The organism is Acinetobacter sp. ANC 3781, from assembly GCF_004331285.1.
Classification (GTDB): Bacteria; Pseudomonadota; Gammaproteobacteria; order Pseudomonadales; family Moraxellaceae; genus Acinetobacter.
Window position 1 is genome coordinate 1 of sequence record NZ_SJOH01000015.1, and the last position, 103,704, is coordinate 103,704.

General features: G+C 40.6%; 96 protein-coding genes and 2 tRNA genes. 39 read left to right on the forward strand and 59 right to left on the reverse strand.

Going from position 1 to position 103,704, the window contains the following annotated elements; all coding sequences use genetic code 11:
* The coding region (locus E0H89_RS11535) for a DEAD/DEAH box helicase (RefSeq protein WP_131217226.1) at positions 1 to 1,231 on the reverse strand (1,231 nt) is incomplete at its 3' end.
* Between E0H89_RS11535 and E0H89_RS11540 the strand changes: the two genes are divergently transcribed.
* A complete protein-coding gene (locus E0H89_RS11540; RefSeq protein WP_131217228.1) occupies positions 1,224 to 1,409 on the forward strand; it encodes a hypothetical protein in 186 nt (61 codons plus the stop codon). The genes E0H89_RS11535 and E0H89_RS11540 overlap by 8 nt on opposite strands.
* A gap of 370 nt (positions 1,410 to 1,779) precedes the next feature.
* Here E0H89_RS11540 and E0H89_RS11545 read toward each other — a convergent pair whose 3' ends face one another.
* A complete protein-coding gene (locus tag E0H89_RS11545) occupies positions 1,780 to 2,610 on the reverse strand; it encodes an inositol monophosphatase family protein (protein ID WP_131217230.1) in 831 nt (276 codons plus the stop codon).
* A 112-nt stretch (positions 2,611 to 2,722) separates the two neighbouring features.
* Positions 2,723 to 4,633 (reverse strand): 1-deoxy-D-xylulose-5-phosphate synthase, encoded by a 1,911-nt coding sequence (gene dxs / locus E0H89_RS11550; protein WP_131217232.1) that lies wholly within the window; start codon positions 4,631 to 4,633, stop codon positions 2,723 to 2,725.
* 313 nt (positions 4,634 to 4,946) lie between these two features.
* Between dxs and ribA the strand changes: the two genes are divergently transcribed.
* From ribA to aroE, 4 genes are all read left to right on the forward strand, one after another.
* Positions 4,947 to 5,549, forward strand: a complete 603-nt coding sequence (gene ribA, locus E0H89_RS11555) for a GTP cyclohydrolase II (RefSeq protein WP_131217234.1) — start codon at positions 4,947 to 4,949, stop codon at positions 5,547 to 5,549.
* Positions 5,550 to 5,680: 131 nt separating this feature from the next.
* Positions 5,681 to 6,622 (forward strand): oxygen-dependent coproporphyrinogen oxidase, encoded by a 942-nt coding sequence (hemF, locus tag E0H89_RS11560; RefSeq protein ID WP_131217236.1) that lies wholly within the window; start codon positions 5,681 to 5,683, stop codon positions 6,620 to 6,622.
* Positions 6,623 to 6,924: 302 nt separating this feature from the next.
* Positions 6,925 to 7,131: a hypothetical protein gene (locus E0H89_RS11565; protein ID WP_131217239.1), complete on the forward strand. Its 207-nt coding sequence runs from the start codon at positions 6,925 to 6,927 to the stop codon at positions 7,129 to 7,131.
* 146 nt (positions 7,132 to 7,277) lie between these two features.
* Positions 7,278 to 8,066 carry a shikimate dehydrogenase gene (gene aroE, locus E0H89_RS11570; RefSeq protein ID WP_131217241.1) on the forward strand — a complete coding sequence of 263 codons (789 nt, stop codon included), beginning with the start codon at positions 7,278 to 7,280 and terminating at the stop codon, positions 8,064 to 8,066.
* A gap of 57 nt (positions 8,067 to 8,123) precedes the next feature.
* Here aroE and E0H89_RS11575 read toward each other — a convergent pair whose 3' ends face one another.
* Positions 8,124 to 10,559, reverse strand: a complete 2,436-nt coding sequence (locus E0H89_RS11575) for a hypothetical protein (RefSeq protein WP_131217243.1) — start codon at positions 10,557 to 10,559, stop codon at positions 8,124 to 8,126.
* A gap of 239 nt (positions 10,560 to 10,798) precedes the next feature.
* Between E0H89_RS11575 and E0H89_RS11580 the strand changes: the two genes are divergently transcribed.
* Entirely contained in the window at positions 10,799 to 12,622 is a 1,824-nt protein-coding gene (locus E0H89_RS11580; RefSeq protein WP_131217245.1) for an acyl-CoA dehydrogenase C-terminal domain-containing protein, read from the forward strand.
* Positions 12,623 to 12,746: 124 nt separating this feature from the next.
* Positions 12,747 to 13,706: a phage baseplate protein gene (locus E0H89_RS11585; RefSeq protein WP_131217246.1), complete on the forward strand. Its 960-nt coding sequence runs from the start codon at positions 12,747 to 12,749 to the stop codon at positions 13,704 to 13,706.
* Positions 13,707 to 14,421: 715 nt separating this feature from the next.
* Here E0H89_RS11585 and hemW read toward each other — a convergent pair.
* Positions 14,422 to 15,576, reverse strand: coding sequence for a radical SAM family heme chaperone HemW (gene hemW, locus E0H89_RS11590; RefSeq protein WP_131217248.1), 1,155 nt, complete (start codon positions 15,574 to 15,576; stop codon positions 14,422 to 14,424).
* A gap of 123 nt (positions 15,577 to 15,699) precedes the next feature.
* On the opposite strand from hemW, the gene E0H89_RS11595 reads away from it, so the two are divergent.
* From E0H89_RS11595 to E0H89_RS11610, 4 genes are all read left to right on the forward strand, one after another.
* Entirely contained in the window at positions 15,700 to 16,161 is a 462-nt protein-coding gene (locus E0H89_RS11595; RefSeq protein ID WP_131217250.1) for a DMT family transporter, read from the forward strand.
* Positions 16,162 to 16,199: 38 nt separating this feature from the next.
* The gene (locus E0H89_RS11600; protein ID WP_131217253.1) at positions 16,200 to 17,558 is read left to right on the forward strand and encodes an MATE family efflux transporter; all 1,359 of its coding nucleotides are present in this window, start codon (positions 16,200 to 16,202) and stop codon (positions 17,556 to 17,558) included.
* Positions 17,559 to 17,781: 223 nt separating this feature from the next.
* Positions 17,782 to 19,080 (forward strand): ABC1 kinase family protein, encoded by a 1,299-nt coding sequence (locus tag E0H89_RS11605; protein ID WP_131217255.1) that lies wholly within the window; start codon positions 17,782 to 17,784, stop codon positions 19,078 to 19,080.
* Between the two features lie 103 nt (positions 19,081 to 19,183).
* A complete protein-coding gene (locus E0H89_RS11610) occupies positions 19,184 to 19,438 on the forward strand; it encodes a type B 50S ribosomal protein L31 (RefSeq protein WP_131217257.1) in 255 nt (84 codons plus the stop codon).
* 117 nt (positions 19,439 to 19,555) lie between these two features.
* Here E0H89_RS11610 and crcB read toward each other — a convergent pair whose 3' ends face one another.
* Positions 19,556 to 19,936 (reverse strand): fluoride efflux transporter CrcB, encoded by a 381-nt coding sequence (gene crcB / locus E0H89_RS11615; protein WP_131217259.1) that lies wholly within the window; start codon positions 19,934 to 19,936, stop codon positions 19,556 to 19,558.
* A gap of 176 nt (positions 19,937 to 20,112) precedes the next feature.
* Between crcB and E0H89_RS11620 the strand changes: the two genes are divergently transcribed.
* Positions 20,113 to 20,445 carry a HopJ type III effector protein gene (locus tag E0H89_RS11620; RefSeq protein ID WP_131217262.1) on the forward strand — a complete coding sequence of 111 codons (333 nt, stop codon included), beginning with the start codon at positions 20,113 to 20,115 and terminating at the stop codon, positions 20,443 to 20,445.
* A gap of 128 nt (positions 20,446 to 20,573) precedes the next feature.
* Here the strand turns inward: E0H89_RS11620 and E0H89_RS11625 are convergent, their stop codons facing one another.
* Positions 20,574 to 21,134, reverse strand: coding sequence for a hypothetical protein (locus tag E0H89_RS11625; RefSeq protein WP_131217264.1), 561 nt, complete (start codon positions 21,132 to 21,134; stop codon positions 20,574 to 20,576).
* A gap of 172 nt (positions 21,135 to 21,306) precedes the next feature.
* Here E0H89_RS11625 and E0H89_RS11630 point away from each other — a divergent pair, with 172 nt between their 5' ends.
* Entirely contained in the window at positions 21,307 to 21,930 is a 624-nt protein-coding gene (locus tag E0H89_RS11630) for a class I SAM-dependent methyltransferase (protein WP_131217266.1), read from the forward strand.
* A gap of 48 nt (positions 21,931 to 21,978) precedes the next feature.
* Here E0H89_RS11630 and E0H89_RS11635 read toward each other — a convergent pair whose 3' ends face one another.
* A complete protein-coding gene (locus E0H89_RS11635) occupies positions 21,979 to 22,446 on the reverse strand; it encodes a Holliday junction resolvase-like protein (protein ID WP_131217268.1) in 468 nt (155 codons plus the stop codon).
* 120 nt (positions 22,447 to 22,566) lie between these two features.
* Here E0H89_RS11635 and E0H89_RS11640 point away from each other — a divergent pair, with 120 nt between their 5' ends.
* From E0H89_RS11640 to E0H89_RS11660, 5 genes are all read left to right on the forward strand, one after another.
* A complete protein-coding gene (locus E0H89_RS11640) occupies positions 22,567 to 23,211 on the forward strand; it encodes a nucleotide-binding protein (protein WP_131217271.1) in 645 nt (214 codons plus the stop codon).
* 139 nt (positions 23,212 to 23,350) lie between these two features.
* Positions 23,351 to 24,481 carry an AI-2E family transporter gene (locus E0H89_RS11645; RefSeq protein ID WP_165494051.1) on the forward strand — a complete coding sequence of 377 codons (1,131 nt, stop codon included), beginning with the start codon at positions 23,351 to 23,353 and terminating at the stop codon, positions 24,479 to 24,481.
* A 109-nt stretch (positions 24,482 to 24,590) separates the two neighbouring features.
* Complete coding sequence (gene sodC, locus E0H89_RS11650; RefSeq protein WP_131217275.1) at positions 24,591 to 25,142, forward strand: superoxide dismutase family protein; 552 nt, start codon at positions 24,591 to 24,593, stop codon at positions 25,140 to 25,142.
* A gap of 164 nt (positions 25,143 to 25,306) precedes the next feature.
* On the forward strand, positions 25,307 to 27,457 hold the full coding sequence (gene yccS, locus E0H89_RS11655; protein WP_131217278.1) for a YccS family putative transporter: 2,151 nt from the start codon (positions 25,307 to 25,309) through the stop codon (positions 27,455 to 27,457).
* A gap of 122 nt (positions 27,458 to 27,579) precedes the next feature.
* Positions 27,580 to 27,876 (forward strand): DUF3817 domain-containing protein, encoded by a 297-nt coding sequence (locus tag E0H89_RS11660; RefSeq protein ID WP_131217283.1) that lies wholly within the window; start codon positions 27,580 to 27,582, stop codon positions 27,874 to 27,876.
* A gap of 75 nt (positions 27,877 to 27,951) precedes the next feature.
* Here the strand turns inward: E0H89_RS11660 and craA are convergent, their stop codons facing one another.
* Entirely contained in the window at positions 27,952 to 29,181 is a 1,230-nt protein-coding gene (gene craA, locus E0H89_RS11665) for a chloramphenicol efflux MFS transporter CraA (RefSeq protein WP_131217286.1), read from the reverse strand.
* A 252-nt stretch (positions 29,182 to 29,433) separates the two neighbouring features.
* Positions 29,434 to 30,042: an AbiH family protein gene (locus tag E0H89_RS11670; RefSeq protein WP_165494049.1), complete on the reverse strand. Its 609-nt coding sequence runs from the start codon at positions 30,040 to 30,042 to the stop codon at positions 29,434 to 29,436.
* A 183-nt stretch (positions 30,043 to 30,225) separates the two neighbouring features.
* Here E0H89_RS11670 and E0H89_RS11675 point away from each other — a divergent pair, with 183 nt between their 5' ends.
* Both E0H89_RS11675 and E0H89_RS11680 read left to right on the forward strand, forming a co-directional pair.
* Positions 30,226 to 30,636: a transposase family protein gene (locus tag E0H89_RS11675; RefSeq protein WP_131217291.1), complete on the forward strand. Its 411-nt coding sequence runs from the start codon at positions 30,226 to 30,228 to the stop codon at positions 30,634 to 30,636.
* Complete coding sequence (locus E0H89_RS11680; RefSeq protein ID WP_131217293.1) at positions 30,584 to 31,054, forward strand: transposase family protein; 471 nt, start codon at positions 30,584 to 30,586, stop codon at positions 31,052 to 31,054. The genes E0H89_RS11675 and E0H89_RS11680 overlap by 53 nt, the downstream gene beginning before the upstream one ends.
* A 14-nt stretch (positions 31,055 to 31,068) precedes the next feature.
* On the opposite strand, the gene E0H89_RS11685 is transcribed toward E0H89_RS11680, so the two are convergent.
* From E0H89_RS11685 to E0H89_RS11695, 3 genes are all read right to left on the reverse strand, one after another.
* On the reverse strand, positions 31,069 to 31,614 hold the full coding sequence (locus E0H89_RS11685) for an AbiH family protein (RefSeq protein ID WP_131217295.1): 546 nt from the start codon (positions 31,612 to 31,614) through the stop codon (positions 31,069 to 31,071).
* A 94-nt stretch (positions 31,615 to 31,708) separates the two neighbouring features.
* A complete protein-coding gene (locus E0H89_RS11690) occupies positions 31,709 to 32,089 on the reverse strand; it encodes a hypothetical protein (RefSeq protein WP_131217297.1) in 381 nt (126 codons plus the stop codon).
* A 109-nt stretch (positions 32,090 to 32,198) separates the two neighbouring features.
* Positions 32,199 to 33,608 carry a D-2-hydroxyglutarate dehydrogenase gene (locus tag E0H89_RS11695; RefSeq protein ID WP_131217299.1) on the reverse strand — a complete coding sequence of 470 codons (1,410 nt, stop codon included), beginning with the start codon at positions 33,606 to 33,608 and terminating at the stop codon, positions 32,199 to 32,201.
* A 355-nt stretch (positions 33,609 to 33,963) separates the two neighbouring features.
* On the opposite strand from E0H89_RS11695, the gene serA reads away from it, so the two are divergent.
* The 3 genes from serA (at position 33,964) to E0H89_RS11710 (ending at position 37,560) form a co-directional block, all read left to right on the forward strand.
* Positions 33,964 to 35,196, forward strand: coding sequence for a phosphoglycerate dehydrogenase (gene serA, locus E0H89_RS11700; protein WP_131217302.1), 1,233 nt, complete (start codon positions 33,964 to 33,966; stop codon positions 35,194 to 35,196).
* Between the two features lie 427 nt (positions 35,197 to 35,623).
* Complete coding sequence (locus E0H89_RS11705; protein WP_131217304.1) at positions 35,624 to 36,505, forward strand: EamA family transporter; 882 nt, start codon at positions 35,624 to 35,626, stop codon at positions 36,503 to 36,505.
* Positions 36,506 to 36,684: 179 nt separating this feature from the next.
* Complete coding sequence (locus tag E0H89_RS11710) at positions 36,685 to 37,560, forward strand: EamA family transporter (protein WP_131217306.1); 876 nt, start codon at positions 36,685 to 36,687, stop codon at positions 37,558 to 37,560.
* 67 nt (positions 37,561 to 37,627) lie between these two features.
* Here E0H89_RS11710 and E0H89_RS11715 read toward each other — a convergent pair whose 3' ends face one another.
* The 3 genes from E0H89_RS11715 to truB form a co-directional block, all read right to left on the reverse strand.
* A complete protein-coding gene (locus tag E0H89_RS11715; RefSeq protein ID WP_131217308.1) occupies positions 37,628 to 38,086 on the reverse strand; it encodes a hemerythrin domain-containing protein in 459 nt (152 codons plus the stop codon).
* A gap of 135 nt (positions 38,087 to 38,221) precedes the next feature.
* Complete coding sequence (locus E0H89_RS11720; RefSeq protein ID WP_131217310.1) at positions 38,222 to 38,992, reverse strand: sulfite exporter TauE/SafE family protein; 771 nt, start codon at positions 38,990 to 38,992, stop codon at positions 38,222 to 38,224.
* 29 nt (positions 38,993 to 39,021) lie between these two features.
* Positions 39,022 to 39,927, reverse strand: a complete 906-nt coding sequence (gene truB, locus E0H89_RS11725) for a tRNA pseudouridine(55) synthase TruB (protein WP_131217312.1) — start codon at positions 39,925 to 39,927, stop codon at positions 39,022 to 39,024.
* A gap of 155 nt (positions 39,928 to 40,082) precedes the next feature.
* Between truB and E0H89_RS11730 the strand changes: the two genes are divergently transcribed.
* The 4 genes from E0H89_RS11730 to E0H89_RS11745 all read left to right on the forward strand — a co-directional run bounded on the left by E0H89_RS11730 (position 40,083) and on the right by E0H89_RS11745 (position 43,973).
* Positions 40,083 to 41,111, forward strand: a complete 1,029-nt coding sequence (locus E0H89_RS11730) for a lipase secretion chaperone (protein WP_131217315.1) — start codon at positions 40,083 to 40,085, stop codon at positions 41,109 to 41,111.
* Positions 41,112 to 41,203: 92 nt separating this feature from the next.
* Positions 41,204 to 42,187, forward strand: a complete 984-nt coding sequence (locus E0H89_RS11735) for an esterase/lipase family protein (protein ID WP_131217317.1) — start codon at positions 41,204 to 41,206, stop codon at positions 42,185 to 42,187.
* Between the two features lie 199 nt (positions 42,188 to 42,386).
* Entirely contained in the window at positions 42,387 to 43,352 is a 966-nt protein-coding gene (locus tag E0H89_RS11740) for an esterase/lipase family protein (RefSeq protein ID WP_131217319.1), read from the forward strand.
* Positions 43,353 to 43,766: 414 nt separating this feature from the next.
* Positions 43,767 to 43,973 (forward strand): hypothetical protein, encoded by a 207-nt coding sequence (locus tag E0H89_RS11745; protein WP_131217321.1) that lies wholly within the window; start codon positions 43,767 to 43,769, stop codon positions 43,971 to 43,973.
* A 229-nt stretch (positions 43,974 to 44,202) separates the two neighbouring features.
* Here E0H89_RS11745 and rplS read toward each other — a convergent pair whose 3' ends face one another.
* The 12 genes from rplS to ispH all read right to left on the reverse strand — a co-directional run bounded on the left by rplS (position 44,203) and on the right by ispH (position 55,471).
* Positions 44,203 to 44,577 carry a 50S ribosomal protein L19 gene (rplS, locus tag E0H89_RS11750; protein ID WP_131217323.1) on the reverse strand — a complete coding sequence of 125 codons (375 nt, stop codon included), beginning with the start codon at positions 44,575 to 44,577 and terminating at the stop codon, positions 44,203 to 44,205.
* Between the two features lie 150 nt (positions 44,578 to 44,727).
* Positions 44,728 to 45,468 (reverse strand): tRNA (guanosine(37)-N1)-methyltransferase TrmD, encoded by a 741-nt coding sequence (trmD, locus tag E0H89_RS11755; protein ID WP_131217325.1) that lies wholly within the window; start codon positions 45,466 to 45,468, stop codon positions 44,728 to 44,730.
* Between the two features lie 57 nt (positions 45,469 to 45,525).
* Positions 45,526 to 46,074: a ribosome maturation factor RimM gene (rimM, locus tag E0H89_RS11760; protein ID WP_131217327.1), complete on the reverse strand. Its 549-nt coding sequence runs from the start codon at positions 46,072 to 46,074 to the stop codon at positions 45,526 to 45,528.
* A gap of 29 nt (positions 46,075 to 46,103) precedes the next feature.
* Positions 46,104 to 46,364, reverse strand: a complete 261-nt coding sequence (gene rpsP, locus E0H89_RS11765; protein ID WP_067868778.1) for a 30S ribosomal protein S16 — start codon at positions 46,362 to 46,364, stop codon at positions 46,104 to 46,106.
* Positions 46,365 to 46,510: 146 nt separating this feature from the next.
* On the reverse strand, positions 46,511 to 46,990 hold the full coding sequence (locus E0H89_RS11770) for a type IV pilin protein (RefSeq protein ID WP_131217328.1): 480 nt from the start codon (positions 46,988 to 46,990) through the stop codon (positions 46,511 to 46,513).
* On the reverse strand, positions 46,984 to 47,481 hold the full coding sequence (locus E0H89_RS11775) for a type IV pilin protein (RefSeq protein WP_131217330.1): 498 nt from the start codon (positions 47,479 to 47,481) through the stop codon (positions 46,984 to 46,986). The genes E0H89_RS11770 and E0H89_RS11775 overlap by 7 nt, the downstream gene beginning before the upstream one ends.
* A 13-nt stretch (positions 47,482 to 47,494) precedes the next feature.
* Complete coding sequence (locus E0H89_RS11780; protein ID WP_131217332.1) at positions 47,495 to 51,493, reverse strand: PilC/PilY family type IV pilus protein; 3,999 nt, start codon at positions 51,491 to 51,493, stop codon at positions 47,495 to 47,497.
* 16 nt (positions 51,494 to 51,509) lie between these two features.
* A complete protein-coding gene (locus tag E0H89_RS11785; protein ID WP_131217334.1) occupies positions 51,510 to 52,292 on the reverse strand; it encodes a pilus assembly PilX family protein in 783 nt (260 codons plus the stop codon).
* Positions 52,292 to 53,404 carry a PilW family protein gene (locus E0H89_RS11790; RefSeq protein WP_131217336.1) on the reverse strand — a complete coding sequence of 371 codons (1,113 nt, stop codon included), beginning with the start codon at positions 53,402 to 53,404 and terminating at the stop codon, positions 52,292 to 52,294. Before E0H89_RS11790 ends, E0H89_RS11785 begins: the two co-directional genes overlap by 1 nt.
* 1 nt (position 53,405) lies before the next feature.
* Positions 53,406 to 53,909: a type IV pilus modification protein PilV gene (gene pilV, locus E0H89_RS11795; protein ID WP_131217338.1), complete on the reverse strand. Its 504-nt coding sequence runs from the start codon at positions 53,907 to 53,909 to the stop codon at positions 53,406 to 53,408.
* Positions 53,909 to 54,358 (reverse strand): prepilin-type N-terminal cleavage/methylation domain-containing protein, encoded by a 450-nt coding sequence (locus E0H89_RS11800; RefSeq protein WP_131217340.1) that lies wholly within the window; start codon positions 54,356 to 54,358, stop codon positions 53,909 to 53,911. The genes pilV and E0H89_RS11800 overlap by 1 nt, the downstream gene beginning before the upstream one ends.
* Positions 54,359 to 54,520: 162 nt before the next feature.
* Positions 54,521 to 55,471 (reverse strand): 4-hydroxy-3-methylbut-2-enyl diphosphate reductase, encoded by a 951-nt coding sequence (gene ispH / locus E0H89_RS11805; RefSeq protein ID WP_131217342.1) that lies wholly within the window; start codon positions 55,469 to 55,471, stop codon positions 54,521 to 54,523.
* A 134-nt stretch (positions 55,472 to 55,605) separates the two neighbouring features.
* Here ispH and gmk point away from each other — a divergent pair, with 134 nt between their 5' ends.
* From gmk to bfr, 6 genes are all read left to right on the forward strand, one after another.
* Positions 55,606 to 56,229 carry a guanylate kinase gene (gmk, locus tag E0H89_RS11810; RefSeq protein ID WP_131217343.1) on the forward strand — a complete coding sequence of 208 codons (624 nt, stop codon included), beginning with the start codon at positions 55,606 to 55,608 and terminating at the stop codon, positions 56,227 to 56,229.
* A 76-nt stretch (positions 56,230 to 56,305) separates the two neighbouring features.
* Entirely contained in the window at positions 56,306 to 56,587 is a 282-nt protein-coding gene (gene rpoZ / locus E0H89_RS11815; protein ID WP_131217345.1) for a DNA-directed RNA polymerase subunit omega, read from the forward strand.
* A 218-nt stretch (positions 56,588 to 56,805) separates the two neighbouring features.
* Positions 56,806 to 58,911: a RelA/SpoT family protein gene (locus tag E0H89_RS11820; protein ID WP_131217347.1), complete on the forward strand. Its 2,106-nt coding sequence runs from the start codon at positions 56,806 to 56,808 to the stop codon at positions 58,909 to 58,911.
* A gap of 68 nt (positions 58,912 to 58,979) precedes the next feature.
* The gene (gene ridA, locus E0H89_RS11825; RefSeq protein ID WP_067726797.1) at positions 58,980 to 59,363 is read left to right on the forward strand and encodes a deaminase RidA; all 384 of its coding nucleotides are present in this window, start codon (positions 58,980 to 58,982) and stop codon (positions 59,361 to 59,363) included.
* 165 nt (positions 59,364 to 59,528) lie between these two features.
* Positions 59,529 to 59,723 carry a bacterioferritin-associated ferredoxin gene (locus E0H89_RS11830; protein WP_005259971.1) on the forward strand — a complete coding sequence of 65 codons (195 nt, stop codon included), beginning with the start codon at positions 59,529 to 59,531 and terminating at the stop codon, positions 59,721 to 59,723.
* 263 nt (positions 59,724 to 59,986) lie between these two features.
* Positions 59,987 to 60,451 (forward strand): heteropolymeric bacterioferritin subunit Bfr, encoded by a 465-nt coding sequence (gene bfr, locus E0H89_RS11835; protein ID WP_131217348.1) that lies wholly within the window; start codon positions 59,987 to 59,989, stop codon positions 60,449 to 60,451.
* A 50-nt stretch (positions 60,452 to 60,501) separates the two neighbouring features.
* On the opposite strand, the gene E0H89_RS11840 is transcribed toward bfr, so the two are convergent.
* The 20 genes from E0H89_RS11840 to E0H89_RS11935 form a co-directional block, all read right to left on the reverse strand.
* Complete coding sequence (locus E0H89_RS11840) at positions 60,502 to 62,139, reverse strand: O-antigen ligase family protein (protein ID WP_131217351.1); 1,638 nt, start codon at positions 62,137 to 62,139, stop codon at positions 60,502 to 60,504.
* 73 nt (positions 62,140 to 62,212) lie between these two features.
* The gene (tfpZ, locus tag E0H89_RS11845) at positions 62,213 to 62,926 is read right to left on the reverse strand and encodes a TfpX/TfpZ family type IV pilin accessory protein (RefSeq protein ID WP_131217353.1); all 714 of its coding nucleotides are present in this window, start codon (positions 62,924 to 62,926) and stop codon (positions 62,213 to 62,215) included.
* 28 nt (positions 62,927 to 62,954) lie between these two features.
* Positions 62,955 to 64,460 (reverse strand): fused MFS/spermidine synthase, encoded by a 1,506-nt coding sequence (locus E0H89_RS11850; protein WP_131217354.1) that lies wholly within the window; start codon positions 64,458 to 64,460, stop codon positions 62,955 to 62,957.
* Positions 64,450 to 65,067, reverse strand: coding sequence for a fused MFS/spermidine synthase (locus E0H89_RS11855; protein WP_171459161.1), 618 nt, complete (start codon positions 65,065 to 65,067; stop codon positions 64,450 to 64,452). Before E0H89_RS11855 ends, E0H89_RS11850 begins: the two co-directional genes overlap by 11 nt.
* Complete coding sequence (locus E0H89_RS11860) at positions 65,064 to 66,716, reverse strand: phosphoethanolamine transferase (protein ID WP_131217356.1); 1,653 nt, start codon at positions 66,714 to 66,716, stop codon at positions 65,064 to 65,066. The genes E0H89_RS11855 and E0H89_RS11860 overlap by 4 nt, the downstream gene beginning before the upstream one ends.
* A gap of 51 nt (positions 66,717 to 66,767) precedes the next feature.
* Positions 66,768 to 67,253, reverse strand: a complete 486-nt coding sequence (locus E0H89_RS11865; protein WP_131217358.1) for a pilin — start codon at positions 67,251 to 67,253, stop codon at positions 66,768 to 66,770.
* Positions 67,254 to 67,450: 197 nt separating this feature from the next.
* Positions 67,451 to 68,011: a TPM domain-containing protein gene (locus tag E0H89_RS11870; protein ID WP_131217360.1), complete on the reverse strand. Its 561-nt coding sequence runs from the start codon at positions 68,009 to 68,011 to the stop codon at positions 67,451 to 67,453.
* Positions 68,005 to 69,033: a TPM domain-containing protein gene (locus tag E0H89_RS11875; RefSeq protein WP_250697865.1), complete on the reverse strand. Its 1,029-nt coding sequence runs from the start codon at positions 69,031 to 69,033 to the stop codon at positions 68,005 to 68,007. The genes E0H89_RS11870 and E0H89_RS11875 overlap by 7 nt, the downstream gene beginning before the upstream one ends.
* 79 nt (positions 69,034 to 69,112) lie before the next feature.
* Positions 69,113 to 69,703: a LemA family protein gene (locus E0H89_RS11880; protein WP_131217364.1), complete on the reverse strand. Its 591-nt coding sequence runs from the start codon at positions 69,701 to 69,703 to the stop codon at positions 69,113 to 69,115.
* A 144-nt stretch (positions 69,704 to 69,847) separates the two neighbouring features.
* Complete coding sequence (locus E0H89_RS11885; protein WP_131217366.1) at positions 69,848 to 70,735, reverse strand: metal-dependent hydrolase; 888 nt, start codon at positions 70,733 to 70,735, stop codon at positions 69,848 to 69,850.
* A 313-nt stretch (positions 70,736 to 71,048) separates the two neighbouring features.
* The gene (locus E0H89_RS11890; protein WP_131217369.1) at positions 71,049 to 72,470 is read right to left on the reverse strand and encodes a glutamate synthase small subunit GltD family protein; all 1,422 of its coding nucleotides are present in this window, start codon (positions 72,468 to 72,470) and stop codon (positions 71,049 to 71,051) included.
* A 73-nt stretch (positions 72,471 to 72,543) separates the two neighbouring features.
* Positions 72,544 to 77,019, reverse strand: coding sequence for a glutamate synthase large subunit (gene gltB / locus E0H89_RS11895; protein WP_131217418.1), 4,476 nt, complete (start codon positions 77,017 to 77,019; stop codon positions 72,544 to 72,546).
* 453 nt (positions 77,020 to 77,472) lie between these two features.
* Positions 77,473 to 78,333, reverse strand: a complete 861-nt coding sequence (locus tag E0H89_RS11900) for a hypothetical protein (protein ID WP_131217370.1) — start codon at positions 78,331 to 78,333, stop codon at positions 77,473 to 77,475.
* A 3-nt stretch (positions 78,334 to 78,336) separates the two neighbouring features.
* Positions 78,337 to 79,422: a 3-dehydroquinate synthase gene (gene aroB, locus E0H89_RS11905; protein ID WP_131217372.1), complete on the reverse strand. Its 1,086-nt coding sequence runs from the start codon at positions 79,420 to 79,422 to the stop codon at positions 78,337 to 78,339.
* 17 nt (positions 79,423 to 79,439) lie between these two features.
* Complete coding sequence (gene aroK, locus E0H89_RS11910) at positions 79,440 to 79,988, reverse strand: shikimate kinase AroK (RefSeq protein WP_131217374.1); 549 nt, start codon at positions 79,986 to 79,988, stop codon at positions 79,440 to 79,442.
* 36 nt (positions 79,989 to 80,024) lie between these two features.
* Positions 80,025 to 82,148: a type IV pilus secretin PilQ gene (locus tag E0H89_RS11915; protein ID WP_171459162.1), complete on the reverse strand. Its 2,124-nt coding sequence runs from the start codon at positions 82,146 to 82,148 to the stop codon at positions 80,025 to 80,027.
* Between the two features lie 61 nt (positions 82,149 to 82,209).
* On the reverse strand, positions 82,210 to 82,737 hold the full coding sequence (locus tag E0H89_RS11920; protein ID WP_131217378.1) for a pilus assembly protein PilP: 528 nt from the start codon (positions 82,735 to 82,737) through the stop codon (positions 82,210 to 82,212).
* Positions 82,737 to 83,486, reverse strand: coding sequence for a type IV pilus inner membrane component PilO (locus E0H89_RS11925; RefSeq protein WP_131217380.1), 750 nt, complete (start codon positions 83,484 to 83,486; stop codon positions 82,737 to 82,739). Before E0H89_RS11925 ends, E0H89_RS11920 begins: the two co-directional genes overlap by 1 nt.
* Positions 83,483 to 84,124, reverse strand: coding sequence for a PilN domain-containing protein (locus tag E0H89_RS11930; protein ID WP_131217382.1), 642 nt, complete (start codon positions 84,122 to 84,124; stop codon positions 83,483 to 83,485). Before E0H89_RS11930 ends, E0H89_RS11925 begins: the two co-directional genes overlap by 4 nt.
* Positions 84,124 to 85,185: a pilus assembly protein PilM gene (locus E0H89_RS11935; protein ID WP_131217384.1), complete on the reverse strand. Its 1,062-nt coding sequence runs from the start codon at positions 85,183 to 85,185 to the stop codon at positions 84,124 to 84,126. The genes E0H89_RS11930 and E0H89_RS11935 overlap by 1 nt, the downstream gene beginning before the upstream one ends.
* 165 nt (positions 85,186 to 85,350) lie before the next feature.
* Between E0H89_RS11935 and ponA the strand changes: the two genes are divergently transcribed.
* Positions 85,351 to 87,867 (forward strand): penicillin-binding protein PBP1a, encoded by a 2,517-nt coding sequence (gene ponA / locus E0H89_RS11940; RefSeq protein WP_131217386.1) that lies wholly within the window; start codon positions 85,351 to 85,353, stop codon positions 87,865 to 87,867.
* Between the two features lie 39 nt (positions 87,868 to 87,906).
* On the opposite strand, the gene E0H89_RS11945 is transcribed toward ponA, so the two are convergent.
* The 9 genes from E0H89_RS11945 to E0H89_RS11985 all read right to left on the reverse strand — a co-directional run bounded on the left by E0H89_RS11945 (position 87,907) and on the right by E0H89_RS11985 (position 98,431).
* The gene (locus tag E0H89_RS11945; protein ID WP_131217388.1) at positions 87,907 to 88,710 is read right to left on the reverse strand and encodes a putative RNA methyltransferase; all 804 of its coding nucleotides are present in this window, start codon (positions 88,708 to 88,710) and stop codon (positions 87,907 to 87,909) included.
* A gap of 80 nt (positions 88,711 to 88,790) precedes the next feature.
* Positions 88,791 to 89,909 (reverse strand): phospho-N-acetylmuramoyl-pentapeptide-transferase, encoded by a 1,119-nt coding sequence (gene mraY, locus E0H89_RS11950; protein WP_131217390.1) that lies wholly within the window; start codon positions 89,907 to 89,909, stop codon positions 88,791 to 88,793.
* A complete protein-coding gene (locus tag E0H89_RS11955; RefSeq protein ID WP_131217392.1) occupies positions 89,909 to 91,315 on the reverse strand; it encodes a UDP-N-acetylmuramoyl-tripeptide--D-alanyl-D-alanine ligase in 1,407 nt (468 codons plus the stop codon). Before E0H89_RS11955 ends, mraY begins: the two co-directional genes overlap by 1 nt.
* Positions 91,316 to 91,324: 9 nt before the next feature.
* Positions 91,325 to 92,821 carry a UDP-N-acetylmuramoyl-L-alanyl-D-glutamate--2,6-diaminopimelate ligase gene (locus E0H89_RS11960; RefSeq protein WP_131217394.1) on the reverse strand — a complete coding sequence of 499 codons (1,497 nt, stop codon included), beginning with the start codon at positions 92,819 to 92,821 and terminating at the stop codon, positions 91,325 to 91,327.
* Between the two features lie 10 nt (positions 92,822 to 92,831).
* On the reverse strand, positions 92,832 to 94,655 hold the full coding sequence (gene ftsI, locus E0H89_RS11965; protein WP_131217396.1) for a penicillin-binding protein PBP3: 1,824 nt from the start codon (positions 94,653 to 94,655) through the stop codon (positions 92,832 to 92,834).
* A 13-nt stretch (positions 94,656 to 94,668) separates the two neighbouring features.
* The gene (gene ftsL, locus E0H89_RS11970) at positions 94,669 to 95,001 is read right to left on the reverse strand and encodes a cell division protein FtsL (protein WP_131217398.1); all 333 of its coding nucleotides are present in this window, start codon (positions 94,999 to 95,001) and stop codon (positions 94,669 to 94,671) included.
* A complete protein-coding gene (rsmH, locus tag E0H89_RS11975) occupies positions 95,001 to 95,924 on the reverse strand; it encodes a 16S rRNA (cytosine(1402)-N(4))-methyltransferase RsmH (RefSeq protein WP_131217400.1) in 924 nt (307 codons plus the stop codon). The genes ftsL and rsmH overlap by 1 nt, the downstream gene beginning before the upstream one ends.
* Positions 95,925 to 96,161: 237 nt before the next feature.
* Positions 96,162 to 97,181 carry a sulfate ABC transporter substrate-binding protein gene (locus E0H89_RS11980; RefSeq protein ID WP_131217402.1) on the reverse strand — a complete coding sequence of 340 codons (1,020 nt, stop codon included), beginning with the start codon at positions 97,179 to 97,181 and terminating at the stop codon, positions 96,162 to 96,164.
* A 248-nt stretch (positions 97,182 to 97,429) separates the two neighbouring features.
* Complete coding sequence (locus E0H89_RS11985; protein WP_131217404.1) at positions 97,430 to 98,431, reverse strand: sulfate ABC transporter substrate-binding protein; 1,002 nt, start codon at positions 98,429 to 98,431, stop codon at positions 97,430 to 97,432.
* A 369-nt stretch (positions 98,432 to 98,800) separates the two neighbouring features.
* Between E0H89_RS11985 and E0H89_RS11990 the strand changes: the two genes are divergently transcribed.
* The 5 genes from E0H89_RS11990 (at position 98,801) to E0H89_RS12010 (ending at position 101,460) form a co-directional block, all read left to right on the forward strand.
* Entirely contained in the window at positions 98,801 to 99,103 is a 303-nt protein-coding gene (locus tag E0H89_RS11990) for a hypothetical protein (protein ID WP_131217406.1), read from the forward strand.
* A 131-nt stretch (positions 99,104 to 99,234) separates the two neighbouring features.
* Positions 99,235 to 100,743, forward strand: a complete 1,509-nt coding sequence (gltX, locus tag E0H89_RS11995; RefSeq protein ID WP_131217408.1) for a glutamate--tRNA ligase — start codon at positions 99,235 to 99,237, stop codon at positions 100,741 to 100,743.
* 57 nt (positions 100,744 to 100,800) lie between these two features.
* A tRNA-Ala gene (locus tag E0H89_RS12000) sits at positions 100,801 to 100,876 on the forward strand.
* Between the two features lie 30 nt (positions 100,877 to 100,906).
* A tRNA-Glu gene (locus E0H89_RS12005) sits at positions 100,907 to 100,982 on the forward strand.
* A gap of 136 nt (positions 100,983 to 101,118) precedes the next feature.
* Positions 101,119 to 101,460, forward strand: a complete 342-nt coding sequence (locus E0H89_RS12010; protein WP_131217410.1) for a zinc-ribbon domain-containing protein — start codon at positions 101,119 to 101,121, stop codon at positions 101,458 to 101,460.
* Between the two features lie 30 nt (positions 101,461 to 101,490).
* Here E0H89_RS12010 and E0H89_RS12015 read toward each other — a convergent pair whose 3' ends face one another.
* On the reverse strand, positions 101,491 to 102,453 hold the full coding sequence (locus E0H89_RS12015; RefSeq protein ID WP_131217412.1) for a cation diffusion facilitator family transporter: 963 nt from the start codon (positions 102,451 to 102,453) through the stop codon (positions 101,491 to 101,493).
* Positions 102,454 to 103,109: 656 nt separating this feature from the next.
* A partial coding sequence (locus E0H89_RS12020) for an ATP-binding cassette domain-containing protein (protein ID WP_131217414.1) occupies positions 103,110 to 103,704 on the reverse strand: 595 nt, incomplete at its 5' end.

Consider the following 103,704-nt stretch of genomic DNA (forward strand, 5'->3'; position numbering starts at 1 on the left):
CAAACCCGCCACGACCGCCATCACGACCACGACCGCCGCCATCACGAGCACCGCGTGCAGGAGGTGGAGATGGCTCAAGACCTTCAATTTCAGACACGTTTAAACGTGCATCCAAAAAGTCTTCAAGCGCACGGATTTTACCGCGTTCACGGTAAGTCGCTAAAGTAATTGCATTACCTGTACGACCAGCACGACCTGTACGACCGATACGGTGTACATAGTCTTCATTTTTCATCGGTAAACCGAAGTTGATTACGTGTGAAATTGTTGGTACGTCAAGACCACGAGCCGCTACGTCTGTAGCAACCAGGATTTTTGCACGACCTTCACGGATGCTGCGTAAACGACGGTTACGAACAGTCTGTGGCATAGCACCATGAAGTGCAACAACTGATAGACCTGCTTCAGCAAGCTCTTCAGCCAACATGTCTGTATCTTCTTGAGTGCTTGCAAACACAACTGCTTGATCTACTGATTCATCAGATAACCAGTGAGTAAGCAATTTTTTCTTGTGTTCAAAACCATCAGTCCAATGCAATGTTTGAGTGATGTCAGTGTTGGTAGAGTGACCTGTTTCGATCGCAATACGCATAGGATTATTCATCATGCGTTCAGCAAGCGTAATAATACGCGGTGCAAACGTTGCAGAGAACATCAAGGTTTGTTTACGGTTAGCCGCTAAATCGCCAATCGCTTCTAGGTCTTCAGAGAAACCTAAGTCAAGCATACGGTCAGCTTCGTCGACGATTAGTGCATCAACCATGTCAAGTTTAATTTGACGACGGTTTACAAGATCAAGTAAACGACCTGGAGTCGCAACAACAACTTGTGCACCTTTTAATTGTTGGATTTGTTTACCAAAAGGCATACCACCCATAATCGCAGCAACACGCACACCTTTCATATGACGTACAAACGCGATTGCGTCTTGACATACTTGTTGTGCTAATTCACGTGTTGGTGAAATTACCAGAATATTCGGTTGAGTAACCGCTTTCATGCGGTCTTTAAACGGTACTAAAGTATCTTGGTTCGCTAGCGCATTTAGGGTAGGAAGCAAGAATGCAGCAGTTTTACCAGAACCTGTTTGGCTTGATACAAGAAGGTCTTTACCTTCAAGTGCAGCTGGAATCGCTTGTTCTTGTACAGGAGTTGGCGTAGTAAAGCCTAAACCTTCGATCGCTTGTGTTAAAGTCTCATCGAGGGAAAAATCAGCAAAAGTTTTGCTCATAGAGAGTGTTCACCCTGAAGTGGGTGCTCCATTAAATAAATTACAATATGGACATCGGCAAAAAGCGGCACAGCAAATAGAGCTGAAAAATTTAGGATTCAGCAGCGATCCGAATAACGTCGATGTGGATATAACGCACGTATATGATTACGGCCGCAAACCTGAAGGAATCGCTTAAGCGATTGGGGCGCGAAGGATATGTCCTCTCTATGGACAGAACGCGCATACAATGATTAGAAGATAATGTTCAGGTAAAGAACGGAAATTTAAGTGCGTGGCAGCATAATAACAGAATCATTTTAAAAAGTAATCATTTTTTTCGATTAAATTATGCATAGATACTGTTTTTTTCAGTAACAGTCTATTTTAACACTCAATTTTGCTTATTTTTCAAGCAAAATCTTCTAATCAGCTATACCGTTTTCTAACTTAATCACTTTAAAAGTATTTAAAATGAACATTAAAGATAGAAATAAACTTTGACCAGCAATAAAAAAGCCCTCACTTGGAGAGCTTTTTCTTTGTCATATCACTCGATTCAAGCAGTCTTACTTTGCAGCTTCGCCCCAAGCTGGAACAACAGCTTGCATTAGAGGTTTAAGCATTTTCATAGAGCAAGCAATGACTTGACCATTATCCATAGAATCGGCACCACCACGTGCATCCACTACAGTACCACCCGCTTCTTTTACCAGTAACTCGCCTGCAGCGATATCCCAAGGTTTCAAACCAAGTTCGAAGTAACCATCAAGACGACCAGCAGCAACATAAGCCAAGTCTAAGGCAGCAGAACCTGAACGACGGAATTGTGCGCCGCCTTCAGTCACGTTTAATAATGAATCAAAATGGTTTTTCGCATAAGAAACCACTTCACCGTTACGTTTATTACGGTAAGCATGGCCTACAGCCAAGAAGGTATTTTCCAGGCTGTCTTTAATATTTACGCGAATACGACGTTGGTTCATCATGGCACCGCGACCACGACTTGCAGAGAAAAGCTCATCTTTCACAGGGTCATAAATAACGCCGTGTTGAGTTACGCCTTTATGTTGAACTGCAATTGAGATACAGAAATGTGGAAAACCGTTAATGAAGTTTAAAGTACCGTCCAAAGGATCGATCACCCAACACCAATCGGCGTCGTGACCTTTACCTTCTTGCATACCAAACTCTTCACCAAGGAAGCTGTGGTTTTTATAGCTTTTACGTAGAGTATCGATAGTCAACTGTTCCAAGTAACGGTCTACACGCGTTACCGGGCCATCAATCCCTTTTTCTTCGACTTGTAGATCGAGTTTATGACGATTTTGATGCGCTTTTAAAAGCTCTTGACCAACTAATTGAGCCGCACGCGCAGCCATAACCACCATAGGTTCCATTGAACACCCACTACAAATTTGAAGATACTGATAAAGAATAATGCATAAAAGCCCGCATATTTTAGCAAATATGCGGGCTTTTAGGGAAAAAATGTTGCTAAAATTTAATGAATCAAGATGAAACGGTTTGTACAAGCTTTAGCCAAGCTAATTCAATTGATTTTTCAATGCCTTTTGCATCAAGCCCAGCCTGTTGCAACATTTGTGCATGTGAAGCCTGGTGCATGAAAATATCAGGTAAACCTAGATTCAAAGTCGGTTTAACAATTTGGGCTTGTGCCAGATATTCATTGACTGCACTCCCCGCGCCTGCCATCACTGCATGTTCTTCAACAGTGACGAATAAACTGGTTGTGCTGGCAAGTGCTGTAATCATCTGTTCATCTAAAGGTTTAACAAAACGCATATTCACTACGCGCACACCCACCTCATGCAATTGTGTCAATGATTGGGCTGCTTCAATTGCCGCAGTTACACGACTGCCAAAAGCCAGAATACTAATCTGTTCATCTTGCTGTTCATTAAAACCGGCCACAATTTCCGCTTTACCAATTTCCAGAGCAGTCAATTGTTGTTGAATTTCTACACCGATGCCATTGCCACGCGGATAACGAATTGCAGCAGGACCATTATATAAATAGCCCGTATGCAACATCTGGCGACATTCATTTTCATCTTTAGGTGCCATGATCACCATATTCGGTACGGTACGCATAAAGGCATAATCGTAAGCACCGGCATGGGTTGGACCATCTTCACCGACCAAACCGGCACGATCGATGCCAAAGGTCACATCTAAATTTTGTAAAGCGACATCATGCACCAGCTGATCATAACCTCGTTGCAGAAAGGTCGAGTAAATCGCCACTACAGGTTTTAAACCTTCACATGCCATACCGGCAGCCAAGGTGACTGCATGCTGTTCAGCAATTGCAACATCAAAAAAGCGCTCAGGAAACTGTTTGGCAAACTGTACCATGCCTGAACCTTCACACATCGCAGGTGTAATCGCCAGCAAACGTTCATCTTGTGCCGCTTCATCACACAGCCATTGTCCAAAAACATCGGAATATTTTGGTGCTGTATTGCTTGAAGAGGCCGTATTTAATTTGCTGATGGCATGGTATTTAATCTGATCGGCTTCAGCAGGAACAAAGCCTTTACCTTTTTTGGTATAGACATGAATTAAACGCGGACCTTTACGTTTTTTTACTGCATCGAAGACTTGTACCAGTTGCTTGACATCATGACCGTCAAAAGGACCGAAGTAGTCAAATCCAATCGCTTTAAATAAGTTATCCGCTGCATCCGTAGCTGCACTGTGTAAACGTGAGTTATATAGCCATTCAGGATGCGGCTGGAGAAAAGCCTCGCCTGTTTCTGAAATATTAACCGATTGACCACTTTGCCAGATTGCCGCCAGATGCTTGGCAAAACCACCGGTACTGCATGAAATCGACATATCGTTGTCATTCAGCACCACGATTAAATCAGCATTATGGGCCACTGCATCATTCATGGCTTCAAAAGCCATACCCGCAGTCATCGCGCCATCCCCAATAATGGACACCACTTCACACGGGTCTTTTTGGTATCGACGTGCCAACGTCATACCCAGTCCAGCAGAAATTGCTGTTGAGGAATGCCCCACTCCAAAGGTATCAAATACCGATTCTTCACGGGTAGGAAAAGCCGCTAAACCGTCTTTAGCACGAATAGTGCTAAGTTGTTCACGGCGACCGGTTAAGGCTTTATGTGGATAGGCCTGATGACCGACATCCCAAATTAAACGGTCATGCGGGGTATTGAAACAATAGTGCAAAGCCACCGTCAGTTCGATCACGCCCAGATTGGCACCAAAATGCCCTCCGCTTTGTCCTGCTGCATACAAAATGTACTGACGCAACTCATCCGCCACTTTTTCTAATTGGCTGCGCTCGAGCAATCTTAATTGTTGCGGATGGTCAATCGTATCTAGCAACGGTGTTACAGGGCGATGAGTCGGTATTTCTGTATACAACATAAATGGCAAAGCCTTCTAAAGCCTGGCAAATCCTAAGCTAGGTAAATGGGTTATTCGAGCCTACACAATGTTCGAATTGTATCACCTTTAAATCAGCCACATTTCTAGCGATGCAGTTTAGAGGAAAATCTCTACACTGGGTGTTTGTTCATGAGCGAGATTATCCTGAATAATCTTACTATTTATCAACCATTATCGTTCGCTTTATACAAAAAAGAAAATCTTCTGCATAATTTCAGGGTAGCAATTCTACCAATGTCCAAGCATTACGCTATACTTTAGCCAATTAATGAACTATTTGACGGGTTAAGCAGTGCCTATAGAGTTTGTCGCAACTTCAAGATTACCAACCACTTTTGGTGAATTTAAAATCACTGTATTTCAAGATCCTCAAACCGGTGAAGAACATGTCGCAATTTCTAAAGGACTCGATACTGCACCGACTGATCCGGTTTTGGTTCGTATTCACTCTGAATGTTTAACTGGTGACGCGTTTGCTTCACTGAAATGTGATTGTGGACCCCAACTCCAGGCAACACTCAAGTTAATAAACGAAGTGGGTCAAGGCGTGGTTTTATACTTGCGTCAAGAAGGTCGCGGTATTGGACTGACCAACAAAATTCGTGCCTATGCCCTGCAAGATCAGGGACATGATACCGTCGATGCCAATCTCATGTTGAATTTGCCTGCAGATGCACGACGTTATGACATGTGTACCATTATGCTGGATCATTTAAAGGTTAAACAGGTCAAACTGGTGACCAACAATCCCTCAAAAATTGCCGCATTAGAAGAACTGGGGATTGATGTGGTTGATCGTGTTCCCCTTACGGTCGGCTTAAATCCCTTCAACGCAGAATATCTAAAAACCAAACATGAACGTATGGCGCATATGTATAAAAAAGGTGACTTCTAATTCACTTTATAAAGCTTTATAAATCATAGTATTCAGGGATTTTTTACAAGATGTTAAAAAATCCCTTACTTTTTTTATGACTTTGTGTTTTGATGTATTCAGTCCTTAAAATTAGGCAATAGAGGTCATCTATGCAGCACCCAACTTCAGCTGATATTCAACGCGTTCGCGAATTTCTCCTCGACTTGCAAGCCCGTATTTGTACTGGCTTGGAACAACGAGAATTAGAGAGTGGTGGCACTGCTCAATTTGAGATTGATGATTGGGAGCGCCCGGAAGGTGGCGGTGGTCGTTCACGCGTTTTACAAAATGGCAGCGTGATTGAAAAAGGTGGTGTGATGTTTTCTCACATCAATATTTCAAAATTACCGGCTTCGGCAACAGAACGTCATCCACAAATTGCCGGGGCAAAAGCACAAGCTTTGGGTGTGTCTTTGGTGATTCATCCAAAGAACCCGAATGTTCCAACTTCTCATGCCAACGTGCGTTTGTTTGTGGCAGAGCCTGAAGGACAAGATCCAGTATGGTGGTTTGGTGGCGGTTTTGACCTAACCCCTTTCTATCCAGATGATCAAGATGTATTGGACTGGCACCAAAAAGCCCATGATCTGTGTGCGCCATTTGGTGACACGGTTTATACCGAACACAAAAAGTGGTGTGATGACTATTTCTACTTAAAACATCGCGATGAACAACGTGGTGTGGGTGGATTGTTCTTTGATGATTTAAATCAGTGGGATTTCGAAACCTGCTTTAAATACATTCAAGCTGTCGGCAATGGTTATTTAGAAGCGATCTTGCCGATTTTCCAGCGCCATCAAAATCAACCGTATACCAAAGCGCAACGCGATTTCCAACTGTACCGTCGTGGCCGTTATGTGGAATATAATCTGGTTTATGACCGCGGCACTTTATTTGGTCTGCAAACCGGTGGTCGGATTGAATCAATTTTAGTCAGTATGCCGCCGCTTGCCGCGTGGTCATATCGTCCGGAATGGGATGAAGATTCTGCTGAAAAACGCTTAACTGACTATTATTTAAAACCACAGGACTGGTTAACTGAACTTCAATAATTTAAATATATTTAAAAACTTTCATCCCTTTTTCTATTTTGGATAAAGGGACTTTTTTATATTCATAATTTTCTTCGAAGCTAAAATTAAAAATTTAGAATAATAAAACCTTTTTAAATCAATATTTTTGTGTCATAAAAGATTCATCATATTTTATTCATAATAATTCTACTGACATATTTCCTTACAGCACTAGACTCTGTAGATTTTATAAAATCGTTTAGACTAAGAAATTAAATTTACTATTCACACATATTGAAAAGCATATATCAATTAAAAAATCGTGCTTTCGGGAGCAGATAATGTTAGATAAAATTTTAAATCATAAGGTAATGCTATTTTGGTCGATTTTCACCCTTATTCTCTGTTCTATTGCCATTACCTTATCCTCAGATAATACGCTTTCTGATAGCTTATCCATTACATTCAGTGTATTTGCGGGATTTGCCTTATTCTTTACCGCAGCAATGTGGCTAGAAGACATGGTTCACGAAATCTGTAATCCTTGATATTATTTTAATACACTTTAATTTTTTCCGCTTATACCCTTACTCTTTATAGATGCTTTACTTTTGATTTTGTTTCTTTTCCCGACTTTAGCTAGGGTTGAAAATCACGTATATTGAATGCCATTTCCGCACATGGGCCTTGTGAAATGAGCAAACAATTCGCGGTGGTTGGTCATCCAATCGAACAGTCACGTTCACCAGAACTTCATCATGCTTTTGCTAAACAAACCGGAATTGACCTGCAATATAGCAAACGTCTTGCCCCTCTAGATGGTTTTGAAGCCAATATCAAAGAATTCTTTGCCGAGGGCGGTATGGGCATGAATGTGACGGTGCCTTTTAAGGAACAAGCATTTGCACAATGCCAAGTGCTGACAGAACGGGCCAAAATTGCCAAAGCGGTGAATACGCTTTGGATGCAAGATGGCAAGCTGTATGGTGACAACACTGATGGTCAGGGCCTGGTCGATGCGATTAAAGCCTTGGATTGGAATCTGGAAAATACTGACCTTTTAATTATTGGTGCGGGTGGCGCAACACGTGGTGTAGTCTACCCTTTGGTTCAGGCAGGTGTAAAAAAAATCGTGATTGCTAATCGTACCCTTGCCCGTGCCGAACAGCTGGTTGCCGATTTAAAGGTGGCGGTTCCTCAAGCCACACTTGCTGCGATTTCTTTAGATGATTTAGCAGGTAATTTTGATCTTGTGATTAATGCCACTTCTGCCAGCCTAAGTGGTGATGCTCTGGTTTTACCTGAATCCTTGCAGTTTAAACATGCCTATGAAATGGCCTATGGCAAACCATCGAGCTTTTTAGATCAGGCCAAAGCCCGAGGTATTCCGACTTCTGAAGGCTACGGCATGCTGGTGGGTCAAGCGATTGAGTCTTTTTCGATTTGGAATGGAGTTAAACCCGCGCTAAAAGATTTTCTTTAAATCTGTTCTTTAAATATGTCCCAAAAAAAGAACCTCATCTGAGGTTCTTTTTAATACTTATTTTTTAGGGTGTAATTTTTCCTTTAACACCGTATAGCTTTTTTGATACAGCTCTAAATCAATATAGCCATCTTGTTCTAAAGTCAGTTTTTCTATCGACTTTAAAGACAGACGATTTTGGGTTGAATCCACGTAGGCTTGTGCCAAAATATCCGCAACGGCTTTCAAGTGTTGTGGCTGATCTACATCGTATTCTTGTTTAAAGTTCTGTATATAGTGCTGAGCAAAAATGGCTTTGGGTTGTTTATATTGTTTAACCAGTTGCTGCCATGCCTGATCCTCAGCATCCTTTGCAACCACAGCGCTGACGATTTGATACACCGCTTCGCCTAACTCATGATTAAACTGCTGATCCAGTTCTAAATCATGTTTCTTCTGCAATGCTTGAATCTGTTTCAGCGCTTGACCTGTAGGGTTATAAACGTGTTCATTGGCAAACCAATAGGCATAGACTTGTGCAATTTCTTGCAGGCTTTGTGCATTGTAGTTTTTAAGCAAATCACGATTTTGGGCTGCCATTTGCATTCCCCACAACGCCTGATAAGTCTGTGTATAAGAATGGGTTTGCTGATACGTTTTTTCTGCCAATTGCTTGAGTTGTTCATTAAAACTCAGCTTATTTTTCACGGTTGTCGCTATATCCGTTTCAGTTTCTTTTCCCTCTGCTGCAGTAGAAAAACCACGAACCATATTTTCAATTACCGACCCTTTAGAGATTTCTGCTAAAGACTTGGCTTGACGTAATTGAGTACGGTCAATTGTGCTGGCCTGACCATAATTCTGAATATTAAAATCGGCCTGAATATTGACTGTGCCATATTTTTTACTGGCGATTTGTATATCATAATCTACCCGCGTAGCGCGCCCTTGATCATCCAGTCCGACATCCATGACTAGTGGTATCTGCTGTGCACTGGCTTTCAGTACTTGCTGAATTTCAGCTTGATGCTTCGCCCATAAGCCTGAAAATGTTTTGACATCCATCAATTGATCTGACGCATATTGTTCAAAAATAGGACTCAAGCTGCTTAGTGCATCGATCAACTTTGGCTGATCGACTTCTTTGTCTTTGCTGGCAAAAGCATTTAAATCATATTTATGCTGACAGAAGGTTAAAGCGCCCATCGTGGCACGCTGTGGCTGGCTGATCAATTCTTGACACTGTTGCTGATTTAAATATTCATCCGCGTCTTGATCTGCGGTTTGCCCTGCATCCGCTACGCTCCTATCTTCGCGTTGCTCTGTTACAACCGTATCCGCTGCCGCAGCCGTTTCAGCACAGTGCTCAGACCCACCCTCTGTCGAACACTGTGATTGCGCGGCTTGAGCTGGCTCTGCTGTATCACCTTGCCCTAAAGCACTAAAATGCATATCGATTAATTGGCTTAACTGCAAACTTGATTCAGTTGCTTCATCTTTAGCAGGACTCAGTACATCGTTGGCATCCCCTGTTAAAGCGACAGCTTTATACTGAGTCTGGGTCGAATCCTGTACTGCTACAGTTGTCACTGCTTGCTCCGCAGCTGCATCTGTCGCCTTAATTCCAACCACTGAGTTCAGAAAATAAGGGCGGTTGACTTGTTCATATAAAGCCATTTGCAGCTGGAGTCTTTCCAAGGTGGTGCTTAAACGAATTTTCTCCACCACCGCCAAATTTTTATCTTGGGCATTCAACGGCAAAGCTTGAATCCCTTTCGGTTCAGCCAATACATAAGACAGTGCATTCACTTGCTTTAAATAATTTGCCAATTTTTTAAAATCAACACGATTGACTTCATTTTTATATTTCGAAAAATCAATATAGGCAAAACTTGCCTGACTATCTTTATTGACTAAATAAGGCATGAGTGAAAAATAATTGATATAGAATTTATAATCATTAAAATCAACCACCATCGGGACTTTGGCATGCACCAAAAGCGTTGGTTTTTCATATTTCGCCTCTAAATTTAAAGAGGCTAGTTTTTGCCGATAATGCACTGAACCAGTGTAACTAAACTGAATATTACTTAATAAGTTCAAAGCAAACTGATCAAAGTTACTACCATATCCCTCTTTTGCAGCAGACCGATCGGTATATGGAAGCTGTTCTTTTGCCAAGGCAGTATATAAATGCTGCTTTTCCTGATGACTTAAACCTACCTTTTGAACATTAAGATATTGTTCAATTTGATGCTGTAATATAGGATCTAATTGTGGCGCAACTGCCTGTTGAGTCACTTTCGAGGTTTTTGTCGTATTTGAAGCTGAATTTGCCCGAAAATTCAATTTTCCTTGATAATCATAGCCCGACGTTTCAAACATGGCATTTAAACCTGTAACGGCTTTTTGCTCTAAGCTCTGTCCAGTATTAGCATTGGATTTAATGACATGTTGTGAACAAGCACTTAGGCTTAAGGCCATTAAGCATAAAGTTAAATATCTTATTTGCATGATTTCTTTTTAAATACCTTATGTTATTTATACTTAAATACTGATCAATGTAAATTTTTGATCAAAATCAAAGTTTATACTTTAACAAAAAAAGATTTTCTAAGCCGTTTAATTCTCATTGTTATTCGCTTTTCTGACATTTTTCTAAGGCTCCACCATCAATGTATTTTGATGAACAATGTGAATAATCAAACTATCGATTCGTAATCCAAAACTATTTCTAAATTAGGATTAACACTATGCCAGCTTATAAAGCTCCTTTACACGACATTCGCTTTTTAATGAATGAAGTTTTTAATTACCCAGAACATTATAAAACTTTATCTAATGGCGAATTGGCCGACGCTGACACTGTAGATATGATTCTTGAAGGTGCAGCAGATTTTTGTGAAAACGTCCTTTCTCCTTTAAACCAGTCGGGTGATGAAGAAGGTTGTCATTTTGAAAATGGCGAAGTTAAAACCCCAAAAGGCTTTAAAGAAGCCTATGACCAATTTGTACAAGGTGGCTGGCAAGGTCTGTCTTATCCTGAAGAGTTTGGTGGTCAAGGCTTGCCGATGTCGCTTAACCTGATCAAATCTGAAATGATGGGGACAGCCAACTGGTCATTCACCATGTATCCAGGTTTGAGCATGGGCTGTATGAATACCATCATGCAATTTGGTACTGAAGAACAAAAAAATACCTACATGCCGCATTTAACTGCGGGAACCTGGTCGGGCACCATGTGTTTGACTGAACCACAATGTGGTACAGACTTAGGTCAAGTCAAAACCAAAGCTGAACCACAAGCAGATGGCACCTATAAAATTACCGGGACAAAAATCTTCATCTCTGCAGGTGAACATGACCTGACTGAAAATATTGTCCATATTGTGCTTGCTCGCCTTCCAGATGCACCTGCAGGTACGCGCGGTATTTCGCTGTTTATCGTGCCTAAATTTACCCCGAATGCTGATGGTGGAGTGGGTGAACGTAACCCTGTGACTTGTGGCTCAATTGAACACAAAATGGGGATCCGTGCTTCTGCAACTGCTGTTTTAAATTTTGATGCTGCGACAGGTTACCTGATTGGTGAACCGCACAAAGGTTTGCATGCCATGTTTACCTTTATGAACACTGCACGTATCGGTACAGCAGTTCAAGGTATTGCACATGCAGAATTGTCATTTCAGGGTGCATTACCGTATGCCAAAGAGCGTATGTCTATGCGTGCGCTATCAGGCAAGAAAGACCCTGACCAAGTGGCTGATGCAATCATTCACCATGCTGACGTGCGTCGTATGTTGCTAACGCAAAAAGCCATTGCTGAAGGTGGTCGTGCCATGATTTATCATGCTGCACAGCTTGCTGACAAAATGACGGATGCGCTGACTCAAGGCGACCAAGCAAAGTTTGAGGAATATGATGACAAACTGGGCTTCTACACTCCAATCTTGAAAGGTTTCTTGACTGAACTCGGTCTTGAAGCAGCGAACCACGGTATGCAAGTGTTCGGTGGTCATGGTTATATTAAAGAACATGGCATGGAACAAATTGTCCGTGATGCGCGTATCGCTACCCTGTATGAAGGTACAACCGGTGTTCAGGCGCTCGACTTGATTGGTCGTAAAGTTCTGCTTTCTTCTAAAGGCAAAGTGGTTCGTGACTATACGGCTGAAATTTTACGTTTCTGTGGTCGTCATGCACGTAACAAATACATGCGCCGTTTTGCATGGGACTTAACCAAGATTTGTGCACAATGGAACGCTTTAACTGTACGCATTATGCTTGCAGCACGTAAAGATCGTGATATCGTCTCTTCAGCATCTACAGATTTCTTGATGTTTTCGGGTTATGCGATGATGGCATATTACTGGGCTCAACAAGCTGCAGTTGCTTCTGAGAAATTGGAAGCGGGTAACGGCACAGAAACGCCTGAATTCTATAAAGCAAAAATCAAAGTGGCCGATTTCTACTTTGAGCGTTTATTACCTCGTACCCAAGGTCATGCCGAAGCCATGGTGAATCCATCGAAAACCATGATTTCTTTAGCACCTGAACACTTCAGCTTTGACTACTAAGTTGTAAAGTCTAAATTAAAAAAAGAGCACTTCGGTGCTCTTTTTTATACGCTACAATAATCTCAATGCAAGCTCAATTTTCAAAGGCATAGAATAATGAAAAATCAATCCGCTGGTCTTGAAGATGAAAAAAATATTTTCGATTCTAAGTCGCTTTTATCAGAGATATAGTGCAACTATCCCTCTAAACACTCATCATCTTGAACAAAATTTTGATTCTTCTTCTCCTCCCAACCTAGGTGATACTGCCCAGTCGATTACCCTGATCAGAACAGGACTGGGTAATGATCATATTATTCAAGGCTTAGCGCTCGATCATAGGCACGGGCTTTTGTACACCACGCATGTCGAGGGCACTCCTGAACAAGGCGTGATTAACAGATTTAAAATCCACAGCTCCAATTTATGGACTGCACAAGATGCTCAGAAACCTTCAGCCCTGTTTGGTCATCAAGGCATTGCTGTCGATCCGCTGAGTGATTGTATTTTTGCTTCTGCTGGCTCTGCCATTCCGAATAAGAGTTGGTATATGGTCAAATTTCAATATATGTCTAATGCAGGACCCAGCAATACTCAAGTGATTCAGGTATTTGATAAAACATATAACCAGATGACCAATACCATGCCTTCCATCACCCCCGATGGAAAATATCTGCTGGTACGAGGGAATAACTATGAAATGAATGTCATCCGTATTTTTAAATTAGATTTGATTAACCAAAAAAACTTAACCGATATTCGTTTCTTGTATGAAGATGAATGGCCTATTGATTCAGGTTTCACTCATGACAAATCTGCATTTCAAGGTCTAACTACTGATGGAAAATATGTGTATCTGTTAAGTGGAAATAAAAATAAAGGGCCTAAAAGAATTTATGTTTATAACCTAACAGGCAAATTGATTCAAAAAATGGATCATGTGACACTCGGTCATTTTGATACCTTATCCAATCCTGCCATTCAATATTGGGAGCCAAAAGGCCTAACGGTAGATAGTCAAAACCATCAGCTCTATATTTTATATACCATAGGCAATAGCGGCCAATTCTTAGGCCGTATTTATCGAATGAAAATTAATACATAAAAAAATAAAATTGGTAAAAGCTGAATATTTTCAATCGACTCGCCATTTAGATATAAATTAAAGATCACAAAGGTTTCTTTTTTAAAAAATAAGCACCATTACAATGGTTCGCACTCCAAATTTCCCCAGATACCCGCAAATATCGTTAATAAAAAAGAGCACTAAGACACTCTTTTTATCAAGCTTCGAACTTCAAATTCACACTCTATGAGTTGTCAAAATTTTGATTTTTATCCACTATTTTTATTTCATTAAATAGATACGCGTAAATACCCTTCACAAGCTACTCTAAATTTGAAAATAATGTTTTTGCGAGAGAATAGTTCAATTGAGGAAGTACAACAAGTTTTGTGAATGGCGGAAATTTTTAGTTCTTTTTTCAAAAGAAACAAACGAACTCCTTTTATACGATGCACAAATAGTAAGACTCCGCTGTGAACGCTTTTATTTTAGGTAATTCTATAGCTGAAGCTCATTCATTACTTTAGTTTCATCATGAACAGCAAAGCAGCTGCACAAGAACAAAACCACCTTATGAATATTTGAAACATGTTTCAAATATTCTCATCGCAAAACTCGTCAAATACCGTCTAATTATTTTGTTCCTGGCAGAGACATTAAGCTTTTAATCTTGCAGTGCAATGCATCTCATGCCTCAAACAGTTATCGAGGGCTTTATCGTGTATCCAATTTTTTCTTAGAGAGCAGTATCTTATTAAAGAAACTCTTCCAGCACTGAATTTAAAAACACATGCCCCTGCTCGGTACAAGACAAACGGTTTTGATCTTCAACCATGAGCTTTCTAGCACGTAATGAATTTAAAAGTTCATTTAAAGTAATCAAGTCTAAACCTGTACGCTCGTGATAAAGTTTTGCGTCTACGCCATTATTTAAACGTAAGGCATTCATCATAAATTCAAACGGCATGTCTTCATTTTCAATTTTTTTAAACTGAAGATGCTCAGCGGGAACTTTAGCCAAATAATCCTTTGGCAAACGGGTCTTTTGAAAACGATACACACCATCAGGCTGTGTTACTTTGCCATGCGCTCCCGCGCCAATTGCCAGATAATCACCAAATTGCCAGTAATTGAGATTATGTGCAGAAGGCTTTTCCTTACGCCAGGCCGAGACTTCATAATTCACAAAACCATTGGCTTTTAAATATGCCTCGCCCTGTTCCTGAATCTCTTCCAGCACATCTTCAACTGGCAAAACAGGTTGAGTGCGGAAAAATACTGTATTCGGTTCAATGGTGAGTTGATACCACGATACATGAGTAGCGCCATTTTCCACCGCCAGTTTTAAATCATTTAAAGCTTGCTCTAGCGTCTGTTCCGGCAAGCCATGCATCAAATCCACATTGATACGTTCAAAACCGGCATCACGGGCTAAATGAATCGCATTAATCGCATCATTATTACTGTGAATACGACCTAATTTTTTTAGGTGATCCGTATTAAAACTTTGTACTCCTATCGAAAGACGGTTAATCCCTGCTTCTAAATACTCCGCAAAAGGATCATGTTCCACGGTTCCTGGATTGGCTTCCAAGGTAATTTCACAGCCATCTTCAAAGGCAATAATGCTTTTAAGTTGCTCGAATAACCACACGTAACCTTTGGCAGAAATCAGTGACGGCGTCCCACCCCCAATAAAAACACTATGAATCTTGCGATTTTGGGCAAATTCAACCTGGGTGTTAAAGTCTGCCACCAAAGCTTGTAAATATTCCTGCTCTAAATCTAAAGACAGTTTCCCGTCTGGCACAGCATGCGAATTAAAGTCGCAATACGGACATTTACGCACACACCAAGGCATATGGATATATAAAGACAATGGAACAAGTGCAGGATTTAATTCAGCCAAGGAATAAGCTCAAAACAACAGAAAACGGGAAATATATTTTAACATGACTGCATCAAGACGCTAAAGAATACTGTGGATGATTGTTTTAGACTGAGAAAAACTCAACAAGAATACATACTTAATATGATGAAAATATCCAGTCAGTTACTTTTTCTGTTACCGCTTGCGATGGGTATCGGTGTTGCGATGAGTTTGCAAAACGCCTTAAATAATCAATTACGTGAATATTTACATTCTCCCTTGCAAGCTGCCCTTTTATCTTTTTTGGTTGGTACAATAGTGCTTGCCATACTGGTTTTTTTTCAATCCGCAGAAAAACCTCATTTTGCAACTTTAATCCAGATTCCCTGGTTTCTTTGGTTAGGTGGTTTTTTAGGCGTTTATGCCATCAGTTTGAGTATTTATGCTGTCCCTAAACTGGGTTTTCTCATCCTGACCGGACTGGTTATTTTTGGGCAAATCGCCATGTCGATATTACTGGACCATTTTGGCTGGTTTGGGACTGAAAAAACCCCAATTAACTGGCAACGCCTTTTAGGAAGTATGGTTATTTTCGTTGGCGTACTGCTTACTTTGCAACGCTAACGGTCATGATCTTTATTAATAAATAATGAGTATTTTTTGTGTCTAATGTCACTGCTTTAACGACAACAAACCGCTTTGAATTAAAGCAACTCTTTCATTTGATGATTCCCATTTTAATCACCCAATTTTCCCAAGCAGGTTTGGGTTTAATTGATACCATTATGGCGGGACATCTCTCCCCAACTGACCTTGCTGCCATTGCAGTCGGTGTAGGTTTATGGATTCCGGTGATGCTGTTATTCAGTGGCATCATGATTGCGACCACCCCTTTGGTTGCAGAAGCCAACGGAGCACGTACCCCTGAAAAAATTGCCACCATTGCACGGCAGTCGCTTTGGGTCGCATTTATTCTCGGAATCATTGCAGCATTGATTTTACAAGTCATGCCATTTTTGTTGCCTATTTTAGGCGTACCTGAAGCGTTACTGCCAAAAGCCAGCTTGTTCTTGCATGCCATTGGTTTAGGTATGCCGGCAGTGACGATGTATGCAGCGCTACGCGGTTACTCTGAAGCACTGGGCTATCCACGCCCGGTTACTGTCATTAGTCTGATTGCACTGGTTGCACTGATTCCACTGAACTTAATTTTTATGTATGGCTTAGGCCCGATTCCTGAACTGGGCAGTGCCGGCTGTGGATTCGCCACCGCTATTTTGCAATGGCTGATGTTTATTGCTTTGGCCACTTATGTTTTTAAAAATAAAGCTTACCGTAAAACCCAAGTTTTTGCCGCATGGGAAAAAATTGATCCATACTGGGTAAAACGTATTTTACAGCTCGGTTTCCCGATCGGTTTAGCCATCTTCTTTGAAGTCAGTATTTTTAGTACCGCAGCAATAGTTTTAAGCCCTTTGGGCGAAACCTTGGTTGCAGCACATCAGATTGCCATTTCCGTGACCTCGCAATTGTTTATGATTCCAATGTCGCTCGCAATTGCGCTCACCATTCGTATTGGTACTTATTATGGTGAGAAAAACTGGCAGGCGATGCGTAAAGTTCAGTATCTGGGATTACTGACCGGGACAATTTTAGCGCTTGCCACCATGGCACTGATCTGGTTCTTCCGGCCTGAAATCGTCTCGATTTACACTTCAGATTATGAGGTGGCACAAGTGGCCATGTATCTGTTGTTATTTGCGATTGCCTATCAGTTAATGGATGCATGGCAAGTCAGTGCAGCAGGTTGCCTGCGTGGCATGCAAGATACCAAAGGACCAATGTGGATCACCATGATCGCTTATTGGGTGATTGCCTTGCCTGTTGGTATTTACTTGGCACGCTTTACAGAAATGAAAGCGGCTGGAGTGTGGGTCGGTTTAATTGTTGGTTTAACTGTTGCCTGTGTGCTGTTATTAACCCGTTTATATCGGATTAATCACCGAATTAAAACTGCTTAACTATCTCGATCTCATTCCTTTTCTCATGAAAAAGGAATGAGATGAATAATAATATGAATAAAAAATAATCATAACCACTTCATCTCTTTAAGCTTCAAAAAATACTTTTAATTTTAAAAATTGCACAGTAAAAATGCAGCTTTTAACAATTTAAAGTAGGCAATATCAAGTTTAACGCCTATGATCATTAAAACACTTCTATGATGATCTTGAGGAATATCGCATGGCAAAAACGGCTAGCACACCCGGTCGTCGTTTTCTGAAACTTGCCACTATGACGGCGAGCATTGCAACTAAAACCGTCTCAAATTCAATCAAAAATTTTAATGCCGATGAAGAACAAAAAAATGCCTCTCGCAGTAAACTTTTTCAAGATATAGGTCTACAAATTGCAGATACCCTTGGCGAAATGAAGGGTGCAGTGATGAAAGTGGGACAAATTGCGTCACAATATAAAGACATTTTCCCGCCTGAAGTCGCGCGTGCCATTAGCAAATTACAGCGCCAGGCCCCTGCAATGCCTTTTGCTGAAATTAAAGCTCAAGTCGAAAAAGAGTTGGGTAAACCACTCGATCAAATCTTTAAACACTTTGATGAACAACCTTTTGCCGCAGCTTCTATTGGCCAAGTGCATAAAGCTTTCTTGCCGAATGGGCAACAAGTTGTGGTTAAAGTACAATATCCGGGTGTCGATGAAGCCTGCGAAAGCGATCTGAAACAAGTCCGTTTGGCTTTACGTTTAATGGGTGTATTGAAGGTTGATCGAAAATTACAAGATCAACTGTTCAAGGAAATTCAGGAAAGTTTAGACAATGAACTGAATTATGAAATTGAAGCGCAAAATTTAGAAGTGGCGCGTACATTTCATGAAGCTTTGGACAATAAGATTATTATCCCACAAGTCTATAAAGACTATTCTTCACGACATATTTTAACCTTGAGCTTGGAGCAGGGTGAAAGTATTGAAACTGCAAGTACCTGGTCCCAAGACACCCGTAATGAACTGGGTCGCCGTTTATTTCGTGCCATTGGGCAAGAGATTTTCTATTTAAAACGCTTTCATTGCGACCCGCATCCGGGCAATTTTGCGTTTCGTGAAGATGGCACCGTGGTTATTTACGATTATGGTGGTGTAAAAGTATTATCCGGTGAAACTGTACAGCACTTTAAGCATTTGATTCAGTCTGCCCGTGAAGGCAATATTGCGGAAATGGAACAACAGCTGGATGCCCTGCATGCCATTTCAGAACAAGGAAAATTCCCGGCTGACCTTTACAGGCAGTGGTTAGAAGTCCTAATGCGCCCCCTTAGCACCATGTACGATTTTGAAGAAAATTCCGCACATCATGATGGCATGGAACTACTTAAGCCTTCATTGAAATATTGGGATGTATTCAAGCCTTCGCCAGAAACATTGATGGTTAATCGTACCGTATCAGGTCATTACTGGAATATGATTCATTTAAAAATGCATGACAATCTCAATGACCTGTTTGATGAACTGGTGCCACCGCGTCAATAAACCTTTCATACAACCCAAATAAAGTTTCTGATTTGGGTTTTATTTGCCAAAGCGAAAGTTATGTTATAACATAATTAAATCAATAATAGTTTTGGAGTCAACTATGCGCGCTAATATCCATCCAGAATATCGTGAAGTCCTGTTCCATGACACCAATGCGGATGCCTATTTCATTATTGGTAGCACCTTACAAAGCCAACACACCAAAAGTTATCAAGGTCAGGATTATCCTTATGTAACTTTAGATATTTCCAGTGCATCGCATCCGTTTTATACAGGTGAACAACGTCAAACCAGTAATGAAGGACGTGTGGCAAGCTTCAATAAACGTTTTGCGCGTTTCAAACGCACACAATAAGTTAATATTCAGTTAAGCTGATGTTGTTATTTTTTCATTATTAAGAAGCCTAAGCCTCCTCCTCCACTTAGGCTTCTTTTTTTTATCTATTGTATTTTTATCAAAAACGTTCAGCTTTTATTTGCTGTGTAATAACCATTGAAACAAATAAAAACCCAATGCCAAAACCATCACTCCAATGATGACACTTGAGATCACATAGCCTAAAGCGAGTGTGGTCTGACCATGTTTCAATAACTGAAAGGTTTCCAAACCAAAACTGGAAAATGTGGTGAAGCCACCTAAAATTCCGACCATCAAAAACAGCCGTGCTTCATTTTGCAAGCTGGGAAATTTTTGACTATAAGCAAAGAATATTCCTGCAAGCAGGCAGCCAAAAATATTGACCCACCATGTGGTCCAGGGAAATACGCTGGTCGGTTTAAGCAAAAATACCCCTGCACTATAACGCAAACTTGCGCCAATCGCCCCACCCATCGCCACCAATAACCAGCTCATTTATTTCGTCCAATATCGGATGTATATAACATGTCTTATCTACACAACCCTGTTTTCATTGAACAATACTTTTGCATGAATCTGTATTTTTTACAAAGAAATAATGCTGAATAAAACACATAAAAATTGTTATAGTCTGGCGGTTAAATTGACTATTTGTATGGATTGAGAAAATTATGGCTCAAGATTTATTGGCACAACTTCAAGCAGGCGAAGCGAAATTTGCAGATGTGATTGCATATATTGAAGCCCGTTATAACCATGCGCCAACCGCATTCAAAAATGGGCAACAAGCCAATGCTGCGACTGAAAATCAGGGCAGTGCCAAAGTATTTTCTTTTGCTCAACTGAATGGTTTAGATCAGGCACAAACCTTAAGTTTATTCGCTGAACACTATGCTGCTGTATTAGCGACGCCTGATTCAACCGATCACCAGAATATTCGCCAGTTTATGCAAAATGGTTGGGATGGCATTCAGTTCGAAGGTCAAGCTTTAACAGCGAAATAAGTTTCTGATATAAGTCTTAGAATATAACAAGCCCACTTTACTTAAGTGGGCTTGTTATTCACCCCTTAGAAAAAGGTGAGTATTCTCGAAAAATCTTTCGAGTACACAAGAAAGCGATTTAAAAAGGATTAACCTTTTACTTTTTCAATCCATTCAATTGAACTGACGCGAAATAACTCGCAGGCACCATCTCCCGTATCGGTCGGGGTTAGAGATGAAGTCCAGACCAAATCTTTATCTTTAATTTCAACCAGCTCCCCGGTTAAACGTACCAGATCACCCCGTTTTACATTTTTAATTTGTTTGGCAATCTGTGGGTTTGCCGGAATAATATGCATATTTGACACCATCTGCATGGCTTGCTCTTTCGGTACCGGTAAACGGTCAATCTTCCAGTTCAGGTAACGGTCATACTGATTAACCGATATATGTCGTGCAATTTCAGGCTCCGCAAATAAGCCCCAACTTACCGCATAATCAATTGGAGAAAACTTGGCTTGCTCATCGCTGGTATAAATTTTTGAGCCTAAAATACGAAAATCACCTCTAAAAGATTGTAGCTTTTTAATTGATTGGTCTTTAGCAACCGGCGCTAAACCCTTAGCAATATTATGATCGACAGATGCGCTGGCGCTTACTTGTAACATGGTAGTTGCAAGTAAAACACTAAATAATAATTGTCTAGTCATCTGTGTACCTCAAAGCGAATTTCTTTATTTTCAATTTTTATCTTAAATCATGAAACTTAAATCACCATATGGACTTGGTAACAATATAGATATATTCAGTCACTTTTTTGTCTTATTAATTGAAGGAAATTTCTATTAATCTAAATAGATATAAAGAAAAATTAAGCGATCAATGATTTATAAATTTTATCAGCAACATATTTTCCCACATTTGCTTAATCAAGTGATGCAAACGCCAAGCTTGATGGATCAGCGTCGTGAATTACTGTTACCGATTTCAGGTGAAGTGTTAGAAATTGGTTTTGGAACCGGGATAAATCTGCCCTTTTATCAAAACATCGATACGCTATACGCACTCGAACCGAATCCAGATATTTATCAACTCGCTATTCAACGTGTGCATGAAAGTGCGATACATGTGCAGCATGTTCAGGCGAGTGCAGAAAAGCTGCCTTTTGCAGATAACAGTATCGAACACATTGTTAGCACCTGGACTTTATGCAGTATTGAAAATTTAACCCCAGCTTTAAATGAACTGCATCGGGTACTCAAACCGACTGGTACTTTACATTTGATTGAGCATGTTCAATATCAGGACAACAAGACACTTAAGCATTTACAGAATTTGCTGACTCCGCTGCAAAAACGTCTGGCAGATGGATGTCACCTGAATCGCAATATTGAGCAAGCCCTGCTGGATGCAAATTTTCGCTTTAAAGAACAGCATTATTTTGATGCCACCGGGATTCCTAAAATTGGCAGACGCATGTTCTTTGCCCGGGCTGAAAAAGCATAGTGATTGTTGCCCGGATTGAATCTGGGCAACCTGTTTAGCTACACTATATTAATCATCAAAATCGATACGAATGGTTTCAAAACGAACCCGGCCATCGCGAATGGCTTGAGCAATCGCTTGTTGCCCTTTGGTGAGTCGTGCGCTACCACTTTTAATATCAATCAGCACCACTTCTATATCCTCAGCTCGCCCTTCACCATCGCGTAAATCGGTATAGCCATCAAATACTACGTAATCGACCGGATCACCCAAGAATTTGGCATCACTGGGCAAGTATTGAAACTCAGGCATAATCGGTGCCATTTGCTCTGCCATTTTCCCTTTCAACACGGCGCGACTGGTATTTACACTACGCTTTTGTGCATGGATTAAAGCCTGTTGATGCTCTAACTCCAGCTCGGCAATATATTGTTCATACTCTGCTTTGACTCGTCCATTTCGGGTATTGCTTAAAATTAGTGTGGTTAATACCACGCCTATACACCCACCAATCAACATTGCCATCCAAATGGACATTATTTTTTCCTAATCCAAAAAAGTGCCGCCACATGGGTCTTTAAGACTTTTGTCATGTGTCATATTCGTCGCATCAAACAATGATATGCTAGGGCGGAGCAGAATAAAATCGTCAGGGTCATGAAAACAATCTTAATTGCAAATCAAAAAGGTGGATGTGGTAAAACCATTACCGCGATCAGTCTGGCTGCGGCTTTAGCACAAAAAGGTTACCGTGTTGCACTGGCAGATGCCGACAACCAAAAATCGACTTTGCAATGGCTCAAACATCGCCCTGACAATGCTGCCCCAATTCAAAGCCTGGACTGGCGACATGAAAAATCAATTGGTGATGCCCCTAAAAATATTGAATATCTGATTATAGATGCGCCGGGTGCACTTTCTGGTGAGCATGCAGAACAACTGATTGGGGAAGCTCACGCCATTATTACGCCCTTACAACCTTCATTTTTCGATATCGACAGCACGCGCCGTTTCTTAAAACATTTACAGGACATCAAGCGTATTCGTAAAGGCAAAGTACAAATTTTACTACTTGCCAATCGTGTTAAAGCCAACAGTGCCAGCACGAAAGAGATTCAAGATTTTTTCAATAAAATTGAACAGCAACCGGTGGCCTGGATTTCTGAACGCACTGCTTATAGTCAGTTGGCTATGCAGGGACTCACCGTGTTTGATAAAACACAAAAAAATTATTTAAGCATGCAAAACCAGTGGCAACCGGTTTTAAATGCCATTATCGATGATCCGACAAAATGGTTTTAGGGGCTTACAGGGTCTAGCTTGCCGTCCAGAAGCAGTGTTTGCTTATTGATTATTCACGAGAACTTACTCGGCATTCATTTTCGCGAGCTTTTTTTTCAGTTAAGATGGCATGGACCTTAGAAACAAATCAGTGAATGCAGTGCAACAGTACGCGCCAACATTACAAAAAGTATTATTATTTGGATTATTTTTCATCCTCCTTTTCTTGAGCTTTAACGTCCTCAAATACTTTATTGTGCCTGTACTTTGGGCAGCCATTATCGCCTATATGACCTGGCCTTGGTATCAATGGATTTATCGTAAGTCTGGTTCACGTGCCACCCTAAGTGCAACCATCATGATCAGTCTGATTATTTTGCTGATCGGTATTCCACTGACCTTCGGTATTTTCATGCTGCAACATGAAGGTCGAAATTTATATTATGAATTGCAAAAACAGGTGTTCTCAGGTCATTTAAATGTTCCGCAATTTATTCGCGATTTACCGTTTATAGGCAAGGAAGTCAGCCGAACCTTAAAGGATATCAATACTGATCCGAACAGTATTATACAGAGTGTATCCATCTGGATTCAGGGTCATCTCAATTATGGTCGTTTCGTTCTCAATGAGATTGGCAAAAATATTGTTAAGCTGTGTTTTGCGGTACTTTCGCTGTTCTTTTTCTACCGTGATGGTCAAACTATTCTGAACCAGGTCAGCAAGGCGCTGGAAATGATCATTGGCCCACGGGTTCATCATTATTTAGACACCATTTCTGAAACGACACGTGCTGTGGTTTATGGCGTCGGTTTAACTGCGGTAGCGCAAGCAGTATTAGCTGGTTTAAGTTATTTTGTTGCCGGCGTACCCAACCCAATGGTACTGACCATTGTGACCTTCATCCTGGCACTGATTCCGTTTGGAACACCGATTGCTTACGGTTCAGTTGCCTTATGGCTGTTCTCTCAAGGACAGACTATGGAAGCCATTGGAGTCATGGTCTGGGGTGTCTGTATTGTCAGTACTTCAGATAACGTGATTCGTCCACTGGTAATTTCGGGTGCAACCCAAATTCCATTCTTGCTGATCATGTTCGGGGTATTAGGGGGGATTGCCAGTTTTGGTCTGGTGGGCCTGTTTATTGGTCCGGTGATTCTTGCGGTGTTGCTGGCGATTTGGCGTGAATGGTTGCATGAAACCAATGAATTTGGGCCTTTCATGCTGCCAAAATCCACTATGGCGTATGATCTGGATGATGATAAAGACGAGTCCACCCCAGATAAAACTTAAGCTTAAAGTTTAAGAAACTCATACATTCAAATACTTAATTAGCATTGAGTTGCATCCGTCCCCTTGTTTGAATGGTCAAGGTCATAATAAAACATAAGGATGCAACTTAATGTCTTCTTCACTATTCAAATTAACGACACTCTGTACCGTTGCTGGTTTTGCAATGGTGGGCTGTGCAAACTCCCCGAGCTCATCTCATGAGGCTCCTCATCAGACGACTGTTCATGCGGTATCGGCCCAAGGTGTAGGTAAAGCCATTGGTACGATTCAATTCAAAGACAGTCCAGCAGGTTTAGTGCTTACGACTGACCTGGCTGAACTGCCACCCGGCCCACATGGTTTCCATATTCATGAAAAAGGTTCTTGTGACCCGGCTGAAAAAGATGGAAAAATCGGTGCGGCCATTGCAGCGGGCGGTCACTTTAACCCGAACCAAGCGCCTCATCACGGAACGCCACTTACCGGTCATTTAGGTGATTTACCTTTATTAAATGTGGATGCTCAAGGACACGCGAAGGTGACTTTGGTTGCACCGCGTTTAAAACTGGCCGACATTCAAGGTTTAGCGATTATGGTTCATGCCGGTGGCGATAACTATGCCGATCAACCTAAACCTCTGGGCGGTGGTGGCGATCGTATTGCCTGTGGCTTGATTAAATAATTAGCCTAAAAAATATAAAGAAAAAAAGCAGGTCAAAACCCTGCTTTTTGCTTCATACCTTGCTACATCCTTAAAAAACCAATGCTCTTTAACACCAGCATAAATTGACACAGCCCCTAAAAAAGCTCAGGCTATATTCACAATAATTGATCTTTAGAAAAATCGTGAATAGCCTGAAAGACTTAATTCAACGCTTTGAATCCAATTCCATTTTAATTTATTGCTTGCAGATTTTTATTGTCCTGACCGGAACCACCTTAGGCTTAGTGTTTTTAGGTTATGAGTCCTTAATTGTTCCAGTGACTTTGGGTGCTATTGCCACTGCCCTGACCGACTTTGATGACCGCCTGAGTATTCGTCTGCGCAATCTGATTTATGTCTGTATCCTGTTTTTTGGCGTCAGCAGCATTCTTGAATTTCTCTATCCTTATAAACTGCTTTTTATCCTGTATTTATCGCTATCGAGTGCCGCTTTTATTTTAATGGGTGCACTGGGACAGCGTTATGCCACCATTTCTTTTGGCACGATTTTATTATCCATTTACACCATGTTTGGACTGGGGGAATACAGCCAGTGGTATCAGCAACCCAGCTATTTTGTACTGGGTGCGTTGTGGTATGGTCTGACTTCGATCATCTTTTATTTACTCAAACCGACTCAAGCAGTCCAGGACAATTTAGCCGCCAATTTCAATGCCATTGCTGACTTACTGTTGGCTAAAGCCCGTCTGTTTGATCCCGATAATACCGACAATATTGAACCGCTACTGTATGAGCTTTCCTTAAAGAACAGTGAAGTGGTACAAAGTCTAAATATCACCAAAGCATCGTTACTGACCCGTTTAAAGGCATCGCGTGCCAATAAAAATACCATTTACTGGCTCAATCTTTATTTTTTAGCGCAAGATATTCATGAACAGGCGACATCAAACTATCTGCATTATGAAAATATTCATCAAAACTTTAGCCGTACTGACCTGATTTTTCGGATTCAAAAAAATGTAAAGCTGCATGCCTTATCGTGTCAGAAACTGGCGCACGATATTCTGACCCATCAGACTTATCAGTCGAATCCGGACACCGATCTTGCGATTGCCAATCTGGAAAATTCGATTCAATTATGGATTGAAGAAAATCCGCAGAATCTGGAAGTGAAAAATCTGCTGCTGATTTTGCGTAATCTGAAAAAAATTCAGGAACAGTTTTTAAATTTGAGTCATGAACAAAATAATTATCGTCAAAATTATTTGCAGCATCAGGAAAATCTAAATTTACTGGATGATGATATTCAGGATATCCCGGATTTATGGCTAAAACTGAAACAACATTTTACGCCCAATTCAGCGTTGTTTCGGCATGCAGTACGGATTGCCTTTGTTTTTGCGGTCGGTTATGCCATCTCATTAATGCCCTTCGCCAAAAATGGTTACTGGATTTTATTGACCAGTTTATTCGTCTGTCAGATCAGTTATTTCGCCACCAAAAGCCGCTTAAAACTACGTACTTTAGGTACTCTTTTAGGTGTCCTTTTAGGTATGCCGATTTTATATTTTGTTCCAAGTATTGAAGGGCAACTGGTTCTGACCATTATTTCTGGCGTGTGTTTTTTCTATCTGCGTTCCAAAAAATATGCCATGGCAACCCTTATGGCCACTTTAATGGTGCTGCTGATTTTTAATTTAAAAGGCGCAGGCTATGCCATTATTTTGCCTAGAATTGTAGACACCATTTTAGGCTGTCTGATTGCCTGGTTTGCGGTCAGTTTTATCTGGCCGGACTGGAATTTCCGTAATATTTCTAGCACCATCAAAAAAAGCAACCAAGCCACTTTGAACTATTTCGATGCGGTGGTGAAACAATATCAGTTTGGCAAAAACAACAGCCTGGATTACCGTCAGGCACGTCGTACCGCACACAATGCGCAAATTGAATTATCGAGCATGATTTCCAGTTTAAGTACCGAACCTAATCCAAATCAGGCGCTGATTCATGCGGCCTTTCGCTATCTGGTCTATAGCCACAGTCAACTCAGTTATGTTTCGGCTCTGGGCAGTCACCGTGAACAGGTGCAAGACGTGCAAGTGCTGGATTTAATGCTGTGGTGTAAAGACACGCTATTTGCCGTACTGTTACAGCAACAAGCTTTGGATATAGACAAAATTCAGCACAAGCTGCAAGACATTCAACACATGAGCACACAAGAAAATTTGTCTGAAAATTTATTATTGGCACTGAAACAGATCAGTTTATTACTGGAAACGCTGCCTGAATTTATAGATTTACACAGCCAACTGCTGAAGCAGGAAATTAAATAATCCGAGTTAAATAGTTGGTTATAAGTATTTGATATATTTTAAAAATATATTTATTTTTTAATTCCCTACCGCGGCAATACTCAGTAAACTCATGCTTGATTCTGATTAATTTAAGCATGAGCATGAATATTCAAACTTTACGTGTCATTGGTCTTTTAGAAGGTATTTCCTTTCTGCTGCTTTTGTTTATCGCGATGCCGATGAAATATATGCTGGATAATCCGATTTTAGTGAAATATGTCGGCATGGGACACGGCGTACTGTTTATCCTGTTTTTGATTGTTCTGTTTACCGTTTGCGAAAGACAGAAATGGTCGATTACCATGTTTATATTGGGTTTAATCGCATCTATTTTACCGTTTGGCACTTTTGTTTTCGATCGCAAATTAAAGAACTTTGAACAGCCAATCGCTGAATAAAAACTATTTCTTTAAGTTCAAGTGCATTCGTCCTCTCCTGCATTTTTGAAGGAGAAGACGGTGTGACCTTAATGTTTAAAACGCGCCACGCTGTTTACGTTCTTGTAAAATTTGTTTAAGCATCGCTCGAGGAAAACTAAACCACAGTGCAATTAAAATAAAACAGGCCACTGCATAAGCCCAAAGATGGTATTGCTCATACATTATCCGAACCAGTTCAATAATAATAAAGAAGCTGAACATCAACAGCATTGAAACGGCGGCTGCGACTGTACCTTTGGAAACTTCCGATGACATCAGCGCAAAACGGTACAGCACCGAAAAACTGATGCCTTCACCAAAGCTGATTAAAGTCATGCCTGCAATTAAGCACCAGATCAGAAAGTCCTGCCAGATCACTCCAGCCAGTAAAACCACGGTTCCGAGGAGCATAATCGGTAAACCCATGAGAACTGATTTTCCCAAAGCCAGTTTATCGATAATTTTAATCAGCACGATATTACCAAGGATTAATCCACCCAGTACCGGAAACTGTGCCAAGCCATATTGCATGCTGCTAAAGCCCAACTCTTCCACCAACATGACTGGTGAAAGTGCAATCCACAGCATCAACGGCATACTGACCATCGGTAATGCCAAAGCCATTCCCAAAAAGCGTTTATTTTTATAAACTTGTCTAAAGTCATCCAGAATATAACTGATCGGCTGTCTTGGAATGCTGACTTTAGTCTCCGGCATTTTTGCCTTTAACCCAAACCAGCTTAAAAAGGCCAAAAATGCGATACCAACGAAACCCCAATGCCAAGAGATATGATCAATCAGAAATGCACCGATCACAGGTCCCAGTAAGGGTGCAAGCAATGAAATATTGGCCATCAGTGCCATGACTTTAATCGCGTCGCGTTCTTCAAAGGTTTCCTGAATAGCCGCATAACCGACGGCGGAAATAACCGTTAAGCCAATGCCTTGTAAAAAGCGCAGCGCCAAAAAGCTTTCAATATTTTTCGTCAGTAAAATTAGTAAGCAGCACAGTACAAAAAATATTACGCCAGCAAGTAATACTTTTTTTCTTCCAAGTCTGTCGGACAATGGACCGAGTAACCATGCGACACATGCTCCGCCCAACAAGTAAAACGACATGGAAGATGGTGCCCATGAACTGGTCACGCCAAAGTCTTTGGTAATGGCAAGCATGGCAGGCTGAACCAAGTCGTTCCCGATATAGACAGAAAATTCAAACAGCACCAATGCCAATGGGAACATTAGCGTGGCACGGTTTAAGGTGGCGGTTTTAACTTTTTGCATTGTTTTTCTACATATATTTTAGGCTTGTGGGGCTACACACTATTTTTAGGGAGAGATGCGTCAGCCCAATGCCAAGCATTGAGTGTTTAAATTAAAGTTTGGGAAATACACTTAGTGCATAGTGACTTAAAACACCGTATTCACAAGGTGTCTAAAAAGATAAAAAAGTATTTCATGAGAAAATTGATCTCAAACAACTACACCTACTTGGTTGAGTAGGTATAGTTTAGCAGATAGAAAGTTAGGTGCGAATTAGGCCTCAGCTAATTTAGACAGCTCAACAGGTTCTATATTATTCAATTTAGCTATATCAGGATTTTGTTCAAATTTAAGCCAGCCTTTTTTCATCCATAACTCAACTTTATCTTTTTTTAGAATATCTAATAAATTATTTAAAAGCCGAGGTGCATCATTTCTATGAAAATAGACAGTTACAAGACATTGAACATTCGGCTTTTGATTAAATGAAAAGATTTCATTTATATAAGATTCATCTGATTCAGCTAATGAATGCCCCCAAATATAGATGTTAATATTTTGTTGACCAATAGAATTTGAATCAATTAATGACATCAATTTTTTATTTTCTCTTAAAAAAAGATAGTCAGTATTATTTAACAATTTTTGATGATATTTAGTAAAGCTGTAATTTTTAAACTTTTTTAAGAACTCATTTTTAAGATCGGAAATGCCTAGAACTAAGCTTTTACCTACACGACCATGTATGAATTCAATTTTTGTATCAGGTGTATAAAACCGATTTAGTGTTTGAGTATAATTAAATGATAAAATATCTAAGTACTCTATATCAAAAGTAAATTTTTCTTTGTTGATTTTATTATAGGGACTTAATTCTTCCACTATATTTACAAGATACCAATCAAAAAGCTTTATAAATTATTTAAATTGCGTTCAAGATCTTCAATTATTAAATGTGAATTAATATCCAAATCTAGTTTATTATTTCTATAATAGATCTCTTTCATAAATCAAAAAACGATCTATCTCTTGCGGATTATTTGTACCGAAGAATTTTAAATATTCATGCATAATTTGCGTATGAAATACGTCGATTCAAAAAAGCTTTCTGAAACACAGTTTAAGCGATATACAGGCATCTCTTGTTCAACCTTTGATTTAATGGTTGAACAACTGAAAATGAATGTCCCTGCTAAAGGTAGACCAACCAAATTGAGCATAGAAGATCAAATTCTTCTGTGCTTAAGTTATTGGCGTGAATACCGAACATTGTTCCATGTTGCAACAAGTTATGGTGTGTCAGAGCCAACTGCTTCAAGAATCGTTCGCCATGTAGAGGACTGTTTGATCAAGTCCAATCTATTTAATTTACCGAAGAATTTACCTAAAGGTGAAGGCATCGACTGGAAGGTGGTGATCGTGGATGCCACAGAAATTCCAATACAAAGACCTAAAAAAACAGAAAAAAAGCTATAGTGGCAAGAAGAAGGCACATACTTTCAAAGTTCAAGCCATCATTCATTATCAAACTCAGAAAATACTGAGTTTATGCACAAGTCGCGGTGCTATACATGATTTCGAACTCTTCAAACGTAACTTGAATCAGATTCCTACAGGTGCATTTATCCTTGCAGATAAAGGCTATCAAGGGATTTACGCAGTGTATCCGAATAGCTTATTGCCTCTAAAAGCAAAGAAGCGCTGCAAACTGGATCCTGAGCTAAAACTTTACAATCAAGAAATCAATAAAAGAAGAATTGTCATTGAGCATATATTTGGCAGTTTAAAAACCTTCAAAATCCTTGCCGAGCGATATCGTAATCGAGGCAAAAGACTAGGCTTAAGATTCAATTTAATTGCTGGAATCTATAACATGGAACTGAGTGAAAACTGACTTATGAAAGAAGTCTAATATTTCCTGTTAATTTTTGCAGTGCGAGTATTCTCATTTAATGAATCCAGTATTCCTAATAAAACTAATTTTTGAATACTTTTCTCTTTAAATAAAATATATTTATTTTGTTCTTTCTCAGTCCTACATAAAACTAATTCTTCTAATTTTTCATTAAATTGATAAATTTTCTCAGCTTTTTCACTGAAAATTGCTACTAAATCTAAAGCACTGGCAAATTCAGATTCAAAATCAATCCATGTTTCTATATTATTGACATGATGTAAAAAGAATCTAAACCATACATTTTCTTTTAGCTTTATTTTAAGCTCTTTGATCTGATCAACTGATATTTTTATTTGATCAGTTTTATACATAGCTTTTGTATAGCTAAAAAAATAACCTTCTTTTTTATACAGCGAGCCAAAAAGATCATCAAATCCCATATCTCCTTTCGATTCATCCCAGTTCTCAATAGCCTGCATCGCTAACATAAAATGATCATATTTAGTCGGTAAGTAATGCGACAAATCAAAACCGTTTCCGATAATCAAAATATTCATTGTTCTTATTCCCCCAAACGCAAAAAAGCGCATCAATCGATACGCTTTTTATGAGGCATAGCAGCCTAATTTTCAACCATAAATCAAAGATTTATTAAGAGCATTTTGCTTTTTGAAAAGCCTTGGTGTTTTTGCTACGCATACATTGATACGACTTTTCTGTATCAACCTTCTTCCAGTCGCCATTCACCAGTTTAAAACTATAAATCGTACGCATCGAGCGAACCGAATCATCTTTTAACCCAGTTTCAGTCACTTTCACTTGTGCAGCAGTCGGTGACTCTACACTATTAAAAAATTGACGAATTTCAACTGTTGCCGAGTTCTTACGCAAGTCAGGTCTTTCTTTCAAGACTTGTTGCAAAGGCGTATCTGATGAACCAAGACTGACTTTAGATGCTAATTTTTTTGTTGTTGCGCAACCCGTCGTCATTAAGCCCAAACAGATTATAGAGGTAGATAATAAACGTAACATTAGGAAATCTTCCCCATAAAAAAGACATGGCACATATGATGCCATGTCTTTTTTTCTGACTCGATAACAGTTATGTAGTCAACGACAAAACAACTTATTAGATCAAATATTAAAGATCAAATAATTTGCCCGGGTTCATAATGCCGTTTGGATCGAATACCTGTTTCAAAGCTTTCATGTATTCAATTTCTTCAGCAGAACGCGAGTAATCAAGATATGGCTTTTTAGTCATACCCACACCGTGTTCCGCAGAAATCGAACCATCATATTTTTTTACGGTTTCGAACACGTATTTATTCACCACCTGACATTTGGCAAAGAATTCATCTTTACTTAGGTCAGCAGGTTTCAAGATATTTAAGTGCAAGTTACCGTCACCAATATGACCAAACCAGCAAATTTCAAAGTCAGGATAATTCGCTTCCACAATGGCATCAATTTCTTTAATAAATGCAGGAACGTGAGTAATAAGCACTGAAATGTCATTTTTGTATGGTGTGAACGGCGCGATCGATTCAGAGATATCTTCACGCAAACGCCATAAGCTATGCACTTGGTCCAGGTTTTGGCTCATCACGCCATCAAGCACCCAACCCTGTTCCATGCAATGCTCGAAGATTTCCATCGCAGCATCCATGATTGGTTCAAATGGTGCTTCAAATTCAAGCAATACATAGAAAGGACAAGCCGTTTCAAATGGACGTTGCACATGACCATGATCCAGTACTTTCTGCATTGCGAGTTCACCAAAGAACTCGAATGCAGTTAAATCAATTTTCTTCTGGAATGCATGCAGTACCGGCATGATCGCATCAAAGTCAGGCACGCCCAGTACCATCACTTGTAAATCGTGCGGTTGACGCTCAAGCTTGATTTCAGCTTCAGTCACCAAACCTAAAGTACCTTCACCGCCAATGAACAAATGCTGTAACGCATAACCGGTCGCGTTTTTAATCATGCCTTTGTTCAGGCGCAGAATGTCACCTTTACCGGTCACAACCGTTAAACCCAGTACCCAGTTACGGGTCATGCCGTATTTAATAACTTTAATACCGCCTGCATTGGTACCAATGTTGCCGCCAATTTGTGAAGAACCTGAAGATGCAAAATCAACCGGGTAATACATCCCTTGTTCTTCAGCATAGTTTTGCAATTGTTCAGTCACTACACCTGCTTGTACACGGACCATACGGTCTGCAGGGAAGAACTCAAGAATCTGGTTCATCTTGTCCATGCTAACCACAATTTCACCATTCGATGCCACAGCACCGGCAGATAAACCGGTACGGCCGCCAGATGGCGTGATGGCAATATTGTGTTCATTCGCAAATTTAACAATCGCCTGCACCTGTTCTGTGCTAGATGGAAAAACGATGACTGATGGATTTGGATCAAAATGCTTGGTGTAGTCTCTGCCCCAGGCATCGAGACTAGCGGCATCTGTTTTAATGCGGTTTTCACCGACAATGGCTGTCAATTGGTTTAATAACTCAGGTGTTAAAGCGACTGGAGCATTCATCGTTTGCAGACCTAGCAAGAAATATACAAGTGGTGGATGGTCTATAGATCATTCATTTGTAAAAAGATTAACAATGGAATGGTGTCTTAGACTGGCGTGACCATAAAAGCAACAGCATGGCTGTAGCGGTTTTCACTGCGCAGCATTATAAGGCATTTTCCACTGAAACCCTGCGGAAATAAGCATTTTGACAATCTCGCCTTAAATATTACAGCTTTAGTTAGACCAAAATCTGTAGGGCACGGCGTATGTATTGTAAAAATACCTATGCTCTCCGTCATAAAGGAAATGTATATAGACCCTCCTCGTATGTTATCATATCGCGACTAAATTTGGCCTTTGTAGCGGAGCCGTAATGAGCCAACATCTTTCTCTACCTAAAGATAAAATTCGTTTCTTGTTGTTAGAAGGCGTTCATCAAAACGCAATCGACACATTAAATGCTGCTGGATATACCAACATCGATTCCCGTAAAACTGCGCTTGAGGGTGAAGCGTTGAAAGAAGCGGTTAAAGATGCACACTTCATCGGCATTCGTTCACGTACTCAATTGACTGAAGAAGTATTTGAAGCAGCCAACAAGCTTATCGCGGTTGGCTGTTTTTGTATCGGTACCAATCAGGTTAATCTGAATGCTGCGATGATTCGCGGTATTCCAGTATTTAACGCACCATATTCAAATACCCGTTCAGTAGCTGAACTGGTACTTGCTGAAGCCATTCTTTTACTTCGTGGTGTTCCTGCGAAATCTGCTTCTACTCACCGTGGTGGCTGGAACAAGTCTGCAGTGGGTTCATTTGAAACTCGTGGTAAAACTTTAGGTATCGTGGGTTACGGCTCAATCGGTTCGCAACTTTCAGTACTTGCTGAAAGCTTGGGTATGCACGTGATTTATTACGATGCAGTGACCAAACTTCCTATGGGTAATGCACGCCAAGTCGGTTCTCTTGCCGAGTTGCTTGCAAACGCTGACGTTGTATCTCTACACGTTCCAGACGTTCCATCAACACGTAACTTCTTTGGCAAAGACCAGTTTGCACAAATGAAAGAAGGTTCGATCTTCATCAATGCTGCACGTGGTACATGTGTGCTGATTGAAGACCTTGCTGATGCGATTAAAACAGGTCACATTGCCGGTGCTGCAATTGACGTATTCCCTAAAGAACCTAAAGCCAACGGTGAAGAATTTGTTTCTCCACTTCGTGGCCTGGATAACGTGATTTTAACTCCTCACGTGGGTGGTTCGACTATGGAAGCACAAGCAAACATCGGTTTAGAAGTTGCAGAGAAATTTGTGGCTTACTCAGATAAAGGTATGACTTTATCTGCTGTGAACTTCCCGGAAATTGCATTGCCGTTGACTGAAGGTAAACACCGTTTACTTCACATTCATAAAAACATTCCTGGCGTTCTTTCTAAAATCAACAACCTGTTTGCTGAACACGGCATCAACATCTCTGGTCAATCATTGATGACTAAAGGTGATGTGGGTTACTTGGTGATGGACGTTGACGCAACTGCTTCTAAAGAAGCGCTGGATACACTTCAGGAAGTTGAAGGTACCATCCGAGTTCGCGTATTGTTCTAATTTAAGATTTTAAAAAAACCACAGCATTCGTGCTGTGGTTTTTTATTTTTTAAGCCCAAAATTTAATATCCTGAACGGAATTGAATTTCGTGACAAAGCCATTCGCAACTGTTCGAGGCAGATCAACATTTCAGTAAATTATGTTTCTGCGATAAATAAAATTAGATGGAAACATTTGACGAGTTTTGCGATGAGAACATTTGAAACATGTTTCAAATGTTCGTAAAGTGGTTTTGTTCTTGCGCAGTTTTGCTGCTCATGCCAAAACCAAAGTAATAAAGTCTTTCAAGAAGGATTACCCGCCCCAATGGAAAGACTCCGTCGTGAAATTTATTCAATGTTTTTGAATATAAACAAAGGCTATGAATTTTTTACAGTTTTTATTGCTGATCTCCCGCTATTCGAGAAATCGAAACAAATTTAGTCGATGTTGAATTTTAAAAACACCCCCCATGTTCAGGCACTGCTGTTATTGCTGATTGCAATGATTAGCGTGCAGAGCAGTGGCTCGCTTGCCAAAATCCTGTTCGGTCAATTTCCTATTCTGACCGTTGCAGCCATGCGTCTGTTACTTGGCGCTGTTATTTTGGCACTTATTTTTAAAATCTGGCAGATCAATTTTAGACAGGTGAAGTGGAAAGCCATTATCAGCTATGGTATCGCTCTAGCTGGCATGAATGCCATGTTTTACCTGTCGATTAATCGTCTTCCCCTCGGCATTGCCGTTTCTTTTGAATTCATTGGTCCACTCAGCGTCGCGCTATATTACGCACGACAAAAATTCGATTTTGTCTGGGTTGGACTGGCCATACTTGGCCTGATTTTGTTGTTTCCGTTCGATCAGGTTTCCCAAAGCCTCGACTTAATCGGGATTGCTTTTGCACTAGGTGCAGGGGCTTGCTGGGCGCTGTATATCGTTGCCGGACAAAAACCTTCGGGCATTTCAGGTAATCATACGGTGTGCTTAGGCATGTTTATCGGCATGCTGTGTTTGATGCCTATCGCCCTATTTTCAGGAATGTCAGTCAACGTTTTTGAACCTTCAAACTTGATTTATTTTGTCGCCTTGGCTGTGCTTGCCAGTGCCCTGCCTTTTACGCTGGAAATGATTGCACTGCGTAATTTAACTGCGCTCAGTTTCGGCACACTGATGAGCGTGGAACCGGCGATTGCAGCATTATCAGGATTTATATTTTTAGGTGAACAGTTGTTATGGAATCAGTGGCTGGCACTTGCGACCATTATTAGCGCCTCGATTGGTTGTACCTATACTACGCAACAAGCCAAGAACAAGACTGAAGAAAAATAGAAAATTCATTATTTAAAATTCAAATCAGTCAGGCTGAATTTACGCGCTTATTTTTTAAATTCAAAGTTCTAAATTCAAAATATTTAAGGCCTTTCAACTCCTCAAAAATCAAACAGAATTGTTATACTGGCGCCATCTTTCCCAGTGGATTCACCTGACTCGGTGATCCTGCGTGCACCATGCCTAACTCCCAACTTACTGCCGTATTGTTCATGGTTTTATCCATGGTCGCCTATCAGATCAGTGCCTCATTTGCCAAACAACTGTTTGAAGTGCTTGATCCACTGACTGTGGTCACATTACGTCTTTCGTTTGCCTCTATTTTAATTGTGCTGATGTTCCGTTCCTGGAAAATCATCAAACGCCTGCCCTACCTAAAATGGAAAGACTTGCTGTTTTATAGTGGTTCTGTCTGTTTAATGAATGTGTTGTTTTATGCCTCTTTAGGCAAATTACCTCAAGGGATTGCAGTCGGCTTAGAATTCTTAGGACCACTGACCCTGGCTCTGCTTTCGATCAAACAAAAAACTGATTATCTGTGGGTGGGCCTGGCGATTTTAGGGGTTGCGCTGATGGTGCCGTGGCAAGATGCATCAGCCGATAACTTCTCTTATCTGGGTGCAGCATTCGCTTTAGGTGCCGGTATCTGCTGGGCCATTTATATTTATTTTGGGCAACGGGTAGTGCGGCAAAATATTGGCATGCATGCGCTGAGTATTGCTATTGTGCTGTCCGCCATGGTGATGTTACCGATCAGTGCAGTGCATAATCCAGCAGCGCTGATTCAGACTCAATATTGGGGACAGGCCTTGGTCATTGCCCTGCTTGCAACCGCGATTCCTTATACTTTGGACCTGATGGCACTCAAGCGCTTAAGTAAACTCAGTTACGGCACCCTGTCCAGTTTATCTCCTGCACTAGCTGCTTTGGCAGGCTGGTTATTGCTAAAAGAACAAATTACGCTTTTACAAAGTGTTGCCTTGCTTTGCATCATGCTTGCTTCGGTCGGTGTAACATTTAGGGCAAGTAAAAATAAAAATCCTCAACCTGACTAATCAATAGGTCTAAATAAAAAAGATGGCTTCAAACCATCTTTTTTATGTTGATCTTGTTTAAAGGAATTTAAGTCAAACTGTCTTTATTCAAATTTTTATATTTTTTATATTCCGCTAAATATTGCTGGGCTAAGCTTTCTTTTTGCTTCTGCTCCAAAATTTTACCCGCTTGCTGGAAAAAGCTATGTTCTTCCTCTTTCAAATGATGATGCACCTTATCAGAAAGCTTTTTGGCTATTGCGAGCCAGCCGGGATTGCTGAAATCAGTTTCACTCAGTTCTTCAATCATCTCATCCATTTCATGATGTTCTGCCAAAGCATGACGGGTAATATTCAGTCCAGAATCTGTCATCATGAGCGGAATATAAAAATAACGGTCTTCAGCCGTTTCATGGGCAAATAATTCATTCTTGAGTTGTTTAAACAACTCATGACGTTCTGGGGTATCCCCAGAAGTTTGCAGTAATTTTTCTGACAGTTCTCTTTGTATTTCATGACTCTGACGTAATGCTTCAAAAATATTCATTATGCTAATGACCTCTGGCTTTATGCTATATGATCAGGGCAAACTCTGATAAAAATGGGCAATTATGCCCATGCCGATTGCTTATTCTTATGCAGGAACATGCTCTAATACTGTTAATTTTTGTGAATGTTTTTATTAACTTGCAAACAACATCTGATAACTTAAGCGCAAAATCAAAACTGAGACTAAGACAAGAAAAAGAATTCGGATAAAGCCACTGCCATACTTTAAGGCCATCTTCACCCCCACCACTGAACCCGCGACATTGGCAACCGCCATCATCAACCCTAAACTGAACAGCACATGCCCGGTTGGAATGAAGAAACTTAAGGCAGCGAAATTGGTCATAAAATTGCCGATTTTAGATAAAGCAGAGGCATGCAAAAAATCGACTTTTAAATACCGAATAAAATAGAAAATAAAGAAACTGCCAGTACCGGGACCAAAAATGCCGTCATAAAATCCAATGGCCAATCCACCAATTCCGGCCAAAATCAGGGTTTTTCTGGTGATACTTTGCTGAAAATGTACTTGACCGAACTGCTTCTTCATAAAAGTATAAATAGCAATCACGATCAGCATAAATAACACAAAAGGTCTGAGTACTGCTTGTGGAATCAGGGTGACACAAGCCGCTCCTGCAAAAGAGCTGATAAAGGCAGTGACACCGATCACTGCCAGTAATTTCCAGGCCAGTTTGACACGGCGTAAATACGACCATGCCGCTGAGGCAGTACCACAAATGGAAGCCATTTTATTGGTGCCAAACAGTGTTGCTGTACTCATATGCGGAAAAGCATTCATGAGAGCTGGAATCTGAATCAGACCACCGCCACCTACTGCTGCATCTATCGCACCTGCAAAAAATGCAAAAAAAATCAGGCTGAGTATGATCTCAATATCCATGTAGCTTTATACCTATCTTGAAATAATGATTAGAGATTTAAAACCCGTTTAGGAACCAGACGTTTTTTATCGGTAATTTCAGCTAAACCCAAACATTTCTCACCATCAAAAACCAGTACTTCTGTGGCAGCTTCATGCTCAATATTGCTTTCCATACCACGGCTAAAATATTCTGCACGACCTTCAGGTGCCGGAACTTTAGGAAAATGATCCACAGGTGCGTAAGCAGGCAATAATAAAGCCTCACGCTCTTGTTCAGTCAGGCTTTCCAAATACTCAATGGTATAACTTGGAATCAGGTCAAACTGACCGGTTTTAATCCGGTGCAGATAAGTTAAATGACCGAATGTCCCCAAGGCTTTGGCAATATCTTCACCCAACACCCGAATATAAGTTCCCTTAGAACAGGTAATATCTAAAGTCAGGCTATTTTCCGTAAAGGACAATAATTCGATCGCTTCAATGGTAATTGGGCGTGCTTCACGTTCAATCTCAATCCCTTGACGCGCCAATTCATACAATGGACGCCCTTCTTTTTTCAAAGCGGAATACATCGGTGGAACTTGCTGAATATCGCCTACAAAACCCGCTAAAACCTGTTGGATTTTTTCTTCTGTCAGTGCCGGAACAGCTTGCTCTAATAACCGCTCACCTTCAACATCACCCGTGGTTGTACTATGACCTAAATAAATGGTGGTGTGGTAACGCTTGGTCGAGTCGAGTAAATAGTGGGAAAATTTAGTCGCTTCACCTAAACAAATTGGCAACAATCCCGACGCTAAAGGATCTAAAGCACCGGTATGACCACCTTTCTGCGCTCGATATAAGCCACGCACTCTCTGTAAAGCAGCATTAGAACTAATCCCCAAAGGTTTGTTCAATAAAAACACACCGCTAATATGCCGGCGTTGAATCTTAGGTGAAGTCTTTTTCATAGCGAAAGAGCAAGCAAGTTGAAACGGATGACATGGTAACAACCGCTTGTCATGATTTACAACTTTTCTACGTTAGTTTTACATCTTTAATGGCAAATTTAAGTTCTATTTTTAGACTTATAAAAACAAATACAGGCAAAAAGGTTGCATAGGAAATGCAGAAATATAAGTTATGGATTATTTTGGCTCTTATTATTGTAGGTATTGGCGCATTATTATTTTGGCTCGCGCCCTCGCAATCTATTGCAGAAAAAATACGTACAGTACGAACGTCCGATCCTCACGCTAATAGCTTAACGGCAACGACGCCCGCAAACCTGGTTCAAGGCGGGGCTTTCATGAGTAAAAGCCAACAAGACACTGAAGTGAACTGTCAGTTACGCCTCGATGGCGCCCATCGTTTAATTGTGAATGAGCAAACCAGGAACTGTTTTGAATATTTCATTACCCAATATGGGGAAAAAGATCTCAAGCAGATTAAAACTGATTTCCAGGCTTATATCCAGCAAGCTTATAAAGCGCCTGCCCTCGCACAAATTCTAGATTTATGGAATCGCTATATCGATTACCGCGAAAAACTGGGTGATCTGTCGGCACCGGATATAGCTCAAGATGACCCCAAATATTATCAAAGCATCTTTGCCAATATGAAAAATCTGCGTAAACAACTTTTTTCTGATTACGAAATTGAAGGCTTATTCGGCATAGAAGATACTTATCATGAATATACATTAAGCCGCATGACTGTCATGGATGATAAAAATCTAAGCGAAGCGCAAAAAGCCCAAAAACTAAAAGATTTGTTCAATCAATTACCCGAAGACTGGAAAGAAAACTTAGAGCAGCTCAATAAACTCGAAGACTTGCGCAAACTTACCGCAGCCATTAAAGCACGCGGTGGTTCTACAGAAGAAATTCACCAGATGCGGATGAATCTGGTTGGCCCGGAAGCCACACAGCGTTTAGAAAGCTTAGACGGACAACGTAGTGACTGGAAAAACAAGGTCAATAGTTATCTGAAAGAACGCGACAATATTATCAAAAGCGGCTTGAGCGATGATGCCAAACAACAAGCCGTGCAACAATTACGGACGCAGCATTTTAGTAAACCCGAAGAACAACTTCGGGTAGGAACATTTGAATCAATTCATGATCAGGGAGGGAAATTACCATATAGCGAGTAATCGCAATGTAGCCATCAGGTGATTAGATTGATCATCTGATTGATGTACTTATATGAATAAAAACAAAAGTATTTAAGGATAAGGAAAAGTTGATGAAAACTTTAAAAAACAAAAAAGCGCTCATGCTTGCGGTGATAACGACTCTGACAACAGGTTTTACCGCTCAAATACACGCAGCAAAAGGAGTTTTGCAAATCAAAGAAACGGTCAAATCTGACTATGCAAAAACCAAATATCCCATTGTGATGACGCATGGCTGGCTGGGTTGGTCACGTATCGGCAATGATAGTTTCAATATTGATTATTGGTATCAGATTTTGCCCGATATGGCGCGTAATGGTTCGACTGTTTTTGCTGCACAGCTATCACCGGCCAATACCACCCAGTTTCGTGGTGAACAACTGATCACTCAAGTAGAAGAAGTACTCGCCATTACCGGTAAGAACAAAGTAAACCTGATTGGTCACAGTCATGGTGGTCCAACCGTACAATATGTAGCAGCAGTGAAACCCGGCTATGTCGCATCGGTAACAGGCGTGGGCGGAACATATCGTGGTTCTAAAGTCGCTGATGATATTCAGAGTAATCAAGCCAGCCGTACCGTGTTTAATATTGTGGGACAATATATGGTTGGACCAATCCTGACCTGGGCTCAAGCCAATCCTGACATCCCGGTTGACTTTGATGCTTCGATGAAGTCATTGACCGAAGCAGAATCGGCAAAATTCAATAAACGCTTCCCGACCGCTGCCTTAGCTTCTGACTGTAACAAGAGCGGTGCTAAAGTGGATAAGGGAATCTACTACTATTCTTGGGGCGGAACAGCCCAAACGACTAATCTTCTGGACATTGATACCATTCTGATGCAACTCGGGCCATTATCTTATGGCAACAAAGACAATGATGGTATGGTTGCCCGGTGCAGTTCCCATATCGGTCAAGTCATTCGTGATGATTACAACCTCAATCATACTGACCTTGCCAACATGCTGTTTGGTTTAAAAGGAATATTTGCTCCTGATCCAGTGGCCTTGTTTAGACAACATGCCAACCGCTTAAAGCTTCAAGGTTTATAAATCTGACTACCTTCCATTCATGCCCATAAAGACACCATTTTTTATGGGCATTTTCATATCCACACCTTGTTACAACTCTATCTTGCACCGGTCTATTAAATTTAGGAATCAAGCCCTTTATATTGAATAATTAAATTTGACAACTAAAATTGTCAAATAAAACAACTGGTTTAAAACAACAATATTTTGAGTACTTAATATGAAATACGGATTCTTCATTGCAGGTCTAATGTCGCTCAGTGCTTTTAGCCAGGTACAAGCAGGCAACGCCACCCAAGTCACGAGCAGCTCAAGCTCAAGCTACGCTAAAACCAAATACCCGGTGGTTTTTTCACACGGTATGTCAGGTTTTATTACCGTCGGTACGGACGACTTTGGACTGGATTATTTTTATCAAATCCTTCCCGACTTAGCACGTAATGGTGCGAATGTTTGGGCAACACGCGTCTCTCCATTTAACTCATCGGAAATTCGTGGTGAGCAGCTTTTACAACAGGTTCAAGAAATTACTGCCATTACCGGTGCCAGTAAGGTCAATCTGATTGGTCACTCGCATGGCGGGCCTACGATTCGCTATGTGGCCGGTGTTGCGCCGCAATTGGTTGCATCGTTAACTGGTGTTGGCTCGCCGAATGCAGGCTCACCAGTTGCCGATTTAATTTTGAAAATTGAAGGTACAGGTATCGAAGGTCCTTTAGCAGGTTTAGTCAACTTTTTCTCTAAAGCCATAATTTGGGCACAAGGACTCAATCCCAAAAGCTTCCCACATGACGCATTGGCCGGTGGTAAAAGCCTTACCCTTGCAGGTTCAGCCAAATTTAACAGTCAATTTCCACTCGGCCTGCCAACAAAAGCCTGCGCCGAAGGCAAAGCACTGGAGAACGGGATCTATAACTACTCGTTTACCGGTATTGGTGACGTGACCAATATCCTAGATCCTGATTCAGCCTTAAAAGTCACCAGTTTATTGATTGATGGCGGTAAAGAAAATGATGGTTTGGTGTCACGCTGTAGCGCGAAATTTGGTAAAACCATTCGTGACAATTACAACTGGAATCATTTAGATGAAGTGAATCAGGTACTCGGTCTAAAAGCTCTCTTCGCACCCGATCCTGTTGATGTCTATCGTCAACACGTGAACCGGCTAAAATTACAAGGGTTATAAAAAATAAGGGATTTATGCGTGATTGTGTAAATCCCTTTTTTTATCCTTTAAAAATAATTCGATTCTGAAAAGCAGGTATGAATAAATTCTTTCTCGCTTTGACCGTATTTAGCATGAAGATACTGCAACTAGCCTATTCTAATTCGATGCCAGTCTTATAATAGAACACTAATTTTACTGTATCGAATTATGCCGAGATCTGTTATTGCATAGTCTTAGGCATGGGTTTGAGCTGGATTTTAACTGCATTAATGATAGACAGTATGGATTTAAATTATTGATATCAAATTCTATAAGATTGAGATTGAAATGGGATAACAGGTTTTGCTGCGGAACTTTCAACCGTGACTTCCAATGAACTCCCTCCTAAACAGCTGTTAATCCCAGTCTACAAAGTTTTTAGCGCTTGCAGGTGTGGAGAAATTAAATCTACTTGCCCCTAGTCAAGACGATTCCCCCATTCAATATATCGAAGTTATCACATCCGATAAAGTTGTCGCCATGATAGGAGGCGTGGAAGCAATAAAAAATACAAAATTGGCAAATGGGTTTGAAGAAAATAAGTTTCTCGAGCCGCCTGCAAAAGTGATTTTGGTTTATTCGGTAGACGAATGGCGCTAATCCAGTTGAAGCCTAAACTCACAATCAATTATGAAACTTCAATGTAATCCTTAAGTACAGATGAGGTGAGTCATTTCTTTGCTCTACAACGCATGTTCGTTCAAGATCCTGTGGCAATTTACCCTCAGCATCCCAACTGCTTAAAACTGCAAGGTTGATAAAACTAAAAAAATCAGCCATAAAAAATGCGCCAAAAGGCGCATTTTTTTTACTCGTATAAAACTTAAAATTAAGCTTTAACTTTACGAGCTGGTAATTTTTCACGAATACGTGCAGCTTTACCAGACAATTCGCGTAGGTAGTAAAGTTTAGCACGACGAACGTCACCACGACGTTTAACTTCGATTTTAGCAACGATTGGAGAGTGAGTTTGGAATACACGCTCAACACCAACACCGCTAGAAATTTTACGTACTGTGAACGCAGAGTTCAAACCACGGTTTTTGATTGCAATTACAACGCCTTCAAAAGCCTGAAGACGTTCGCGATCGCCCTCTTTTACTTTTACAGATACAATCACTGTATCACCTGGTGCAAAAGCAGGGATATCAGTTTTTAATTGAGCATTTTCAATAACTTGAACTAAAGGATGTTTACCACTCATGTGGGAATCTCCAATGTGCGGGACAGAAGAGGTCTGTTACCGCTGGGGACAGAGGCTAAAGCGCATATCGACCCGTTTATCTTTCCCTTTACCACCTCAGTCTTCACTTCGGTCGATAAAGAGCCTGTTTAAAAATACTTAAAGTCGACTTTAAGTATTCGAATCTTTTAGCCATTTTTTTTGCTGCTTGGTCAACTCAACTTTCTCAACAAGCTCAGGCCTGCGATCGAGGGTTCGTTGATAGCGCTGCAAAAACCGCCATTTTTCAATATTTGCATGATGCCCAGACTTTAACACCTCAGGCACATCCAAACCTTCAAACTGGTCTGGCTTGGTATATTGTGGGCAGTCTAAAAGACCATCCACAAAAGAATCTTGAACGTGTGATTGCTCATCAGACATGGCACCCGGAAGTCTCCGAATAATACTGTCCAATAAAACCATCGCAGGTAGTTCACCGCCAGATAAAACGTAATCGCCAATCGACCATTCCTGATCAACATAGTGCTGGATCAAACGTTCATCGACACCTTCATAACGTCCGCAGAGTACAATCAGCCCGTCATATTCGACAAATTGCTGTACCGCAGGTTCGTTTAAAGTTTTGCCTTGTGGCGACATATACACCACAGGAACCTGAACACATCCTGCTTGCGCCGCAAGCTCTTTGGCATGCTGAATTGCCTGAGACAAAGGCTCAGCCATCATCACCATACCCGGACCACCGCCAAATGGACGTTCATCCACCCGTTTATAGTTGCCCGTTGCAAAATCGCGTGGATTAATACAAGTCACTTGTACAATTTCACGTTTTGCTGCACGCCCGCTAATACCGTAGGCCGTAATCGCTTCAAACATTTCAGGAAAAAGCGTAATGACTGCAAAAAACATCGCAGACTCCTCTATTTTCCTGCTGCGTTCATCCTTAAAGGACAAACTTTTAAATATTTAGTAATCTACGCCCCAATTAACGTAGATACGACCAGCTTCAAGATCAACGCGCTGCACCACATCTTTATGCCATGGAATCATACGCTCCTCGCTATCAACGCTGTCTGGTGTTGCGTGAACCACCATCACATCATTGGCACCGGTCTCAAACAACTCATGGATTTTACCGAGATTTACTTCTTGTTCAGCATCGTCCAAACCTAACACTGTTAAGCCTTTCAAATCTGTCCAGTAAAACTCATCCATTCCTGCTTTCGGAAGTTGCGATTTTGAAATCCAGACATTTGTGCCAACCAGGCTGTCCGCTGCCGTGCGATCGCTCACACCTTTTAAGCTGACAACCAAGCCTTTACCATGCGGTTTCCAGCGTTTTACATCTATTGTTTGCCAACCTTCTTTGGTCTCAATGTACCAAGGAAGATAGTCAAAGATGTTGCTCATGGGTTCTGTATTGGAATAGACCCAGAGCCACCCATTTAATCCATATGCTGAACGTAGCTGTCCAATCTGAATACGATCTTCGGGAACATTCTGTGTTGGTGTCATGGGTTACCTACTACTTAATTCGCAATAAATTATGCAGTAGCTGCAGCAGCTTTCTTAGCTTGAGCAGCTAAAGAAGCAACACGTTCAGACGGTTGAGCGCCTTGAGCAACCCAATGAGCAAAACGATCAGCATCTAAACGAAGTTTTTCTGCTTGACCTTGAGCTGTAGGGTTAAAGAAACCAATACGTTCGATGAAACGACCGTCACGCGCATTGCGGCTATCAGTTACAATAACTTGATAGAACGGACGTTTTTTAGCACCACCGCGTGCTAGACGAATTACGACCATGATACAACCTTATAGTTTTTACGGATTATCCCTGTGCCGACCATCGGCAGCATTTCAAACCCCTTTCATAGAGGGCAATATTTTACGTTATATTTACTTCGAAAGAAAGATCAAATTTTAAGTTGTACACAGTTTGAATTTATATTTTAGCGACCGTCCCAGTTAGAGGTGGCGGAAGGAACACAAGCTATACCACCATTTTTATCACTACCTTTAGTCCAACAGCGCTCTCCACGATGATTGAGAACAATATGACCATCTCCCAATTGTGCCGAACCGGATTTTGGTGTTGCTATGAGAGTCCATGTTCCGGCATTCACATTGGTTAAAGTTAGATCATACAGGCCCTGACCTGAAGTCGGAATAACAGCCGAAACCCCTATATCTGTCAAGGTAATAGGCACTGTACTTCCAGCAGTAGGTCCAGCTTTTAAGAAAGTAAAATTGGCAATTCTATAGCGCTGTAACTTGCTTGCTGTATCAGTCATTACCGCCTGAGCATCTATACGCTTTGCTTTACGTACTGACTCTTGATAAGAGGGATAAGCAATTGCCGCCAAAACACCAATAATAGCCACTACAATCATCAATTCAATGAGAGTAAAGCCTTTTAGATTTTTTACCATTCTTCACGTCCTGTAATTGTCGTTCCACAAGTCGCATCTCTAATATTGTTTGCAGTGATATTTGCAAGAGTTTTATTCTTGCAACGTGTTCCCATACTGGTCATCAAAAAGTTAAAGTTGTTTGTATCCGTACCTTCAGCGCGGATTACCCAACTCTGCCCAGCAGCAGCATTATTTGTAAGAGTTCTGGTGGTATTTTCCCCATCTCTTACAGTAATCCGGTATCTAATAGAGCTGCCGGTAGCATTGACCGGCAATATTAATGGATCAGGGATCGTCGAAAAACCCAAATAATTAAAGTTACGCGATTTCCAACGTTCAAGTTCACTGGCAATACGCTGAATTTCCTGCTGTGCTTGTGCAGCATTCGCCCTTCGTACATATTGCTGATAGCTTGGAATGGCGATAGCGGCAAAAATAGCCACAATCACCACCACCACCATTAACTCAATCAAAGTAAAAGCTTTCTGGGTAGATAAACCAATTTTCATGTATCACCCACTCTTATTTGATTAGAATATTTTTTTCATACCAGCGTTGAGGAATCAGGCACATTTGGGTTGCTTCTCCAGTCCCCCCACTACCTGTTGTAGTGACAATAATCCGTCCACCTGTATTGGCACAATAGTTTGAACTACTCGTAACTTTTTTATTATCATCTTGACTACCACTTCCCCCAGTGCCGCCACCACAATTACTTCCCGTACACTCAGCAGGTTTATCATTGCCTGTAGTGATATTTTGAATGCCAATACCAATAGGCGCACCTCTGCGTCGTCTACTTGAAGGATCTTCTACAGGATCTATAGCTTTACATTGTCCAAAAGGTAAACAGAACGTCGTCAAGAAACTTTCACCTTTTACCCCTGCACCACAATCGCCTGATATACCTGGTTTACTACTGTCAAATGTCGAAACATATAAACGATAGTTCATTGCAAGTGGTGTACCGAAGACTTTCTCACTTTGTAACTTATATTTATCACAGTCTGTCTTTGTACCGTCACTACCCGCAACACAATTATCAAATTTATAGTACCAACCATTGGTTGAATAAGGTGCGATAATTGTTGAATTACTATAACGGTTTTCTTCAGTTATTAATCCCAAAGCAGTAATGTCCTTGGTATTCCAACTGGTTGCAGACAATAAGTCTTTACGTGCCACATCTTTATCATAAATATTATAAATTGCATCATATTCGACTCCAGCAGTGCCCACAGTATAGTTTTGCAAAGGCTGACTACGGTTGCCGCTACCTACCGATAGAACGGCAAATATTGAACCTTTTTCATTATAAATTGAAAAGCTTGGCATATCGTAAAACCGGGCACTTTTACCATCGTTCTTGTGCAGATTGAATAATCTAACAGGCGCTTTGGCAAATGCTCCTAAAGCAGAAGCTTTATTATCTAAATCTATACGGAAAAGTTGTCCACTCAAGTCCCCAAAGTACAGATGATCAACCAAGTCATCACTATCCCGGTCTACTGCACGGATTTCACTCACTACGCTATACTTTAAGTTAGCATCATTTCGGCCAACCGGTGCGCTGGTTGCTGTTGCTGCACTGGTAGTTGCATTGGCACTCGCCCACCAAAGTAAGCTACCTGCATCAGAACCTTCAGCACTAAACATATACACGCCCGCGCCTTTTTTATTAATTTGATCATAGCTATCATTTTCATAGCCTTTTCCGTCTGTTCCTCCAGTACGGTCATAGCCACCACCGACAAACATCACCAGTTTACGTACTCCCCCCCAATTCACATAAGCCACTGTAGGTTTAGACCAACTTTCTCCCATATAACTTAGTGGCGTATTTGCACTCGCAGCATCTGGATTAATATGGAAATTCAACTTAGGAGAGTCAATATTTTGTAAATCCAGAGAATAATAGCTACGTCCTCCCATACGTAAGCCGCCGAAAGCTAATTGTTTACCTTTTTGATTAATGCCCTTACCTGTACCAACGGTAAGATTACCCGAACCATCAATCACATATTCAGTATGTACAGTCCATGGACCATCGACCCCGTAATAAAGGTTACTTATGCCGCCACTTGTAGAAGTATAGTTGCTAAAGCCTTCTTTTTGCTTATCCACCATTTCATTGGGTACAAAAGCAAATTTTTCTTGCCCGGTTAGGGCATCAACAACATGCAAAAGTCCTTGTGTCGTACCAAAAAGCACATAATCTTCACGACCTGTTGAACCAATTTTTTTAGTCGTTGCATCATAAGTTACTTTACCTTTATTGGTGACCAATACAGGCAAGGAATGCATGACTGCACCCATTTGACGTAATTCTGCACTTGCTGCTAATGAAGTGGTTGTAATACTGCCTGGATTAGCCGCATCGACGTTATAACCCAACAGACTCATCAAATAACCCCGACTTGGATCATCTTTATAGGTGGTATCTGTAAGATAATTGAGGTTAACTGTGCGCAATGCAGTATTAGTGCTTGTAAATGTTGCTGCTGTACCGGTTCCCGTACCCACGCGATTGGTGAGCAACTTACGCTGTACAGTTCCATTGGCTGCACGCAATTTAAGCTGTGACCAAGCACCACCTTTAGCAGCAAATTTTCTGCTGCCGATGGTATTTTCATCTGCATCAGCGATGGCGGTATTACTATCTACCCCATATGACCAAAAATCATACACTGCAGAAGTTAGTTTCCCATTAGCGTCATAAGTTGGTGTGATTAAGCGGCCACGACTATCATTAACATCTTTATTGCTTCTACCTTGCAATTTGCCTGATGTGCCAACCAGATATTTTTTCAGATTACCCACCCATAGGCTATAGTTCTTATCAGGTGTTGGCTGAAACTGTTGATAATAAGCATCATCCTGCAGTACTGCAGGGTTTAAGGCATCTTTTGGAATAGTCGGTGAACCTGTGGTGACAGAAGGTATCTCGCTTCCTAAATCACCTAAAAATGAATTGACGCTCTTTACAATATCTTCTGAACTGTTACCAGAGTACCAGCCACCTTCACCAATAATCCCCCAATACGCAGCTTTTTTAATATTATCTTGGCCTTCACTCCAATTAATCGTTCCTAATGCTGCAATATTCTCTGCTTGAGTTTTTCCTTTATCGAAAGAAGTTACTTCGTTAAAATCTGAACCAAAGCCCACTACTGCGGTTTTAATTTTTAATCCTAATGGGTTTTTTGTTGAATCCAGCAAATTGGCTACAAACTTATGCATACAATCCCAACTTGTAGCTGAACTTGTACAACTAGCAAAGGTAGAACTTTTTGAGCCTAGGGCAGTTTTCATCAGAGACCCAGCACTAGTATTATTGCTTGGCTCACCGTCTGTCAAAACGTATATACCTTGCCCACTACATTTTTTAATATCATTATCTTGAGTTAACGATGCAGGAGAGCTATATAAGTTTTTTGCGTCATTTTTTGTTTCGATATAAGAGTAAGGAAACCCGCTATCTCCTCCATCTGAATCAGCAATATTATTGTTATAATAATAATAATACCCATTAGATGATACTCGAGAATCATAACTTGGTAGACTTGTAGAATTACTAGAATAACTATTGCACTCTCCTGTTGCAGCCATATCAATACAGGGATAAAATTTATTTGTATTGGATGTTGTTGTATATCCAATAATTCCTTTCACCGAGCTACCCGTTCTGGTACCAAACAAATAAGCTGCAGTTTCAGCATAAGCATTTGCGGTGGGTGTCCCCCCCCTTGCGCCTAATGTAGCAATCTCATTCAGCAAAATCTGACGCTGGGTTATGCCATTCACTTTTTCGCCCAGCGGCCGCGCAGGAATCCTTACTTGCCCACGCGTATTATCCGCCGTTGTTGGCTGACCAGAGGCATTAAAACCTGTCGGGCGTGAATATGTCGATAGCCCAATCACTTTAGAATCATCTAATTTGACAATACCTTTCGATATATTTCCATATAAGAGATCAAACACGCCGTCTTTTAAACGTGTAATACGGTCGTAATATTTATCCGTCTTATTCTTTTTATAGTAATAAACAATATTTCCACTAGTAGAGGTCGTCATTTCACCTGCATCAGCAGGTAAATTTGCTATTGCAGTTGTGCAACTGCTGTTTGAAAGAGCACCATTAGTACCACATTTAAAATATTGTAGACTACTCCCTGAACCTATGCTTTTATAAAAATAAACGTCATTTTTCGCCGTACAATAGTAGCGTGTATAGGTCGGACTACCATTGTTGGAACTCACACTACTATTGCTAGAAACACTGGTTATTGAGGGAATATCACAAGCATCAATATTGCCCGTTAATTGGGGAGCTCCCATACTCCCCGAAATATCTAGCATAAACATCAAGGTGATTTGCCCCGATTTTGCTTCCTGATAAATATCAATATCACTGGCTTGAGTTACACTGGTCGCTATCATACTGGTACAAAATGCTGCAATACTGGCTGCAAACAATTTATGACGACAGGATGTTTTTTCGCTATTTTGAATATTGTTCATCTTGTTATTCCCCATTTCATATAAAGTCTTGTGCAATCATGTATTCAGTCACCTGCGTGGTAAACGGTACATTTAATTTTGCCAAGCAGTCTGTCACACTATCATCCACCCTCACCCCATCCTCATCCTTGACTGTAGAGGGTGTAACGCCCGATGGAATAGTGACTTCGCTCATATGTGAATTTAAACATGCATCTATCTTGGCAGCACTTGTTGTGGTGAGGGTTGGCATAATAGACACCGCAAATACTTTTACAGGTTTATTTTTCTCAAACTTTACCCCTTTTTCATCAGTGCCGTATTGCATGCCATAAAAGGGATCGTTGTCTAACTGACTTGAAAACTTGACTGAGACTTGAGTCATGGCTGCTCTACGGCCACTGGTAAAAAAATTACCGCTGTTTGCCGAAACACTGCAATACCCCTCTGTTCCCAAAGTATTATTGGTTGGAGCATTACCTGATTCCCATACCATCAAACTGGCACGATTAATATCAAAAAAGTTAGCTTCTGCACCACGAAAGCAAAATACCATTTCTTTATCTTTATTTGCGGCGCCATTGATATAACCAAACATGCCACTTGCGGTTAAACTCTGAATCAAATTTGCTTCCCGCTCAATATTAAAGAACGCTGCATCAGAGTTCTGCATCACTAACTGTTGTGCTTGGCTATTGGTGGCAACATTCAAAGAAATCAGACCCTGTTTAATGGCCAAAGTACCAATAACTGTAATTGCCACTAACATGATCATAACTACAATCAGTGTCGCACCGCGTTGAGATGAATAAGATTTCATTATCGATCCCCAAAAGTATTGCGCAATGCAATGGTTTGTGAAATCACTTGGCGAACATATTTTGGCGCATTTGCTGCTGGTGTTTTCACCTTAACCAACTGATCTAACACTTGAAAAGTCTGATCATTTGAAATGATTTCGTCACGGCTGACTGACTGGCCCGAACGCACTAAAGCGCCAATTTGTACGGATAAAATACGTGGACGAGAACCCGCTGCAATTGCCATATACTCATTAATAGGCAGATAACGATAACTGGTATCATTTTGCACACCTAGCAGTACTCTAAAATGGTCCACGCGTTTCATAATAATCTCACCGCCTGTACTGCCAAATAATCGTGTATTTAACGCTTGAGATGGTGCTCCACCTTCTACTCTCACCACCGCTGGCGTATCTGCTATGGCGTAGAACCCTGCTTCACAAGCTAACGCAAGCGGACTATTCGGCTCATTAGTCACAGCATTTGCATCCGCTCTTAAAAAGTAACGCTGAACAACCATTTGTTGACCAAAAGGTATACTACCACCTGGGTTTTTCACTCGAAATCTTAACTCTCGACCTTCACAATCATAACCACCCACCCAGTCATCGTCGGTATCTACTGTTGTGCCTTTATCATCTAAAATATATTGAGGTCGGTATTGGATAGTAAGTTGATCGCTTAATAGTGTCCCGCCTGTACTGGGTTGCACATTAGATACACCGGTCCAAGCAGGCGCAGTTCCAGCCGTCATGCCTTGGCTTCTTGATACCAAATTGACACCTGCACTATTTCCAGTAATGGTTCTAAACAGATTACTTAAAGGCCTAGCAGGACTAGAGGTATTATCTAAAGTGGCATTCGCTGAGGAAGTTAAAATCACACCGCCATATTGAGTTTCATCATTAGTACTGGCTTTCACTACGTTCAAGTTGGTTAAACGAATATCTTTAACAATGTAGTTCAAACCAAAATTAGCATTATCTTGTAAATCAGACATACCTGACTGTAAAACATAACTTTTCTGTCCTGTAAGAAATAGCATTGTTGCAGCAGCAGCGATCACCAACCCAAGTGCCAGTGCAATCATGAGTTCTATCAGCGTAAAACCTGCGTGAAATTTAGTCATATTAATATAACTCCATAATCAAACAGGTCGAGGCAGGGTTATACGCTGTATTATTGGTACAATCACCTTGCCCCGTACCATTTGTTGCACTCGTATCTCCCCATGCAACATAAACGCAGTTACGTCCATCGCTATTTCCCTGACACTCCATCACATTCATACTCATTCCTACTGACCTTGCACGTACAGTAACTTGTGCTACATCAAAATCTGCAAGTTCAGTCGTACTACAATTTGTAGTAAAGCAATTTTTGGCTGATACAGTTTGCTTATCCGGTGTCCCTATTTCGCTCATATAAGTATCTACAACACCACGGTTTATTCGTACTCTTTCTGCCAAATCTCTTGTAATATTAATAGCTTGAACACGATATCCACTTTCTGAAGTCGCCTCAACAGCACGATATTGCAGGGCAATAAAACCCAACACCCCAATTGCCAAAATCAACATAGCAACCAAAACTTCAATTAAACCCACACCATTCTGATAATTTCTTGTTTTCATTAACATGTCCCCTCTGTCACGTGTATTGTTCCCATCAAAGAAATGCTAATATTTTTAGATTTATTACCACCACTTTCATTACAAATAATGAAGGGCTTGCCATTAATATCCGCTGCAAAATTTTTCACCCCTCCACTCAACAGAAAGGTAATTTCGGTAGGAGAACCGGATTTTAATATTGCTTTATCTTGCGACGCCCAATTTAATTGTGTTGGGGTATCTGCAGCCAAAGAATTTAATTGAACTCTGACTTCTCTACGCTCTAATACAGCTTTAGAACGCGCATTATTAAGCTGACCTATCAACTCTTGAGTACTTCTATTCAAATTTTGTTTTTGTATTAAATTTCCAAAAGAAGGAGCTGCCATCATCGCAATAATTGCCATCACTGCAATCGTGACCATCAACTCAATTAAAGTGAATCCCTGATTTTTATTTATTTGCTGCATAGCTCCCCCGGATAACAAAACTTTACCCTATTAAAAATAATATCTCACTTAATTACAAATTAAACACATAACAGGATAAAAGGCATAAAAAAACAGATAATTGCCAAAATACAATTATCTGTCAATTTTTCAAAATTTTCAGAATGTTAACTCATTCACGCTTTATGCCTGAGTTACAGGAATACGCAACTCTTTGGGTAAACTGAAAGTAATATTTTCTTCACATCCTGCCAGCTCTTGCGGTGCTTCGGCACCCCACTCCTGTAAACGCTGAATGACCTGTTTAATCAAAATTTCGGGTGCAGATGCGCCTGCTGTGACGCCAATCTTAGTATTTTTATTAAACCAACTTTGATTAAGCTGATCTGCATTATCAACCAAATAAGCCTGCTTCCCCATACGCTCAGCCAGTTCACGTAAACGGTTTGAGTTAGATGAATTTGGTGATCCAACCACTAAGACCACATCACACTGTAGAGCCAAATCACGTACTGCATCTTGGCGGTTTTGCGTGGCATAGCAAATATCATCTTTACGCGGTCCCTGAATTTCAGGAAACTTTGCTCGCAAGGCATCAATCACCTTGGCAGTATCATCAATAGATAATGTGGTTTGAGTGACAAAAGCCACTTTTTTCGGGTTATGCACGACTAAAGCCGCTACATCCTGCTCATCCTCAACCAAATAAATTTCACCGCCTTTTTTTTTGTCATATTGCCCCATAGTTCCTTCGACTTCAGGATGACCTTCATGACCAATTAAAATGGCTTCAGTTCCTTCACGGGCATATTTGGTCACTTCAATATGTACCTTGGTCACCAATGGACAAGTTGCATCAAAGACTTTCAAGCCGCGGCGTTCAGCTTCGACCTGGACTGCTTTGGAGACGCCATGTGCACTAAAAATCACAATATTATCGTCAGGAACTTCATCTAGTTCATCGACGAAAATTGCCCCACGCTGACGTAAATCATCGACCACGAATTTGTTGTGTACCACTTCATGGCGTACATAAATGGGTGGATTAAAACATTCAAGTGCCCGATTAACGATCGCAATGGCTCGGTCGACACCTGCACAAAAACCACGTGGATTGGCCAATACAATTTCCATAAGACCCTCAATGTTCACTTGAATTTGGACTGAATAAATTAAAATAAATGCAAACAACCTACGAACAGCTATTTAGTTTACTGGCTGTCTGCTCTAAAATAGAGAAGATATTTTATCATATCAGGAAAAATATCATGTCGGGTCTCTTGTTTGTCGTTTCTGCTGCATCTGGAACAGGCAAAACATCTCTCGTTAAAGCCCTACTTGAGCGTGTGAATAATTTACATGTTTCTGTCTCTCACACAACTCGTGGTCAACGTCCTGGTGAACTCGAAGGTGTGCATTATCATTTTTCGCAGCAACAAGATTTTCTTGCTTTAGTTGGGCAAGGTGGTTTTATTGAGTATGCAGAAGTGTTTGGTAATTATTACGGCACAGCTCAAGCCACAGTAAAACAGCAACTGGCTAAAGGCCATGACGTTTTACTTGAGATTGACTGGCAGGGGGCGCAGCAAGTTCGCAAGCTTTTCCCCGAATCTAAACAAATTTTCATTTTACCGCCAAGCCAGTATGACTTGCGTCAACGTTTATCGAACCGTGGCACCGACTCTGTTGAAGTGATTGAACAGCGTTTAGATTGTGCAGTAGAAGATATGCAGCAATATACAAACTTTGACTATGTGATTATTAATGACGACTTTAACAAAGCCCTGCATGACTTAGAGTCTGTCATTATTGCTAATCGTTTGGTTTTATCCCAACAAGCGGCCCGTCATCAAGAATTGATTGAAAAATTAATTACTCCTGTTGAATTGTGATTAAAACTTGAGTATATAGGCAAAGCCTTTTATACTGCTCAGTCTGTTCAAATTTAATATTCAAACGAGAATTCTTATGGCACGCGTAACCGTTGAAGATTGTTTAGACCATGTGGACAACCGCTTTGAGCTTGTACTAGTGGCAAGCAAACGCGCGCGTCAATTGGCACGTCAAGGTATTGAACCAACTGTAGAGTGGGATAACGACAAACCAACTGTTGTGTCTTTACGTGAAATCGCAGCAGGTCATGTATCTAAAGATATTTTGAAACAACGTGATCAAGATTATCAAACGTCTAGTCTTGATCTTGCACTTTCTGCAAATAACTTGAATTTAGATGGTTTTTCTTTCCAATAAGAAAAAAATCTTTAAAAAGCCTAGTTTTTAACTAGGCTTTTTTTATTGGAAAACTTTTATATTTGCTCAATAACCGTTATAACATAGGTATAAAGGTGCGTTACTAAGGATGTATCTTTTTGATTTTTTTTGAATGAAAAAATTGACAAATCATGCCATATGTTTTTCATTAAAGGTCTAGCAATTTAAACTGTAAAACTGAAGTAGAAAGGTGTTATATGCCAGGCCCACAGGTCAGCCAAGCCAGACAACAACTGAAAATCATTATCGACGCTTACTTAAGTGCAAGCGATGTCGAGCGTGTGCTTTTGGCCTGTGATTATGCAGATATCGCCCACGACGGCATTACCCGTAAAAGTGGTGAACCGTATATCCTGCATCCGATTGCAGTCAGTAGTATTCTTGCGCATATGCGTCTGGATACAGAAACCTTGATGGCGGCGCTTTTACATGATGTGATTGAAGACACCGACTTTAATAAAGACGATATTAGCGAAAAGTTTGGACATACCGTTGCAGAGCTGGTCGATGGGGTGACTAAACTCAGCCATTCCAGTGATAAAGAATATAATAAAGCTGCCTCCTTCCGTAAAATTCTGCAAGCAACCCTACAAGACCCACGTGTGATTATTATTAAACTGGCAGATCGCTATCACAATATGACCACCTTGGAGTCGCTACGGCCCGATAAACGTCGACGTATTGCCCAAGAAACCTTTGATATTTTTGTCCCTATGGCCCGTATTGTCGGTATGAATGAGATGGCCGACAACCTGGAACATTTGTGCTATCAAAATCTCGATCTGGATATGTTTGATAATGTACAAGAAGCCTTGTTACAAACTAAGCCTAAACGCTGTGAATATCAGAGTCTGTGGGAAAAAAATCTTACTGAGCTGTTAAAGACCCATCAAATTAGTGGTCGGATTAAAAAGAAAAATAATAATATTGAGTTGTTGCGTCACTTTGTTAAAAATGACATTAATTTACAAGAACTCACCCACAGCCATGCATTTGAAATTATTTTACAAAGTATTGCCGACTGCGACCGCTTAGCTGAAATTTTACGTGAAAATTTTCAGATTTTGCGCTATGAAGATCATATTCGCCGTCCCTTACCTGGTGGCAACCAATCCTTGATGATGCGTTTAAAAGGTGAAAAAACCACGCTTTCTCTTACCCTTCAAACCGAGCTCATGCGAAAGGCAGCCCGTTTTGGGGTAGTTTTGGGTGAGAGTGCGCCACAAGCCTGTCGTTCAGCCATTCAAGCCTCTATGCAAAACCTGAATGTACTGGTTGATGGTGAATGTGCAAAAACCACATTTAGCGATTTATTAGATTATTTACATCAAGAAAAAATTTGGGTTTATACCCCGCATGGTCAGTTACATGAACTTCCTCAAGGTGCAACAGCAGTCGATTTTGCCTATTCAGCCAGTCTATTCTTAGGCAACCATGCTGTGGGTGCAAAAGTAAATGGTGAAACCAAGCCTCTTTCGACGCCACTGGTCAGTGGGCAAGTGGTTGAGATTATTACCGATGTTCTTGCAACACCAAATCCAGATTGGCTCAGTTTTATTAACACCCAAAAAGCACGCCGTGCCTTACAAAATATTTTGCGTGATCAGGATATTGAAGAGCAGCAGTTAGTGGGTCAGCAAGCCCTGAATCGTGCATTAAAACTCTTTAATCGCTCAGTAAAAGATTTAACCGAAGCCGATTGGATCGATATTTTGCAATGGCGACACATCGAATCTAAAGCGCAGTTATTTGAACAAGTTGCCGTAGGCGACTTGCTTCCGCAATTGGTTGCCAATCATCTGTTTGCACAAGATCAAAGTATAGAGACTCAGTCGTCGACCCGCCTGATTCAAGGCACTGACGGTGTCGATGTCAAATATGCCCATTGTTGCAACCCTGTGCTTGGCGATCCCATTCAGGGTCATTTATCACGTCGTGGACTCATTGTCCATCGGGCACGTTGTCACAACCTTCTACACGAACAACATCAACATCCAGAAAATATCATGCCTTTGCAATGGGCTTCTGAAGATGCCGATGATATTAGCTTTACCGCTTATTTAAGCATTGATATGGCGATGAATGATGAACAAATTTCTGACCTGATCTACCAATGCCGTAAAGAAAAAACCGGTGTAGAAATGGTGCATAATCATGAAGGCAAAACCTACGTCAATATTGTGGTGCATAACCGTAAGCAGATTGCGCAGATTATTCGTGATTTACGCATGCATTTTGGTTTTCCGCGCATTAGCCGTTTAGCTCAGCCTATCAACATTACAGAAGTATCTAAAGTAAGTTAATTCAAACCTATGCAACTTTTTTAACTGATATACGCTATGATGTATGAAGATAATATAAGGAGAAATCAATGTCCCGCCAAGTCATCCATACGGAAAATGCACCAGCAGCAATTGGTACATATTCTCAGGCAATTTTAGTTGAAAATACGCTGTATCTTTCAGGTCAAATTGGCTTAGATCCTTACAGTATGGAATTGGTTGAAGGTATTGAAGCTCAAATTCGTCGTGTATTTGATAATTTAAAGGCAGTCTGTGAAGCAGCAGGTGGCTCTCTGGCGGATATCGCCAAGTTAAACATTTTCCTGACTGATCTTTCGCATTTTCAATTGGTGAACCAGATTATGGGTGAATACTTTGCCCAACCTTACCCTGCACGTGCAGCATTAGGCGTGGCAAGTCTGCCTAAAGATGCCTTAGTTGAAATGGATGGCGTGGTTATTATTAATAAATAAAAATCATGCAGTTAAATGATTGTACAAAATACCACCGATCAGGTGGTATTTTTTTATTCAAAATCTCAATAAATAAGAATGATATTTTAAATGAATTTCATTGACAAACGATAACAATTATCAATAATATTACTTATCCTATTTAACTCTTGTGGCGAGTTGAAAATGTACGTGTGTTTATGTCGTGGTATTACTGATCAAGATATTAAAGATGCTGTAGCCAATGGTGCTGAAAGCTATCGTGAAATTCGTGACTTACTTGATCTAGGTACTTGCTGTGGTCGCTGCGCACCAGAAGCTCGCGCCATCATTAGCGATGAACTTTCAGAAATTGCTGCCCGTATATCTATTGCTGCCTAAACACTATAAGTCTAATTATAAAAGTTTAGTGATCGAAAGATCATTCTTCCTCCCCCGCTTATGACTCTAAGCGGGTTTTTCTTATCTTGTTATTCTAATTTTGCCTTTAACCGTTTTTGATTCCGATTTTCATTTGCCGTTCAATAAATTACTCGCCATTGTTTTGTGAGTTGTTTAAGATGGTTGTTTAAGAAAATTGAAATAATAATTTTTTGATTGCCCGATCCTTTGTGAAGGCAGAAATTATTGATGGAGTACTTACAATGAAAGGCAATCGTGATGTGATTAATCAGTTAAATCAGGTGCTCTTTCACCACTTAACTGCAATTAACCAATATTTCCTGCATTCTCGTATGTTTAATGATTGGGGAATCGAACAGCTTGGTTCTGCAGAGTACAAAGAATCGATTCGCCAAATGAAACATGCGGATAAAATTATTGAACGTATTTTATTTCTAGAAGGCTTACCGAATCTCCAACACCTTGGGAAACTGTACATTGGCCAACATACGGTTGAAGTTTTGAATTGTGATGTGCGTAAAGTTAAAGAAAATATTGAAGTCTTACAAAAAATAGTTGGCTTGGCTGAACAGGAACTGGATTATGTGACGCGTGACCTTGTGCAAGAAATTCTAGAAAAAGAAGAAGAATACTGGGATTGGACCACCACGCAGCTCGACTTGGTTGAGAAAGTTGGCATTGAAAATTATATTCAAAGCCAAATTTAATTCCAAAAAAGCCGGTTCAAATTGAACCGGCTTTTTTAGTTTTCGAAATCTTATTTTTCAATAGTGGGTTGAGCCAATGACGCATAATCCAGATCAACTTTACGTAATGTTTTCAATAACCACAGTTGATGTTTGGCTTCTTGCTCATAGCCATTGAAAGCCAAAACTTTGGCATACTTGATCAGGTCGTATTTAGTTGGATAGTTCAGCACTATTTCTTTAATATCCTCCAACTGTTGCGCATTTAGCTTGGTATAGGGATCCATTCGAATCCATGCAATACGTCGGTTAAACTCTTCTAATAAATAAAGTTGATCTTGATTGGTAATTTTCTCAGGCGTTTGCTCATAACGCATGGATTGATTCAGTTTGGGCACCATAACTGAATAATCTCTGACAATTAAAATCAGCAATATTAAAGAAATCGCATAACTCACGCGCATATAGTTGGGTGAAAGTGTAATGGTTTTAATATTGGCTTGCTGAGACTGAACCAGACCAATAATAAAACCTACTGGAAGTAGGAAATAGGCATAGTATTGCGGGAATTCCAGCATTGAGTGAATCAGCACAGCGCCAATCATTAAAATACCAATCACGGATTCAACCGAATTGACATGCTTGTTGAGTTGGTGGCCCCAATAGCCAAAATAGGCTAAAAATGGCAATCCAATCAACAGACCATTCCAGAGCACAAAATCAAGAATAAAATTATGTGCGCTACGAATCCACACAGGCCCTTGGAAGTGATCACTAACCAATGTATAAGCGACACTGGTCTGATTCCAGCCATAACCAAACCATGGGCGATCTGCAATCGCATGCAGCATCTGCTCCCAAATCGCTAGACGCGACATATCCCCGGTTGCACGCGCAATTACATCTTTAGTCTGAGCAATATTTGCATCGGTGATTTGCCCAATTAACTGAGTAACAGCAGGCAATATTAAAATGAAACCAATAAACAATCCAAACCAAGCTAAAGCGTAATACCATTTTAAGCGGATAAAACCTTTATATTGTTGATAAGCTCCATAAATTAAAATACAGCAACACGCCACCCATGAAGTTCTAGACTGACTTAATGCCAAAGCCAATAACATAATTAAAGAACACAGACAGGTTATCCAGATTTTTAATTTCTGTTTTTCATATAAATACAGACAGCCTAGTAATGACATAACCAAGAAGGTTGCCATATTGTTGGGTTGAGCAAAATTTGCATAGGGACGAACCGCATTTTGCATATTCACCATACCGGGAATATAAGCATCCAGTGTTAACCACTGGCAAATGGCAATAATTCCGGTCAATGTTCCCGTCATTAAAAATACACAGCTTAGCCCGGTAAAAACCTCTTCACGATCTATTTTTTCTACCGATAGGTTATAGCCAATGACTATACTCAGCCAAAAACCAAAGACAAATAACGTACTGGTCAAAGCTTTATCAAAGAAAAATAATTCATCAGCTAAGTATTGAATTAGCGGAATAATTGCCAAAAGCAAGAACGGTAAACTTAATACAGGGAGTCTAATTTTGTCTCTTAAATATATTGCAGCTAAGGCAAAAATGGATAAAAAGGCAAAAAGTTCACCAGTGTAAGTGACCCATGGGCGGTAATGGATAGGGAGAAGCCAAGCCAATGAGATAAAAACACTAGCCAGAAGGAACAAGAAGAATTTCATGAATAAATCAGTGAAAATAGAATGGGCATATGATAATAAAAAAGCAGATTAAAAGATAATCTGCTTTTTACGTTTATTCATCCCAAGGTCTTAAGTTGACAACACCTATAACTTTGCCTTGTTCTTTATTCAGCAGAACCACTAATCCAAGTCCTGTGGTACGAAGCGGCATCCATGAATTTGCTTCAGGATATTCCTGCAAAATTCTTTCAACATCCTGTTTAGGATTAAATTGCGTTAAATCATCTAATGCTAAGGCATGTTGATGCAGTCTTGTCCTTGCCAAAGATAAATCCGCATACGTGCTTGGCATTAACTGTGGCGCAGCCAAAATATTGTTGGGATTTTTGGCATCATTGACTGCGACCCACTTGAGTCCCATAAATGAATTCGACTGATACTGCGATTCTGCCTTTATTTGATCTTTACCATCTACGGCATTTGCAGGAACTACCTCAAATACCCAACCGGTTTGAACAATCCATGCAGGGCGAGACTGAGTAATAGCATAAACACCATAGCTTAATGCCATAAATTGAATAAGAATAATAATACTCAAGTCCATTTTTAAGGTTTTCTTACCTTCTTTATAGACCAATAGACTAAGTAAAGGTCCTAAAGTTACATCAATGGCTAGTAACATTAAAAAAATAACCGTGACACCTTCAGCATGTGCTAAAGGTGCTGGATACCATACTAAAAATACCAAAACCACCAATAACAACCCCAAAAAAATAGAACATGTTAAATGCCCTAAAAAATATCGAATTCCTTTTGAAGCTAACATACATTATATCCTTTGAATTATAAGACGATTACAAGCCTTTACCATATTTAAATTCGGTAATCATATTGTCATCTGTAATAACTTCTAAATCTTTATTTTTCTGATTAAATTTAATAACTTCATAAGGAATAAGGGTATTTTCAGTAATTACTTCTGCTGCCTTCTGGCATTGTGCTTCATTGGAAAATACAGCACTTTTTGTCAAAGGATCTTTAAGAAGACATAGGTTATTTTTTATTTGATTAAAATTAACCTGTTGTGGTTGATTAGCCCCAAGAATAAAAAATTTATACTGATACACATATGGAAAAACTTGGTGCGCCGTCACATAGGCATTCATAGATTGAGTCGTATTATAAAATGCTAATCCAGTTTTATTTAACCGATCATGAATAATCTGTATAAAATTCTGACTCAGCAAGTTAGAACCGTATGCTCGCCAATGCCACGTTGTATTCATTAAAATAATATCAAATTTTTTCTGATCATTTTTTTTCAACCATTTGCGACCATCATCAATCACAATTTCAATACGAGGATCATCTAAAATCCCTCGTACTTCGGGATACATTTTAATTAGTTCAATATAGTTAGGATTAATTTCAATAATGGTCATTTTTTTTATGTTAGGCATAAGACTAAGCACTTTAGCCCAAGAGCCCGTACTTAAACCAATCACTAATACATGTTCAGCCTGAGGTTTTAAAGCTGTCAACAAAAAAGCACGATCAATACCATTCGAATTATGAAAAATGTTTGTATTTAATTTTCCATCATAAACATTTGCCCCAAATACAATTTTATCTTTTTTGTCATCATATACTTGAATAATACCGTGCTTGTTTTCTAATAATAAACTTGGATAAGTATTTTCTTGATAACTGTTTTTCGAAAATTCATGAAAAAGTTTTTCCGGCAATGTCATTAGAAAAACAGGGAAAATCATAAACACCACATAGATCAGTTTTATTTTTTTATCGTCAATACACAAACAAGCAGTAACTAATGTCATTAAACAAATGAACAAATACACTTGTTGCGTATTTAGATAATCTAAAGCAACAAAACTAATTAACAATGGTGCTAAAGCACTACCAAAAACATTGCAAAAATAGACATTTGAAATTTGCGCACCTGTTTTAGAGGTCGCTGTTCCCACATGATGTACCATTGGAAAAATAATACCACGCACAGCAGCACAAATAACCACACACAATCCCAATACTAAAATAGAGGGTGAGAAAAAATAACTATATGCATATACCAATAAAATTAACAATATATCGGTTAATGCAGCAATAAAAAAAATCTGCCCTAAAAGGTTTAGTTTTACATTTTGATTGGTTTTACAGATTTTTTTACCAATTTGCGCACCAATAGCAATACCTATAAGAAATAAAGCCAATGTATAAGAAAAAGTTTGTGGAACAGACATGCCAACAAAAGAAATGAGGCGCATCCAAATAATTTCTTGCGCAAGACTTAAAAAACCACTAAAAAAAGAAATGATGTAAATAATTTTATTATTCGTCATGATTTTTACGTCCATATATCGCAAATATAAGCGCTGCAATAAAAATATTTAAACTTGCTGCAAGGTAAATTGTTTGTGACAACGTTAAATAATTAAATAAAATGAATCCTGTCGTTAATGCCCCCATTGCTGCACCAAGTGTATTATAAACATAGAGTGTTCCAATGGATTCACCTACATTTGCAATATAGCGATTAAAAAAACTGGTTAAAATTGGAAGCGTAGCGCCCATTAAAAAAGTTGGAAAAATAAGAAGTAAAAATGTTATGCAGCTCAGTATTAACAAACTGCTGTGTATAAATGCATCTTGTATAAAATAAATTAGACTTGCACTAAACAAACCAAAGCAGCCAATACCAAACTCGACTAAGCAAAAGATGATCAAAACATAGCGACTAAATTTATCTGCAATTCGTCCACCAAAATATGCTCCTACGCCTAAGCCTGCCATAAATACAGAAACAATCACCGTAATAGAGGTTAAATCCACTCCAAAACCAGTAAACAATAATCTTTGCCAACATACTTGATAAATTAATGCACTAAACCCAGATATAAAAAAAATAGCAGCTAAACCTGACAGCATTTCGTGTGTGTTTTTTTTCATTTTATTTCTCTACATAATCCATCAATTTTGGCATTGTCATAATTTATTCCCCCCGATACAAACCGTGGATAATCATTGAATTTTTTCAATAGACTGCGCTGTAATAAATCATCTTTTATAGAGATATCTGCTGCATCTAACAGCGTTGGAAAAATAGCAGTTTGATTGACTTTACGCTGACTATTTAATTTTAATTTTTCAATTTTATCGAAGTACAAATCTTGATAATCATTTGAATACCATGCAAAACTTGCTATTTCAAAATTACGTGCAGTTTCCAAACCATGACCACTTTTCGGGCATCCCTGATCAAATAAATCTTCTCCATGATCCGAGCTATAGAGTAGAAATGAAGCTGTATTTATTTGTTTATCTAAAATATTAATAAGTTGATTCAAGACATAATCGGTATACAAAATACTATTGTCATAGCTATTTACCAACTCTTTCTGAAATACCTGATCTTGCAAGCTATAATTCTTTAACTCCATCAAAGATGGTTTAAAATGGTCAAAAGACTGAGGATAGCGATGCACATAATTATAGTGACTGCCTAAAGTGTGTATGACAATAAATTGCTTTTTTTCATCACTCATAATAATTTTTTTAAACTCAGGAACAAGTACCTCATCAAATACACCTGCATCCTTATAGCTGGTTTTATTTAAAAAAAGAATTTTATCTGCTTCCTTCGCATAGACTGACGTGCTGGTATCAAAAGCTCCAAATTTCTGTTGTGTCGACAACCAATAAGTTTTAAACCCAGCTTCTTTAAAAGCAGAAATCATAGACTTTTCTGGAAAATCATACCGATATATATTTTTCTCTAATTTTCTAGTTAATATCATAGGAAGTGAACTGCGTGTTTCACTTGATATAGAAAGCATATCTTCAAAATTGACGAGGTTTTTTTGCTGGCTCAAGCTCGGATTTGTTTTTCTTTTATACCCATTAAGTTGCCAGTTTTCACGACGACTAGTTTCCCCAATCACCAATACATAAACTTCTTTATCCTGTATTTTCTTTTGTTGTTCTGCATAAAATTTAAATTTTTTATTTTTTTCAAAAGCCTGATTTATTTTTTTTTGTTCTTTAGCAAGATTATAACTACTAATCACTAAACCCAATGGATAGGTTTGTTTTAAATCCATTAGAAAACTATTTTCTTCTTCCACTAAAAAATTATTTCCTGAACTTCCAAATGCTGCATTAACTTCATTGACGACTGTGGCATTAAAACTATAACCCGTTAAAAAATACAATGTTCCCAAAGCTAATATAAGATAGCGACTCCAATGAAACCATACTTTGGGATGATAATAATTTTTATAACAAATATAAATGCAAAATATTAACCATAAAAAATAAGCGAATAGATAAAAATAAATATTCGCTCCTAAAAATTGTATAGTCTCTTGAAAATTTGTTTCCAGAACAATGCTGAGTAGCTGCTCATTAATTCCAACATGATAAATTGAAATATAATAAAGATATGAAGGAATCAGCGCTAAAAAAGGAAAAAGAAGAAAAGAATATTTTGTAGTTTTTAAAATAGAAAATAAATAAATAAAAACAAAAAAGCTAATCAAAATTAAATTTATATTTTGATGGTAAACAAACAAATATAAGTCAGGCAATAATAAGTACATAGGCTCACATAAAAAAAGCCCTCACTAGAGAGAGCTTTTTAAATTTAAAAATTAGGTAGAAGCTTGACAACCAGCTGGACGGTATTTTGCTTCAACAATTGTGAAACAGCGCCATGTACCATCTACAGCACGTGTCCATGTCAATGAGTTAGCTGTTGCTTTTTTCACATCAGCGGCCGCAGAGTTACCAAATGTAGCAACGATTGTTGCAGCACCAGTTGCAGCAGTAATTGTTACTTGTGGTACACCAGTGCCAGCAGCAACAGCTGTAGAACCATCTTGCTTATCACCTGTTAGCAAATTAGAACCTGTAGCATCTAATTGGCACTCAGTTGCTGCTGCACCAAGAGTTGTTTTACCATTTAGTAAACAATTATCTACAGCTGTCTTAATTGCTCCAGCTTCACCCATTACACGCGCAACTTGTGAACGAGCAATATAATTTTGATATTGCGGAATCGCAATTGCAGCCAAAATACCGATAATCGCTACAACGATCATTAATTCAATTAAAGTAAAACCTTTTTGAGCATTCATAACATTCTCCACAAATGTTTTTTGTTTATTTATAAGCTTTATAAGCTAATTTATAGTTAGCACTAACTGTGCCAAAATTGATTATAATAAAATTCACAGAAAAAACAGCAATTTGTAGAAATAAAATTGTTACAATGTAGCTTTATTGTTTAATTTGGTAAAAAAGTGACGTTTTACGTCACTAATCCACCTATTTTCTAGCCTAATATGATCGGATTATTACTCAATTCATTCTGCTGATCTATTGTTGACTGCGCATAAAAATTATTTAACACATCGCCTATATTAAATACGCCCGCCATAACGGCTTCCCGATATTGGTGTTTGGAAAGTTGTTCAGTCATTTTTTGGCAAATTTCATCCCAAACAGTTTGGTCGGTTTCTTTTTGAATTCCCCGATCAATCACAATTTCAACTTTTTGTTCACATAAATTTAGATATAAAAGAATGCCACTATTCAACTCGGTATCCCAAACACCCAGTTCAGCAAAAAGTTGTCGTGCACGCATTTGAGTATTTTGATAGTAGGCTTGATTTGAAGGAATATTTCCCTCAATCACCACCTGGATTTCTCCTGCATGTCCATATTCCGCTTCCATCACTGCCTGTGCGATTGCATATTGATCCATTTTATTAAAATAGCGTTTAGCCGCAGGCATATAGAAAAAATGCTTTAACCAGCGTTTAAAGCTTGGTTGATTCATTTCTTCCATTTTAGGTTGTGTGATAATTTCTGTTGTTTCTGTTTTAGTTACCATGATCCTGATGCTCCTCCCCCGCCAAAACCACCGCCTCCACCGCTATATCCACCGCCACCTCCAAAGCCGCCACCACGTCCTCCACCGCCACGACCTGCAGATGCTAAAAACAGCTGAAAAATAGTTTGCGCAATAGCCGTAATCAGTAAAAAGAAAATCCCACCGCCAATCAATAAACTGGTGACCAGTCCCGCTCCATTCACCAAACCCGCTACAGTTCCAGCAACGGCGGCAGTAGAGGCACTTAAAGGTTTACCCACAATAAACGAGCCAATAATTCCTGCAATTAAAATAAACAAGGCCGTACTAAAAGTTTTTTCTTTGGCTTGCTGTTCATGTAAAGCTTTTTCTTGACGCTCTTTCAGCTCTTGTGCAGCTTGCTGGGCTACTTCGGGATCCATATTGAGTACTCTTTCTATTTCAACCAGACCTGCATCAATCCCTTGAGCATATTGCGCCTGTTTAAAATAAGGCGTGATCTGATTTCGAATAATACGACTCGCCACAATATCGGGTATCACACCTTCCAAGCCGTAACCGGTCAAAATTTGAATACGATGATCATTTACTGCAATTGCCATCAGCAAACCATTGTCTTGCTTGGTTGAACCGAGTTGCCATTTTTCAGCAATACGCATGGCAAAATCAAAAATATCTTCTTGTCCTGTAGTAGGCACAATCACCACCCCAATTTGTGCCTTGCCTTGTTGATGAAGCGCTAGAATTCGCTGACTAATTTCCTGTTTCTGGCTTTCAGTTAATATATTTGCCTGATCTACAACCGGTGAGTTGAGCGTTGGCAGTCCACGAATCGATTCACCCTCAGCCATGTCATTGACAATTTGTGGCGATGAGACTGTTGTGTCAGTCGCCTTTTCTTTGGCTGCTTTCTGATTTTGAGAGGTCTGCTGCTGATCCTGAATGATTTTACTGGTAACGATAGCCTCAGCATTTTCATCTGTAGCCGTGGCGACTTCACTCCATGTCACTGAACTGATAAACACACCAAAGCAAACTAACATTGCTTGCAGCAAAGTTATGGATGAAAAGTATTTTTTATAAGAATCAGACATCAGCAATCCTTATTCAGCAATCAATGAATTAGTCGAAAGATACTTTAGGGGCATTTTGTGCACCTTGTTCAGCACTAAAGTTCGGTTTGGTATGCATCCCAATCACTTTAGCCGTCATAACCTGCGGGAACTGACGTGAATAAGAATTAAAGTCTTGAACTGTCGCAATATAACGGTTACGTGCGACTGCAATCCGGTTTTCAGTCCCTTCAAGTTGAACCTGTAAATCACGGAATTGTTCATTGGCTTTTAGATCGGGATAATTTTCAGAGACTGCGATCAAACGCGATAATGCACTGGTCATCTGCGCCTGTGCTTGTTGATATTTTTGAAATAAGGCAGGATCTTCCAAAACTTCTTTATCTACTTTTAATCCGGCGACATTCGCACGGGCTTGGGTCACTTCTGTTAGAACTTTTTCTTCATGTTTGGCATAACCTTTTACAACATTCACCAAGTTGGGTACAAGGTCGGCACGGCGCTGATATTGGTTTTGCACTTCAGACCAAGATGCTGTTACCGCCTCATCTTTGACCTGTAGTGTGTTATAGCCGCAACCAGATAAGGTTAAAGTACTTACAAGAGCCATAGTGACTAAACTTTTTTTCATTACGTTCATAAATTTATATCCTCTATATTTCTTTGTATTTGTTTAAATATTTTTATTGTAAACATATTTAGGCCGAGTTCTGTTTAATTTCAGTACTTCAGAGCTTGCATAAAAAAGGGCCAATATTTCTATTAGCCCTTGTGATTTGGTTACCTAATTGATTAAACCTAGTTTTAATTCATGTTGAAAACTTTTCATCTGGTAATCTTCTGCCAAATGCCTTTTCCAATAATTCACCATTTTGCTGTAATCAATTTCCGAAGGATGAAAATCAGTTTTAAAATAAGATAAGTATTCTGGCATGAGCTGTACAAACATCTTGCCGAGTAAATAAAGACCAAAAATATTGCCGCCAACTTTCGGCAAACTTTTACGTTTATCCTGTAGAAATAGCCGTGTGGCAGAATAAAAAGTAAGGCTAGCGAAACCTGTAGTTACGCTACGCATAATCATACGTCGAATTTTATCATCACCATACACGGCTTGATACACATCAAAAGCCACTGCACGATGCTCAATTTCTTCAATCGCATGCCACACCCAAAGCTTTACCGCATCATCATCTAAAGTGGCTAACACTTCTGGATGTCGAAGAATATATCCGCCCAGTAATGCCGTAAAATGCTCAAAGGCACAGGTAATCGCCAATTGAATTTTAGGATGTAAATTTTTGACATAGTCATTTTTACGCGCAAGCCATGCCTGAAAGCGATCTAAATTATAATCCTCACTCCGCCAAGCCTCATTAAACTCGGCATGGGCTTTTGAATGCATCGCTTCCTGCCCTATAAAAGCCGCGATCTGTGCCTGCAACTTTTCATCTTTGACTTGATCACGCACATTCCGAACGCTATGCACAAAGAACTGTTCGCCAATCGGAAACGTTGAAGAAAGTGCAGTCAGCAAATGTGACATTACGGGTGAATTGGCAAAATAGTGTCTGCGAATCAGTTTTGGGTTAAATTGCAGCTTTCTGACTGTAATTCCCATAGCTTTTGGACGATTTTGATATGATTTTTCTGTCGCCACTTGTTGTGTCATAGTCTTAATCCTAAAAATTGATCAGATAATAAGCACAGTATGGACAGCAATTTTTATGAGAGGTATGGCAGAAGCGCTTGTTGAATTAGCGAAAAGTTTCAAAAGTTTTTCTTCTAAAATTCTCCCTCTCCTTCTAGCAGACATGTTGTCGAATTCTCACAATTTACTTTTGAAATTCCGCCCTCTCTCTAACTCTCTCCCACAGGGAGAGAACCTCCATTACATTTACTACTTTCTCATTTTCTCAACATAAAAACCCGCCGAAGCGGGTTTTTAAAATTTATTTAAAGCTTAATCAGATGAGAGATTCTACTTATATATCCAAATAATCCAGAATACCTTCAGCTGCTTCACGACCTTCCCAGATTGCAGTAACCACCAGGTCAGAACCACGAACCATATCGCCACCGGCAAAAATTTTCGGATTAGACGTTTGGAAGCGGTATTGTTGCTTTTCAGCTGCAACCACACGACCCGAACCATCTAGACCAATATTTGCGCCTGCAAACCAGTCTGCTGGACTTGCACGGAAACCGAACGCTAAAAGTACTGCATCCGCAGGTAAAACTTCTTCTGAACCTGGAACTGGTTCTGGACTACGACGACCACGGCTGTCTGCTTCACCCAATTGAGTTGTCACAACTTTAACACCTGTGACTTTACCGTTTTCACCGACAATTTCAATTGGCTGACGGTTGAACATGAAGTCCACACCTTCTTCACGCGCATTTTTTACTTCACGACGTGAACCCGGCATATTTTCTTCATCACGGCGGTAAGCACAGACCACAGATTCCGCACCTTGACGAATTGAAGTACGGTTACAGTCCATTGCAGTGTCACCACCGCCCAATACAATCACCTTTTTGCCTTCAACGCTGACATATTCAGAAGCGTCTTTTTCCCAGCCTTGGGTACGATTCACATTGGCAATCAGGAAATCAAGCGCATCATGCACACCCTCAAGATCTTCACCTGCGAAACCGCCTTTCATGTAGGTGTATGTTCCCATACCCATGAATACCGCATCATAGTCAGCAAGAAGCTGCTCGATGGTGATATCTGTACCGATTTCAGTGTTTAAACGGAACTCAACCCCCATACCCGCGAAAATTTCACGGCGGCGTTTCATAACGTCTTTTTCCATCTTGAATTCTGGAATACCGAAAGTTAATAAACCGCCAATTTCAGGGCGTTTATCAAATACGACGGGTTTAACACCATTACGTACCAGAATGTCTGCACAGCCCAAACCTGCAGGACCTGCGCCAATAATCGCAACTTTTTTATCTGTCCATTTTACGTTGGACATGTCTGGACGCCAGCCCAAAGCAAAAGCGGTATCATTGATATATTTTTCAGCATTACCAATGGTGACTGCACCAAAACCGTCATTTAAGGTACAAGCACCTTCACATAAACGGTCTTGCGGGCATACACGACCACACACTTCTGGCAATGTGTTGGTTTGATGGCAAAGTTCCGCTGCCTGAAAAATACGACCTTCAGCAATCAGTTTTAACCAGTTTGGAATGTAGTTATGTACTGGACATTTCCATTCACAATACGGGTTACCACAACCTAAACAACGGTGCGATTGATTGGTCGCAATTTCCGCTGTAAAGGGTTTATAAATTTCCACAAACTCTGCTTTGCGGACAGTGAGATCTTTTTTCTCTGGATCTTGGCGTGCTACATCCAGGAATTGAAAGTCATTGTTTAGGCGCTCTGCCATGTCTCTCTCCGTGGGTAGGTGTAGTCGGTTTATTTATCCGCTACACCTGCCTATCAATCTGTTCGTCGTGGAATTATTGTGGATCGGCTTTGGTTGTTTTCAAAAGCGTTTGCAAATTAGCAGCTTTTGGTTTTACAAGCCAGAATTTACGGCTGTAATAATCAAACTCATTGCGGATCTTGTACGCCCAGGCACTACCTGTCTCTTTAATGTGTTCATCGAGGATACGAAGCAAGAATTCTTGATGTTCTTCCATCGCCTCTGTAGAGATACGGTTTAGCTCGATTAACTCATGGTTATAGTGATCCACGAAGTCATTATCCAGGTCAAGTACATAAGCAAAACCACCGGTCATACCGGCACCGAAATTATGGCCTACTTTACCCAGTACAGTCACAATACCACCGGTCATGTATTCACAACAGTGGTCGCCTGCACCTTCAATTACGGCAAATGCGCCCGAGTTACGCACTGCAAAACGTTCACCTGCAGTCCCTGCCGCAAAGATTTTACCGCCAGTTGCACCATACAGGCAGGTATTACCGATAATGGCAGTATTTTGAGTCTGGAAAGGAGAACCTTTTGGCGGGAAGATCGAGATACGGCCACCTGCCATACCTTTACCCACGTAATCGTTGGCATCGCCTTCAAGTTTGATATGCAAACCGCCGGCATTCCAAACACCCAATGACTGGCCTGCAGTACCTTTCAAATTCATGACTACAGGATGTGTTTCCATACCCAAGTTGCCATAACGGCGCGCAATTTCACCTGAAATACGTGCACCAATTGAACGGTCACAATTGACAACATTGTAGTTAAACTCGCCACTCTTACCCGCTTCAATGGTCGGAAGCATCTCGAGAACCATTTTCTCAGCCAATAAGCCTTTATCAAATGGCGCATTGCCTTGAACTTGGCAATATTGCGCTTTACCTTCCGCAGAAGGATGCGAGGTTAACAAAGCACTTAAATCCAAGTGAGCATGTTTATCGGTTTCGCCCGGTAAGACTTCAAGTAAATCTGTACGACCAATCAAGTCTTTCAAACTTGACACACCTAAAGCCGCCAACCATTCACGCGTTTCTTCTGCAATGAAGTGGAAGAAGTTGATCAGCATTTCTGGCTCGCCAATGTAATGCTCTTGACGTAAATGGTCTTGCTGAGTTGCTACACCAGTTGCACAGTTATTTAAGTGGCAAATACGCAGATATTTACAACCCAACGCAATCATTGGCGTTGAACCGAAACCGAAGCTTTCAGCACCTAAAATAGCCGCTTTAACCACGTCTAAACCTGTTTTCAAACCACCATCGGTTTGTACACGTACTTTGCCACGTAGGTCATTTACGCGAAGGGCTTGATGCGCCTCACTTAGACCCAACTCCCATGGCGAACCTGCATGATGAATTGAGGAAAGTGGAGAAGCCGCAGTCCCACCGTCATAACCAGAAATGGTAATGAAGTCTGCATAGGCTTTCGCCACACCTGCCGCAATGGTTCCTACACCCGGTTCAGACACCAATTTTACCGACACCATCGCTTGAGGATTGACTTGTTTCAAGTCAAAGATCAATTGTGACAAATCTTCAATTGAGTAAATGTCATGGTGCGGTGGAGGTGAAATCAGGGTTACACCTGGAACTGAGTAACGTAAACGGGCAATCAAGCCATTCACTTTACCACCCGGTAACTGACCGCCTTCACCCGGTTTCGCACCTTGCGCGACTTTAATCTGCAACACTTCGGCGGACGTTAAATATGCTGGTGTCACACCAAAACGACCGGATGCAATCTGTTTGATTTTCGAGTTACGGATGGTGCCATAACGTGCAGGATCTTCACCGCCCTCACCCGAGTTTGAACGACCACCAATGGTGTTCATAGCAATCGCAATCGCTTCATGCGCTTCCGGTGACAATGCACCTAAAGACATGCCTGCAGAATCGAAACGTGGCAAGATTTCTTCAACAGACTCTACTTGCTCTAAAGCAATTGAATTATCAGTTTTTAGTTTGAATAAATCACGAATCGTTGCAATTGGACGAGTATTCACTAATTCTGCATATTCTTTAAAATCAGCATAATCACCCGAACGCACTGCTCTATGTAATGCATTAATTACATCCGGATTAAATGCATGGTATTCCTTGTCGAATACAAATTTCAGCAAACCGCCTTGATCGATTGGCTTACGTGCTTTCCACGCATTTTCAGCCAATTTTTTAAGATCATTTTCAAGATCAGCAAATGTTGCACCCTGAATACGGCTTGGCACGCCAGTGAAGCATTTGTTCACGACTTCATTGGATAAACCAACGGCTTCGAATAACTGACCACCACGATAAGACGCAACCGTTGAGATACCCATTTTAGAAAGAACTTTGAGCAAACCTTTCTCAATCCCTTTACGGAAGTTCGCTTGGGCATGAATTGGATCACCCAACAATTCACCTTTGGCAATCAAGTCATTGATCACGTCATAAGCTAAATATGGATAAATTGCAGTGGCACCGAAACCTAAGATCACCGCGAATTGATGCGCATCACGTGCCAGACCGGTTTCTACAATGATGTTGGCATCGGTACGTAAACCCACTTGAATCAAGTGGTGATGTACTGCGCCTGTTGCCATGAGTGCATTGGCTGGCAAATAGCCTTCACGAATTTTCTTGTCTGAAAGCACCAGTAAAGTTTTGCCATCACGAATCGCTTGAGCTGCTTCCTCACAGATACGTGCAATCGCTGCCTGCAAACCTTCACTTGCCACATAGTTCAAATCGATGTCGGCAATTTCGTAGCCTTTACGACCCAAAGTACGCATCTGATGCATTTTTGAGTTTGACAATACCGGACTAGAAATGATCAGGCGATCTGCATGTTCAGGGCTTTGTTCAAATACATTCTGCTCACGGCCCAAACAAGTTTCCAATGACATCACGATTGATTCACGCAATGGATCGATCGGTGGATTCGTTACTTGTGCAAACTGTTGACGGAAATAATCCGATACATGACGCACCTGACGGGACAATACTGCCATTGGCGTATCATCACCCATTGAACCAACTGCTTCCTGACCGCTTTCTGCGATTGGACGAAGCAATTGATCACGTTCTTCAAAGGTCACCATAAACATTTTTTGTGAGGCTTTTAAGGCATCGCCTTTTAAGCCTTGATCACATAAATATTCTTCAAGTTCTGGGCTACCTTGTAAACGAATTGAGTTTTCACGTAACCATTCACGATAAGGACGCATTTTTTTCAAGTGGTTGCTGACATCTTGAGTATCAAGCAATTTACCCGTGAGGGTATCAATCACCAGAATTTGACCTGGACCAACACGACCTTTAGAAATCACGTCTTCAGGTTGATAGCCCCACACCCCAATTTCTGATGCAAGGGTGATGTAACCATTTTTGGTAATCACCCAACGTGCAGGGCGCAGACCGTTACGATCCAGCATACAGATTGCATGACGACCATCCTGAATCACCAGACCTGCGGGACCATCCCAAGCCTCCATGTGCTTGGAGTTAAACTCGTAGAATGCACGTAGATCTGCATCTAAAGTTTCAACGTTTTGCCAAGCAGGTGGAACAAGCATGCGTAGTGCACGGAACAAGTCCATACCACCGCCGACCAGAATCTCCAGCATATTATCTAAGCTTGAAGAATCAGAACCGGTACGGTTCACAATTGGATTAAGCTCGGTTAAACCAGGAAGTAATGGGTTTTCAAATTTCGGAACGCGTGCCATTGCCCAGTTACGATTTGCAGTAATGGTGTTAATTTCACCATTGTGTGCAAGATAACGGAACGGCTGTGCTAAAGGCCAACGCGGCAAGGTGTTGGTCGAGAAACGCTGATGGAAGACCACAATGTGTGATTCCAGACGCGGATCTGCTAAATCGGTATAAAAGTCTGCAATTGCTTCAGGCATCATCAAACCTTTATAGGTGATGACAGTTGAACACAATGTAGTGACATAGAATGAAGAATCATTGCTCAGCAATTGTTCCGCACGACGACGCGCCAGGAATAACTTGCGGTTAAATTCAACTTCAGTGACACCCATTGGGCAATTGACAATAATCTGTTCAAATGCCGGCATCGATTGAAGTGCAATTTCACCCAAAGCCTCGACATTGGTTGGAATCACACGCCAAGCAAGGACTTTTAAACCTTCAGATTCGATTTCTTTGGCTAAAACCTGTTTTGAATGAGCTGCAATTGCCGGATCAAGATTTAAAAATACAGTGCCGACTGCAAAGATTTCGCTTAACGTGATGTCACTGAGTTTTTTTGCTTCTTCACGGAAAAATGCTTTCGGCATAGCCAGCAATAAACCACAACCATCCCCTGTCTTGCCATCTGCGGCAATACCACCACGGTGGGTCATACAACTTAAACTATGAATCGCGGTCTTGACCAAATCATGACTTGCATCACCCTGCATATGGGCGATTAAACCGAAACCACAGTTATCTTTAAACTCATCCGGTTGGTATAAACCTTGAGCGGGAGCTACAGTATTAGGCGATGGCATGTGCATAGCGTACCCTTCTTTCAACATGGCCCATAAAGCGGGCATCTAACAATCAAATATCTTCTTTGTGATTTAGTCCAATTTACTTACACTCAGATCAAGATTGGGCAGAATCATTTTCTCCACCACCTAAGATAATCGCATTTCATCTTCTGTGCATGGATCAATTACAAAAAAATTTGCTGGTTTTACGCACTCTTTTAAAGCAGGTAAATTCAGTAACTTCGCACAATCATTGAATCTTTTCGCGCCAAAATAGGGACAATTCCTCAATTCATGCACCAATAAAGCAAAAATGATGCCAATTCAAAAAAGAGGCAGCTAAATGTTTTAAATATAGAAATATTAAAGTTTCAAATGCTCACATTTATTTTATTGAAACAGTTTTTCGCACTATATTTGTGCATTTAAATATTTTTATAACTCAATTTGCTCTATTTTAGAACTCTATTTTTAATTAAATGGGTCACTAATTTCTTGTTCTGGTATTTTATTTGCTGAATTATTCTGGGGTTTTGCTTTTGGTGCAGATTCAACTGAAGAATGTGACTGCTGTACATCAACAACGTTCCCTTCTTCATCGCGACGTGTAACCGTGGTAGTGGTAGTTGATGCCTTCGGAGCAACCGCAGGTTCAGTCGGCTTGGATTTAGGTGGAGCCAAAAGACTCTCATCAATGCGAGGTAATGGTGCAGATTTTAAATTGACTGCATATAGTTTGCTATTAGAACCCATTTCATCTGCCCCCGTGTCATTGACCAAGGCAGCATAATTTTTGACATCCTGAACTTGAGGTTGAATAGACTTGGGAAACTGGAATGGCAACTGTTTAAGGGCTTGCTTTGCTTGATCGCCATTTCGGTAGATACCATAAAGCAGAACATATTGTTCAATTTGATTTTCACCACTTAGGCGAATGTAGAAAAAGTTTTTACGGTCGGACTGTTTTTTTAAAAAACTTCGAATCACATCCTCTTTAGTCACGCGAAATAATTCAATGGTAGAGGCACTTTTATTCTCAGTCACAAATTTAGTGCCACGAAATTCCGGTTCATAGCTGCCAGTATTTACCACGCGTGTAGTCATTTCTAAAGGACGCACCTCTTCTTGAAGTGCACCAAGAAGGTTGGTTGCAGCGACTTTTTCCGGTTGAATTTGCAATTCAGATTCAGTTTCAGCGGATTTTTCAACTTCGACCAAAGCGTCAGTATCGGTGATTGCCCAAAAAATAAGTGCTGCAAACAGACATACCAACCCACACACTAGCCAGATATAGTTTTGAATACGTTGCCATTGTGTACGGATGGTTGCCATGACTTATGCCTTCTCTTGATTCGCCAAAATCGCTTGTTTCATCAATTCCACATCAAATTCTTTGGTAATTACTGCCTGTCCTAAAGATTTCATCAGCACAAGGCGTAACTGTCCATTCAGCACTTTTTTATCATGTGCCATATAGGCGAGGAATTCATCCAGTGGAATAGCTGGGCATTTTACGGGTAAATGGGCACGCTGAATGATTTTTTTTGTACGCTCCAAATCTTTTACAGAAATCCATCCCAGACGTTGCGATAAATCTGCGGCCATCACCATACCGGTGGCTACAGCTTCACCATGCAGCCAAATACCATAACCCAAGTAGGATTCAATCGCATGGCCAAAGGTATGCCCCAAGTTAAGTAAGGCACGCTCACCTTGTTCTTTTTCATCATTGGCCACAATACGTGCTTTATGTGCACAAGAACGGTAAACCGCTTCAGCCAGTAACGCAGAATCTCGCCCTACCAAAGCATCCATATTTTCTTCCAACCAGATCAAGAAATCCAAATCTCCCAATAAGGCATATTTAATCACTTCTGCCAAACCTGCTGACAATTCACGATCAGGTAAAGTCGAAAGCTGCGACATATCGGCAAGCACCACTTGCGGCTGCTGGAAAGCACCAATCATGTTTTTACCCAAGGGATGATTAATACCCGTTTTCCCGCCCACACTTGAATCGACTTGAGACAGAAGCGTAGTAGGTACCTGAATGAAGTACACACCGCGCTGGAAACATGCGGATGCAAAACCAGCCATATCCCCGATCACACCGCCACCGAGAGCCAGAACAGTCGCATCACGATTAAATCCTGCTTTTAATAAGGCATCAAAAATCAAATTTAAATGTTCAATGTTTTTGTATTTTTCCCCATCAGGCAAAATACATGTTGCAACTTTTTTACCTAAAGCTTCAATCGCAGTCAAATAATGCTCTAAATACAACGGCGCAACCGTAGTATTGGTCACAATCATCACTTGCTTACCTTTGATATAAGGCTCCAGTAATGATTCTGGATTTAAATCACTGCCAATAAAAATAGGATAGCGGCGATCGCCAAGTTCAACATGTAGAGTTTGCATGAAATTAAAACCGTTAATTAGACTAAATCTGCTTCTTGAGAAACAATCATATGTAAGATTTTTTGAGCCAGATCACGTGCAGCCCCCTGATTCGTTTCAATAATGTAATGAGCAACTTCTCGATATAAAGGGTCGCGAAGGGCCAATAAATCACGTAACTTTTGTTCAGGATTTTCAACTTGCAACAAAGGACGGTTTTTATCCCGGTAAGTTCGCTGTAATTGAATCTCGACAGGAGTATAAAGATAAACAACAATTCCGCGTTGTTTTAAAAATTCACGATTAGGAGCTTGAGTCACTGCGCCCCCACCAGTTGCGAGAACCAGTTGCGAACGAGCCGTGAGTTCATCAATCACCATGGTCTCACGGTTACGAAATCCCTTTTCCCCTTCTTTTTCAAAAATCCAAGGAATTGTCGCACCTGTTTTCCGTTCAATTTCATGATCACTATCAAGAAACTCGCGTCCTAACAGTTCTGCCAAATGACGACCAACAGTAGTTTTCCCCGCCCCCATTGGCCCTACCAAATAAACATTTGGTAGGGTTTCAAACTCATTGCTTGGCAAGGAGTCACCTATTTATTCTGCTAAATTCAAAATATATTAATGATTTCTTGAAACACTGTCATTAACAATTCGTGGTGTAACAAAAATCAACAGCTCACTTTTATTATCCGTCTTTACATCTTTACGGAATAAACGACCCACGTAAGGCAAATCGCCAAGGAAAGGTACTTTAGTTTGTTGGTTAATAGTTTGCTGTTCAAAAATACCACCGAGTACAACTGTCTCACCATTATCCACCAATACATTGGTATTGATTTCATTTTTGTTAATGGTGTACTGCCCTGTTGGCGTAGCTCCGCCTATAGAGTCATTTTTGATTTGCAAGTTCATTTGAACTTTGCCTTCAGGCGTAATGCTCGGCGTAACATCTAAACTTAAAGTTGCATCAATAAATTCTGTTTTCGAAACAGCATTTGCGCCACCCCCTTCAGCAGACTGGTATGGAATCTGAGTACCTGATGCTACTTTTGCCTGTTGTTTATCAGCCGTCAAGACTTTTGGTGTGGAAATCACCTCACCATAACCATCTGCTTGCAATGCAGAAAGTTCTAAATCCAGCATAAAATCAGATAAACTAATTAAACCAAATGCGATACGACTTGCTCCTGTCGCTGTCACACCCAAGTCTACATTTAAATTATCTGGTCTTTGAATTGTATATTTCCCCTGATCATCCGGTGTTTTCAAATCCCATAAAGTAGTATCACTACCACCCACCAGCAAACTATTATTTTGATTAATCCCTTGCGACAGGATGCCCCATTTCACACCCATTTGCTTACTAAACTCAGTAGACGCTCGAACAATACGCGCTTCCACCATAACCTGTTTGACTGGAATATCTAACAAGTCGATCATTTTTCGGACTTTATCAATATTCTGTGCAGTATCGTTAATAATCAGTGTATTGGTACGAGTATCTACAGATACTGTTCCCCGTGGGCTTAATAAACTTTCACTAGAATTATTATTGTTACCACTACTGCCAGAATTAGAATTATTTGAAGATTTTGTCTGCGTAATCAGTCTTTCGATATCCGCAACCTTGGCATAGCTAAGTTGCATGTACTCTGTCTGAATTGGTGCCAATTTTACGCTTTGCTCTATCGCCTTCGCCTGCTCTTCTTCTGCTTTAATTAATTCAGAGACTGGCGCAATCCAGATAACATTCCCGTTACGGCGTTTATCTAAATTCTTGGTTTTTAGAATAATGTCTAGCGCCTGATCCCAAGGAACGTCTTTTAAGCGCAAGGTAATATTCCCTTGTACCGTATCCGCAGTCACCATATTGATTTCAGTGAAGTCTGCCAATAATTGCAGCACACGACGTACTTCAATGTCCTGAAAATCTAGAGAAATCTTTTTGCCGGTATAATTATTCGCGGCTTTCAGTTTAAGCGGATTTTTATCTTCAGGTCGTTTTAAACTGATCGTGAGTTTATTGTCCGCCTGATATGCCATATATTCATAGCTACCAGAAGTTTGAATGGTAATTACACCATTTCCACCATTATTATTTGCATCAATTGTAGAAACTGGCGTTGCAAAATCATTTACATTTAAACGGCGAGCCAAGTGTGCAGGCACTTTATTCCCTAAAGTACGTACGACAACTTTACTACCTTGCTGCTGCACATCAACCTGCGTGTTGGTGCCGAGCAAATCAATCACCACCTGCCCTTCGCCTTGACCACCGCGCTGGAAGCCAATATTGGAAATGCCTTGGGTTGATCTTTGACTTTGAGCCACTACCTGCTGCGGTGCAAATGCATTACTCGCAGCAGAATTAATTTTTAAAATAAACGTATTACCTTCTATACGTGTGGTAAAGGCACCAGCATCCGCCAAATTGACCGTCAAACGTGAACGTTGTGCATCCGAACTGACCTCTACAGAACTTGCTTCTTTGGTTGCAACCGCAATAGTGTTTTGCTTTAAATTTTGCTGTGCTTTATCAAAATCCAGAATCAGACGTGAAGGTTGTTCTAATTGATACGCTTGTGGCTGTGGAGGCAAGCCATTAAACATGACACGAATTTCTGTGCCCTGACCTGCAACTTGCATCGGTACAATATTGGTAATACCGACTTGTGCATTGGCAACTTGCATTACTGCGATTGCAACAGCACCCATAGAAAATTGACGGAACAAATGGTTCATTGTATTGCCATCCCCAAATATAAAATCTTTGAAACTGTTATTCATTTTTATTCCTTTAAACTTAAGGCGCTGGTCCAATTAATATCAGACTTCTTGGACGCTCTACATATCCTTCCCGTCCATCTGGAATAATTTCCATGAGATCAATTTGTGTTGGCGTGATATTCACCACACGACCATGATTCACACCCATGTAACTACCACGTTGTACGCGCTCTATTTCGCCATCTGGTGTTTGAATTAATGCCATGATCTGCCCAGCTTGGCTGCGCATACTGCCCTTCATATTCAAGGATTCAATGGCATAGCTTTCTAAAGGTTGCAACTGGCGTGACAAATTAGGATAGACACGCTTGCCTGCCATCACTCTCAATTCAGCAGCAAGCGAGCCCGGTAAAAATGGACTTTTCAGTTGGTGCGCTGCATAGTCAAATGTCGGTACCGGTGGAAAAACCGGTGCCGGTTCAATCGGTAATGGCGGTTGATTACGAATAATCGCCATCTGCTCATTGACCGCATCGATACGAGAATCACACCCCACCAATAACGAACCCAATAACAGGCTTAAAGTAATTTTTTCTATTTTCATTACTGTGCCTCTCCAGTTGTAGCAGGTGAGCTAGCAGTGCCGGAAGCAACAGTTCCATCAGCTGACTGGTTATTGTCTGTAACACCGATATAACGATAGGTTTTGGCTTTAACGTTATAGGTAATTTGAGGAATATCGGTTTTCTTCTCTTTATTTTCCGTAGCAGTAATATCAAAATCATGTAAAGTAACAATACGCGGAAGTGCGGCAATACCACTCACGAAAGAACCAAAGGCATGATAATCACCTGTTGCTTCAATAGAGATAGGCTGTTCAATAAAGAACTCTTGTTTTATTTCATTTTCTAAACGGATATTTTTAAATTTCAGTCCTGAATTTACGCCACTGACGTTAATATCTTCAACCAAGCCTGGAATTTCAGTTTCTTTAGGTAATTGTTCAAGCTGCTGATTAAAATTCGCTTCCATTTCTTGTAACTGTGCTTGCAACTGCTGCAAATTACGGAGCTTTGAATCCTTTTCACGAAATTCATTCAGTAAATTTTGCTCTTGAGCACTGGCATTGGAGATGGCTTCTATTTGTCCTTTAATCATCACAAAATAACCCAGAATACCAATCATCATGACAATTAAAATCCAGCAAGTGATTTTAACGGATAATGGCCAGCTCCCGTAATTATTCATATCCAAAGTATTGAACTGCTGAAGAAACTTATCCAACGTCATCTTCTTTTTAGGAGTAACAACACCTTCATTTGGGTTTAATTCATCAAATTCATCGAGACTCATTGTGCTGCCCCCACTGTTGAATTAGCTGTATTTTGTGGTGCTTCGGACGTAGTAGGTTGTGCAATTTCATCCAAGTCAGCAGTAATGACGAATGTACCATAACCTTCTTCAACACGCGGAACCACTGAACTAGGCACCTTATCTTTTTGTTCTTCAACAGCTAAAAAAGAGTTCATAAAGGCATTTCTATACCAAGCTGATGCTTCTAAATTACGCAAGAACTCTGCAACCGTGTTCGGACTTTCAGCTTTACCTTCGATGGTAAACTTATCCCCTGTACGAACAAATTTCGTAATATACAGATTACTTGGCGTAACGCGTGCCATTTCATCAATGAGACGAACCGCAATCGGGCGTTGTCCTTGTAAGCCTTGAATTAACTTCATGCGCTCAATAATGGCATTTCGTTGATCTTCCAAGCCTTCCAAGGATTTCAATTGTACATCAAGATTTTGATTGGTACTTGTAATCAGTTGATTGGCTTGCTCTTGATCCTCAAGTTTATGATCGTAATAAAACCACGCCAATGCCACCGCTAAAGCCCCGATTAATGCCATCCCAATACAAATTGTAATAAATTCTTTTTTTCTTTTCTCTCTTAGCTCATCACGCCAAGGGAGCAGGTTAATTCTCGCCATTAATCAAAACTCCTCAATGCCAAACCGCATGCCACCATGAGTGAGGAAGCATCATTCTCTATCTTTTTAATATCAATTTGTGGAGAAAAGCCCATTTGTAAAAATGGGTTGGCAATAGTCACACGATAACCTAGTTTTTGTTGGAGTAGCTTCGCGAGTCCCGGAATATTGGCATTACCGCCTGCCAATAAAATATGATCGATCTCGTTAAATTGTGAAGATGAGAAAAAGAACTGTAATGATCTGGCTGCCTGTTGAACCACTGCTTCTAAATAAGGTTCTAAAACTTCGATATCATAATCATCTGGCAATGAACGACTTTTCTTGGCACGCCCAGCTTCATCGAAAGATAAGCCATAGCGATTTTGAATTTCCTGAGTGAGTTGTTTCCCACCAAATACCTGCTCACGCGTATAAATCACTTTATTATTTTGCATGACTGATAAGGTGGTCATGGTATGACCAATATCTAAAATACCGACTGTATTTACACCCATAGGTAAAGTATCGGAAAACACTTGATATGCATTTTCAATAGCAAAACTTTCAACATCAGCAATTTTTGGTGTTAAGCCGGCAAGCTCTAAAACTTCAGAACGTGCTTCAACATTTTCAAGACGGGTCGCCACCAACAGCACATTCACCCGATTCGGGTTTGCCAGACGTTCCGGCAACACCTCAAAATCAAGACTCGCTTCATCTAAGGGGAAAGGAATATATTGCTCGGCATCCATACGAATCTGAACTTCTCGTTCGTCATCGGTCATATCCGCATCCATCTCAATGGTTTTGGTAATCACCATTGAAGTTGGAATTGCCAGGGCTGCAACTGTAGATTGGGTATTTGCCAGATTAAATGCTTTCTCTAATGCTTCCCCCACCGCCTCTGGATTTAATATATTTTTTTCGACAACACTACCTTCAGGCAAAGGCACTAATGCATAACTTTCAACCCAATATCTATTACCGCTTTTAACAGAAAGTTCTAACAATTTAACAGAAGTAGAACTAATATCTACTCCAATTAACCCCTTACTTGGCTTACGATATAACCTGAGCACAATATAATTCCTATTATTTTTTTATCCCCATCAAAAGTAACCTACTAATTGGGGTTGGTCTATAATTTTATACAGATACAATAACGCATCTAACAATCTGTATGTGTAAAGGCTATACTGACCGCCAATTAGTTTGCCATTAGCTCTTATTAAAACTTACTTGTTATGAAAAAGCTATCTCGTTCGGGACATGTTCATCCATTTTTTTTGATCATAATTATAACCTTGGTCGCAATTCCGATGGGATTCTATGGCATGTATCTCTATATTGCCCCATCTTTACCTAAAATGACCACTTTAAAAAAGGCGCCGTTATTAAAGCCCTTGCAAGTATATAGTGCTGATAATGAGCTTATTGCAGAGTATGGTGGCAAGTTATCTGTTCCTGTAGAATACAAACAAATTCCCAAACCATTTATTTCTGCCTTTCTGGCAGCAGAAGATTCCTCTTTTTTTGAACATAGTGGTATTAGTTTTAAAAGCTTAGGGCGAGCCGTCAGTGAAACCCTTACAGGATCGAATGTGCAAACGGGTGGTTCAACCATCACCATGCAAGTGGCAAAAAATTATTATTTAAGTCCTGAACGGACACTGAAGCGCAAACTGACTGAAGTTTTCCTGGCTCGAAAAATAGAACAAAATCTAACTAAAGAAGAAATTCTCACGCTCTATGTAAACAAAATTTTCTTAGGGAAAAATGCTTACGGGATTGCTGCTGCAGCGAAAATTTATTACAACAAAAGCCTGGATCAGCTCAGTATTGCTCAAATGGCAATGATTTCTGGCCTGCCCAAAGCACCCTCCAAATACAATCCTGTAGTTAATCCAACACGTGCCCTGGAACGTCGTAACTGGATTCTCGGACGCATGCTGCAATTGGGTTATATTAATCAGTCACAATATCAAAAAGCCATTGCTGAACCGGTTAATCTGGATATGCCTGATCGTGGTATTAACAATAAATTCCCCTATGTCGGGGAAATGGTTCGTTCTGAATTGGTAGAAAAATTTGGCGAACAAGCCATTGATTCTGGTTATAAAGTTTATACAACTGTCGACAGTAAACGCCAAGCCTATGCAGAACAGGCGGTGCAACAAGGTTTAGAGGCTTATGATCGTCGACATGGTTGGCGCGGTGCTGAAGCAAATGATAAACCACTGACTGAATTCAGTTCATACGCAAATACTTATCCTGCGAAAGTCATTAAAGTAAATAGCAATTCTTTTGATGCAATGATGCAAGATGGCTCTACCGTGACCGTGCCTTGGTCAGGGATGTCCTGGGCTTCTCCTTATCGAAATGCCAACAGTGTTGGTCCTGCTCCACGTCAAGCTTCTCAAATTGTTAAAGTTAAAGATATTATTCGGTTACGTCCTAACGATAATAAAACCTCATGGGCGCTGATTCAAACGCCTAAAGTTCAGGGTCAACTGATCGCAATCAATCCAAATAATGGTGCAATTGAAGCCATTGTCGGTGGATATAATTTTTATCAATCTAAATTCAACCGTGCCCTACAAGGCTGGCGCCAGCCTGGTTCAACCATTAAGCCTTTTGTATATGCTTTGGCACTCGAACGTGGTATGACGCCTTATAGCATGGTCAATGACAGCCCGATTACGATTGGCAAATGGTCACCCAGGAACTCGGATGGGCGTTATTTAGGGATAATACCTTTACGTCGTGCTTTATATTTATCTCGAAATACTGTGTCTGTTCGATTGTTACAAACTGTCGGAATTGAACGTACACGCCAGTTATTCATGGATTTTGGCCTGCAGGAAAATCAGATTCCGCGTAACTACACCATTGCCTTAGGCACACCGCAAGTGCTTCCAATTCAAATGGCAACTGGCTATGCCACCTTTGCTAATGGCGGTTACCGTATTCAGCCACATTTTATTGATCGTATTGAAGATGCTTACGGCAAAGTGATTTATCAAAGCAATCCAGACTATGCATGCATTGCATGTATCAATCAAAAAGAAGAGACTGAATCAGCTGAACCAGTGACCCCCGATGACGAAGTAATTCAAGTCACCAATCAAACCCTGCAAGCAGAAAAAGAACTGGCGCAACTGCAGCTAGATGAATCAAAAAGTAAATATCGCCAAGCACAGCGTATTTTAAAATCCAGTTCTGCTTATGACATGGCCAACATTCTACGTGATGTGATCCAACAGGGTACCGGCCGTGCAGCACTTAAAATTGGTCGTGACGATATTGGCGGTAAAACAGGAACCACCAATGATGCTAAAGATGCCTGGTTTGCTGGATTCAACGGCAAGCTTGTTACTGTAACATGGGTCGGTTTTGACCAGCCCACTACCCTTGGTCGTCGTGAATATGGTGGTGTAGCCGCTTTACCGATCTGGACCAATTTTATGGGTAATGCTTTGCAAGGCACCCCGGCAGCATGGGTGCATTTCGACAAAAATGCCAAAGCACCAACCAACCGCACCCAGACTGTGACGATTGGCGAACCGGTCAGAGAGGATCGCTCTTCCCCACCCTTGGCTCGCCCATTGTACCGTCCAGCGCCTGTTGTCCCAACAGTCGCACCTGAACGTGACTTTGACGATTTGCCTGGAGAAGAAATACAAGCTCCAGAAGATACCCCACAAAAACCAGCCAGCAATAGACCGGATGCGATTCAACAGCTTCTCGATGTATTTGAATAAAGCCATAAAAAGCCCTCAAATGAGGGCTTTTTATTTAGCTTATTTCTTTTTAAATAAATAAATCTGGAACTGTCCTTTTAACTTAAAGTGTTCGTTCTGCTCTAAAGCCTGACGACGCTCAGGTTTCGCTTTATAAGCATAAGGGGTCATGGCAATCAGGTTCTTCAAGTCCGTTTGCTGTACTGTGAAAGGCGCATCTACCACGCTTTGATCTACCAATTCAAAAGCATCTGCCAATTGATCAACAAATTTATGCGGTTCATGCGGATTGACTTCCTCAAACAAATCTTCACGCATCGCATATAAGTGTTCAGTTGCAGGAGTCACCACCATCAAATAGGCATTCGGCTTCAGCACCCGCAATATTTCCTGTTTGGGAATCGGACTAAATAAACTGGTACATAAGTCAATTGAAGCCTCTAAAACAGGAAGGGTTGCACCAGTTGCTACCACCCAAGTCACTTTTTTATTGAGTTTGGCCGCAACCTGTACGGCATTTTTGGCAATATCCACCCCTACACATTGCAGCACCTCGGCCTGCATGGCATTGGTGTAATAACCTTCGCCACAACCAATATCCAGCAGGTTTTCAATACGTAACTCACGAATTTTCTTGACTACCGCCTGTAGCAATGGCGCATAGAAACCGGCACTTAAAAATGCCCGGCGTGCCTGTACCGATTCCACAGTATCACCTGGGTTTTTACTATGTTTATGCTGTACCACATGCAAGTTGACATAACCCTGTTTTGACACGTCATAACTGTGGTTATTGATACAGCGCCATGTTTTCTCGGTCAGCTTGAGGGCTTCACGGCAGACAGGACACATCAGCAGATTCATATTTCTCTCCAGTGCCTAAAATCAGGCGATAAAAAAAGCCGGCAGATGTGGGAGCAAATGCCGGCTTTTCGAATATTTGCTTAACGCAATTTTAAGGTCATTAAGCCTAAAACCACCAGCATAATTGTGATAATCCAGAAACGAATCACCACCTGGGTTTCACGCCAGCCTTTTTTCTCATAATGATGATGCAGCGGTGCCATTAAAAATACACGTTTGTTACGCATACGCAGTGAACCAATTTGCAGGAATACCGAAATGGCTTCAACCACAAACACACCGCCCATAATGGCAAAAACAATTTCCTGACGAACCATCACGGCAATCGTACCCAACATTGCACCCAGAGATAAGGCACCGACATCACCCATAAATACTTGTGCCGGATGTGCGTTATACCAAAGAAAGGCCAAGCCCGCACCAATCATTGCAGCACAAATCACCACCAGTTCAGATGAATATTTCACATAAGGCATATGCAGGTAATTGGCAAAACGAACATCACCTGCAAGGTATGCAAACACCCCCAAACCTGCTGCAACAAGCACGATTGGCATAATCGCCAAACCATCCAGACCATCAGTCAGGTTAACTGCATTGGATGCACCGTTAATCACCAGATAAGTAAAGATAATAAAACCGATACCCAGCGGAATGGCAGACAAAGGGATACTAATATTTTTAAAGAACGGAATCAGCAGATCCAGCATATTGGCGGTATGCACAGGATTCGCCTGCTGCGTCGCAATCACATACAGTGCAATACCAGCGCCTAACGATCCCACAGAGGTCCAGAAGAATTTTTTACGTGCAGGCAAGCCTGCATTGTCTTTATAACGGACTTTAATCCAGTCATCTGCCCAGCCCACAGCACCAAAGATCACCATCACGCCAAGCACAATCCAGACATAGGGATTGGATAAATCTGCCCAGAGCAAGGTGGATATCCCAATCGAGAGCAAGATCAAAATCCCGCCCATAGTCGGAGTGCCCATTTTCTTGGCATGACCTTCAGGAGCAAAGGAACTGACTGCTTGGCCATATTTGAGTGCTTGTAGCTTGCGGATCATTACCGGGCCCAAGACCAGTCCAATGGTCAATGCGGTTAAGACACTGAGCAAAGCACGTAATGTTAAATAACGAACCACCTGAAACGAGCTGTTATAACCCGCAAGTTGTTCAAATAGCCATAACAGCATTAAATTTTCTCCATCAAATCAGCCATCAATGTTTCCATGTGGGTATAACGAGAACCTTTGAACAGGAAACTCATGGATTGAGGTTGATGTGTTTCAATTAAACTGAGCAAGAAAGGTAAAGCCTGTTCTTGGGTCAGGAAAGCCTGCATTTTTTTACCATATTGAGTACTACGTGCCCCTTCTTGTGTAGCAGGTGCAAACTCACCCACTGCCACCACAAAATTGACACCTGTCGCAACCAAATCTCGGCCCAACATATAATGTTGTTGTGCCGCGCTTGCACCTAATTCGCCAATATCGCCAATCACCATCACTTTCACCCCCTCTTGCTGAGCAAGCACTTCAGCTGCTGCACGCATCGAGGTCGGATTGGCGTTGTAGGTATCATCAATGAACAAATAGTTTTTAGCTGCAATAAAATTCAAGCGACCTTTGGCACTTGTCGCCTGTTCTAGACCTGTCACAATTTCATTTAAAGCAATACCAATTGCGAGCGCGAAAGCGGTCGCAGCAGTGGCATTCTGGACATTATGCTCACCGGCAAACGGTAGGTTGACCTGGCGTAGACCATTCGGTGTATTTAAAGTAAAACTGGATGATTGTGGATGCAATTCAATTTCCGTTGCAAACACATCACCATTTTCGCCAAAGCTTAATACCTGTTCGGTTTGTACGGCTTGACGGATCGTATCAGTAAAATCATCTGCAGCCGGTACAATCGAGGTACCGGTTTTGGCAATATGGGCATAAATTTCAGATTTAGCACGGCAGATGCCATCGCGTCCGCCAAACTCACCCAAATGCGCAGTACCAATATTAATGATCCCGGCAACATGCGGTTGCACCAGATTTGAGGTGTAATCAATTTCACCCTGATGACTTGCACCCAATTCCATCACTGCGTACTGATGTTCGGCACGAAGCTCTAACAACATCACCGGCACACCTAAATCATTGTTTAAGTTACCGCGAGTAATCAACGTAGGTGCCAAGCGAGATAAAATACTACCCAGCATTTCTTTAGTCGTGGTTTTACCACTACTGCCGGTCAGCGCAATTACTTTCACTTGTGAATTTTGCGCACGGCGATAAGCGCCTAAATGGCCGAGGGCCAAACGCGTATCTGCAACCACGAGCTGGCAAATATCTGCATCCACCGGATGACTGACAATGGCAATTTCGCAACCCTGTGCTGCAACTTGAGCAATAAAATCGTGTGCATCAAAACGTTCGCCTTGTAGCGCTAAAAAAGCATCGGCTTTTTCAGCATCACGGGAATCCGTCAAAATTCGTTTAATATTGCCTTGAGGCACTTTCTCATTCAACCAGTAACCTTGAGTGGCATCCGTAAGCTGTGCAGCTGTCCACGGCTCCAAAGGCACCGTACTGGTAGTCGATGTATGCATTTTTGTTTCCTATTGAGCCGGATAAGCTGAAGCTGTGGTGTGATGTTGGGTAGCAATTGCAGATTGCACTTCAATCACGTCATCAAACCAGTGACGCACGCCATCAATCTCTTGATAATTTTCATGACCTTTACCGGCAATGACCACGATATCGCCTGCTTGGGCTTTTTGCACGGCAAATTTAATTGCTTCACGGCGGTCATGAATTTCATGGACAGTATCAACTGCAACATTAATCCCCGCTTTCATGTCAGCAAAAATTTGTTCTGGGTCTTCCGTACGTGGATTATCTGAGGTAATCAAGGCAATATCTGCACCATTGAGTGCCGCTTGCGTCATCAATGGTCGCTTGCCCCGATCACGATCCCCACCACAGCCAAATACCGCCCACAATCGATTCGACACATGACGTTTTAAGGTATTGAGCACCTGAATCAAGGCATCTGGGGTATGCGCATAATCCACCACAAATAATCGGTCTGCGTCACGAATCACCTGCATACGACCTGGCGCACCTTTTAATTGTGCAACGGTTGAAATTAGTGTGGCAAGATCAAAGCCGGCTTGCTCTGCAGTCACTAAACTTGCCACCAGGTTTTCTACATTAAAATGACCCAGTAACGGACTCTGCACGTCAAACTTACCTTGCTGGGTAATCAGTTTAAAGTTTGCACCATTTAAGCTGTATTGAATATCTTCAACCTGATAATCCGCAGTTTGCGTGGTTGAATAGGTCAGAATTTTTGGTTGTGCTGGATTGGCTTTTACCGCATCAAGCATGACTTGGGCGTATTCATCATCAATATTGATAATCGCGACTTTTAAACTTGGAAGTTTGAATAAGCATGACTTGGCTTCAGCATACGCTTCAAGCGTGCCATGGTAATCTAAATGATCACGGCTTAAATTACTGTAGGCTGCAATTTCAATATCGCAGCCATTCAAACGGCCCTGTTCCAGACCATGGGAACTGGCTTCAATTGCAGCAAATTCAGCACCAGCTTGAGCATAGCCATGCAAGGCATTTTGCAGTTGCAAGGCATCGAGTGTGGTATGCGAAGATGCCTGCAGATTCGGCAGAATTCCGTTACCCGTAGTCCCCATCACTGCACATTTCTTGCCTTGCAACATTAGCAATTCGGCCACCAGTCGTGAAATGGTGGTTTTACCATTGGTTCCTGTCACCGCAAGAATTCGTGCTGCTGGTACAGGCTGAGTCGCTTGCAGATATAGTTTTTGCCATGTTCCCATCAAATGACGGACATTCGGTACAACCACACTGTTTTCCAAACCCAAATCGGCTTCACTGACCACAGCTAATGCACCATGTGCTAAAGCTGACTGTGCAAACTGCAAGGTTTTTTCCGGTTGAGAAAAACTATTCAGGGCAATAAAAATTTGCCCTGGTTCAACTTTACGACTATCTAGACCAAAGCCACTGAATGGCTGGGTCATCCATTCAGCGATTTTTGCGGCAGTGTAGAGCTCTTGAAATGTAAGGGACATTCATCACCTGTTACTGGATTTTGGGAGTATCTAAAGGTTTATCTAAAGGCACGTTCATTAGACGTAGCGATTCTTGCATTACACGTGCGAATACCGGAGCTGAAACCGTACCACCATAGTAAGAGCCTTGGGGATTTTCCACCACGACAATCATGGCCAAGCGCGGATCGCTCACCGGCGCGACACCTGCAAATAAAGCACGATATTCGCTGGTTGAATAACCTTTACGGTCAGCACGCAGTTTATGGGCAGTACCTGTTTTACCGGCCACACGATAGCCAGGAATGGTGGCACGTGTAGCGGTTCCGCCTGGCAATGTCGCTGTTTCCATCATTAACAGCACTTGATCGGCAATTTTCGCATCAATGATTTGCTCACCCTTCGGTGGCTGTTCTAACTTATATAAACTTAAAGGCACCTTGACGCCTTTATTGGCAAGCATGGCATAAGCATCCGCAATTTGCAGCACTGTCGCATTCAGGCCATAACCATAAGCCATGGTACCTACTTCAGAGACATTCCATTTGCTTGGTGGCAAGATTAAGCCTCCACTTTCGCCCGGGAATTTCACTGCCGAACGCTGCCCCATGCCTACACGCTTATAAAAAGTCGGCAAAGTGGCATAAGGCAAGGACAATGCAAGTTTCGCAACACCCACGTTAGATGATTTCTGGATAATGCCACCTAAAGTCAGTGCACCATAGTTATGCGTATCGCGAATGGTATGGTTACCAATGCGCATACTACCCGGTGAAGTATTCACCACCGAATTTGCAGTATATTTACCACTTTCCAGAGCCATAGCGACAGTCAAGGGTTTCATGGTTGAACCCGGTTCAAATGAATCGACTGCACCCCGGTTACGCATGGCATCTTTATTGCCTAAACTTTTTTTATCATTCGGGTTGTAAGACGGCCAACTGGTCATGGCCAGAATTTCACCCGTTTTGATATCTACTGCAATGGCAGTCGCTGAACGGGCGTTATTGGCCACTCCGGCAGCGGTTAATTCACGGTACATAATATATTGAAGACGTGAATCAATACTTAAGGTGATATTTTCCCCCGCTTCAACTTCTTTAATCACTTCCGGATCTTTAAAACGGTTGCCTTTTTTATCACGGACGATCTGCTGTTCACCATCATGACCGGATAAAGCAGTATTTAGCTGCATTTCCAAACCTTCAATACCAGTGCCTTCACTATTGGTTAAACCAATAATTTGTGCATTCGGCTGTGGCTGCGGATAGTAACGTTTATAGTTTTTTTCAGTATAAACCGCCTGAAACTCGCGTTTTGCGATCAGTTCAGCTTGCTGCGGTGGAATTTCTTTTTGCAGAACCAAATAGCGTGAACGTGGTTTATCGTTCATTTTCTTTTTTAACTCGGCACGATCAATTCCAACCGCATCGGCAAGTTCGTCCAGGTTTAAGTTTTTATCCGGTAATTGACGTTTTAATTTACGGTTATTTGGATCTTTGGCCAGTTCGGCAGTAATCTCATCAAACTGTTTTTTAGCTTCAAAATAGTCACGCGGATCAATCACCACTTTCATGACTGGGGTACTAATGGCTAATGGCACACCATGACGATCATAAATCACGCCACGCATTGCCTTGACTTTTTCCGTTCTTAAAATGTTGGCATTGGCTTTGTTCTGTAAAAAGTCTTTATTGATGACCTGCACGTAAAATGCACGCGCCACTAAAGCCAAAAAGCAGAGTAAAACCACACTCCACATCAGATAAAAACGCCACATATCCACGCTAAGGGTATTTTTATCACTAATAGACTGCTGCTTTTTACGCACTTGCTTGTTTCTCTTGTCCACCATATTACAGCTAGCCTTATTTTTTATCTTCTGAAGTCATTGGTAAAGAAATTACAACCGTCTGCGCTGCAGGTGGCGAGTACATTCGCAACTGAGTCACAGCACGTGTACCAATTTGCGCTGTTGCACCAAAGGTTTGCTGCTCAATAAGCAAACGCCCCCACTCTGCATTCAGATCATCCCTTTCCCGATTAAAGGCACTTAATTCACGGTAATCATGACGATATTCAAAAACCTGAAAAACCACCATAAGGGCACTAAAAAACACCAATACCAGTAAAACGACATAACTGATGGTTTTTTTCATCGCTAATTTTTCTGTTTTCTTTTCAACAACTTCAGTTTTCATTATTCGCCTTTCGAAGCTAATCGTTCTGCAACTCTAAGCCATGCACTACGTGAACGAAAATTGGCTTTAATCTCTTCTTCACTGGCACGTACACGGGAAATTTTCTTTAACCGACGAGTATCTTCCCGTTCTTGTGGCATACCCCAACTGGTATCTTCCGCTAAAGTTGATTCTTTTTGAATAAACTGTTTAATTAAACGGTCTTCTAGCGAGTGGAAACTAATCACAGCTAAACGTCCTCCAGTTTTTAGCACATCCACCGCTTGCGGCAGGAAAGCTTCAATATCTTCTAATTCTTTATTAATGGCAATACGAATGCCTTGAAAAGTTCGGGTTGCCGCATGTTTATTTTTTTCCCATTTAGGATGGGCAACTTTCACAATTTCAGCCAGTTGTGCTGTCGTTTCAATATAACCCGCAGCTTTAATGGCTTTGGCAATACGACGACTATAACGTTCTTCACCATATTGAAAAATAACATTGGCTAAGGCTTCTTCTTCAATATTAACCAGCCATTCCGCTGCAGTCGGACCTTTCGAATTGTCCATACGCATATCCAGTGGCCCATCTTTCATAAAACTAAAACCACGTTCAGCCTGATCAAGTTGCGGAGATGACACGCCTAAATCTGCCATCACGCCATCAACCAAACCAATGCCACGTGCTTCAAGCTCTTGTTTTAAATCTGCAAAACTGGCATGAATAATTTTAAAACGTGAATCTTCTTGTTCTAGTAGTGCCGCAGTTTCTAAAGCCTGTGGATCTTTATCAAACCCATATACACGTGCATTTTCATCTAATTTAGACAGCAATAAACGGGTATGCCCCCCTCGGCCAAAGGTACCATCGACATAAATTCCTGTATTTCGATCTGCCAATAAGGCATCAACAGTTTCGTGAAGTAATACAGAAATATGCGACATAAGGGTTCAATCAATACTGTGAAAAATGTAACTGCACATTATTACCTTGTTTTGATAAAGCTCCAAACGACTTTTTGTAGGGAAATATTACTTTTCATAGGGAAAACCGTTTTTGGATTTATTCATTCCAGATTTAGCTCATATTTAATCTGAACTGAGATCATTTTAAATAATACATCTGGTCAGAATAAAAAAGCCTCCCAACTCAGGAGGCTTTTTAAATCACACAGCAAGCATTTATTTACGTGTGTTATAAATCTGATCGAAAGTTGCCCCATTCACAAAATGATTTTTTTGTGCCTGAGCCCAACCACCAAACACTTCATCAATGGTGAAGGTTTTAAGTTTAGGAAATTGTGCAGAGTATTTCGCTAACACTTCCGGATTACGTGGACGGTAGAAATATTTTGCTGCCATTTCTTGACCTAATGGTGAGTACAAGTAGTTGATATAGCCTTGAGCTAACCACTTGTTCCCATCTTTTTCGACATTTTTATCCACGATCGCCACTGAAGGTTCAGTCAAAATTGAAATAGACGGATAGATAATGTCGAATTTGTTTTTACCCAAGGTCTTTTGAGTCACGAGGGCTTCATTTTCCCAAGTCAGTAACACATCACCAATGCCACGTTCAGCAAAAGTCGTCATTGACGCACGTGCAGCAGAATCCATCACTTTTACGTTGTGGTACATTTTGCCGACAAAGTCTTTGGCTGTAGCGTCGGTACCACCCGGTTGTTTAAGTGCATAACCCCAAGCGGATAAATATACCCAACGCGGCAAACCGCCCGTTTTAGGATTTGGGGTAATGATTTGTACGCCCGGTTTGGTTAAATCAGACCAGTCTTTAATATGCTTTGGATTACCTTTACGCACCATAAATACGATGGTAGAGGTATAAGGAGCAGAATTATGCGGGAACTCTTTTTGCCAACCCGGCTGGATTTGACCTGATTTTACAATTTCTTCAATATCGTTAGCTAAAGCCAAGGTCACCACATCAGCTTTTAAGCCATCCACGACCGAACGCGCTTGTTTACCTGAACCACCGTGCGACTGTTTAAAATTTACAGTACGACCAGTACGTTCTTTCCAGTAAGCACCAAAGGATTTATTGAATTCATCATAAAATTCACGGGTTGCATCATAGGAGACGTTTAAAAATTCGCGATCCGCTGCTTGAGCAGTGGTTGCAGTAAAAGCAATGCCGGTTGCCAGCAATGCCGCACTGAATAATGCTTTAAATTGAGTTTTCATCACAGTACAGACTAGTTATCTTCATTACTGCTAAATATATGAAATAAAATCATAAATCGCAATTCATACATACAATTTTAAACTTAAAAAAATACGCTCCTATTTATTCTAATTCATTGTTTTATTTATAAATAATTAAATAAAGCCCTTTATCCCAATTAAATGCCTTTTTGTGTTTTTCTTATGCAAGAAACGAATATGTTCTAATATTTGTTTCTTTTCATTCACCTAAATAACAACTTACCCCATTACTTTTTTTCAGCATAAATTTGGTCGAAAATTGCACCATTCACAAAGTGAGTTTTCTGTGCTTTTGTCCAGCCACCAAACACATCACCGATGCTAAACAGTTTGATTTTTGGAAATTGTGCCGCATATTTTGCTGCAACTTGTGAATTACGTGGCCGGAAGAAAGATTGTGCAGCCAAATCCTGTCCCTTGGGGGAATATAAATAGTTTAGATAACCTTTGGCTAAATTGCGGTTGCCATCTTTATCTACGTTTTTATCGACAATTGCCACCGAAGGCTCTGCCAAAATTGAAATGGACGGATAAACAATCTGGTATTTATCTTTACCCAACCCCTGAGTCGCCAGCAACGCTTCATTTTCCCAAGACAATAACACATCACCAATACCACGTTCCGCAAAAGTGGTTAAAGAACCGCGTGCCCCTGAATCCAGTACTTTCACGTTTTGATAAAGTTTTTTCACCAGCTCTTTAGCTTTGGCATCGTTACCGCCCGGTTGTTTCAGTGCATAGCCCCACGCTGAAAGATAAATCCAACGTGGTGCGCCACCGGTTTTTGGATTGGGCGTGATAATTTCTACCCCTGGCTTGGTTAAATCATTCCAGTCTTTAATATTTTTAGGATTACCTTTACGCACCAAAAATACTACGGTTGAGGTATAGGGTGCTGAATTATTAGGGAACTGTTTTTGCCAGTTTTTATTAATTAGACCTGCATTAACAATTTCTTCAATATCATTGGCTAAGGCCAAGGTCACCACATCGGCTTGTAAACCATCAATTACTGAACGCGCTTGTTTACCCGAGCCGCCATGAGATTGTTTGAAATTTACTTCTTGTCCAGTACGCTGTTTCCAAAACTCACCAAATGCCCGATTATATTCCTGATAAAATTCCCGCGTCGGATCATAAGAAACATTGAGAAAATCTTTTGCAGCGAAGCTGTGTGAAGTCATTCCTGCTAACCATACAAGAATTGTAGATGCTATTATTTTTTTCATGATTTTAAACTTGTACTGAATGATTAAAAGCACTATATAAATTTAAAATATTTTTAACAATCATATGATTATATTGTTTTATTGATTAAAAATCAGTTTTATGGATATCTATTAAAATGCTTTTATATGCATTTTTATGACTAAAATACTCACAAACTGATTTAAATCTCCATCTTTTGTATTAATCTTCATGCTATCTCCATAGTTATTTGATACAAAGTGGATACATTGAATAAGTTTCTTATCAATTTGTAAAAGAGTGTGACCTAGTTCTACTTTTGTATTTTTTTATGTGTTTAAATGGTATCACTAGATTAGAAAAATAATACCTACTAGAGAAATCCAGCACCAACCAGGGGGGATGTGGAAATGAAATATACACCGGTTCTAACAGCATTGAGTTTAACGCTGACTTTAGGTTTTATGACTCAAATTGGAAACGCGGCTGCTATTAAAGCTACAGATACCAAAATCAGTTTTTCACCTGAAAAATCTTCACTGATTGAAAAAGCGTTGCAACAACAAAAGCAAGGTTCGCAAACTTTTCGTAACGATAATGATTTAAAAGTGCTTACTGAAATTAAAGTTGCACCTACACAAAGCTTTTTTGCTTCTCAAAATCAAAAATTTACCCGTTTTGTACAAGTGTTTTTCCCGCAAAATAACTCTTAACTGAATATTGAATTTCTTGCCCTTTTAAGAATTTTAAATGAAGCCTAATCATTTCAATGTTGAATTTAACATTAAGTGATTAGGCTTTTTCGTTATAATACTTTTCATTCACATTCTGAAAAATATTGATTATGACGGTTCGTACTCGTATTGCCCCTTCTCCTACAGGCTTTCCACACGTAGGCACTGCATATATTGCCTTGTTCAACTTATGTTTTGCCAAACAGCATGGTGGGGAATTTATTCTTCGTATTGAAGACACCGATCAGCTTCGTTCAACCCCTGAATCTGAAAAAATGATTTTAGATTCATTGCATTGGTTGGGTTTGAATTGGTCAGAAGGTCCCGATGTGGGTGGCCCTCATGCACCATATCGTCAATCTGAACGTATGGACATCTATAAAAAATATGCTTTAGAACTTGTTGCAAAAGGTCATGCATTTTACTGCTTCGCAACGAGTGAAGAACTAGATCAAATGCGCGCTGAACAGCAAGCTCGCGGTGAAAGCCCGCGTTACGACGGTCGGGGTTTACTTTTATCTGAAGATGAAGTTCAACGTCGTTTAGCTGCAGGCGAAGCACACGTCATTCGCATGAAAGTGCCAGCTGAAGGTAGCTGTAAATTTGATGATATGCTTCGTGGCGAAGTGGAAATTCCATGGGCTCAAGTCGATATGCAAATTTTGCTTAAAACCGATGGCTTGCCAACTTACCATTTGGCCAATGTAGTCGATGACCATTTAATGGAAATTACCCACGTGATTCGTGGTGAAGAATGGATTCCATCTGCACCTAAACACCAGTTGTTGTACCAATACTTTGGCTGGGATATGCCTGCACTTTGTCACATGCCATTGTTACGTAATCCTGATAAATCAAAATTATCGAAACGTAAAAACCCAACTTCCATCAATTACTATAAAGATATCGGCGTGCTACCTGAAGCATTGTTGAACTATTTAGGCCGTATGGGCTGGTCTATGCCGGATGAAAGTGAAAAATTCACTTTGGCAGAAATGATTGAACATTTCGACATTAAACGCGTATCGCTAGGTGGTCCAATTTTTGATGTCGAAAAACTCAACTGGTTGAATGGCCAATGGATTAAAGCCCTTACTCCTGCTGAATTGTTAAATACACTTTTAGCTTGGAAATCAGATCGTAAGACTTTGGAAGATATTGCTGCTGCAATTCAACCGCGAATCAACTTATTGTCAGAAGCGGTGAACTGGGCTGGCTTCTACTTCAACCAGTTCCCACAACTGTCAAAAGAACAGTTTGAAAGCAAAAAACTGTCTGAAGAACAAGTGCGTCAGAGCCTGCAATTCGCAATTTGGCGTTTAGAAAGCTTATTTACCTGGAATAACGATACAGTCAGCCAAACCTTAATGGATCTGGCAAATCAGATGGAAGTGAAACTTCGTGATTTCATGCCTGCTTTCTTTATTGCCATTGCCGGTTCGACCAGTTCCACTCCGGTTATGCAATCAATGGTAACGATTGGGCCTGATTTAACTTTTGCCCGTTTACGTCATGCACTTGAAATTGTTGGCGGTCCGAGCAAAAAAGAAGCAAAAGTTTGGGAAAAACTCAATGAAAGCTTAAAATTGCCGAAAAATGACGCAGTTGATGAAGCATAAGTGATTTTATAGTTGACGTGTGGACGCAATATCCCTAATATTACGTCCACACAGACTGGGGTCATAGCTCAGTTGGTAGAGCGCTACAATGGCATTGTAGAGGTCAGGAGTTCGATCCTCCTTGACTCCACCATCTCATGTTTTACCTGTGTTGCCTCGATAAGTCCCTATCGTCTAGAGGCCTAGGACATCGCCCTTTCACGGCGGTAACCGGGGTTCGAATCCCCGTAGGGACGCCAAATTCAAAAAAGCCACTGATCTATTCAGTGGCTTTTTTATTGCCTAAGTTTTTATTTATCTTTTTTCATAGCTGTATTTTTGATTTCTGTGGCATTCCGATTAGAATAACCCATAGATTAGAATTGTGGAGTTGCAATGCAATACCGTTGCCCAAAATGCCAAAGCCCTAAAATTATGCCTGTTGCACAATCAGGTGGACCTGCAGTACGTCCAGTTGTCCCTAAAAGTTTAGTCTTTTTAATTCCTGCTGTTTTCATCTTATTGCTGTTGGTTTTAGTTAGTATTGCAATGTGGATTTTTGGGGATGGCGCCGGCACCACCCTTCAATCAGCAACAGTGGCAGTATTTGTGCTGTGCCTGATTGCAGGCTTTCTGTTCTACCGTGACCTGCCGGACTTTAAAATCTCGATGCAAGGTTTTATGCAGTCACAAAAGAAATGGAAATGTCGTGAATGCAACCACGAATGGGAAATTTAAAATAAAACTGCGTTCACATCAGCTCCATATTTATTCTTCGTGCTGATGTGAATCTTTATCATACTGATGAGGATTTCCTTGATGGTCGTCTGGATGACAATGTGAATGCGTCAAACATTCATCTTCTTCAATCTGCAGCGTCATTTCAGTAATAGCATGTTCGTGGCTTAGCATTTCCAAAGCTTGCTGATACAGGGCATTACGATCTGCCTGTGGCGCATATAAATGTACGGTCAGATGCACATTCTTCGAAGTAATCGCCCAAACCTTGAGTTGATGAATACTTTCCACATCTTTTAAACTCAGCAGATCATTGCGCAGTTTTTCAATATCAATTTCTTCCGGCACCCCTTCAAGCAAAATATTGATACTTTGTTTTAGTAAAATCCAGGTTCGAGGTAATACCCAAAAACCAATCAATACTGCAATCAAGGTATCTACCCAAACCCACTGGGTAAAATAAATAATTACAGCACCAATAAATACCCCCACTGAACCCAAAGCGTCACTCAAAACTTCTAAGTACGCTCCTTTTATATTTAAACTATCCTGACTGCTTGAAAATAGAATTTTCATCGAAATCAAATTAATAACCAAACCAATCAGCGCCACGCTCATCATGCCCAGACTTTGAATTTCCGGTGGATGGGAAAACCGCTGGTAAGCTTCGTATAAAATATACATCGCCACCACAAACAGCATAGAAGCATTAAACAGGGCCGCTAAAATTTCAAAGCGCTGATAGCCAAAAGTGCGCTTATCATCGGCAGGAAGTTTGCCTATTTTTATGGCAACAAGTGCGATGGCAAGGGCGGCGGCATCGGTAAACATGTGAGCAGCATCGGAGAGTAAAGCCAAACTTTGCGTAATAAAGCCTGCAATCACTTCAATAATTAAAAATGTGGTGGTCAGTACCAAGGCAAAGCTTAATTTCCTGGCATTGTTTTCGGTCACAACAGCATGACTATGATCATGCCCGTGATGGTTGCTCATGCTAAGACTCCTTATTATTTTTAGATAATTTAATTCATTACCCCTGTTTTAACATCCCCCTTAAAACTGACTTAAGTTTTATAGAATGAATAAAATATTTATATATTTTATAAGCCAACAATTACAAATTATTCATTTGAAAAATATTTAAAAATATATCGATTAAATGAATAGATATTACTTTATGCAGGAATAATACAAGAAGGCAGTGTAGGTTTTATAGCTCCTCAAATTTTTTACAAAGCAAATGTTTACCTCTACATATACTCTGATAAATTGGTAAATCCAACTCACGTAGATGAGTTATTCAATCTTCTTACTTTGAAGAAAATTCCATAAAAGCTTCCCCCGTTGAATTGCTTAACTTTACTCTAAAAAAATCAAGATACCGAAATGCAATATGGTATTACTTCTGTACAGCATTAAGGAAAGACAAAAAACACCGTACAAAATCGGTTTAAGCCAGTTAAATGATTATTTAAGTCTAGACCGTCTTTAGATTTATGCAGAAAAATGGTCAAAAAAGCTGTTAAGTAAGGCCATTTTGAGACGAAAGCAGCGTTATAACAAACTTTTAATAAATTAGCTTTTTGCTAAAAATTCCTAATAAAAAACCAGCCCGCAGGCTGGTTTTTTAATCATATAAAAACAATCAACTAAACGCCGATTTTTTTGTATTTTGAACGCTTCTGTACAGCAGCATCACCCAAACGTGACTGGCGATAGGCTTCATATTCCGCATAGTTACCTGCGTAGAATTCAGGCTGTTCATTTTCAAATGACAAGATATGCGTTGCAATACGGTCCAGGAACCAACGGTCATGCGATACCACCATTACCGTACCTGGGAATACAAGAATTGCATCCTCAAGTGCACGTAACGTTTCGATATCCAAGTCGTTTGATGGTTCATCCAGCAAAATCACGTTTGCGCCTTGTTGCAAGACTTTTGCAAGTTGCAGGCGGTTACGTTCACCACCCGACAAGCTGCCAACACGTTTTTGCTGATCTTGACCTTTAAAGTTGAAACGACCGATATAAGCACGTGATGCAATTTCGTAATCGCCTACCTTCAAGATATCGAGACCACCAGAAATTTCTTCCCAAACGGTTTTATTGTCATCCAAAGTATCACGCAGCTGACCCACGTAAGACACTTTAACGGATTCACCCAAGGTTACTGTACCGGTATCGGGTTGTTGCTCGCCAGTCATCATACGGAACAGTGTAGTTTTACCTGCACCGTTAGGA

Coding starts and splice junctions, on each gene's coding strand:
- E0H89_RS11870 (WP_131217360.1), bottom strand. CDS start 68,011: ATGGTAACTAAAACAGAAACAACAGAAATTATCACACAACCTAAAATG.
- E0H89_RS11830 (WP_005259971.1), top strand. CDS start 59,529: ATGTACGTGTGTTTATGTCGTGGTATTACTGATCAAGATATTAAAGAT.
- E0H89_RS11685 (WP_131217295.1), bottom strand. CDS start 31,614: ATGAATATTTTGATTATCGGAAACGGTTTTGATTTGTCGCATTACTTA.
- E0H89_RS11595 (WP_131217250.1), top strand. CDS start 15,700: ATGATGAAAATATCCAGTCAGTTACTTTTTCTGTTACCGCTTGCGATG.
- E0H89_RS11735 (WP_131217317.1), top strand. CDS start 41,204: ATGAAAACTTTAAAAAACAAAAAAGCGCTCATGCTTGCGGTGATAACG.
- hemF (WP_131217236.1), top strand. CDS start 5,681: ATGCAGCACCCAACTTCAGCTGATATTCAACGCGTTCGCGAATTTCTC.
- E0H89_RS11605 (WP_131217255.1), top strand. CDS start 17,782: ATGGCAAAAACGGCTAGCACACCCGGTCGTCGTTTTCTGAAACTTGCC.
- E0H89_RS11925 (WP_131217380.1), bottom strand. CDS start 83,486: ATGAGTCTCGATGAATTTGATGAATTAAACCCAAATGAAGGTGTTGTT.
- E0H89_RS11785 (WP_131217334.1), bottom strand. CDS start 52,292: ATGAAATCTTATTCATCTCAACGCGGTGCGACACTGATTGTAGTTATG.
- E0H89_RS11580 (WP_131217245.1), top strand. CDS start 10,799: ATGCCAGCTTATAAAGCTCCTTTACACGACATTCGCTTTTTAATGAAT.
- truB (WP_131217312.1), bottom strand. CDS start 39,927: ATGAAAAAGACTTCACCTAAGATTCAACGCCGGCATATTAGCGGTGTG.
- E0H89_RS11545 (WP_131217230.1), bottom strand. CDS start 2,610: ATGGAACCTATGGTGGTTATGGCTGCGCGTGCGGCTCAATTAGTTGGT.
- ponA (WP_131217386.1), top strand. CDS start 85,351: ATGAAAAAGCTATCTCGTTCGGGACATGTTCATCCATTTTTTTTGATC.
- rsmH (WP_131217400.1), bottom strand. CDS start 95,924: ATGTCGCATATTTCTGTATTACTTCACGAAACTGTTGATGCCTTATTG.
- pilV (WP_131217338.1), bottom strand. CDS start 53,909: ATGAAAACAAGAAATTATCAGAATGGTGTGGGTTTAATTGAAGTTTTG.
- E0H89_RS11920 (WP_131217378.1), bottom strand. CDS start 82,737: ATGAAAATAGAAAAAATTACTTTAAGCCTGTTATTGGGTTCGTTATTG.
- E0H89_RS11880 (WP_131217364.1), bottom strand. CDS start 69,703: ATGAACGTAATGAAAAAAAGTTTAGTCACTATGGCTCTTGTAAGTACT.
- E0H89_RS11640 (WP_131217271.1), top strand. CDS start 22,567: ATGAAAACAATCTTAATTGCAAATCAAAAAGGTGGATGTGGTAAAACC.
- mraY (WP_131217390.1), bottom strand. CDS start 89,909: ATGCTGTTATGGCTATTTGAACAACTTGCGGGTTATAACAGCTCGTTT.
- ispH (WP_131217342.1), bottom strand. CDS start 55,471: ATGGAAATTGTATTGGCCAATCCACGTGGTTTTTGTGCAGGTGTCGAC.
- E0H89_RS11840 (WP_131217351.1), bottom strand. CDS start 62,139: ATGAAATTCTTCTTGTTCCTTCTGGCTAGTGTTTTTATCTCATTGGCT.
- crcB (WP_131217259.1), bottom strand. CDS start 19,936: ATGAGCTGGTTATTGGTGGCGATGGGTGGGGCGATTGGCGCAAGTTTG.
- E0H89_RS11860 (WP_131217356.1), bottom strand. CDS start 66,716: ATGTACTTATTATTGCCTGACTTATATTTGTTTGTTTACCATCAAAAT.
- E0H89_RS11865 (WP_131217358.1), bottom strand. CDS start 67,253: ATGAATGCTCAAAAAGGTTTTACTTTAATTGAATTAATGATCGTTGTA.
- E0H89_RS11775 (WP_131217330.1), bottom strand. CDS start 47,481: ATGAAAATTGGTTTATCTACCCAGAAAGCTTTTACTTTGATTGAGTTA.
- E0H89_RS11960 (WP_131217394.1), bottom strand. CDS start 92,821: ATGTCCCTTACATTTCAAGAGCTCTACACTGCCGCAAAAATCGCTGAA.
- aroE (WP_131217241.1), top strand. CDS start 7,278: ATGAGCAAACAATTCGCGGTGGTTGGTCATCCAATCGAACAGTCACGT.
- E0H89_RS11620 (WP_131217262.1), top strand. CDS start 20,113: ATGGCTCAAGATTTATTGGCACAACTTCAAGCAGGCGAAGCGAAATTT.
- E0H89_RS11625 (WP_131217264.1), bottom strand. CDS start 21,134: ATGACTAGACAATTATTATTTAGTGTTTTACTTGCAACTACCATGTTA.
- E0H89_RS11730 (WP_131217315.1), top strand. CDS start 40,083: ATGCAGAAATATAAGTTATGGATTATTTTGGCTCTTATTATTGTAGGT.
- E0H89_RS11820 (WP_131217347.1), top strand. CDS start 56,806: ATGCCAGGCCCACAGGTCAGCCAAGCCAGACAACAACTGAAAATCATT.
- E0H89_RS11630 (WP_131217266.1), top strand. CDS start 21,307: ATGATTTATAAATTTTATCAGCAACATATTTTCCCACATTTGCTTAAT.
- gltB (WP_131217418.1), bottom strand. CDS start 77,019: ATGCCATCGCCTAATACTGTAGCTCCCGCTCAAGGTTTATACCAACCG.
- E0H89_RS11790 (WP_131217336.1), bottom strand. CDS start 53,404: ATGACTAAATTTCACGCAGGTTTTACGCTGATAGAACTCATGATTGCA.
- E0H89_RS11800 (WP_131217340.1), bottom strand. CDS start 54,358: ATGCAGCAAATAAATAAAAATCAGGGATTCACTTTAATTGAGTTGATG.
- rpoZ (WP_131217345.1), top strand. CDS start 56,306: ATGGCACGCGTAACCGTTGAAGATTGTTTAGACCATGTGGACAACCGC.
- E0H89_RS11585 (WP_131217246.1), top strand. CDS start 12,747: ATGAAAAAAATATTTTCGATTCTAAGTCGCTTTTATCAGAGATATAGT.
- E0H89_RS11690 (WP_131217297.1), bottom strand. CDS start 32,089: ATGTTACGTTTATTATCTACCTCTATAATCTGTTTGGGCTTAATGACG.
- rplS (WP_131217323.1), bottom strand. CDS start 44,577: ATGAGTGGTAAACATCCTTTAGTTCAAGTTATTGAAAATGCTCAATTA.
- E0H89_RS11660 (WP_131217283.1), top strand. CDS start 27,580: ATGAATATTCAAACTTTACGTGTCATTGGTCTTTTAGAAGGTATTTCC.
- E0H89_RS11985 (WP_131217404.1), bottom strand. CDS start 98,431: ATGAAAAAAATAATAGCATCTACAATTCTTGTATGGTTAGCAGGAATG.
- E0H89_RS11575 (WP_131217243.1), bottom strand. CDS start 10,559: ATGCAAATAAGATATTTAACTTTATGCTTAATGGCCTTAAGCCTAAGT.
- E0H89_RS11680 (WP_131217293.1), top strand. CDS start 30,584: ATGCCACAGAAATTCCAATACAAAGACCTAAAAAAACAGAAAAAAAGC.
- E0H89_RS11875 (WP_250697865.1), bottom strand. CDS start 69,033: ATGTTAGTTTGCTTTGGTGTGTTTATCAGTTCAGTGACATGGAGTGAA.
- E0H89_RS11900 (WP_131217370.1), bottom strand. CDS start 78,333: ATGGCAACCATCCGTACACAATGGCAACGTATTCAAAACTATATCTGG.
- E0H89_RS11855 (WP_171459161.1), bottom strand. CDS start 65,067: ATGAAAAAAAACACACACGAAATGCTGTCAGGTTTAGCTGCTATTTTT.
- E0H89_RS11720 (WP_131217310.1), bottom strand. CDS start 38,992: ATGGATATTGAGATCATACTCAGCCTGATTTTTTTTGCATTTTTTGCA.
- tfpZ (WP_131217353.1), bottom strand. CDS start 62,926: ATGTTAGCTTCAAAAGGAATTCGATATTTTTTAGGGCATTTAACATGT.
- E0H89_RS11945 (WP_131217388.1), bottom strand. CDS start 88,710: ATGAATCTGCTGATGTGTCCTGTCTGCCGTGAAGCCCTCAAGCTGACC.
- E0H89_RS11610 (WP_131217257.1), top strand. CDS start 19,184: ATGCGCGCTAATATCCATCCAGAATATCGTGAAGTCCTGTTCCATGAC.
- E0H89_RS11885 (WP_131217366.1), bottom strand. CDS start 70,735: ATGACACAACAAGTGGCGACAGAAAAATCATATCAAAATCGTCCAAAA.
- aroB (WP_131217372.1), bottom strand. CDS start 79,422: ATGCAAACTCTACATGTTGAACTTGGCGATCGCCGCTATCCTATTTTT.
- sodC (WP_131217275.1), top strand. CDS start 24,591: ATGTCTTCTTCACTATTCAAATTAACGACACTCTGTACCGTTGCTGGT.
- gmk (WP_131217343.1), top strand. CDS start 55,606: ATGTCGGGTCTCTTGTTTGTCGTTTCTGCTGCATCTGGAACAGGCAAA.
- E0H89_RS11565 (WP_131217239.1), top strand. CDS start 6,925: ATGTTAGATAAAATTTTAAATCATAAGGTAATGCTATTTTGGTCGATT.
- ftsI (WP_131217396.1), bottom strand. CDS start 94,655: ATGGTGGACAAGAGAAACAAGCAAGTGCGTAAAAAGCAGCAGTCTATT.
- E0H89_RS11635 (WP_131217268.1), bottom strand. CDS start 22,446: ATGTCCATTTGGATGGCAATGTTGATTGGTGGGTGTATAGGCGTGGTA.
- E0H89_RS11890 (WP_131217369.1), bottom strand. CDS start 72,470: ATGGCAGAGCGCCTAAACAATGACTTTCAATTCCTGGATGTAGCACGC.
- serA (WP_131217302.1), top strand. CDS start 33,964: ATGAGCCAACATCTTTCTCTACCTAAAGATAAAATTCGTTTCTTGTTG.
- E0H89_RS11695 (WP_131217299.1), bottom strand. CDS start 33,608: ATGAATGCTCCAGTCGCTTTAACACCTGAGTTATTAAACCAATTGACA.
- gltX (WP_131217408.1), top strand. CDS start 99,235: ATGACGGTTCGTACTCGTATTGCCCCTTCTCCTACAGGCTTTCCACAC.
- trmD (WP_131217325.1), bottom strand. CDS start 45,468: ATGTTTTTTGCAGTCATTACGCTTTTTCCTGAAATGTTTGAAGCGATT.
- E0H89_RS11740 (WP_131217319.1), top strand. CDS start 42,387: ATGAAATACGGATTCTTCATTGCAGGTCTAATGTCGCTCAGTGCTTTT.
- E0H89_RS11710 (WP_131217306.1), top strand. CDS start 36,685: ATGCCTAACTCCCAACTTACTGCCGTATTGTTCATGGTTTTATCCATG.
- E0H89_RS11705 (WP_131217304.1), top strand. CDS start 35,624: ATGTTGAATTTTAAAAACACCCCCCATGTTCAGGCACTGCTGTTATTG.
- E0H89_RS11715 (WP_131217308.1), bottom strand. CDS start 38,086: ATGAATATTTTTGAAGCATTACGTCAGAGTCATGAAATACAAAGAGAA.
- E0H89_RS11675 (WP_131217291.1), top strand. CDS start 30,226: ATGCATAATTTGCGTATGAAATACGTCGATTCAAAAAAGCTTTCTGAA.
- rpsP (WP_067868778.1), bottom strand. CDS start 46,364: ATGGTCGTAATTCGTCTAGCACGCGGTGGTGCTAAAAAACGTCCGTTC.
- ftsL (WP_131217398.1), bottom strand. CDS start 95,001: ATGAAAACTGAAGTTGTTGAAAAGAAAACAGAAAAATTAGCGATGAAA.
- rimM (WP_131217327.1), bottom strand. CDS start 46,074: ATGACACCAACACAGAATGTTCCCGAAGATCGTATTCAGATTGGACAG.
- bfr (WP_131217348.1), top strand. CDS start 59,987: ATGAAAGGCAATCGTGATGTGATTAATCAGTTAAATCAGGTGCTCTTT.
- E0H89_RS11770 (WP_131217328.1), bottom strand. CDS start 46,990: ATGGTAAAAAATCTAAAAGGCTTTACTCTCATTGAATTGATGATTGTA.
- E0H89_RS11850 (WP_131217354.1), bottom strand. CDS start 64,460: ATGACGAATAATAAAATTATTTACATCATTTCTTTTTTTAGTGGTTTT.
- E0H89_RS11915 (WP_171459162.1), bottom strand. CDS start 82,148: ATGAACCATTTGTTCCGTCAATTTTCTATGGGTGCTGTTGCAATCGCA.
- E0H89_RS11980 (WP_131217402.1), bottom strand. CDS start 97,181: ATGAAAACTCAATTTAAAGCATTATTCAGTGCGGCATTGCTGGCAACC.
- dxs (WP_131217232.1), bottom strand. CDS start 4,633: ATGTTGTATACAGAAATACCGACTCATCGCCCTGTAACACCGTTGCTA.
- E0H89_RS11990 (WP_131217406.1), top strand. CDS start 98,801: ATGAAATATACACCGGTTCTAACAGCATTGAGTTTAACGCTGACTTTA.
- ridA (WP_067726797.1), top strand. CDS start 58,980: ATGTCCCGCCAAGTCATCCATACGGAAAATGCACCAGCAGCAATTGGT.
- E0H89_RS11930 (WP_131217382.1), bottom strand. CDS start 84,124: ATGGCGAGAATTAACCTGCTCCCTTGGCGTGATGAGCTAAGAGAGAAA.
- E0H89_RS12010 (WP_131217410.1), top strand. CDS start 101,119: ATGCAATACCGTTGCCCAAAATGCCAAAGCCCTAAAATTATGCCTGTT.
- E0H89_RS12015 (WP_131217412.1), bottom strand. CDS start 102,453: ATGAGCAACCATCACGGGCATGATCATAGTCATGCTGTTGTGACCGAA.
- craA (WP_131217286.1), bottom strand. CDS start 29,181: ATGCAAAAAGTTAAAACCGCCACCTTAAACCGTGCCACGCTAATGTTC.
- E0H89_RS11955 (WP_131217392.1), bottom strand. CDS start 91,315: ATGCATACATCGACTACCAGTACGGTGCCTTTGGAGCCGTGGACAGCT.
- E0H89_RS11780 (WP_131217332.1), bottom strand. CDS start 51,493: ATGAACAATATTCAAAATAGCGAAAAAACATCCTGTCGTCATAAATTG.